Origin of the sequence: Thermomonas sp. HDW16, assembly GCF_011302915.1 — a bacterium.
Classification (GTDB): Bacteria; Pseudomonadota; Gammaproteobacteria; order Xanthomonadales; family Xanthomonadaceae; genus Thermomonas.
The window spans coordinates 2,435,909-2,550,418 of record NZ_CP049872.1; the positions used below are offsets into that span (position 1 = coordinate 2,435,909).

The 114,510-nt window shown below is 65.8% G+C and carries 104 protein-coding genes and 1 tRNA gene (2 of these 105 only partly in view); 38 read left to right on the forward strand and 67 right to left on the reverse strand.

Annotated features, from left to right (window positions below; genetic code table 11):
* The 3 genes in view from ahpF to G7079_RS11590 are tightly spaced (at most 16 nt apart) and all read left to right on the forward strand, a layout consistent with a single transcriptional unit that may run on beyond the window.
* Positions 1-1,562: the 3' portion of an alkyl hydroperoxide reductase subunit F gene (gene ahpF / locus G7079_RS11580; RefSeq protein ID WP_166057445.1), read on the forward strand. The gene continues 28 nt to the left of window position 1, outside the view; only the last 1,562 of its 1,590 coding nucleotides appear in the window; its start codon lies off the left edge, out of view; its stop codon occupies positions 1,560-1,562.
* 4 nt (positions 1,563-1,566) lie between these two features.
* Entirely contained in the window at positions 1,567-2,472 is a 906-nt protein-coding gene (oxyR, locus tag G7079_RS11585; protein WP_166057446.1) for a DNA-binding transcriptional regulator OxyR, read from the forward strand.
* A 16-nt stretch (positions 2,473-2,488) separates the two neighbouring features.
* Positions 2,489-3,145: a hypothetical protein gene (locus G7079_RS11590; protein WP_166057447.1), complete on the forward strand. Its 657-nt coding sequence runs from the start codon at positions 2,489-2,491 to the stop codon at positions 3,143-3,145.
* 33 nt (positions 3,146-3,178) lie between these two features.
* Here G7079_RS11590 and G7079_RS11595 read toward each other — a convergent pair whose 3' ends face one another.
* The 3 genes from G7079_RS11595 to G7079_RS11605 all read right to left on the reverse strand — a co-directional run bounded on the left by G7079_RS11595 (position 3,179) and on the right by G7079_RS11605 (position 6,598).
* Entirely contained in the window at positions 3,179-4,093 is a 915-nt protein-coding gene (locus tag G7079_RS11595; RefSeq protein ID WP_166057448.1) for a DMT family transporter, read from the reverse strand.
* Positions 4,094-4,181: 88 nt separating this feature from the next.
* Positions 4,182-6,308: a GGDEF domain-containing protein gene (locus G7079_RS11600; protein WP_166057449.1), complete on the reverse strand. Its 2,127-nt coding sequence runs from the start codon at positions 6,306-6,308 to the stop codon at positions 4,182-4,184.
* A 23-nt stretch (positions 6,309-6,331) separates the two neighbouring features.
* Positions 6,332-6,598 carry a DUF2007 domain-containing protein gene (locus tag G7079_RS11605; RefSeq protein ID WP_166057450.1) on the reverse strand — a complete coding sequence of 89 codons (267 nt, stop codon included), beginning with the start codon at positions 6,596-6,598 and terminating at the stop codon, positions 6,332-6,334.
* Positions 6,599-6,706: 108 nt separating this feature from the next.
* On the opposite strand from G7079_RS11605, the gene G7079_RS11610 reads away from it, so the two are divergent.
* The 3 genes from G7079_RS11610 to rlmM are packed head-to-tail and all read left to right on the forward strand — an operon-like array spanning position 6,707 to position 10,081.
* A complete protein-coding gene (locus G7079_RS11610) occupies positions 6,707-8,464 on the forward strand; it encodes a glutamine--tRNA ligase/YqeY domain fusion protein (RefSeq protein ID WP_166057937.1) in 1,758 nt (585 codons plus the stop codon).
* Entirely contained in the window at positions 8,464-9,039 is a 576-nt protein-coding gene (locus G7079_RS11615) for a nucleoside deaminase (RefSeq protein WP_166057451.1), read from the forward strand. The genes G7079_RS11610 and G7079_RS11615 overlap by 1 nt, the downstream gene beginning before the upstream one ends.
* The gene (gene rlmM / locus G7079_RS11620) at positions 9,011-10,081 is read left to right on the forward strand and encodes a 23S rRNA (cytidine(2498)-2'-O)-methyltransferase RlmM (RefSeq protein WP_166057452.1); all 1,071 of its coding nucleotides are present in this window, start codon (positions 9,011-9,013) and stop codon (positions 10,079-10,081) included. Before G7079_RS11615 ends, rlmM begins: the two co-directional genes overlap by 29 nt.
* On the opposite strand, the gene G7079_RS11625 is transcribed toward rlmM, so the two are convergent.
* Both G7079_RS11625 and ubiH read right to left on the reverse strand, forming a co-directional pair.
* A complete protein-coding gene (locus tag G7079_RS11625; protein WP_166057453.1) occupies positions 10,078-11,265 on the reverse strand; it encodes an FAD-dependent oxidoreductase in 1,188 nt (395 codons plus the stop codon). The genes rlmM and G7079_RS11625 overlap by 4 nt on opposite strands.
* On the reverse strand, positions 11,262-12,488 hold the full coding sequence (ubiH, locus tag G7079_RS11630; RefSeq protein WP_166057454.1) for a 2-octaprenyl-6-methoxyphenyl hydroxylase: 1,227 nt from the start codon (positions 12,486-12,488) through the stop codon (positions 11,262-11,264). The genes G7079_RS11625 and ubiH overlap by 4 nt, the downstream gene beginning before the upstream one ends.
* Positions 12,489-12,531: 43 nt before the next feature.
* Here ubiH and G7079_RS11635 point away from each other — a divergent pair, with 43 nt between their 5' ends.
* The 11 genes from G7079_RS11635 to G7079_RS11685 all read left to right on the forward strand — a co-directional run bounded on the left by G7079_RS11635 (position 12,532) and on the right by G7079_RS11685 (position 22,892).
* Positions 12,532-13,098: a DUF6580 family putative transport protein gene (locus G7079_RS11635; RefSeq protein ID WP_166057455.1), complete on the forward strand. Its 567-nt coding sequence runs from the start codon at positions 12,532-12,534 to the stop codon at positions 13,096-13,098.
* Between the two features lie 9 nt (positions 13,099-13,107).
* Complete coding sequence (locus tag G7079_RS11640) at positions 13,108-13,659, forward strand: cob(I)yrinic acid a,c-diamide adenosyltransferase (protein WP_166057456.1); 552 nt, start codon at positions 13,108-13,110, stop codon at positions 13,657-13,659.
* A gap of 10 nt (positions 13,660-13,669) precedes the next feature.
* Positions 13,670-14,596: a histone deacetylase family protein gene (locus G7079_RS11645; protein ID WP_166057457.1), complete on the forward strand. Its 927-nt coding sequence runs from the start codon at positions 13,670-13,672 to the stop codon at positions 14,594-14,596.
* A 238-nt stretch (positions 14,597-14,834) separates the two neighbouring features.
* On the forward strand, positions 14,835-17,228 hold the full coding sequence (gene lptD, locus G7079_RS11650) for an LPS assembly protein LptD (protein ID WP_166057458.1): 2,394 nt from the start codon (positions 14,835-14,837) through the stop codon (positions 17,226-17,228).
* Positions 17,225-18,640, forward strand: a complete 1,416-nt coding sequence (locus G7079_RS11655; protein WP_166057459.1) for a peptidylprolyl isomerase — start codon at positions 17,225-17,227, stop codon at positions 18,638-18,640. The genes lptD and G7079_RS11655 overlap by 4 nt, the downstream gene beginning before the upstream one ends.
* Before the next feature lie 13 nt (positions 18,641-18,653).
* Complete coding sequence (gene pdxA, locus G7079_RS11660; protein WP_166057938.1) at positions 18,654-19,631, forward strand: 4-hydroxythreonine-4-phosphate dehydrogenase PdxA; 978 nt, start codon at positions 18,654-18,656, stop codon at positions 19,629-19,631.
* A gap of 1 nt (position 19,632) precedes the next feature.
* Positions 19,633-19,971: a tRNA-binding protein gene (locus tag G7079_RS11665; protein WP_166057460.1), complete on the forward strand. Its 339-nt coding sequence runs from the start codon at positions 19,633-19,635 to the stop codon at positions 19,969-19,971.
* 19 nt (positions 19,972-19,990) lie between these two features.
* On the forward strand, positions 19,991-20,806 hold the full coding sequence (rsmA, locus tag G7079_RS11670) for a 16S rRNA (adenine(1518)-N(6)/adenine(1519)-N(6))-dimethyltransferase RsmA (protein ID WP_166057461.1): 816 nt from the start codon (positions 19,991-19,993) through the stop codon (positions 20,804-20,806).
* Between the two features lie 46 nt (positions 20,807-20,852).
* Positions 20,853-21,233 (forward strand): Co2+/Mg2+ efflux protein ApaG, encoded by a 381-nt coding sequence (gene apaG / locus G7079_RS11675; RefSeq protein WP_166057462.1) that lies wholly within the window; start codon positions 20,853-20,855, stop codon positions 21,231-21,233.
* A 10-nt stretch (positions 21,234-21,243) separates the two neighbouring features.
* Positions 21,244-22,146: a symmetrical bis(5'-nucleosyl)-tetraphosphatase gene (locus G7079_RS11680; RefSeq protein ID WP_166057464.1), complete on the forward strand. Its 903-nt coding sequence runs from the start codon at positions 21,244-21,246 to the stop codon at positions 22,144-22,146.
* A gap of 113 nt (positions 22,147-22,259) precedes the next feature.
* A complete protein-coding gene (locus tag G7079_RS11685) occupies positions 22,260-22,892 on the forward strand; it encodes a Crp/Fnr family transcriptional regulator (protein WP_166057465.1) in 633 nt (210 codons plus the stop codon).
* Positions 22,893-23,052: 160 nt separating this feature from the next.
* On the opposite strand, the gene G7079_RS11690 is transcribed toward G7079_RS11685, so the two are convergent.
* The 13 genes from G7079_RS11690 to G7079_RS11750 form a co-directional block, all read right to left on the reverse strand.
* Positions 23,053-23,544, reverse strand: coding sequence for a dihydrofolate reductase (locus G7079_RS11690; protein WP_166057466.1), 492 nt, complete (start codon positions 23,542-23,544; stop codon positions 23,053-23,055).
* Positions 23,545-23,563: 19 nt separating this feature from the next.
* The gene (locus G7079_RS11695; RefSeq protein WP_166057467.1) at positions 23,564-24,358 is read right to left on the reverse strand and encodes a thymidylate synthase; all 795 of its coding nucleotides are present in this window, start codon (positions 24,356-24,358) and stop codon (positions 23,564-23,566) included.
* Positions 24,355-25,278, reverse strand: a complete 924-nt coding sequence (gene lgt / locus G7079_RS11700; protein WP_166057468.1) for a prolipoprotein diacylglyceryl transferase — start codon at positions 25,276-25,278, stop codon at positions 24,355-24,357. The genes G7079_RS11695 and lgt overlap by 4 nt, the downstream gene beginning before the upstream one ends.
* Positions 25,279-25,308: 30 nt before the next feature.
* Entirely contained in the window at positions 25,309-25,812 is a 504-nt protein-coding gene (locus tag G7079_RS11705; protein WP_166057469.1) for a TPM domain-containing protein, read from the reverse strand.
* Entirely contained in the window at positions 25,812-26,720 is a 909-nt protein-coding gene (locus G7079_RS11710) for a TPM domain-containing protein (protein ID WP_166057939.1), read from the reverse strand. The genes G7079_RS11705 and G7079_RS11710 overlap by 1 nt, the downstream gene beginning before the upstream one ends.
* A gap of 19 nt (positions 26,721-26,739) precedes the next feature.
* Entirely contained in the window at positions 26,740-27,372 is a 633-nt protein-coding gene (locus G7079_RS11715) for a LemA family protein (protein ID WP_166057470.1), read from the reverse strand.
* A gap of 76 nt (positions 27,373-27,448) precedes the next feature.
* On the reverse strand, positions 27,449-28,198 hold the full coding sequence (locus G7079_RS11720) for a TerC family protein (RefSeq protein ID WP_166057471.1): 750 nt from the start codon (positions 28,196-28,198) through the stop codon (positions 27,449-27,451).
* Positions 28,199-28,213: 15 nt separating this feature from the next.
* On the reverse strand, positions 28,214-28,600 hold the full coding sequence (locus G7079_RS11725) for a diacylglycerol kinase (RefSeq protein ID WP_166057472.1): 387 nt from the start codon (positions 28,598-28,600) through the stop codon (positions 28,214-28,216).
* 121 nt (positions 28,601-28,721) lie between these two features.
* Entirely contained in the window at positions 28,722-29,957 is a 1,236-nt protein-coding gene (locus tag G7079_RS11730; protein WP_166057473.1) for an ABC transporter permease, read from the reverse strand.
* Positions 29,954-30,670 (reverse strand): ABC transporter ATP-binding protein, encoded by a 717-nt coding sequence (locus G7079_RS11735; RefSeq protein WP_166057474.1) that lies wholly within the window; start codon positions 30,668-30,670, stop codon positions 29,954-29,956. The genes G7079_RS11730 and G7079_RS11735 overlap by 4 nt, the downstream gene beginning before the upstream one ends.
* Positions 30,670-32,235 (reverse strand): efflux RND transporter periplasmic adaptor subunit, encoded by a 1,566-nt coding sequence (locus tag G7079_RS11740; RefSeq protein WP_166057475.1) that lies wholly within the window; start codon positions 32,233-32,235, stop codon positions 30,670-30,672. The genes G7079_RS11735 and G7079_RS11740 overlap by 1 nt, the downstream gene beginning before the upstream one ends.
* Positions 32,236-32,319: 84 nt before the next feature.
* Positions 32,320-33,342, reverse strand: a complete 1,023-nt coding sequence (locus G7079_RS11745; RefSeq protein ID WP_166057476.1) for a HAMP domain-containing sensor histidine kinase — start codon at positions 33,340-33,342, stop codon at positions 32,320-32,322.
* A 45-nt stretch (positions 33,343-33,387) separates the two neighbouring features.
* Complete coding sequence (locus tag G7079_RS11750; RefSeq protein ID WP_166057477.1) at positions 33,388-34,098, reverse strand: response regulator transcription factor; 711 nt, start codon at positions 34,096-34,098, stop codon at positions 33,388-33,390.
* 100 nt (positions 34,099-34,198) lie between these two features.
* Between G7079_RS11750 and G7079_RS11755 the strand changes: the two genes are divergently transcribed.
* Positions 34,199-34,540, forward strand: coding sequence for a DMT family protein (locus G7079_RS11755; RefSeq protein WP_166057478.1), 342 nt, complete (start codon positions 34,199-34,201; stop codon positions 34,538-34,540).
* 7 nt (positions 34,541-34,547) lie between these two features.
* On the opposite strand, the gene G7079_RS11760 is transcribed toward G7079_RS11755, so the two are convergent.
* From G7079_RS11760 to nudE, 4 genes are read right to left on the reverse strand one after another with little or no spacing between them, the layout of a single operon-like run.
* Positions 34,548-34,853 carry a DUF962 domain-containing protein gene (locus G7079_RS11760; protein ID WP_166057479.1) on the reverse strand — a complete coding sequence of 102 codons (306 nt, stop codon included), beginning with the start codon at positions 34,851-34,853 and terminating at the stop codon, positions 34,548-34,550.
* Positions 34,850-35,680 (reverse strand): nucleoside triphosphate pyrophosphohydrolase, encoded by an 831-nt coding sequence (mazG, locus tag G7079_RS11765; RefSeq protein WP_166057480.1) that lies wholly within the window; start codon positions 35,678-35,680, stop codon positions 34,850-34,852. The genes G7079_RS11760 and mazG overlap by 4 nt, the downstream gene beginning before the upstream one ends.
* Positions 35,677-36,465, reverse strand: coding sequence for a 3'(2'),5'-bisphosphate nucleotidase CysQ (gene cysQ / locus G7079_RS11770; RefSeq protein WP_166057481.1), 789 nt, complete (start codon positions 36,463-36,465; stop codon positions 35,677-35,679). The genes mazG and cysQ overlap by 4 nt, the downstream gene beginning before the upstream one ends.
* Positions 36,462-37,010: an ADP compounds hydrolase NudE gene (nudE, locus tag G7079_RS11775; RefSeq protein WP_166057482.1), complete on the reverse strand. Its 549-nt coding sequence runs from the start codon at positions 37,008-37,010 to the stop codon at positions 36,462-36,464. The genes cysQ and nudE overlap by 4 nt, the downstream gene beginning before the upstream one ends.
* Positions 37,011-37,054: 44 nt before the next feature.
* On the opposite strand from nudE, the gene bioA reads away from it, so the two are divergent.
* Together bioA and G7079_RS11785 are read left to right on the forward strand one after the other, a co-directional pair.
* A complete protein-coding gene (gene bioA / locus G7079_RS11780; protein ID WP_166057483.1) occupies positions 37,055-38,449 on the forward strand; it encodes an adenosylmethionine--8-amino-7-oxononanoate transaminase in 1,395 nt (464 codons plus the stop codon).
* On the forward strand, positions 38,440-39,171 hold the full coding sequence (locus tag G7079_RS11785) for a 16S rRNA (uracil(1498)-N(3))-methyltransferase (protein ID WP_166057484.1): 732 nt from the start codon (positions 38,440-38,442) through the stop codon (positions 39,169-39,171). The genes bioA and G7079_RS11785 overlap by 10 nt, the downstream gene beginning before the upstream one ends.
* Here the strand turns inward: G7079_RS11785 and G7079_RS11790 are convergent.
* The 7 genes from G7079_RS11790 to pilG form a co-directional block, all read right to left on the reverse strand.
* Entirely contained in the window at positions 39,168-39,638 is a 471-nt protein-coding gene (locus G7079_RS11790) for a chemotaxis protein CheW (RefSeq protein WP_166057485.1), read from the reverse strand. The two genes, G7079_RS11785 and G7079_RS11790, sit on opposite strands and share 4 nt — an antisense overlap.
* Positions 39,639-39,645: 7 nt before the next feature.
* A complete protein-coding gene (locus tag G7079_RS11795; protein ID WP_166057486.1) occupies positions 39,646-40,656 on the reverse strand; it encodes a chemotaxis protein CheB in 1,011 nt (336 codons plus the stop codon).
* Positions 40,653-46,190, reverse strand: coding sequence for an Hpt domain-containing protein (locus G7079_RS11800; RefSeq protein WP_166057487.1), 5,538 nt, complete (start codon positions 46,188-46,190; stop codon positions 40,653-40,655). Before G7079_RS11800 ends, G7079_RS11795 begins: the two co-directional genes overlap by 4 nt.
* Positions 46,191-46,270: 80 nt before the next feature.
* On the reverse strand, positions 46,271-48,286 hold the full coding sequence (locus G7079_RS11805; protein ID WP_166057488.1) for a methyl-accepting chemotaxis protein: 2,016 nt from the start codon (positions 48,284-48,286) through the stop codon (positions 46,271-46,273).
* A 43-nt stretch (positions 48,287-48,329) separates the two neighbouring features.
* Positions 48,330-48,875 (reverse strand): chemotaxis protein CheW, encoded by a 546-nt coding sequence (locus G7079_RS11810; RefSeq protein WP_240906287.1) that lies wholly within the window; start codon positions 48,873-48,875, stop codon positions 48,330-48,332.
* A gap of 236 nt (positions 48,876-49,111) precedes the next feature.
* Positions 49,112-49,477, reverse strand: a complete 366-nt coding sequence (locus tag G7079_RS11815) for a response regulator (protein WP_166057489.1) — start codon at positions 49,475-49,477, stop codon at positions 49,112-49,114.
* 18 nt (positions 49,478-49,495) lie between these two features.
* Positions 49,496-49,897, reverse strand: a complete 402-nt coding sequence (pilG, locus tag G7079_RS11820) for a twitching motility response regulator PilG (RefSeq protein ID WP_166057490.1) — start codon at positions 49,895-49,897, stop codon at positions 49,496-49,498.
* A gap of 158 nt (positions 49,898-50,055) precedes the next feature.
* Here pilG and gshB point away from each other — a divergent pair, with 158 nt between their 5' ends.
* Both gshB and G7079_RS11830 read left to right on the forward strand, forming a co-directional pair.
* Positions 50,056-51,033, forward strand: a complete 978-nt coding sequence (gene gshB, locus G7079_RS11825; RefSeq protein WP_166057491.1) for a glutathione synthase — start codon at positions 50,056-50,058, stop codon at positions 51,031-51,033.
* A complete protein-coding gene (locus G7079_RS11830) occupies positions 51,033-51,920 on the forward strand; it encodes an energy transducer TonB (RefSeq protein WP_166057492.1) in 888 nt (295 codons plus the stop codon). Before gshB ends, G7079_RS11830 begins: the two co-directional genes overlap by 1 nt.
* Positions 51,921-51,933: 13 nt before the next feature.
* Here G7079_RS11830 and G7079_RS11835 read toward each other — a convergent pair whose 3' ends face one another.
* Genes G7079_RS11835 through mrcB form a run of 5 tightly spaced genes read right to left on the reverse strand, consistent with a single transcriptional unit; the run spans position 51,934 to position 58,178 of the window.
* Positions 51,934-52,458, reverse strand: a complete 525-nt coding sequence (locus G7079_RS11835) for a hypothetical protein (RefSeq protein WP_166057493.1) — start codon at positions 52,456-52,458, stop codon at positions 51,934-51,936.
* Between the two features lie 34 nt (positions 52,459-52,492).
* Positions 52,493-53,197 (reverse strand): tRNA (adenosine(37)-N6)-threonylcarbamoyltransferase complex dimerization subunit type 1 TsaB, encoded by a 705-nt coding sequence (tsaB, locus tag G7079_RS11840; RefSeq protein ID WP_166057494.1) that lies wholly within the window; start codon positions 53,195-53,197, stop codon positions 52,493-52,495.
* Positions 53,198-53,234: 37 nt separating this feature from the next.
* On the reverse strand, positions 53,235-53,639 hold the full coding sequence (locus tag G7079_RS11845) for a VOC family protein (protein WP_166057495.1): 405 nt from the start codon (positions 53,637-53,639) through the stop codon (positions 53,235-53,237).
* 36 nt (positions 53,640-53,675) lie between these two features.
* On the reverse strand, positions 53,676-55,688 hold the full coding sequence (locus tag G7079_RS11850; RefSeq protein ID WP_166057496.1) for an ATP-dependent DNA helicase: 2,013 nt from the start codon (positions 55,686-55,688) through the stop codon (positions 53,676-53,678).
* A 15-nt stretch (positions 55,689-55,703) separates the two neighbouring features.
* Positions 55,704-58,178, reverse strand: a complete 2,475-nt coding sequence (gene mrcB, locus G7079_RS11855; protein WP_166057498.1) for a penicillin-binding protein 1B — start codon at positions 58,176-58,178, stop codon at positions 55,704-55,706.
* A 127-nt stretch (positions 58,179-58,305) separates the two neighbouring features.
* On the opposite strand from mrcB, the gene G7079_RS11860 reads away from it, so the two are divergent.
* The gene (locus tag G7079_RS11860) at positions 58,306-60,405 is read left to right on the forward strand and encodes a glycosyltransferase (protein ID WP_166057499.1); all 2,100 of its coding nucleotides are present in this window, start codon (positions 58,306-58,308) and stop codon (positions 60,403-60,405) included.
* A 3-nt stretch (positions 60,406-60,408) separates the two neighbouring features.
* Here the strand turns inward: G7079_RS11860 and G7079_RS11865 are convergent, their stop codons facing one another.
* Both G7079_RS11865 and hrpA read right to left on the reverse strand, forming a co-directional pair.
* Positions 60,409-62,448: a bifunctional (p)ppGpp synthetase/guanosine-3',5'-bis(diphosphate) 3'-pyrophosphohydrolase gene (locus G7079_RS11865; RefSeq protein ID WP_166057941.1), complete on the reverse strand. Its 2,040-nt coding sequence runs from the start codon at positions 62,446-62,448 to the stop codon at positions 60,409-60,411.
* Between the two features lie 162 nt (positions 62,449-62,610).
* A complete protein-coding gene (gene hrpA / locus G7079_RS11870) occupies positions 62,611-66,561 on the reverse strand; it encodes an ATP-dependent RNA helicase HrpA (RefSeq protein WP_166057500.1) in 3,951 nt (1,316 codons plus the stop codon).
* A gap of 83 nt (positions 66,562-66,644) precedes the next feature.
* On the opposite strand from hrpA, the gene G7079_RS11875 reads away from it, so the two are divergent.
* The gene (locus G7079_RS11875; RefSeq protein ID WP_166057501.1) at positions 66,645-67,202 is read left to right on the forward strand and encodes a Dps family protein; all 558 of its coding nucleotides are present in this window, start codon (positions 66,645-66,647) and stop codon (positions 67,200-67,202) included.
* A 58-nt stretch (positions 67,203-67,260) separates the two neighbouring features.
* On the opposite strand, the gene G7079_RS11880 is transcribed toward G7079_RS11875, so the two are convergent.
* From G7079_RS11880 to G7079_RS11890, 3 genes are read right to left on the reverse strand one after another with little or no spacing between them, the layout of a single operon-like run.
* Positions 67,261-67,599 carry a J domain-containing protein gene (locus tag G7079_RS11880; RefSeq protein WP_166057502.1) on the reverse strand — a complete coding sequence of 113 codons (339 nt, stop codon included), beginning with the start codon at positions 67,597-67,599 and terminating at the stop codon, positions 67,261-67,263.
* The gene (locus G7079_RS11885; protein WP_166057503.1) at positions 67,596-68,264 is read right to left on the reverse strand and encodes a hypothetical protein; all 669 of its coding nucleotides are present in this window, start codon (positions 68,262-68,264) and stop codon (positions 67,596-67,598) included. Before G7079_RS11885 ends, G7079_RS11880 begins: the two co-directional genes overlap by 4 nt.
* 11 nt (positions 68,265-68,275) lie before the next feature.
* Positions 68,276-69,136: a DUF2167 domain-containing protein gene (locus G7079_RS11890; RefSeq protein WP_166057504.1), complete on the reverse strand. Its 861-nt coding sequence runs from the start codon at positions 69,134-69,136 to the stop codon at positions 68,276-68,278.
* A gap of 159 nt (positions 69,137-69,295) precedes the next feature.
* Here G7079_RS11890 and recQ point away from each other — a divergent pair, with 159 nt between their 5' ends.
* Positions 69,296-71,110, forward strand: coding sequence for a DNA helicase RecQ (gene recQ / locus G7079_RS11895; protein WP_166057505.1), 1,815 nt, complete (start codon positions 69,296-69,298; stop codon positions 71,108-71,110).
* Positions 71,111-71,159: 49 nt separating this feature from the next.
* Here recQ and G7079_RS11900 read toward each other — a convergent pair.
* The 16 genes from G7079_RS11900 to G7079_RS11975 all read right to left on the reverse strand — a co-directional run bounded on the left by G7079_RS11900 (position 71,160) and on the right by G7079_RS11975 (position 83,666).
* A tRNA-Lys gene (locus G7079_RS11900) sits at positions 71,160-71,235 on the reverse strand.
* A gap of 44 nt (positions 71,236-71,279) precedes the next feature.
* Positions 71,280-71,987, reverse strand: coding sequence for a 7-cyano-7-deazaguanine synthase QueC (gene queC / locus G7079_RS11905; RefSeq protein WP_166057506.1), 708 nt, complete (start codon positions 71,985-71,987; stop codon positions 71,280-71,282).
* The gene (queE, locus tag G7079_RS11910) at positions 71,984-72,673 is read right to left on the reverse strand and encodes a 7-carboxy-7-deazaguanine synthase QueE (protein WP_166057507.1); all 690 of its coding nucleotides are present in this window, start codon (positions 72,671-72,673) and stop codon (positions 71,984-71,986) included. Before queE ends, queC begins: the two co-directional genes overlap by 4 nt.
* A gap of 9 nt (positions 72,674-72,682) precedes the next feature.
* Positions 72,683-73,465 (reverse strand): tol-pal system protein YbgF, encoded by a 783-nt coding sequence (gene ybgF / locus G7079_RS11915; protein ID WP_166057508.1) that lies wholly within the window; start codon positions 73,463-73,465, stop codon positions 72,683-72,685.
* The gene (pal, locus tag G7079_RS11920; RefSeq protein ID WP_166057509.1) at positions 73,465-74,007 is read right to left on the reverse strand and encodes a peptidoglycan-associated lipoprotein Pal; all 543 of its coding nucleotides are present in this window, start codon (positions 74,005-74,007) and stop codon (positions 73,465-73,467) included. Before pal ends, ybgF begins: the two co-directional genes overlap by 1 nt.
* Before the next feature lie 113 nt (positions 74,008-74,120).
* On the reverse strand, positions 74,121-75,428 hold the full coding sequence (tolB, locus tag G7079_RS11925) for a Tol-Pal system beta propeller repeat protein TolB (protein ID WP_166057510.1): 1,308 nt from the start codon (positions 75,426-75,428) through the stop codon (positions 74,121-74,123).
* Between the two features lie 93 nt (positions 75,429-75,521).
* Complete coding sequence (locus G7079_RS11930; protein WP_166057511.1) at positions 75,522-76,400, reverse strand: cell envelope integrity protein TolA; 879 nt, start codon at positions 76,398-76,400, stop codon at positions 75,522-75,524.
* A gap of 10 nt (positions 76,401-76,410) precedes the next feature.
* Complete coding sequence (gene tolR, locus G7079_RS11935; protein WP_166057512.1) at positions 76,411-76,866, reverse strand: protein TolR; 456 nt, start codon at positions 76,864-76,866, stop codon at positions 76,411-76,413.
* 4 nt (positions 76,867-76,870) lie between these two features.
* Entirely contained in the window at positions 76,871-77,659 is a 789-nt protein-coding gene (gene tolQ / locus G7079_RS11940; RefSeq protein WP_166057513.1) for a protein TolQ, read from the reverse strand.
* A 15-nt stretch (positions 77,660-77,674) separates the two neighbouring features.
* Positions 77,675-78,109, reverse strand: a complete 435-nt coding sequence (gene ybgC, locus G7079_RS11945) for a tol-pal system-associated acyl-CoA thioesterase (protein ID WP_240906182.1) — start codon at positions 78,107-78,109, stop codon at positions 77,675-77,677.
* Positions 78,102-79,127 carry a Holliday junction branch migration DNA helicase RuvB gene (ruvB, locus tag G7079_RS11950; protein WP_166057515.1) on the reverse strand — a complete coding sequence of 342 codons (1,026 nt, stop codon included), beginning with the start codon at positions 79,125-79,127 and terminating at the stop codon, positions 78,102-78,104. Before ruvB ends, ybgC begins: the two co-directional genes overlap by 8 nt.
* Before the next feature lie 43 nt (positions 79,128-79,170).
* Positions 79,171-81,093, reverse strand: coding sequence for a potassium transporter Kup (locus tag G7079_RS11955; RefSeq protein ID WP_166057516.1), 1,923 nt, complete (start codon positions 81,091-81,093; stop codon positions 79,171-79,173).
* A 22-nt stretch (positions 81,094-81,115) separates the two neighbouring features.
* Positions 81,116-81,703: a Holliday junction branch migration protein RuvA gene (gene ruvA / locus G7079_RS11960; RefSeq protein ID WP_166057517.1), complete on the reverse strand. Its 588-nt coding sequence runs from the start codon at positions 81,701-81,703 to the stop codon at positions 81,116-81,118.
* The gene (gene ruvC, locus G7079_RS11965) at positions 81,700-82,224 is read right to left on the reverse strand and encodes a crossover junction endodeoxyribonuclease RuvC (RefSeq protein ID WP_166057518.1); all 525 of its coding nucleotides are present in this window, start codon (positions 82,222-82,224) and stop codon (positions 81,700-81,702) included. The genes ruvA and ruvC overlap by 4 nt, the downstream gene beginning before the upstream one ends.
* Positions 82,225-82,248: 24 nt before the next feature.
* On the reverse strand, positions 82,249-82,971 hold the full coding sequence (locus G7079_RS11970) for a YebC/PmpR family DNA-binding transcriptional regulator (protein ID WP_166057519.1): 723 nt from the start codon (positions 82,969-82,971) through the stop codon (positions 82,249-82,251).
* Between the two features lie 32 nt (positions 82,972-83,003).
* Positions 83,004-83,666 carry an alpha/beta fold hydrolase gene (locus tag G7079_RS11975; RefSeq protein WP_166057520.1) on the reverse strand — a complete coding sequence of 221 codons (663 nt, stop codon included), beginning with the start codon at positions 83,664-83,666 and terminating at the stop codon, positions 83,004-83,006.
* A gap of 110 nt (positions 83,667-83,776) precedes the next feature.
* On the opposite strand from G7079_RS11975, the gene G7079_RS11980 reads away from it, so the two are divergent.
* Positions 83,777-84,901, forward strand: a complete 1,125-nt coding sequence (locus tag G7079_RS11980) for a metallophosphoesterase (protein WP_166057521.1) — start codon at positions 83,777-83,779, stop codon at positions 84,899-84,901.
* A 100-nt stretch (positions 84,902-85,001) separates the two neighbouring features.
* Positions 85,002-87,335, forward strand: a complete 2,334-nt coding sequence (locus G7079_RS11985) for a membrane-bound PQQ-dependent dehydrogenase, glucose/quinate/shikimate family (RefSeq protein ID WP_166057522.1) — start codon at positions 85,002-85,004, stop codon at positions 87,333-87,335.
* Between the two features lie 92 nt (positions 87,336-87,427).
* Here the strand turns inward: G7079_RS11985 and G7079_RS11990 are convergent, their stop codons facing one another.
* The 4 genes from G7079_RS11990 to G7079_RS12005 all read right to left on the reverse strand — a co-directional run bounded on the left by G7079_RS11990 (position 87,428) and on the right by G7079_RS12005 (position 91,308).
* Positions 87,428-87,940: an N-acetyltransferase gene (locus G7079_RS11990; RefSeq protein WP_166057523.1), complete on the reverse strand. Its 513-nt coding sequence runs from the start codon at positions 87,938-87,940 to the stop codon at positions 87,428-87,430.
* Positions 87,937-89,685 carry an aspartate--tRNA ligase gene (gene aspS / locus G7079_RS11995; RefSeq protein WP_166057524.1) on the reverse strand — a complete coding sequence of 583 codons (1,749 nt, stop codon included), beginning with the start codon at positions 89,683-89,685 and terminating at the stop codon, positions 87,937-87,939. Before aspS ends, G7079_RS11990 begins: the two co-directional genes overlap by 4 nt.
* Before the next feature lie 122 nt (positions 89,686-89,807).
* Complete coding sequence (locus tag G7079_RS12000; RefSeq protein ID WP_166057525.1) at positions 89,808-90,893, reverse strand: GGDEF domain-containing protein; 1,086 nt, start codon at positions 90,891-90,893, stop codon at positions 89,808-89,810.
* Positions 90,894-90,993: 100 nt separating this feature from the next.
* A complete protein-coding gene (locus G7079_RS12005) occupies positions 90,994-91,308 on the reverse strand; it encodes a zinc ribbon domain-containing protein (protein ID WP_166057526.1) in 315 nt (104 codons plus the stop codon).
* A 125-nt stretch (positions 91,309-91,433) separates the two neighbouring features.
* On the opposite strand from G7079_RS12005, the gene G7079_RS12010 reads away from it, so the two are divergent.
* On the forward strand, positions 91,434-92,135 hold the full coding sequence (locus G7079_RS12010; protein ID WP_166057527.1) for an SIMPL domain-containing protein: 702 nt from the start codon (positions 91,434-91,436) through the stop codon (positions 92,133-92,135).
* 9 nt (positions 92,136-92,144) lie between these two features.
* Here G7079_RS12010 and G7079_RS12015 read toward each other — a convergent pair whose 3' ends face one another.
* Positions 92,145-93,992, reverse strand: coding sequence for an ATP-binding cassette domain-containing protein (locus G7079_RS12015; RefSeq protein ID WP_166057528.1), 1,848 nt, complete (start codon positions 93,990-93,992; stop codon positions 92,145-92,147).
* A gap of 94 nt (positions 93,993-94,086) precedes the next feature.
* On the opposite strand from G7079_RS12015, the gene ybaL reads away from it, so the two are divergent.
* Positions 94,087-95,781 carry a YbaL family putative K(+) efflux transporter gene (ybaL, locus tag G7079_RS12020; RefSeq protein ID WP_166057529.1) on the forward strand — a complete coding sequence of 565 codons (1,695 nt, stop codon included), beginning with the start codon at positions 94,087-94,089 and terminating at the stop codon, positions 95,779-95,781.
* Between the two features lie 54 nt (positions 95,782-95,835).
* Here ybaL and clpB read toward each other — a convergent pair whose 3' ends face one another.
* Positions 95,836-98,418, reverse strand: coding sequence for an ATP-dependent chaperone ClpB (clpB, locus tag G7079_RS12025; RefSeq protein WP_166057530.1), 2,583 nt, complete (start codon positions 98,416-98,418; stop codon positions 95,836-95,838).
* Between the two features lie 146 nt (positions 98,419-98,564).
* Between clpB and G7079_RS12030 the strand changes: the two genes are divergently transcribed.
* Together G7079_RS12030 and G7079_RS12035 are read left to right on the forward strand one after the other, a co-directional pair.
* Positions 98,565-99,875 carry a M20/M25/M40 family metallo-hydrolase gene (locus tag G7079_RS12030; protein WP_166057532.1) on the forward strand — a complete coding sequence of 437 codons (1,311 nt, stop codon included), beginning with the start codon at positions 98,565-98,567 and terminating at the stop codon, positions 99,873-99,875.
* A complete protein-coding gene (locus G7079_RS12035; protein WP_166057533.1) occupies positions 99,872-100,153 on the forward strand; it encodes a GIY-YIG nuclease family protein in 282 nt (93 codons plus the stop codon). Before G7079_RS12030 ends, G7079_RS12035 begins: the two co-directional genes overlap by 4 nt.
* On the opposite strand, the gene G7079_RS12040 is transcribed toward G7079_RS12035, so the two are convergent.
* Genes G7079_RS12040 through rluD form a run of 3 tightly spaced genes read right to left on the reverse strand, consistent with a single transcriptional unit; the run spans position 100,126 to position 102,385 of the window.
* Entirely contained in the window at positions 100,126-100,668 is a 543-nt protein-coding gene (locus G7079_RS12040; protein ID WP_240906183.1) for a DUF4166 domain-containing protein, read from the reverse strand. The genes G7079_RS12035 and G7079_RS12040 overlap by 28 nt on opposite strands.
* Positions 100,665-101,405 (reverse strand): peptidoglycan editing factor PgeF, encoded by a 741-nt coding sequence (pgeF, locus tag G7079_RS12045; RefSeq protein ID WP_166057534.1) that lies wholly within the window; start codon positions 101,403-101,405, stop codon positions 100,665-100,667. The genes G7079_RS12040 and pgeF overlap by 4 nt, the downstream gene beginning before the upstream one ends.
* The gene (gene rluD, locus G7079_RS12050; protein WP_166057535.1) at positions 101,402-102,385 is read right to left on the reverse strand and encodes a 23S rRNA pseudouridine(1911/1915/1917) synthase RluD; all 984 of its coding nucleotides are present in this window, start codon (positions 102,383-102,385) and stop codon (positions 101,402-101,404) included. The genes pgeF and rluD overlap by 4 nt, the downstream gene beginning before the upstream one ends.
* A 108-nt stretch (positions 102,386-102,493) precedes the next feature.
* On the opposite strand from rluD, the gene G7079_RS12055 reads away from it, so the two are divergent.
* On the forward strand, positions 102,494-103,336 hold the full coding sequence (locus G7079_RS12055) for an outer membrane protein assembly factor BamD (RefSeq protein WP_166057536.1): 843 nt from the start codon (positions 102,494-102,496) through the stop codon (positions 103,334-103,336).
* A 156-nt stretch (positions 103,337-103,492) separates the two neighbouring features.
* A complete protein-coding gene (locus G7079_RS12060) occupies positions 103,493-104,926 on the forward strand; it encodes a vWA domain-containing protein (RefSeq protein WP_166057537.1) in 1,434 nt (477 codons plus the stop codon).
* Positions 104,927-104,971: 45 nt separating this feature from the next.
* On the opposite strand, the gene G7079_RS12065 is transcribed toward G7079_RS12060, so the two are convergent.
* From G7079_RS12065 to sucC, 3 genes are all read right to left on the reverse strand, one after another.
* Positions 104,972-106,606: an NAD+ synthase gene (locus tag G7079_RS12065; protein WP_166057538.1), complete on the reverse strand. Its 1,635-nt coding sequence runs from the start codon at positions 106,604-106,606 to the stop codon at positions 104,972-104,974.
* A gap of 196 nt (positions 106,607-106,802) precedes the next feature.
* Positions 106,803-107,678, reverse strand: a complete 876-nt coding sequence (gene sucD / locus G7079_RS12070) for a succinate--CoA ligase subunit alpha (RefSeq protein WP_166057539.1) — start codon at positions 107,676-107,678, stop codon at positions 106,803-106,805.
* Between the two features lie 23 nt (positions 107,679-107,701).
* Positions 107,702-108,871: an ADP-forming succinate--CoA ligase subunit beta gene (sucC, locus tag G7079_RS12075; RefSeq protein WP_166057540.1), complete on the reverse strand. Its 1,170-nt coding sequence runs from the start codon at positions 108,869-108,871 to the stop codon at positions 107,702-107,704.
* A gap of 120 nt (positions 108,872-108,991) precedes the next feature.
* On the opposite strand from sucC, the gene G7079_RS12080 reads away from it, so the two are divergent.
* The 5 genes from G7079_RS12080 to G7079_RS12100 all read left to right on the forward strand — a co-directional run.
* Positions 108,992-110,587: an ATP-binding protein gene (locus G7079_RS12080; protein WP_166057541.1), complete on the forward strand. Its 1,596-nt coding sequence runs from the start codon at positions 108,992-108,994 to the stop codon at positions 110,585-110,587.
* 76 nt (positions 110,588-110,663) lie between these two features.
* Positions 110,664-112,067: a sigma-54 dependent transcriptional regulator gene (locus G7079_RS12085; RefSeq protein WP_166057543.1), complete on the forward strand. Its 1,404-nt coding sequence runs from the start codon at positions 110,664-110,666 to the stop codon at positions 112,065-112,067.
* A gap of 289 nt (positions 112,068-112,356) precedes the next feature.
* On the forward strand, positions 112,357-112,689 hold the full coding sequence (locus tag G7079_RS13500; RefSeq protein WP_166057544.1) for a prepilin-type N-terminal cleavage/methylation domain-containing protein: 333 nt from the start codon (positions 112,357-112,359) through the stop codon (positions 112,687-112,689).
* Between the two features lie 211 nt (positions 112,690-112,900).
* Entirely contained in the window at positions 112,901-113,230 is a 330-nt protein-coding gene (locus G7079_RS13480; RefSeq protein WP_166057545.1) for a prepilin-type N-terminal cleavage/methylation domain-containing protein, read from the forward strand.
* 134 nt (positions 113,231-113,364) lie between these two features.
* Positions 113,365-114,510 carry the 5' portion of a hypothetical protein gene (locus G7079_RS12100; protein WP_166057546.1) on the forward strand. 726 nt of this gene lie beyond the right edge of the window, so only the first 1,146 of its 1,872 coding nucleotides appear in the window; it begins with the start codon at positions 113,365-113,367; its stop codon lies off the right edge, out of view.

The following is a 114,510-nucleotide window of genomic DNA, read 5'->3' on the forward strand; positions in this document are numbered from 1 at the left end:
TGGCCGCCTACCTCGAAAAACTGCAGCAGCCGATCGAACTGGTTGCCTCGCTGGACGCTTCGGATGCCGCGCGCGAACTCGACGTGCTGCTGGACGAGATCGCCGCGCTGTCGCCGAAGATTTCCCGCGTGACCGGTGACGATGCGCGCAAGCCCTCGTTCCTGATCCGCCGCGCGGGCAGCGACGTGCAGGTGGGTTTCGCCGGCATTCCGCTGGGCCACGAATTCACCTCGCTGGTGCTGGCGCTGCTGCAGGTCGGCGGGCATCCGGTGAAGATCGACGAAGCGCTGGCCGAGCAGGTACGCGCATTGGATGGCGATTACGCCTTCGAGACCTATATGTCGCTGCATTGCCAGAGCTGCCCGGACACGGTGCAGGCGCTGAACGCGATGAGCGTGCTCAATCCGCGCATCAAGCATGTCGCCATCGACGGCTCGTTGTTCCAGGCCGAAGTGGAAGCGCGCGAAATCCTGTCGGTACCGACCATCTACCTCAACGGCGCCGAGTTCGATGCCGGTCGCATGAGCATCGAACAGATCCTCGCCAAGCTGGACACCGGCGCTGTCGCGCGCACCGCGCAGGTACTGAACGAAGCCGCGCCGTTCGACGTGCTGATCGTCGGCGGCGGCCCGGCCGGCGCCGCAGCGGCGATCTATGCCGCGCGCAAGGGCATCCGCACCGGCATCGTCACCGAGCGCTTCGGTGGGCAGGTGCTGGACACCATGGCCATCGAGAATTTCCCCTCGGTGGAATACACCGAAGGCCCGAAGCTGGCCGCATCGCTGGAAGCGCATGTGCGCAGCTATGGCGTGGAAATCATGACCGCGCAGCGCGCCAAGGCGTTGCAGCCGGCGGCGCAGACGGGCGGGTTGATCGGCATCGAACTGGAAAGCGGTGCCACCCTGCATGCGAAGACGGTGATCCTGAGCCCCGGCGCACGCTGGCGGCAGACCGGCGTGCCCGGCGAGTCCGAGCATCGCAACAAGGGCGTGACCTATTGCCCGCACTGCGATGGCCCACTGTTCAAGGGCAAGCGGGTGGCGGTGATCGGTGGCGGCAATTCCGGCGTGGAGGCGGCAATCGACTTGGCCGGCATCGTGGATCACGTGACCGTGCTCGAGTTCGACGGCCAGCTGCGCGCGGACGACGTGCTGCAGCGCAAACTGCACAGCCTGCCCAACACCACCGTACACGTGAACGCGCAAACCACCGAAATGGTGGGCGATGGCGGCCGTTTGACCGGCCTGCGCTTCACCGACCGCACCAATGGCCAGCCGAGTGATCTGGAACTGGCCGGCGTGTTCGTGCAGATCGGCCTGCTGCCGAATACCGATTGGCTGAAGGGCACGGTGGCGCTGAGCCCGCGCGGCGAGATCGCGATCGACGACAAGGGCCATACCGATGTGCCCGGCGTGTTCGCCGCCGGCGATGCCACCACCGAGCCGTTCAAGCAGATTGTGGTGGCGATGGGTGGCGGTTCGACCGCCGCGCTGTCCGCCTTCGACTTCCTGATCCGCCACTCGGCGCCGGCAGAAACCGAAAGCCAGGCGCAGGCGGCCTGATCCGATGAACCTGCGCGACCTGCGCTACCTGATCGCGCTGGCCGATCTGCGCCATTTCGGCAAGGCGGCGGAGGCCTGCTTCGTCAGCCAGCCCACCCTGTCCACCCAGATCCGCAAACTGGAGGAGGAACTGGGCGTGGTGCTGGTGGAACGCGCACCGCGCAAGGTGATGATCACCGCTGCCGGGCAAGACGTGGTGCAGCGCGCGCGGCGGATCGTGGCCGAGGTCGAGCAGATGAAGGAAGCCGCGCGACGCAGCATGGATCCGGAATCCGGCACGCTGCGGCTGGGCGTGTTTCCTACCCTGGGCCCCTACTTGTTGCCGCATGTGGTGCCGCAGCTGCGCGAGCGCTTCCCGCAGCTGGAACTGCTGCTGATCGAGGAAAAAAGCGACGTGCTGCTGCAGCGCCTGCGCGACGGCAAGCTGGACGCCGCGCTGCTCGCCCTGCCGATCCACGACGACCAGCTGCATGCGCAGTTCCTGTTCGAGGAACCGTTCGTGTTCGCCGCGCCGCACCAGCATCCGCTGGCGGCGGAGCAAGCGCTGTCGATGTCGCAACTGTCCGATGAAACCCTGCTGCTGCTGGAAGACGGCCACTGCCTGCGCGACCAGGCGCTGGATGTGTGCCGGCTGGCCGGCGCGCAGGAGAAATCCGGCTTCCGCGCCACCAGTCTGGAAACGCTGCGACAGATGGTCGCCGCCGGTGTGGGCGTGACCTTGTTGCCGGCGTTGTCGGTGCATGAGCCCATCGCGCAATCGCCCAATATTCAATTGGTGCCATTCCGCGACCCGGCACCGAGCCGGCAGATCGCGCTGGTGTGGCGCAAATCCTCGGCACTGGACAGCTTCCTGCACACGCTGGGCGATGCCATCGGCACGCTGGCGCGGGCACAATTGCCCAAGGCCTGACCTGCAGACATCCCCGATGAGTTTTCGCACTGCGTTGGTGCTGTTGACCCTGCTGTGCGCACTGATCTGGTGGCAGGCAACGCGTCCAGTGGGCGCACCTGCAACACCATCACGCAGCGGCATCACGACCAGCGCCGCCAGCAGCCGGTGCCCGATGCCGCCACGCACCGAACGTGGCGCCATGCCATTGCAGACGGACGTACCTGCGGGCATGTCGCTGCAGGCAATCGGCGAAACGAATTTGCGGCCTCTCGCAGGCTTCAGCATCGAGGCTCGCGTGCTCGGTCGCGAGGATTACCGCATCGGCCACGAAGCGGATATTTCGCCCATAGATCTTGCGCTGGGCTGGGGCCGCATGACCGAGGACGCGGTGATTTCGCAACTCGATATCCGCCAGTCCTCGCGCTGGTATCGCTACAGCTGGAAGGACACGCCGCCGATCCCGGTCGAGGAAATCGTGCGCAGCAGCGCGAATATGCACATGATCCCGGCCGACGATGCGGTAGCCGCCGCCCTGCGCCGGATCGAACGCGGCCAGCGCGTGCGCGTCGACGGCTGGCTGGTGGAAGCGAACACGAACAACGGCTGGCGCTGGCGCAGTTCACTGACCCGCGAAGACAGCGGTGGCGGCGCCTGCGAACTGGTCTACGTGTGTTCGATCACGCGCGAATGATGGATCCATCCGGGCCACGCCCCCACCAGCGGATCACACCTCCTGCGCAGCCAGCGCTTCCTTCGATTTCATTCCCGCAACGAAGATCCCGGCTAGGCTCACCGCCAAACCCAGCCATTGCCGCGGCGAGGTGGGCAAGTCGAACAACGCAACATCCAGCAGATAAGCGACGATCGGTTGCGCCAGCAGCAACAGGCCAGCCAGCGCCACCGGCAGCGCGACCATCGCCCGCGAGATCAGCACCCAGCTCAGGCAATGGCCCACGCCTGCGAGAACCAGCAGGATGCCCCAGGCGTGCAGGCTGGGCGGCGCGAACGTCACGCCTTCGGCCACGCCCATCAGCCCCAGACACAGCGCACTGCCGAACGCGGCGATGCACAGCACCTGCTCCACCGGCGCCCGCGTCTGGCCGCGCGCGGCTTCGGTCTGCGAGCGCTTGATGCCGATGTTGTAGGCCGCGTACGCCACGCCCGTGCCCAATCCCAGCCACACACCCCAGTGATATTCGCGCGGCAGGCTGGCCCAGTCGCCGCCCAGCATCAGCCACAAGCCGAGGAAGGCCAGCAGTACGCCGCTGGCGAAACGCAGGCCGACCCGCTCGTGGAAGAACAGCACGCCGGCCAGCGCCATGAAGAACACCTGCGCATTCGCCAGCAGGGTCGCGAGGCCAGGCCCGACCAGCAGGATGCTCCGGTGCCACATCCACAGGTCGATGGCAAAAGCCAGCGCTGGCACTGCACACCACCACCAGGCCTTGCGAGAAAGTGGTTGCCAGCCATGCCGGGCCAGCACCAGCGCACCCAGGATCAGTCCGGCCAGCAGCATCCGCCAAAACGCCACCGCGGTTGGAGGCATATGGGCCAGCCGCACCATGAGGCCATTGGTGCCGATGATCGCCGCACCGAACAACAGCTGCGCGATGGCGGTCTGGCGGGGATGTGCGGACATGCAGGCATTCCGTGGGGGCCCGCCATGATGCGGGATAGCCCGCCTGCATTTCAGCAACAAGCCATCGATGCCGCCCCGGATGGTGTCCTTACACGAATGCCGCCGGTGCCACGCACACCCTGTTGCGGCCTTCGTGCTTGGCTGCGTACAACGCCTTGTCGGCGCGATCCAGCAACGTGGGTGCATCGCGGTCGCTGTCGCGGCGGGCCGCCATCCCCACGCTGATGGTCAGCGGCACGCGCCCACCCTGCCATTCGATCACCGCCTGCTCCACTTGCTGGCGCAGACGCTCGGCGATCACCCGCGATGCCGCCGCATCGTGCCCCGGCAACAGCACCAGGAACTCTTCGCCGCCGTAACGCCCCAGCGCATCATTGGGCCGCAGCTCCGCGCGCAAGGTGGCGGCAACACTACGCAGGCAATGATCGCCGCATGCATGGCCATGTTCATCGTTGATGCGTTTGAACCAGTCGATGTCGATGAACAGCACCGACAACGCCTGCGCATCCCGGGCCTTGAATTCCCGCGCCAGGGCCTGATCCAGGGAGCGCCGGTTGAGGCTGCCGGTCAGGGCGTCGTATTCCGCGGTCTTGCGCAGCTGGATCGCTGCATAGGCCTCTTCGGCATGCGCCACGGCTACCCGCGCGAGTTCCACCAACTCGTTGAGCACGCCCTTGCCGAGTCCTTGCGCGGCCTGCACCGGAACCATCAATGCAGCCCACGCAGGAGAAGCCGTACGGATCGGCACGATGGCGTACTGCGGCGCAGACGGGTCGTTGCTGATGCGCGCCCCTTCGATCCGCACATGCACCGGCTCGCGATTCTGCGCATGCATGCGGATGACGCCTCGCGCCACCAGCGCCGACTGCGCCAGCGGCGACACCTGGTGGTTCCCGGCCTGGACCAGCAGGAGTTCCTGGCCCAAGGTGCCATGACCGAGCACTAACGCGTCGTCCAGGCCCAACAGGTCGCAAACCTGCCGGCAGAGCAGGCGGAACGCGCGCGTCGCGATCTCGTCGGCTGGCGCAGCACGCAGTTCGTCCTGCATCGATTGCACGAAGCCGGTCCGCATGCGCTCCAGGCGCAGCCGATCCTCGCTGTCGCGGCGCGCGCTCGACTCGACGGCCAGCCGTTTGCGCACCATGCCGATGCGGCTGCTCGCGCCTACGAACAGGATCACCGATACCAGCACCAGCGCGAACTGGTAGCCATGCCGGGACAGCACGCCGTCCGCGATCCATGCCCGCTGCATCGCCTCGTGCGCGGATGAGGCCACCATCAGCGCGAACAACGCGGCCACGGTGGCCAGCGCCATCGGGATGCCACGGCGCAAGCCATCCATCATCGCCACGATGGAGGCCGCGATCGCCGCGACCCAGACCAGCGTACCGATGACCTGCAGGAAATCGGAGATGGCTGGGATCGGGATCAGCGACAGCAGGGCCAGCCCCCATATCAGGATCGGTAGTTTCTCCAGGCGCCGCACCCATGGCGATTGCGAGTTGCGCACGTCCGCGAAGTTCAACACCACGCTCAGCGCGATGGCAGAAAACACCTGCAGCACCAGCCAATAGGCGGCAGCACCCAATCCGCCGAACGCACGCATGCCCGGCATGGCGAACAGGTGGCCATTCGACGACGCCATGAATACCAGGGCAGAGGCCGTGTACAACGAAAACAGCAGGAACAGCGAATCCCGCACTGCGGGATACAACGCAAGCGCCGCGATCAACAGCGTCAGCAAGGCGGCGTAAACGCCATAGGCCAGCGCCAGCTCACGCCCGGCATAGCGCAGGACGTCCTGTTCGCGCAGCACGCGCGGCTCGGGCGCCGTCCGCATGCTGCTGGCCAATTCAAGGGTCAGTCGCTGCGGCCCGCTGACGCCGTGCGGCAGCGCGAATCCGTAGCCGGCCAGGAGCAAGCCCTCGGACGGCGTCGGGCGGAAGAACCCGGTCTCGGGCAACGCCCAGCCCTTGCCCGACACCTTGACCATGTCCACCGGATCGCGTGCGAACCACAGCATCCAGCGCTGGTCGCCTACCGGCAGGTTCACGTCGAGATGCACGCGCCGCGCCTGCGCAGGGCCGCCTGCGAATTTCAACCGCCCGTGGTCGAGTGCGTCGGCCTGCATGTTCTCGACATGCACCGGCAGTCCCTGCGCATCGGCATCCCCTAATTGGTCGAAGGCCGCCGAAACCGACGGTATGGCTAGCATCAGGCAAAGAAGTGCGATCCGGATCAGACCGGACATGGGCAATCCCCTGCATCGTCTTGATATTTCGGATCCGTATCTCCCATGCCGAGCGCAAGCGCATCGACCATGCCGCGCGCCTGCGGCCACGCCGCTTCCGGCACCATCACCGCGACCAGACCGAACACGCCCAATTCACCAATCCCGCCCACCAGCGCCTCGCCGCGCACGAAGGCCGGGATGCCTTCGGCCTCCAATGCCTGCCGCACCAGGTGTGCATCGATCAGGTTGGCGGCTTCGTAGACGGTACGCATGGTGTCTCCCCTACCGTTGGATCAAGCACGAACCATGCCAGAACGGCGAAAACCGAAGTCCTGCGCGGCTCCGGTAGAATGAAGAACCGCTTGAACCAACGCCAATCCGTGTCCGAATCCGCCTCCAGCCCCGCCTCCGCCGTCGACGAAATCGCCCCCGAAAAGCGCGATTTCATCCGCCAGATCGTCCGCGAGGACCTGGCCAGCGGCAAGCACGCCGCCATCCGCACCCGCTTCCCGCCGGAGCCCAACGGCTACCTGCACATCGGCCATGCCAAGGCGATTTGCCTGGACTTCGGCATCGCCGCCGAGTTCGGTGGCGACTGCAACCTGCGCCTGGACGACACCAACCCGGCCAAGGAAGACCCCGAATACGTGGTCGCGATCCAGGACGACGTGCGCTGGCTCGGCTTTAACTGGCACGACCTGCGCCATGCCTCGGATTATTTCGACGTGCTGTACCTGGCCGGTGAAAAACTGATCAAGCAGGGCGATGCCTTCGTCTGCGACCTCACCCCCGAACAGATCCGCGAATACCGCGGCACCTTGACCGAACCCGGTCGCAATTCGCCCTACCGCGACCGCAGCGTCGAGGAAAACCTCGACCTGTTCCGGCGCATGCGCGCGGGCGAGTTCGCGGATGCCTCGCGCACGCTGCGCGCGAAGATCGACATGGCCAGCGGCAACATGAACCTGCGCGATCCGGCGCTGTACCGGATCAAGCACGTCGAGCACCAGAACACCGGCAACGCCTGGCCGATCTACCCGATGTACGACTTCGCGCATTCGCTGAGCGACGCGGTGGAAGGCATCACCCATTCGCTGTGCACGCTCGAGTTCGAGGACCACCGCCCGCTGTACGACTGGTGCGTGGACAAGGTGGATCTGGCGCACTCGCCGGAACTGACCACATCGCTCACCAGCAAGGGCCTGCCGTTCGAGGCCGACAAACCACGTCAGATCGAATTTTCGCGACTGAATTTCAACTGGCTGGTGATGAGCAAGCGCAAGCTGCTGCAGCTGGTGGAATCCGGTCGCGTCGATGGCTGGAACGACCCGCGGATGCCGACGTTGCAGGGCATTCGTCGTCGTGGCTACACGCCTTCTGCACTGCGCCTGATGGTGGATCGCGTCGGCATCAGCAAGCAGAACTCGCTGCTCGACATCAGCATCCTGGAAGGCGCGCTGCGCGATGACTTGGATGCGCATGCACCGCGTCGAATGGGCGTCATCGATCCGCTGAAAGTGGTGCTGACCAATCTCGATGCCAATCACGAAGAAACGCTGACCTTCAGCAACCACCCGAAGGACGAAGCCGCCGGCACCCGCAACGTGCCGTTCGCGCGCGAGCTGTGGATCGAGCGCGAGGACTTCGCCGAAGTGCCGCCGCCCGGCTTCAAGCGCCTGACCGTGGGCAAGGACGTGCGCCTGCGCGGTGCCGGCATCATCACCTGCGATGAAGTCATCAAGGATGCCGACGGCGGCATCGTCGAACTGCATTGCACGCTGGATCCGGACTCCCGCCCCGGCATGGAAGGCGCCAACCGCAAGGTGAAAGGCACCATCCACTGGGTCAGCGCGAAGCACGGCGTGCCGACGGAAATCCGCTTGTACGACCGCCTGTTCACCGTGCCGGATCCGGACAGCGAGGCGGACGGCAAGACCTATGTCGATTACCTCAATCCCGATTCGCGCAAGACCGTAACGGGCTACGTTGAACCCGCAGCCGCCGACGCACAGCCCGAACAGAGCTTCCAGTTCGAGCGCGTGGGTTATTTCGTCGCCGACCGTTACGACCACACGCCCGCCAAGCCGGTGTTCAACCGCAGCGTAACCCTGCGCGATACCTGGGCGACGAAAGCCTGATGCTGTACGCGCAAGTCCATCTCACGCTGCCGGCCTGGGTGCATGACGCCGTGGATACGTCGCGCGCGTATCCCACCGATGCCGACAAGGTGGCGCTGGCCATTGTGTTGTCGAAGCACAACATCGAGGCGAACACCGGCGGCCCGTTCGGCGCAGCGGTGTTCGGGCCGGACGACAGGATCATCGCCATCGGCGTGAACCGCGTGGTGCCGATGGCCTGCAGCGTCGCCCACGCCGAAATGATGGCCTACATGCTGGCGCAGGGCCGCACCCAGCGCCTGCGCCTGAACCGCGATGCGGAGGACAACGTGATCGGCCCGATCACGCTGGCCACCTCCTCGCAGCCCTGTTGCCAGTGCTACGGCGCCACTGTCTGGGCCGGCATCGACCGCCTGCTGATCGGCGCGCGTGCGGAAGATGTGGAATCGCTGACCGAATTCGACGAAGGCCCGCTGCCGGCGGACTGGGTGGGCGCACTCAACGAACGCGGCATCGAGGTCGTGCGCGATCTCGAACGCGATGCCGCCCGCGCGGTCCTGCGTGCGTATGGCGAACTGGGCGGGCAGCGCTATTGACGGCCTGCTCTGCTATTGCCGCGCCGGCTTCGAGCCGGAACTCGCCGGCGAGCTGACCGAACGCGCCGCGCAGGCCGGATTCGCCGGCTATGCACGCGCCGAACGCGGTACCGGCTATGTGCTGTTCATCTGCGATGACGCCGATGCGCTGTCGCGCGCACTGCCGTGGTCGACGTTGATCTTCGCGCGGCAAAAGCTGCGCCTGTTCGCTGATTTGAATGGATTGGATCCACGCGACCGCATTGCACCGATGCTGGCCGCGCTGCCGCCCGACATCCGCTACGGCGAACTGGTGATGGAGCATCCGGACTCGGACGCCGGCAAGCCGATGGCGGGCCTTGCGCGCAGCCTGGGCAATGCGCTGCGCCCGGCACTGCGCAAGGCAGATGTATTGACCAAGGAAGACAATCCGCGCCTGCAGCGCCTGCACGTCTGCCTGCTCGATGGCGACCATGCCCTGCTCGCCACCGGCGAACCGGAAGACAGCGCGCCGTGGCCGCTCGGCATCCCGCGCCTGCGCATGCATGCGGACGCACCTTCGCGGTCCGCGCTGAAGCTGGAAGAAGCACTACTGGTGCTGCTGGACGAAGGCGAACGCAAGCGGCTGCTGCGCGATGGCATGCGCGCCGCCGACCTCGGCGCTGCACCCGGCGGCTGGACCTGGGTGCTGACTCGCCACGGCCTGCGCGTGCAGTCCATCGACAACGGCCCATTGCGCCAGCACGTGCTGGACAGCGGCCTGGTCGAACACCTGCGCGCAGACGGCTTCAACTGGCAGCCGCAACAACCGCTGGACTGGATGGTCTGCGACATGGTGGAACAACCGCGCCGCGTGGCCGAACGCATGGCCACCTGGTTCCGTGAAGGCTGGTGCCGGCATGCGGTCTTCAACCTGAAATTGCCGATGAAGAAGCGCTGGCAGGAAACCCAGCTGTGCCTGGACGTGTTTGCAGATCAAGCGCAAAAGCCGCTGACGATCCGCGCCAAGCAGCTCTACCACGACCGCGAAGAAATCACGGTGTTCGCGACGCCCGCACGTTAGATCCCCGCCGCGTGCCGCCACAGCGCGCGCGACAGCGGCGGCAGCTTTCCGGCGATGCCGAGCGCATGTCCGCGTAGCAATGTCGGCCACATTCCATCGTTGCTGTAGACGCGATTGATCGTCTCGAACGCATGCGCGTTCACCGCGTTCTCGCTCTTGCGCGTGCGCGCCCAGCGCGCGAGGCGATTGCTTGACGCAAACCCGCCGGCACGCACCAGTTCGCGCAGCGCAGCCACATCGCGCAAACCCAGGTTCACGCCCTGCCCGGCCAGCGGATGCACGGCGTGCGCGGCGTCGCCCAGCAACAGCACCCGACCTTTCAGATAGGTGTCCGCCAGCTGGCGCTGCAATGGGAACGCAGCGCGCGGCGACAGCAAGCGCATTGCACCGAGTTCGCCGCCAAACGCAGCTTCCAGTTGGCGCTCGAAGTCACCGGCATCTGCGCTGCGCAGACGTTCGGCCTCGTCGTTCGGCAGCGTCCATACGATGGAACCGACGCGCCCTTGCAATTCGGCATCGCCATCGTCCGCAAAGGGCAGGAATGCGACCGGGCCGCTCGGCAGGAAACGCTGCCAGCAGGTTTGCCGATGTGGCGTTTCGCTTGCGACGAAGGCGACCAGCCCTTTCTGCGCGTAGTCGTGCTTGCGGGTGCCGATACCGGCCATGTCGCGCAACGCAGAGTTCGCGCCATCGGCGGCGATGGCGAGTTTCGCCTCCAGTGCCAGGCCGTCATCCAGCTGCAGGCGCACGCCGGTCCCGGCCTGTTCCAGCGATTCAATCCGCGCCGGGCAATGCAGACGCACGCCGGCGGCGGGCAATGCCTGCCACAGTGCATCGACCAGCAGCGCGTTCTCCACGATCCAGCCCAGCTGCCGTTGGCCCAGTGCATCGGCATCGAACGTCAGCGCATCGTCGCCCGCCGCATCCCACACGCGCATGCCGCGATACGGCTGCGCGCGCGCCGCCACGATCTGCGGCCACACGCCAAGATCGCCCAGCAGCCGCGCGTTGTCGGGCGCGAACGCATACACGCGCAGGTCGCGCGCATCGCGCCGCCAGGCGTCCGGCCGCTTGGGTTCGACCAACGCAACCTGCAGGCCTTCGCGCGCCAGCATCAGCGCCGTGGCCGCGCCGACCACGCCACCACCGGCGATCACCGCATCGAGCAAGCCTCTGCGATTCATGCGGCGCTCCTGCACAACGTTGGCACATCGCCGCGATAGCCCATCGCACCACCCACCAACCACGCCTGCAGCCAGCCCATCGCGTCGGTGGAGAGCAGGCCGGCGCTGCGCAGCGGGCGCAGCAGCGGTGCATCGTTGCTGGTCAGCTTCGCCAAGCCATCGGAGAACGCCAAGGTGCGTTCGCGATCCGGCGCGCGGCGCTGTGCGTACTGCGCGAGCACGGCGGCATCGCCCGGATCGGCGGCACCGGCGATGCATTCGGCCAGGGTCAGCGCATCGCGCAAACCGAGATTGAAGCCCTGTGCGCCGAGCGGATGCAGCGACTGCGCGGCATTGCCGACGAGCACCGCGCGCGATGCGGTCAACGCCTGCGCCACGTTGCCGATGATCGGGTACGCGCTGCGCGGGCCGCAGGACAGGAACCGACCCGCACGCCAACCGAAAGCGTCCTGCACGCGGGCAAGGAAATCGACATCGCCCAGTGCAGCCACGGCTTCGGCATCTTCGCGCGGCACGCCATGCACCAGGCCGTAATGGCCATCGCCGCGCGGCAGCAGCGCAGTGGGGCCGTGATCGGTGAGTCGTTCGTAAGCGGTGCCGTCAGGCGCACGTTGGCTGCGCAGACGGGTGACGAACAAGGTTTGTCGGTAATCGTGTTCGCGCGCGGCGATGCCGAGTGCGTCGCGTACCGAACTGCGCGCGCCATCGGCGGCGACCAGCAAACGCGCGTGCAACCGCTGTTCGCCAGCATCGTCGGATATGCGCACGACACGATAGCCCGCGTCGGCATCGTCCAGCCCGATGAACCGCGTCGGGCGATAGCGGGTCAGGTTGACCAGCTGCGCCAACCGCGCTTCCAGCGCCTCGCCGAAGTCGCGGGCCACGACCACGCGGCCGAACTCCGTGCGGCCATAAGCGGCGGCTTCAAGCTGCACGCGACCGAAATCCCCGCTGCGGCTGATATGGATGCGGCGAATGCTGCCGGTCGGCGCCTGCAGCAGCGGCATGACACCGAGCGCGGTCAGCGCGTTGATCGTGGCCTCGGCGAAGCTGAGGTTGCGCTGGTCGAACACCGCCGGTAACGCGCCGGCCGGGGCGGCTTCGACCATCGCCACGTCGAGTCCGAGCGGTTCCAGCGCGATGGCCAGGCTGGCGCCGACCAGACCGCCGCCGACGATCAGCACGTCGTGGACGCGGGCTTGTTGGGAGGGAATCGCGGGCATTGCGTTATGCTACCGGCTCCGCTGTCCCACGACCGAAACGCCGATGAATCGCCCCACCTCCATCTCTGCTGGTCCGATCACCCTGGCCCTGTTGATTTTCGTGGCCGCGCTGACGCGCGTGATCCCGCATCCGCCGAATTTCTCGCCGATCGAGGCGGTGGCGCTGTTCGGTGGCGCCTATTTCGCGAAGCGACATTGGGCGCTGATCGTGCCGCTGGTGGCGATGTTCGCCTCCGACCTGGTGCTGGGCCTGCTCAACGGCGGCATTTACTGGGAGTACTTTACCAGCGCTGGCTACCTGTTGATCTATGCCTGCATCGCGCTGTCCACCGTGCTGGGCTTCGGCCTGCGCGGCAAGGTCACCGGCCGCCGCGTGCTGGGCTACTCGCTGGCGGGCTCGCTGCTGTTCTTCGTTGTCACCAATTTCACCTCTTGGCTGGGCAACCCGGTCTATCCGCAGAACGCCGCAGGCCTGGTGGCTTCCTACGTGGCCGGCATCCCGTTCTTCCAGTGGACGGTACTCGGCACGCTGTTCTATGCCGCGCTGCTGTTCGGCGGCTTCGAGCTGCTGCGCAAGCGCGCGCCGGCACTACGCGCGCAGACGGTCTGATCCGCCGCGATGGGCAATCGCCTGTCGAAGATCTATACCAAGACCGGCGACGACGGTACGACGGGGCTCGGTGACGGCACCCGCGTCGCCAAGGATTCGGCGCGGGTCAATGCCTACGGCACGGTCGATGAAGCCAACTCCTGCATCGGCCTGCTGCTCGCCAGCGACGTGCCCGACGATGTGCGCGAACTGCTGGTGCGCATCCAGCACCAGTTGTTCGACCTCGGCGGCGAGTTGTGCATTCCCGGGCATGCGGCGATCTTCGATGCCGATGTCGAAGCGCTGGAAACCCGGCTCGATCACTACAACGACGACCTGCCGCCGCTGAAGGATTTCATCCTGCCCGGCGGCGGCGAAGCGGCGTCACGTTGCCACATCGCCCGCACCGTGGTGCGCCGCGCCGAGCGCGATACCGTCACCCTGTCCCGTCACGACGCCGTGCGCCCGCAGGCGATCCGCTACCTGAACCGGTTGTCCGACCTGCTGTTCGTGCTGGCCCGCGTGCTGGCCCGCGCCAGCGGCCACGGCGAAGTGCTGTGGAACCACGACCGCCGCAAGTAAGCAGGTGACGATGCGCGTCTATACGCACTCCGCCTGCCTGCTGCACGACACCGGGCCCGGCCATGCCGAATGCCCGGAGCGCCTGCAGGTGGTCACGGATGCGTTGCGTGAGGCGTTCCCGAGGCTCGATTGGCGCGAGGCGCCGCGCGCGAGTCGCGGGCAGTTGTTGCGCGCGCATTCCCCAGAATTGCTCGATTTGGTGCTGGACAACCCGGAACTGAAACGACATCCGAGCGAACGGGTGATGCTGGATCCGGATACGGTGTTGTCGCCGGCCTCACCCGAAGCAGCGCTGCGCGCCGCCGGTGCCGCGGTGGCGGCGGTGGATGCGTCCTTGTTGGGTTCCAGCCCGCGCGTGTTCTGCGCGGTACGACCGCCCGGCCATCACGCGACCCATGACACCGCGATGGGCTTCTGCCTGTTCGACAACATCGCCATCGCCGCCCTGCATGCGCTGGATGCGCACGGACTGGAGCGCGTGGCCGTCGTCGATTTCGACGTGCACCACGGCAACGGCAGCCAGGCGATCTTCGAACACGACCGCCGCGTGCTGTTCGCAAGCTCGCACCAGATGCCGCTGTATCCGGGCACCGGCGCACGCAACGAAACCGGCGACGGCAACATCGTCAACGCGCCGCTGCCGCCGGATGCCGATGGTGCGCTGTTCCGAGCGGCATGGACGAGCACGTTGCTGCCGGCAGTCGATGCGTTCAAACCGCAGCTGCTGCTGATTTCCGCCGGCTTCGACGCGCACCGTCGCGATCCGCTGGCGCAATTGCGCCTAGAAACCGACGACTTCGCCTGGATCAGCCGCGCGCTGGCGCAACTGGCGAACCGGCACAGTGGCGGGCGCATCGTTTCCACCCTGGAAGGCGGCTACGACCTGCAGGCGCTGGCTGAATCCAGCGTGGCGCACGTGCGGGAATTGCTGGCCTGATCAGGCGACAACCGCAGAAGAATGGCGCTGCGCCGGTTATTCGGAATTCAGCCTTCTGCCATTCATCCTCAGCGCTACGGTCAGCCCGCGGGTGACAGGCGCTGCTTGGTCGCCACTTGCTTCCATGACCTCGGCTCGATCCAGAGCGAAAACCTGCGCAAGTCATGCGATTGCCACGGTTTGCCCGCATCGCGTGGTTCCGGCAAGCTAGCGGCCGGATTTTGTCACTGGATTCCCCGTGCGCCCAGCTCTGCGCCTGCTGCCGCTGCCCTTGTGCATCGCCTTCTCGCTTCAAGCCCGTGCTGCTGACGACATGCCCCTGAACTGGGGGCTGTGCCCGGTGCAGGACGTGGTCAAGCCCTTCGCCGAAGCACAGGCGGTGCCGGAAGGACTGAAGATCGACAACACGCAGGAGGCCACTGACATCGAGGGCGATGCCCTCTCGGGTACCGAGGACAATCCGGTTTTCAACGGCAACGTGACCCTGCGTCGCGGCAACCAGTTCATGGGTGCCGATGAACTGACCTACGACAAGCAGCAAGAGCACTACACCGCCGAAGGCAGCATCCGCTACCAGGGCGCGGGCCTGCGCATGACCGCCGCACGTGCGGAAGGCGACCAGGCGAAGGATGTGCATACCATCCACGATCTCGACTACCAATTGCTGTCGCAACGCGGCAACGGCGGCGCCGACAGCGTGACTCTCAGCGGCAACATCGGTTCGCTCCGGGGCGCCACTTATTCGACCTGTCCACCCGAAAGCCGCCACTGGGAACTGCGTGCGCGCCGGATCGATGTCGATACCGAAGACGGCATGGCGGTCGCGCATGGCGCTACCCTGCGTGTCGGCAAGGTGCCAGTGATCTATCTGCCCTGGTTCATGTTCCCGACCGATGAACGTCGCCGCACCGGCCTGCTGTTTCCGTCGATCTCGAACTCCAGCCGCAATGGCTTTGACTGGCGGCAGCCGATCTACCTGAACCTGGCACCGAACTATGACGTCACCCTCAGCCCGCGCCTGATGACCGAACGTGGCGTACAACTGGGCGCCCAGTTCCGCTATCTGGTTGAAGGTGGCACCGGTACTGTCGAAGGTACGTACATGCCGAACGACAAGCTGCGCGACCGCGACCGCAGCCTGTTCCACTACGGGGCGTTCCAGAACCTCGGCGCGAATTGGCAAGCGCGCGCGAACCTGAACTGGATCAGCGATACCCGCTATTACGAAGACTTCAACAATAGCCTGGACGGCCTCTCGCAGTTCACTGCGCACAGCGAAGTCGGTGTGTACGGTCGCGGCTATGGATGGGACGCGGGGTTCAGCGCCGACCATTGGCAATTGGCGGATTTCACCCTCACCGAAAACATCCTGCCCTACAACCGCATGCCCCGTGCCTATGTCCACTGGGAGCGATCACTGGGCTTGCGTTTCGTTGGCGGCGTGGATGCCGAGGCAGTGCGTTTCCAGCATTCGGTCTACGACGCCGGTTCGCGCCTGGACGTGAAACCCTGGATCAGCCTGCCGCTTGAAGGGGACAGCTGGTTCCTGCGCCCGATTGCGGCATTCCGGCATACCTCTTATCAACTGGATGGCGGGCTGGCCGACAGCATCGCCCGTAGTCGCGCAGTCGTGGCCGAGGAAGCGCTTGGGCGCTTCTGGACGACCGACACCGTTCCCACATCGGTGTGGCAGCCTTTGCTGCAACGCAAGCCCATAAGCAGCACCCCCGTACTCAGCCTTGATGCCGGCGTCTACTTCGACCGCGACACCCGAGTCAAAGGCAAGGACTACCTGCAGACCATCGAACCACGGCTGTACTACCTGCGGGTGCCGTACACCAACCAGGACGACATGCCGCTGTTCGACACCCAGCCGTTGACTTTCGGCTGGGGACAACTGTTCCGCGACAACCGCTATTCCGGTGCCGATCGTCAGGCCGATGCCAACCAACTCACCCTGGCGGTGAGCACGCGGATGATCCGCCAGTCCGACGGCCGCGAACGCTTCTCCGCCAGCCTGGGCCAGATCCGTTATTTCGACGAATCGCGGGTGCGCATCCCGGGCGAGCCGATCACCGAGAAGGGACGTTCCGCCTGGGTCGCAGATGCCAACTATGCGCCGACCGACCGCTGGACCTTCGGTGCCTCCTACCAATGGGATCCGAAAGCGAACAAGACCGACCTCGCCAGCGTGCGCGCCCGTTACCTGCTGCCGGACGACGGCGTGTTCAACCTCGGCTACCGCTACCGTCGCCAGGTGCTGGAACAGGCGGACATCTCCTTCCTGTACCCGATTTCGCCGAGCTGGAGCGTGGTCGGCCGCTACTACTACTCGATGTTCGACAACAAGGCACTGGAAACCCTGGCCGGCTTCCAGTGGGACAGCTGTTGTGTCGCCGTTCGGCTTGTGGGCCGCCGCTACGTGCACAATCGCGCCGGCGACCTCAGCAACGCCATCATGTTCGAAATCGAACTGAAGGGGCTGGGCTCCGCCGGCCAGGACACGCGCCGCGCCTTGCGTCGCGCCATCCTCGGCTACAATCGAGACGACCTGTATCTGGTGCCGCCGCAGACCGCCACGGGCCAGCCCACCCCGCCCGACATCGACACGGTTACCGACACCAGCCCATGAGCCCAGTCCTTTCCCGCGCCATCCTCGCCGTAGCCCTTGCCGGCCTGTTGCCCGCTGCCGGCGCACAGGCACAGACCTACGCCGCCGCCATGCCGATCGACCGCATCGCCGCCGTGGTGAACGAGGACGTGATCCTGCGCAGCGAGCTCGACCGCGCAGTGGCCAACATCCGGGCGCAGTACGCCGGCAAGGAAACCCAACTGCCGCCACAGGATGTACTGGAACGGCAAGTACTCGAACGCTTGGTGCTAATGCGCCTGCAGATCACCCGCGCCACCGATTCGGGTATTACCGCCAGCGACGAGGATCTGGAGCGCGCCGTTCAGGGCGTGGCCCAGCAGAACGGCATGACCGTGGACCAGCTCCGCGCGCAAATCACCAACGAGGGTATGTCGTTCGTCGAATTCCGCAACAACCTACGCGACGAAATCATCACCCAGAAACTGCGCCAGAGCTTCGCCCAGGGCCGCATCAACGTCAGCGAGGCCGAAGTCGATGCCGCGCTGGCCACCGCTTCGGCGACCGCCAGCCAGCAATTCCACCTGGCCCATATCCTGGTCGGCGTGCCCGACGGCGCCACACCGGAGCAACTGGCGACTGCGCAGAAGAAGATCGAAGGCGTGAAAGCGCTGCTCGACAAGGGCGAAATGACCTTCTCCGCTGCGGCCGTGCGCTATTCGGACAGCCCGAACGCACTGGAAGGCGGCGATCTTGGCTGGCGCGGACTCAACGAAATCCCGCCAGCCTTCGCCCAGACCATCCAGCAGATGCAGGCTGGCCAGATGATCGGCCCGATCCGCGGCCCCAGTGGCTTCCAGCTGCTGCAGCTGGTCGAGACCCGCAACCAGGCCGCCGGCAGCAGTGAGCAGGTCACCCAGTTCTCCGCGCGCCAGATCCTGGTCAAGATCGACGACAAGACCGATGACGCTACTGCAAAGGCCAAGGCCGAAACCTTGGCGGCGCGTATCGCTGGTGGCGCCGATTTCGCCAAACTGGCCGCCGAATCCTCCGATGACGACGCCACCAAGCGTCGCGGCGGCGACCTCGGCTGGTTCGGGGCTGACACCTATGGCAGCGCCTTTGGCATGCAGGTCGCGGCCCTGTCGGATGGCCAGAACTCCGCCCCGTTCAAGACCGACGCGGGCTGGGTGATCGTGCAACGCAGCGCCAGCCGCCAGGTCGCCGCCGGCAACGACAGCCTGCGTGCGCAAGTGCGCGAAACCATCGGCCGCCGCAAGTTGGAAGACGAATGGAACCGCTTCCTGCGCGAAATGCGCGGCGAGGCGTTCGTGGACGTGCGCGATGCCTCGGGCAATTCGACCACGCCCGTCCCGACCGGGACTGCACCGGCCGAGCGCCACAAAGCGACGCTGACTCCAGAACAAGAGCAGCAACGCGCCGGCGGTGGCTGATCGCGTCCCGTCGATGCGCCCGCGGCTGGCACTGGTGCCGGGCGAACCGGCGGGGATCGGCCCGGAACTGGTTGTCCGCGCCGTCCAGCAGGACTTCGATGTCGAACTGGTGATCTTCGGCGATGCCGCCGCGCTGCAGCGCGCGGCGACCACGCTGTCGCTGCCGATCGAATTGCATCGCGCCAGCCAAACACCCGCGTCGCCGCGCAGCATCGAAATCGTCGACATCCCGCACCCTGCCGAAGCCGTGTTCGGCTCACCCGATCCGCGCAACGCCGCTTCCGTCATCGAAGCCCTGACCCGCGCCGCGCGGGCTTGCATGGATGGCGACTGCGATGGTCTCGTCACCGGCCCGGTGCACAAGGGCATTGTCAACGACGGCGGTATCGCCTTCACCGGCACCACCGGCCTGTTGGCCGCACAGGCCGGCTGCGACGTGGTGATGATGCTGGCCAACGACATCGTCCGCGTCGCCCTGCTCACCGTGCACATGCCGTTGCGCAACGTCGCCGATGCGATCACGTCCGAATTACTGGAACGCACGCTCCGCATCGTCGATGACGCGTTGCGCCGCGATTTCGGCATCACGAATCCGAGCATCGCGGTACTCGGGCTGAACCCGCACGCGGGCGAGGCCGGCCATCTGGGCCGCGAGGAGCTCGACGTCATCGAACCTGCACTGGAACGCTTGCGTGGTGAAGGCATGCGCCTGGTCGGCCCGCTGCCCGCGGACACCGCCTTCTTGCCGGACAAGCTGCGCGGCTTCGATGCGGTGCTGGCGATGTATCACGACCAGGGGTTGCCGGTACTCAAGTACAGCGACTTCGCCAATGCAGTGAACATCAGCCTGGGCCTGCCCTACCTGCGCGTCGCGGTGGATCATGGCACTGCGCTGGATCTTGCAGGCAAGGGTGTTGCCGATCCCTCCAGCCTGTACGCCGCGATTCGAACCTGTACGCAACTCGTCGTGCGACGCCAACGGAATGTTTGAGATGCAGGAGATCGGCTGGGACGATTTCGCAAAGGTGGAGCTACGGGTTGGCCGCGTGCTCTCTGCGGAGGTGTTCGCACAGGCGCGCAAACCCGCCTATGTGCTGCAAGTCGATTTCGGCCCGGAACTCGGCATCCGCAAGTCGAGCGCGCAGATCACCGTTCACTACAAAACCGAAGAGCTGGTAGGCCGGCTGGTGGTCGCCGTGGTGAACTTCCCGAAGAAGCAGATCGGCCCACTGATGTCCGAATGCCTGGTGACCGGTTTCCACGATGCCGACGGCGCAGTGGCGCTGTGCGTGCCGGATCGCGACGTGCCGTTGGGCACGCGCCTGCTGTGAACAAGGAACGACGCACGCAATGAGTGGCTTCACCGAACCGGCCAAGAAACACCTTGGGCAGAACTTCCTTCACGACCACGGCGTGATCGCCAAGATCGTGCAGGCGGTGAACCCGCAACCGGGCGATGCCATCGTCGAGATCGGCCCAGGCCAGGGCGCGCTGACCTTTCCGTTGCTTAAGAAACACGGCGGGCTCACCGCGATCGAGTTCGACCGCGACCTGCACGCACCACTACAGGCCGCCGCACGCGAACACGGCATGCTGCGCCTGATCGAAGGCGACGTGCTCGGCGTGGATTTCACCGCACTGGCGGCGGAACTCGCACCTGCAGATGGACAAATCCGGCTGGTCGGCAACCTGCCCTACAACCTGAGTTCGCCGATCCTGTTCCACGCGCTGGATCACGCCGCATCGATCCGCGACATGCACTTCATGCTGCAGAAGGAAGTGGTGGAACGCATGGCGGCCGGCCCCGGCAGCAAGGTCTACGGGCGGCTCAGCGTGATGCTGCAGGCGTACTGCGCGGTGACGCCGTTGTTCATCGTGCCGCCGGGCGCGTTCCGGCCGGCGCCGAAGGTGGATTCGGCAGTCGTGCGGATGGTGCCGAAACCCGCGGACAAGATCGAAGTCGCCGACCATCGCAGTTTCGCCAACGTCGTCCGCGCCGCCTTCGGCCAGCGCCGCAAGACCCTGCGCAATGCGCTGAACGGCGTCGCCGACAGCCCGCAGATCGAAGCCGCCGGCCTGCGTCCGGATGCCCGCGCGGAACAGGTCGAAGTGGCTGGCTTCGTACGCCTGGCGAACCTGTTGGCCGGCCCTCCCACCGTCGGCTGAACGCATGTTGATGCGGCAGCGCGCGCGGCGCAGCTAGAATGCGCGCATGGGCAACACCAATTACATCTTCGACATCGACGTCGATACCCGCTTCCTGGACGACCAGTCCGCGCCGGAGGAAGGCCGCTTTGTCTTCGCCTACACCATCCATATCCGTAACGGCGGCAATGTCCCCGCGCGCCTGCTGCGTCGCCACTGGCTGATCACCGACGGCAACGGCAAGGTGCAGGAAGTGGAAGGGGAAGGCGTGGTCGGCGAGCAGCCTTGGCTGCGTCCGGGCGAAGGCTTCGAATACACCTCCGGCGCGGTGCTGGAAACCGATATCGGCACCATGCGCGGCAGCTACGACATCCTCGCCGACGACGGGACGCGCTTCGCGGCGCCGATCCCGGCGTTCACCCTGTCCGTGCCGCGCACGCTGCACTGAGGGCCGTGACGTGGCGACCTGGGCCATTGGCGACCTGCAAGGTTGCTACGACGTTACCCAGCGCCTGCTGGAGAAGCTGCGCTTCGATCCGGCGAACGATCGGCTGTGGTTCTGCGGCGACCTGGTCAACCGTGGCGGCCAGTCGATCGAAACCCTGCGCCTGGTGCATTCGCTGCGCGACGTGTCGCACGTGGTGCTGGGCAACCACGACCTGTCGCTGCTCGCCATCGGTGAACGTTCGCCGGACGAACAACGCAAGGTCAATCCGGACCTGCAAGGCGTGCTGTTCGCCGAGGACGCGCGCGAACTGCTGGATTGGCTACGCGGCAAGGAACTTGCGCATGTCGACCGCGAACTCGGCTGGATGATGGTGCACGCTGGCCTTGCGCCGAAGTGGACTACGCAACTGGCCGAGAAGCATGCGCGCGAGATCGAGGCCAAATTGCGCGGAGACAACTACCGCAAGCTGCTGAAGAACATGTACGGCGATGGCCCGGATTGGTCGCCGCGGCTCAACGGCCCGGAACGCGACCGCGCGATCATCAACATCTTCACCCGCATGCGCTATTGCAGCCCGCGCGGGCGCATCGCCTTCGAGCACAAGGGCGAACCCGGTAGCCAGCCGCCGGGCCTGTATCCGTGGTATTCGGTGCCCGGCCACGCCGCGCGCGACCTCAAGATCGTGTGCGGGCACTGGAGCACGCTGGGCCTGTTCATCGGCCATGGCGTGCATGCGATCGATACCGGCGCGGTGTGGAGCGGCAAGATGACCGCGATCCAACTAGACAGCGAAGACCTGCGCGTGGTGCAGGTGCCCGGACGCGACGTGCCCGCGCCCACGCCAAAACCCAGGCCGTCGAGGCAGCGGCAGCACAATCGTCCGCGTCGTGACCGGGATCAAGCCGTACGCTGAAATTCCGGTGCCGAGCGCATTCGAAGTAAATTTTTCACATCACATTGCGTAGGCGTCACCGCCATCATGCTCGCTGTGTAAGCGGCCCTACAGGCCCACGTTCCCGGCAGCAGATGGATCTAGACAAGCGTATCCCGCAGGAATTGCTCAGAAGGCTGCTGACGGCTGGCGACACCCGGCGCTATGCCGCTGGCGAAATCCTGTTCCATCAGGGCGACGCCTCCGACGCCCTCTACGTGCTGCTATCCGGGCGCCTGCGCGTGTATTCGGGCAACGCCAATGGGCGCGAAGTGGTTTACAACGTGCTTGAGCCCGGCGATACGCTTGGCGAACTGCTGCTGGATGGCGGCCCGCGCTCGGCCTCGGTACAGGCGGTGACCGAATCCGAATGCCTGGTGATCAAGAGCGACGCACTGCGCACCCTGATCCGCACCTACCCTGAACTGGCCGAACGGCTGATGCTTCGGCTGATCGCGCGCCTGCGCCATGCTACGCGCACCATCCACAGCCTGGCGCTGGACGGCGTGTTCGAACGGGTCACCACGCTGCTGGAAGAGAACGCGGTCGTCGACGGCGAGACGCGTCATGTGCCGGCGTACCTGACCCAGCAGGAAATCGCCAACAGGATCGGCGCCACCCGCGAGATGGTCAACCACGTGATGCAGCGGCTACGCCGTGACGGCTACATCTCGCGCAACGCGCAACGCCGCACGGCAATCCTCAAGCCGCTGCCCAAGCACGGCTAAACGGATTCCGCCACGCAAAAAAGAACAGGCATCGACCTCCTGTCGATGCCTGTTCGGATCACGCTGCCGCCGACCCTGGCTGCGGGGCGCATTGTGGTACACCGCACCCTCGGCAAAAAAGACAATATTTCACACTGACGAAGCGAGCAGCGGCGCTGGTTCAGATCCGCGCGTAATCCACGAACTCGAACATGAATGTGTGTGTCGCATCAACGGGATGCCTTTCCCGCGAAACGATGCGCCACCCATCCGGATCGAAACGCGGGAAGAACGCATCCGCACCTGCGACCACTGTATCGACCCAGGTCAGATGCATGCGCGTTGCCAAGGGCAACGTCAGCGCGAACACGTCGCCACCACCGATCACGCACAGCTCGCCGCCATCGAGTGCCGCGATAGCGAGCGCTTCGTCGATCGACGCCACTGCCTGCATGCCATCGAACGGCGTGCAACCGCTGCGGGTCAGCACCAGGTTGCGTCGCTTCGGCAGCGCGCGCCCGAGCGATTCGGCGGTCTTGCGCCCCATCAGCATCGGCTTGCCCAGCGTCAGCGCCTTGAAACGCTTGAGATCGTCCGGCAGATGCCATGGCAGGGCGTTGCCCTTGCCGATGGCGAAGTCGCGATCCAACGCGGCGATCAGCGAAACGTGCATTTGCGTTGCGATGCCGGCATCAGACCGCGACCGGCGCCTTGATCGCCGGCGATGGGTCGTAGCCTTCGATGGCGATGTCGTCGAAGCTGAAGCCGAAGATGTCGCGGATCTCGGGGTTGAGTTTCAGCGTGGGCAACGCGCGCGGCGTGCGTGACAGTTGCTCGCGCGCTTGTTCGTAGTGATTCGAGTACAGGTGGGCATCGCCCAGCGTGTGCACGAAGTCGCCGACCAGCAGGCCGCAGACCTGCGCCACCATGTGGGTCAGCAGCGCGTAGCTGGCGATGTTGAACGGCACGCCCAGGAAGATGTCGCCACTGCGCTGGTACAGCTGGCAGCTGAGCTTGCCGTCGGCCACGTAGAACTGGAACAGCGAGTGGCAGGGCATCAGCGCCATCTTCGGTAGTTCGGCCACGTTCCATGCGCTGACGATCAAGCGGCGCGAATCCGGGTTGCGCTTGATCTCGTCGATCAGCCAGGCGATCTGGTCGACGGTTTTGCCCTCCGCGCCCTCCCAACTACGCCACTGCTTGCCGTAGACCGGGCCAAGCTCGCCATTTTCATCGGCCCACTCGTCCCAGATGCTGACCTTGTTGTCCTTCAGGTAGGCGATGTTGGTGTCGCCCTGCAGAAACCACAGCAGCTCGTGGATGATCGCGCGCAGGTGCAGTTTCTTGGTGGTGACCAGCGGGAAACCTTCATTCAAATCGAAGCGCATCTGCCAGCCGAACACACTGCGCGTGCCAGTGCCGGTGCGATCGGCTTTCTCGGTGCCGTGCTCCAGCACGTGACGCAGCAAATCCAGGTACTGCTTCACTTCGCCGGCTCCGGTTTGACCGGCATCAGCGTCGGCGAGGAATGCGACTTCCAGCACCAGAACAGTCCCAGCAGGATCAACGGAATGCTCAGCACCTGCCCCATCGTCAGCCAGCCGAAGGCGAGGTAGCCGAGTTGCGCATCCGGTTCTCGCACGAATTCGACCAGGAAGCGGAAGCAGCCATAGAGCAGCGCGAACAGGCCGGCCACGGCATAGCGCGGGCGTGGCTTGCGCGAGTACCAGACCAGCACGCAGAACATCACCAAGCCTTCCAGCGTGGCCTGGTACAGCTGCGAGGGGTGCCGGGCGAAGCTGTCGAGCAGGCCGGCATCGAACTGCGCCTTCAACGTGGCCGCGTCCATCGAGGCGAACGGTTCCGGCAGCGAACGCGGGAATACTGCGCCCCAACCATCGAACGCCGTGCCCTGGGTGGGCTTGCCCCACAGCTCGCCGCCGATCCAGTTGCCGATGCGGCCGAAGCCGAGCCCCGCCGGCACCAGCGGGGCGACGAAATCGACGGTGTCGAAGAAGTGCAAATGCTGCTTGCGCGACCACCACCACACCGCCACCAGCACGCCGAGCAGGCCGCCATGGAAGCTCATGCCGCCTTCCCAGACCTTGAAGACCATCAATGGATTGGCGATGAAATCGGCGAAACCGTAGAACAGGATGTAACCGATGCGCCCGCCCAGCACCACGCCGAGCATGGCGTAGAACATCAAGTCGCCAAAGCCGTTTTCATCCACGCCCGGCAGGCGCCCGGCACGAATCCGGCGACGGCCCAGCCACCAGGCCACGAGGAACCCGAGCAGGTACATCAGGCCATACCAGTGCACTTGCGGATGCACGCTGCCCAGCAGCGGCAGGTTCCAGGTCCCGAGGTCGAGGGCGATGGGGTCGATCTGGTGTAGGTAAGGCATGTGCCTATTGTGCCGCAGCCGGCATGCGGGCTACAGGAAAACCGGTTGGTTCGGCAGTTCGTCTTCGTCCGCGCCGCCCGGCGACTGCGGGAAATGTTCGGCCATCAGGTCGCTAACCGAGTCGACGCCGGCGACCACTGCATCCGTGTATTCGCCCGCGCGCAGCCGCTCTTCCATCAGCAGGCAGACGCCGCGCCATTGTTCGTCGCTGACCAACCCGGCCAGGCCACGATCAGCCACGATCTCGATGCGATGGTCGGCCAGCAACAGGTACACCAGCACGCCATTGTTCGCGGCGGTATCCCACACGCGCAGGCGACCGAAGGCATCGAGCGCACGTGCACGCGCCTGCACACCGCGCAATACGTCGCGCACGTCCAGCCCACCTTCCACCGCGAAGCAGATTTCGCCGCGATGGCGCTTTTCACCCGCGGCGATCGCATCGGCGATGCGTTGCATGTCGGTCGCCGGGAAGCGCGCACGCGCATTGCCGGTGAACAGGTGGGTGAACAAGCGCTTGAGCGTACCGGCCATCACCAGCCCCCCGAGGCGCCACCGCCTCCGGATGAGCCACCACCACCAGACCATCCGCCACCGGAACTGCCGCCGCCCCAACCGCCACCGCTTCCGCCGCCCCAGCCACCACCGCCACTAAAACCGCCCCAGTCGCGTTGGCGTGCGTAACGACCGCCCCCTCCACCGCCGCCGGACACGATGCCGACGATGAAACCGATGAACGCGCCGAAGCCGCCCATGAACATGACCGAAGTCAGGAACAGGGCCGCCACGCCCGCCCCGCCGGCGCAGAGCAAGGCGCGCACGCCGGCCGGAAGCCCACCGAAAATGCTGCGCAGGAAGGAGGCAACGAAGAATGCGGCGACCAATGCGAACAGCCAATCGCCGCCGCGATCCGGACCGGTGGGGTGGCTTGCTTCCGGTTCGGGCAGCGGCTCGCCGTCGACCAGTTTCACCAGTTGCGCGGTGGCATCGAGGATCCCGCCAGCGTAATCGCCCTGGCGGAACTTCGGCACCATGTATTCCTGGATCACGCGGCCTGCGGTGATGTCCGGGATCGCGCCTTCCAGGCCGTAACCGACTTCGATCCGCACCTTGCGGTCGTCCTTGGCCACGACCAGCAGCAAGCCGTCATCGACGCCCTTGCGGCCGAGCTTGAATGATTCGAAGGCGCGCACCGCGTACTGCTCAATGGTTTCGGGCGCAGTGCTGGGGATGACCAGCACCTGCAGCTGGCTGCCCTTGCGCTGCTGCAAGGCCTGCGCCTGTTGCTCGAGTAGCTGCTTCGCGGTGGCATCCAGCGTGCCGGTGGTGTCAACCACAGGCGAACTGAACGTCGGGATCGCGGCCAGTTGCTGCGCCGCCGTCGCGAACGACAGGCAGAGCAGCAACAGGGCCAGCAGTGCGCGCGTGGCGAACCGCCGCATCATCGACGTGTGGTCGCGATCAGCCGTTGGTCGGTGCGGGAGCGGCCGGCGCCGCCGGTGCGGGCGCACCGAAGTCCACGTTCGGCGCGTTCTGGATCTGCGCTTCGTTCTCCACCGTGAAATTCGGCTTGGTCTTGTAGCCGAACACCATCGAAGTGAGGTTGACCGGGAACTGGCGGATGTAGGTGTTGTAGTCCTGCACCAGTTGGATGTAGCGACCCCGCGCCACGGTGATGCGGTTCTCGGTGCCCTCCAGCTGCGTTTGCAGGTTGAGGAAGGACGTGTCCGCCTTCAGGTTCGGGTAGTTCTCGGTCACCATCATCAACCTGCCGAGTGCCTGGCTCAGTTCGCCCTGCGCCGCCTGGTACTGCGCCAGCGAAGCGGCATCGTCGGCATTGACGTTGATCTGGCTGACCTTGGCGCGCGCCTCGGTCACCGCGGTCAGTACCTGCTGCTCGTGCGCGGCGTAACCCTTGACCGTGCTCACCAGGTTCGGGATCAGGTCGGCGCGGCGCTTGTACTGGTTCAGCACTTCGGACCAGCCGGCCTTGACCGCCTCGTCCTTGGACTGGATCTGGTTGTAGCCGCAGCCGCTCAGCGAGAGCGCAAGCACGAGCAGCAACACGCTTTGCAGCAACCGGGAACCGCGCATGGAATCTCTCCTGAAGATGAAAACGGGAAAACCGCGCTAGTGACGGGCAAGCACCGTTAAGCGGGCGTGCACGCGGCTACCACTCACCCGCGCCCGGAACCTTGTGCTTCAACGCATTGCGGCGCATGAGCAGGTTGAGCCACTCGACCAGCACCGAGAAACCCATCGCGAAATAGACATAGGGCCGCGGCACGTGCACGTTCAGGCCATCCAGTATCAGCACCACGCCGATCAGCAGGATGAAGGCCAATGCCAGCATCTTCACCGTGGGGTTGTCGTCGATGAACTTCCCCAAGGGGTTTGCCGCCAGCAGCATGATGCCCACCGCGGTGAGGATGGCGAACACCATGATCGGGATGTGCTGGGCCATGCCCACCGCAGTGATCACCGAATCCAGCGAGAACACGATGTCGATCACCGCGATCTGCGCGATCACCACCCAGAACACCGAGGATGTCTTGGTGGTGCGCGGATCGTCGTCGTCACCGCCGCCGATCAGGTCGCGGATCTCGAGCGAGCCCTTTACCAGCAGGAACGCGCCCCCAAGGATCAGCACCAGGTCACGGATCGAAATGCCAAGCCCGAACACGGTGAACAGGTCGTGCTCCATCCGTGCCAGGAACGCCAGCATCACCAGCAACATGATGCGGGTGATGCAGGCCACCGCGATGCCGATCTTTCGCGCGGCAGGCCGCCGGGCCTCCGGCAGGCGGCCGACCGCGATCGAGATGAATACCAGGTTATCGATGCCCAGCACGATCTCCAGCGCACTCAGCGTGACCAAGGTCAGCCACGCGTCAGGCGAGGCCAAGAAGCTCAGATCCATTCGATTTCCACCTTGTCAGCCTTGCAGGAGACGCGGCCCGAGGATCAGCGCCCACACTAAGATCACGTTCATCATCAACACGAACACCGCGGCCGAGCCCATGTCCTTGGCCCGACCGGCGAGTTCGTGGTGCTCGGCGCCGTAGCGCTCGATCACCGCTTCCATCGAGGAATTCATCAGCTCCATCGCCATCACCAGCAGGCAGCTGCCGATCAGCAACGCGCGCTCCACCCCGTTCGCACCCAGTCCCCAGCCAAGCGGGCCGAGCACCACGAACAGGCAGACTTCCAGACGGAAACTGGACTCGTGCAGCCAAGCAGAGCGCAAGCCCTTGAGCGACCAAACCGCAGCCCTCATCACCCCCGCTGGACCACGCGGAAGGTGGCCATAGATGTCAGCCATGCAGCGGCACTCGGAATTGGACGGACACGGCGAAAAAAGGTTGCGGCATAGCCTCGGATTTTGCCACAAGGGCCCTGTCGCCGCCCGTATCGGCGGCGACAGGGTGCCGCGCGCTGTCGAATCACTGCTGTCGCAGCGCCTCGATCGGATCCAGCAGCGAGGCCTTGCGTGCCGGGTAATAGCCGAAGAACAGGCCGGTGCCGATCGAAAACGCCGCCGCCAGCATCACTACTTGCGCGTTCAGCTGCACTGGCAGGTTGCCCAGCTTGCCGACGATCAGGGCACCGACCACGCCGATCGCGATGCCGATCACGCCGCCGATCAGCGAGATCAGCATGGCCTCGGCCAGGAACTGCCGGCGCACGTCGCTCGGGCCCGCGCCGACCGCCATGCGCAGGCCGATCTCGCGGATGCGCTCGGTCACCGACACCAGCATGATGTTCATGATGCCGATGCCGCCGATGATCAGGCAGATGCCGGCCACCGCGCCGAGCAACTTCGACATCAGGTTGGTGGTGGCGGTACGAGTGGCGACGATCTGGCTGATGTTGCGCACGCTGAAGTCGTCCTCCGCGCCCGGTTCGATCTTGTGGCGCTGGCGTAGCAGGGCTTCGATCTCGCTTTGCGCGCTGCCCAGGTTGCGGGCGTCGTCGATGCCCACCGAAATCTGCTGCACCGCGCCCGGCGGCATGGATTGCGAATTCGACAGGCGCCGGCGCGCGGTTTCCAGCGGCACCACCACCATGTCGTCCTGGTCCTGGCCGAAACCACCCTGCCCCTTCGACTTCAACGTGCCCACCACGGTGAACGGCACGCGCCCCAGCCGCACGGTCTGGCCGATGCCGCTGTCCTCGCCGAACAAGGTCTTGCGCACGGTCTCGCCGAGGATCACCGGCTTGGCGCTGCCCGCGTAATCGTTGGCCTGGAAGCCTTCGCCCTCGGCGATCTGCCAGTCGTTGATCGCGAACCAGTCGTCCTGCACGCCCTGCCAACTGGTCGAGGCGTTGTTCTCGGCGAACACCGCCTGCGTGCTGCCGCGCAAGGAACCGGAAGCGTATTGCACACTCGGGACTTCGGTGCGGATGGCTTCGACATCGCCATCGTTCAGGCTCCAGCGACTGCCCTGGGCCATGCGCGCGCCGCCCGGGCCCATGCCGCCGGCGCCGCCGATGTCCAGCCGCTGCGAACCCAGGCCGGACACCATCTTGTCGATCTCGGCCTGGGTGCCCTGGCCGATCGAGACCATCACGATCACCGCAGCGATGCCGATGATCACGCCCAGCGAGGTCAGCGCGCTGCGCATCCAGTTGCCGCGCAGCGCGAAAAAAGCGGTGCGCAGGATGTCGAGGAAGGTCATGCCGCGGCCTCCGCGTCGATTTGCGCATGTAGGTCGCCGTCGTGCATCACGTAGGTGCGGTCGGCGTGCTCGGCCACATGCGCATCGTGGGTGATCAGGATCACGGTGTGGCCGTCGTCGCGCAGGCGCTTGAACAGGGCCAGGATTTCCTCGCCGGTCTTGCTGTCCAGCGCGCCGGTGGGTTCGTCCGCGAGCAGGATCGGCGGATTGTTCACCAGCGCGCGGGCGATCGCCACGCGCTGCTGCTGGCCGCCGGACAATTCGTTCGGACGATGACCGGCGCGTTCGGCCAACCCCACCGAGGCCAGCGCTTCCAGCGCACGTGCGCGACGCTCGGCGTGTGGCACGCGCGCATAACCCAGCGGCATCGCCACATTGTCGGTCGCGTCCATCCGCGGCAGCAGGTGGAAGCCCTGGAACACGAAGCCGATCTTGTCGCGGCGCAGGGTGGCCAGTTCTTCCTTGTCCAAGGTGGATACATCCACGCCATCGCAGTAATACTTGCCCGCGCTCGGCGTATCCAGGCCGCCGATCAGGTTCATCAGGGTCGATTTGCCGGAACCGGACGGCCCCATGATGGCGACGAATTCACCACGGCCGATGACCAGGTCGACGCTCTTCAGCGCCACCACTTCCGCCTCGGTGCCGGCGGAATACACCTTGCCCAGGCCTTCGGTGCGGATCACCGGAACCGGTTCGGAACCGGCCGCCATCACTTGCTCTCCGTCGCAGCACGTTCTCCGGAAATGATCAGGTCGCCCTCGGCGATCTCGCGCCCGGAGACTTCGGTATTGGTGCCATCACTAGCGCCGACGCGTGCCATCACCGCGGCCGGCTTGCCATCGACCAGTTTGTAGACGGTGACCCGCTTGGCGCTGAGCTGCGCTTCCAGCGCCGAACTCCAGGTGGCGCGCTGGGCATCGTCCAGCGTCGCGGTAAACGCAGCGAACTGCTGGTTGAAGCGGTCACGCATGCGCGAGCGCATCTGCGCCTGCATGCTGGCGTCCGGCGCGCGGCCACTGCGCTGTGGGCCACCCGGACCGCCGCCGAACAAACGACTGCCGCCTTGCTGGCCGTTCTGGCCACCTTGCGCTTGCGCCATGCGTTCGGCCTGGCGCTTCTGCATGTCCTGCAAGCCGGCATCGAAGGCCGCTTGCTGCGCTGGGTTGAGCTTCATGCTGGCAGCGAGTGCCTGCAGGTCTTCGGCCATGCCCGCGTTGCCGCGCGCACCGCCTTGCGCCGCGCCCTGCGCCTGCCCCGGGCCAGCCGGTTGCAGTTCGGCCAGCGGCGAGCCCTCGGCCGGCTTGAAGCGCAATGCCGCGTTGGCCAGGGTCAGTACGTTACTGCGCTTGCTGACTTCGATCTCCGCGTTCACGGTCAGGCCCGGCAGCAAGGTGCCGTCGCTGTTGTCGACGGTCACCACCACCGGATAGGTGACCACATTGTTTGAGGTGGTCGCGGACAGGCGCACCTGGTCGACCACGCCCTTGAACTGACGGTCGGGGAACGCATCCGCGTTGAAGCTGACCGACTGGCCCACCTTGACTTGGCCGATGTCGGATTCATCGACCGCCAGTTCGATCTTCATCTTCGCTAGGTCTTCGGCGATGGTGAACAACTCCGGCGCGGACAGGCTGGCGGCCACGGTCTGGCCGGGCTCGATGGTGCGGGTCAACACCACGCCATCCACCGGCGAGCGGATCACCGTGCGCTGCAGGTTGACGCGGGTGGTCTGGGTCGATGCGGTCTGCTGGCGGATCTGCGCCTGCGCCGAGTTCACCTGTGCCTGCGCCTGTTCCAGCGACGCGCGTGCCAGGTCGACATCGCTCTTGCTGACCAGCTGTTGCCGGCCCAGGTCCGCCTTGCGGTTGTAGTCCAGCTGCGCATTGCGCAGGCCAGCCTGCGCCTGCCGCAGCGACGCCTGCGCGCTGGCGATCTGCGCGGAGCCTTGCTCGATCTGCGCCTGGTAGGTGGAGGCGTCGATCGTGGCCAGCACCTGGCCTTTCTTCACCTGGTCATTGAAATCAACCAGCACCTCGGTGATCTGGCCGGAGACCTGGCTGCCCACGGTGACCGTGGAGATCGCGCTGAGGGTCCCCGTGGAAGAAATCGCCACGCGGATGTCGCCGCGCTGGACGGTTTCGGTGCGGTAGCCACCTTCGGCATCCGCGTTCCGGTGCTTGTAGAAATACCAACCGCCACCCAGCACGGCGAGCACCACGGCAGCGACGGCGATGTTGCGGACGGGAAAGGCAGAACGACGACGGGGCTGGCTCATGCGTGGGGAAGGTCTTCGGCAAAGGAGTGGGAACGCGCGAACACGCGCCCGGTTGACAGGCCGATCTCGACCCAGGGATTCGGCTCAATCCCGGGAGATGCCGGTACCGAACAGGATAGCCGCATGCGTGCCTTCGCCCGGGGTACTGGCAAGCTGCAGCGGCCAGCGGCAACGCTGGCCAAGCCGATGCGCGATCGACAGGCCAAGGCCGGACCCCGGGGGGTGTTCGAGGTTGGCGCGATAAAAGGGTTCGAATGCACGGGCCAGCGCCGCCGCATCCATGCCGATGCCGGTGTCGACGACCTCGACCCGATCCGCGGACAGGCGCACCCCGATCCGTCCCTCGTCGGTAAAACGCACGGCATTGTTGAGCAGGCTGCCCAGCATCACTCCCAGCACCCGCGGCGGCGCATGCAGCTGCGGATCGGCATCGGCCTGCCAATCCAGGGCCAGCCCCTTGGCTTCGAGCAAAGGCCGTACTCGCTCGATTTCCTGCTCGACGACATCGCGTACCGCGAAATCCTCGGTCTCCTGCGCCACGTCTTCATCGCGGGCCAGCAATAGCAGCGCATCCATCAGCGATTCCATCTCCGCATTCGCCCCGCGGATGCGTGCCAGCGAGCGCCGCGAACGATCAGACAACCCCGGATCGTGCGCGATCAAGTCGGCGGCCACCCGGATCACGGTCAAGGGCGTGCGCAGTTCGTGGCTGGCATCGCGGGTGAAATCGTGCTCGCGGGCGATGTACGCCTCCATCCGCTGTCCCAACCCGTGCAGGGCATCGGCCATCTTGCGGGTGTCGCCCTGCACCGATTCAGGAATGCGCTCCGGCGCCAGCGCTCGCATGTCCGGACGTTGCGGATCCCAGCGCGAGACTTCCTGCAACAGCCACTCCATCGGTGCCAGCACCCGGCGAGTCGTGCGATAGGTGAGCCAGGTCACCGCGACGATCGCGACCAGCGACAGACCGATCGCCGCCACGGTGACCGGCTGCACGGGCTCGCCGTTCACGATCTCGATGCCGAGCATGCACAGCACCACGACCAGGCAGACGATCGCCACCTGCAGCAGGAACACGACCCGGATGTCGCGCCACGAAGACGGCATGTCAATGGCGCCGTGTCAGTCCGGCAGGAATCCTGGCCCGGTATGTCATCCCAGCTGCCCGCTGATGTCCGCGATGCGATAGCCGGCACTCTGCACGGTATGCAACAACGGGCGGTCGAACGGTTTGTCGATCACCTTGCGCAGGTTGTACAAGTGGCTGCGCAAGGTGTCCGAATCCGGCAGGCCATTGCCCCAGATCTCGCGCTCGATCTCCTGCCGGCTGACCACCCGCGGCGACTCGCGCATCAGGATGGTGAGCAGGCGCAAGCCAATCGGCGAGAGCTGCAATTCGTTGCCGCCACGCGTAGCGCGCAGCGAGGCCGGGTCCAGCACCAAGTCCGCCACTTTCAGCACTTCGGAACCGACCTGCCTCCGCTCGCGACGGATCAGCGCGCGCAGCCGGGCCTCCAGTTCCTGGATCGCAAAGGGCTTGGTCAGGTAATCATCCGCGCCCGAGGACAGGCCGGTGAGCTTTTCATCCAGCGTGTCGCGCGCGGTCAGCATCAGCACCGGGGTGGATTTGCGCGCTTCGTTGCGCAAGCGCTTGCACACTTCGATGCCGTCCAGCCGCGGCAGCATCAGGTCCAGCACGACCACGTCGTAATTGTTCTCCGCCGCCAACCGATAGCCGTCAAGGCCATCGGCGGCGTAATCGACCTCAAAGCCCTTGCTCTCGAGGTATTCACCGACCATCTCGGAAATATTGCGGTTGTCCTCGACGATCAAAACCAATCCAGCCTGTTCCTGGCTACGCATTGATGGCCTCTCCAGGCTCTTCAGCTTTGTGAAAGATGCCGGCCACGAAGTGGATGCAACGTGAAGGACTACGCTATCGCACCTTCAAGAGTGAACTGCCATGCCCTACGAACGCGTCCTGCCGCCATTGTTGCTGGTGCTGTCCAACGTCTTCATGACCTTCGCTTGGTACGCGCACCTGAAGTTCAAGGAAGTCGCGTTGTGGAAGGTGATCCTGGTCAGCTGGGGCATCGCCTTCTTCGAATATCTGCTGATGATCCCGGCCAACCGCATGGGTTCGGCGCTCTACAGCGCGCCGCAGCTGAAGGGCATGCAGGAGGTGATCACGCTGCTGGTGTTCGCCGGGTTCTCGGCCTGGTACCTGGGGCAGCCCTTGAAGTGGAACCACTGGGCCGGCTTCGCCATGATCGCGGTGGCGGCGTGGCTGATCTTCCTGGACTGAGCCTGACTCAGAACGGGATCTTGCCGGTCAGGATGTCCTTGTACATCACCCAGTCGCCGGCAAAGGAATAGAACGGATACTTGAAGGTCGCCGGGCGGTTCTTCTCGAAGAAGAAATGCCCGATCCACGCGAACGCATAACCGGAGAGCAGGGCCGCGAAAAACCAGCGTGGGTCACCGCGCATGATCGCCAGCACGATGAAACCGATGGCGAGGCTGGTACCGACGAAATGCAGGCGTCGGCAGGTGCGGTCGCGATGTTCGCCCAGGTAGAACGGGTAGAACTCGCGGAAGCTGGTGAATCGGTCGCTCATTCCGGCTGCCCTTTCTCCGCTGCCTTGGCGCGGTTCCAGTAGCGATCCTGCGCTTCCAGCGATTGCCCGGCAAGGCCGCCATCGGCTTCGGACAAGGCCTCCATCGCACGGAACCGGCGTTCAAACTTGTGGTTGGCGCGGCGCAATGCCGCACCAAAATCCACCTTCGCATGCCGCGCCAGGTTGGCGCAGACGAACAGGATGTCGCCGATCTCGTCTTCCAGCCGGTCATGCGCGGCGGCATCGTCCGGGCTCAAAGCGACCGCCGCGAATTCCGCGCGCACTTCCTCGATCTCCTCGTGCAATTTTTCCAGCACCGGCGCCGGATCCGGCCAGTCGAAGCCGACCTTCGCCGCCTTGTGCTGCAGCTTTACTGCACGCTGCCATTCCGGCAGGCCGCGCGAGATCCCGGCCAGCGCAGAGGTATCACTTTCACCGCGCACGGCACGTTCGGCGCGCTTCAGGTCTTCCCAGTGCTGCAGTTGGGCAGCGGCATCGCTTTTACGCGCCTCATCGCCGAATACATGCGGATGGCGGCGCGTCATCTTGTCGCAGATCGCCGCCACCACGTCGCCGAATTCGAACGCACCCTGCTCCTGCGCCATCTGCGCGTGGAAGACCACCTGCAGCAGCAAGTCGCCAAGTTCGTCTTTCAGATCGCCCATCTCGCCGCGATCGATCGCATCGGCGACTTCGTAGGCTTCCTCGATGGTGTACGGCGCGATGCTGGCGAAAGTCTGCTCGACATCCCACGGGCAACCCGTCTTCGGGTCGCGCAAGGCCGACATAATGTCGAGCAACGCGGTGATGTCGCGTGGGCCGCTCATGCCGGCAGGCGTTCGCGTAACGCCGGATCGCCAAGCGCGATGAAATCGCCGTTGAGCAGGCTCTCGCGCTGGTTGTAGCGGAACGGCCTACCCTGCGGATCCAGCACCGCGCCACCGGCTGCTTCCAGGATCGCCTGCCCAGCCGCGGTATCCCATTCGCTGGTAGGGCCAAAGCGTGGATACAGATCCATCTCGCCCTCGGCGATGCGGCAGAATTTCAACGAGGAGCCACAGGCAACGGCTTCGCCTCCAAAGGCGTCGAGCAAGGCCTGCGTGCGCGCATCACGATGCGAGCGGCTGGCGGCGATGCGCAATGGCGCGGCGGCGGGCACGCGCACGCGGATGGCGGCATCGGCATCTTCCTCGCGACGGAATGCACCCGCCCCCGGTGCGCCATGCCACAACGCACCAGTGACCGGCTGCTGGATTACGCCGAACGTGGCCACACCATCTTCGATCAGGGCGATGTTGACGGTGAATTCGCCATTGCGTTTGATGAACTCGCGGGTGCCGTCCAGCGGATCGACCAGCCAGAATGTCTGCCATTCGCGACGCGCGGCGATGTCGAGATCCTTCGATTCCTCCGAGAGCACCGGGATCTCCGGCGTCAGCGCCTGCAGGCCGGCCACGATGCAGCGATGCGAGGCCATATCCGCCGCCGTCAGCGGCGAGCGATCATCCTTGCACTGCACCGCGAACTCGCTTTCGTACACGGCAAGGATCTCCACCGCGGCCTTGCGCGCAAGTGCGATCACCGCATCGCGCAGTTCGGCATCGAGACTCATCCCTGCTGCTTCAGCCATTCGCGGGCGATGAACAGTGCGGCGATGCTGCGGCCTTCGGAAAATTCCTCGCGCAGGATCAACTCGCCCAGGTCGTCCAGCTTCCACGGCACCACTTCCAGTTCCTCCGGCTCGTCGCCGGGCAGGCGTTGCGGATACAGGTCGCGCGCCAGCACCAGGTGGGTGGAATGGCTCATGTACACGGGAGCAAGGGTGATGTCGCGCAACAGGGTCAGCTCGCGCGCGCCGAAGCCGGCTTCCTCCATCAGCTCGCGGTTGGCCGCTTCGATGGGACTTTCTCCGGCATCGATACGACCCTTGACCAGCCCGAGTTCGTAGCGATGCACGCCCGCCGCGTATTCGCGCACCAGCAACACGGTGTCGGCATCCAGCATCGGCACCACTGCCACCGCGCCATGACCACGCCCGTGCAGGCGCTCGTACTTGCGGCGTTCGCCGTTGCTGAACTCCAGGTCCATCCGCTCCATGCGGTACGGGCCGGCGTCATGCTCGGTGATGCCGTGGATGGTGGGCAGGCGACGGCTCATGGCAGGCAGTCTGCCGTGGCGAGGTTCGGGGCGATAATGAGGGAATGTCGATTCACGATACCGCGATTCTAGACGACGCCGGCCACTGGCGTTCGCGCGACCTGCATGTGCTCTGGCATCCGTGCACGCAGATGCGCGAGCACCCCGACGTGTTGCCGCTGGTTCCCATCGAGCGCGGTGAAGGCGCATGGCTGGTCGGGCGCGACGGAAGGCGCTACCTCGATGCCGTATCGAGCTGGTGGACCAACCTATTCGGTCACGCCGAGCCGCGCATCGCCCAGGCCATCGCCAAACAGGCGCTCACCCTCGAACAGGTGATCCTGGCCGGCTTTTCGCATGCGCCTGCGGTGGAGCTCGCCGAGAAACTGCTGGCCATCGCCCCGCGCGAACCCGGCCGTGCGTCGCTGGCCAAGGTGTTCTATGCCGACAACGGTTCGGCTGGCGTGGAAGTCGCGCTGAAGATGGCCTTCCACTGGTTCCGCAACCGTGGCGAGGACAAACGCAGCAAGTTCGTCGCGCTTGCAAATGGTTACCACGGCGAAACCATCGGCGCGCTTTCAGTCGGCGATATCCCGTTGTATCGCCGCGTGTACGCGCCTTTGTTGGCCGAAGCCCTGTTCGCGCCCTCGCCCGACAGCTACGTTGCCGAACCGGGTGAAACCGCCGCCGAGTGCGCCGAGCGTGCCGCAGATGGCCTGCGCGAAATAATCGAACGCCATGCCGGCGAAATCTGCGCCCTGATCCTGGAACCGCGCGTGCAGTGCGCGGGCGGCATGCGCATGCACGACCCGCTGTACCTGCGCCGCGCACGCGAACTCTGCGATGCGCACGGCGTGTTCCTGATCGCCGATGAAATCGCCGTGGGCTTCGGCCGTACCGGCACGCTGTTCGCATCCGAGCAATCCGGCGTGCAGCCCGACCTGCTATGCCTGTCGAAAGGCCTGACCGGCGGCTTCCTGCCGCTGGCGGCGGTGCTGGCGACACAAACGATCTACGACGGCTTCCTCGACGACTCGCGCGAACGCGCGTTCCTGCATTCGCACAGCTATACCGGCAATCCACTGGCCTGCGCGGCGGCACTGGCGACGCTTTCGATCTTCGACGCCGACGACGTGCTGGCGCGCAATCGGGCGACGGCATCGCGCATGACCGAACTTGCCGCACCCCTCGCGGAACTCCCGCATGTCGCCGATGTCCGCCAGGCCGGGATGATCCTCGCATTCGAACTGACGCAAGGCGGCGACAAGCGCACGCCATTCGACCCGTCGTTGCGCATCGGCCTGCGCGCCTATCGCGCCGCGCTGGAACGCGGCGTGGTGCTGCGCCCGCTAGGCGACACGCTGTACTGGATGCCGCCGTACTGCATCGACGACGACCAGTTGCTGCTGCTCGCGCATACCACCCGCGACACCATCATCGAGGCCACCGCATGCGCCTGACCCGCAGCCATCTCCACATGCCGCTGCAAGCCGGCAACGAAGTCGCACTCCCGGAAGACGTCGCCGCGCACCTGCTGCGCGTGCTGCGACTGCAAGTCGGCGATGCCTGCGTGTTGTTCAACGGCGATGGCCACGACTACGACGCGCGCATCGTCCATCTCGACAAGCGCGAGGCGCGCGCGGAGGTCATCGCCGCGCGCCGCATCGACAACGAATCGCCGCTGCGCATCACCCTGCTGCAGGGCATCGCCCGTGGCGAAAAGATGGACTGGATCCTGCAGAAGGCGACGGAACTCGGCGTAGCGCGCATCCTGCCGGTCACCAGCGACCGCAGCGAAGTGAAACTCGACGCGCAGCGCGCGGAGAAGCGGCTGGCGCACTGGCGCGGCATCGTGATCGCAGCCTGCGAGCAGAGCGGGCGCGCGATGTTGCCGGACGTCGATGCGCCGCAATCGCTGCTGGCGGCGGCATCGCTGCGCAGCGGGCGCGGTTTCATCCTCGATCCGTTCGCCGACGATACGCTGTCGTCCCTGCGCTATGCCGAACTGCACGATTGCACCATCGCCATCGGCCCCGAAGGCGGCTGGTCGCCGCGTGATCGCGAATTGCTGGTCGTCGCGGGCTTCGAGGGGTTGCGCATCGGGCCGCGCGTACTGCGCACGGAAACCGCCGGCATCGCCGCGATTACGGCGCTGCAGGCGCTGTGCGGGGACCTCGGTTAGGCAGCGATCGCCAGCGCTTCGCCGATCTTCTCTTCCAGCGCCACCAGGTCCGGCAGCAAGGCATCGTCCTCGTTGAGGCGCACCCGGGCCAACACGCCCTCGGGTACGGCGGCATCGTCGCTATCCGAAGTCAGCGCCGCTTCGGTCACCGTCACCAGGCGCGGGAAGCCTTGGGTCAGCAAGGCGAAGAACGGATGCTTTGGATCGCCGCCCAACGCCTTCAGCACGATCACCTTGCTGCCCAGCCCACCGCGCTCGTCGGCGATGCCGGTGAAACGCGAGAACGCCACCAGCGGCAACTGCCAGCCACGCCAGCGGATACGCCCCAGCAACCAGTCCGGCGCATCCGCCACCGGTTCCGGATCGGCGTACGACAACACTTCGGCGATGGTCGCGTTCGGCAGCAGCAGGCGCGCATCGGCGACCTGGATCAGCACGCCGCGAATGATGTTGGATGAGTCGGACATGGGAACCTCAGGCGGGCCAGCGGGCCAGCAGTTTGAGCGGAAGCTTGGCGAGGCTCACGGCCTCGCCGCCACGCGCCACCAGTGCATTGCTGGCAGCGGGATCGAAACAGTTTTCGGTGGATTGCCCCAGTGCGATGCCGCCGGCGAGGGAAAGCGCCAATGCACGATCGACCAATGCCGGATCGGCGCCGCTGAGCAGCAGCAGGGCGCTGTCGCCCGGCGCCAGGGCAGTGAAGCCCGGCTGTCCTTCGATCGACGCAAACACCAACCCGGCCGGCGCGACCTGCACGTCGATGCCGTCCGGCAGCACATGCACGGTGCCGTTGGCGACCGGATCCCCCGCTTGCGCCAGCACGACCGGCAACTGGGTCGCGCGTTGCATCTGCCGCACCAACTTGTCGTACTGGCCGCCTTCGATGCGCTGGCGCAACAGGATCGGCCGCGGGAAACCGACCGGCAGGCCGCCGAGCAGTTGGCGCACCGAATCGGGGCCGCCGACACCGGCGGCCACCACCACTGCGCCGGTTTTGGCCGGTGCAGCATGTTGGTTGCCGCGCGGCAGTTCGGGCATGGCCGCGACCTGCCGTTGCAACGCTTCCATCTCCGCCTTGAAGCGCGAGTCTTCACGGCCCGCAGGTGGTTTGTCGTCGATGGCCGATGGCAACGCCTTGGCCCGCGGCAGTACGTCGTCGTGCCCGTACAGCTTGGCGCCCAGATGGCGCGCCCAGCGTGCGGCTTCCCAGCCTTCGCGCTTGGCCGCGACGTCGGCGTCCTCGAACATGATCTCGAGCGCAGGATCACCCAGCACACCATCGAATTTCTGCAAAGCATGCTCCACCGCGGGATCGAGCACGACAAGCACCGCATCGGGCGCGGTATTGCGCACGTCGTCCTCGCTGGCGGCGCCAGGATCCAACACCGCTACCACGTCCGCGCCTGCGGCAGCGACGGCCGCCTCAGTGCGCTGGCACGCATTGCCCGGGCGCGCCAGCAGCACGACGCGCTTGCGTGCGTTCACGACGACGAACCGTCGCCCGCGCGTTCGACCCCAAGCAGCTCGAACACGTTGCGCATGAGTTCGACCTCCTGGTACGGCTTGCCGAGGTAGCGCTGCACGCCGATCTCCATCGCGCGTTCGCGATGCTTCTCGCCGGTACGCGAGGTGATCATGATGATCGGCACGTCGCGCATGCGCGGATCCGCCTTCATCGCGGTGGCCAGCTCGTAACCGTCCATGCGCGGCATTTCGATGTCGAGCAGCATCAGGTCGGGGATGGTATCCGCCATGCGTTCCAGCGCATCCAGGCCGTCCTTCGCGGTGGCGACTTCGAAGTTGTGGCGTTCCAGCACGCGGCCGGTGACCTTGCGCATGGTGACCGAGTCGTCGACCACCATGACCAGCGGCACGCGGCGGTGTTCCGCCGCGTGCGGCACCGCGGCCACGTCGCGCGGCATGGCCGCCTGGCGACGCACCAGCGGGGCGACGTCCAGGATCACCACCACCGAGCCATCGCCCATGATGGTGGCGCCGAAGATGCCCGGTACCGACGCCAACTGCGGGCCACCCGACTTCACCACGATTTCGCGGTTGCCGACCACCTGGTCGATCGCCACCGCCGCGCGCAGGTCGCCGGAACGCACCAGCAGCAACGGCATCTGGATCTGGCCTTCTGCCTTTGCGGTGGTGCTGGCGCCGACCAGGTTGCCGAGGTCGTGCAGCGCGTAGTCTTCGCCACCGTAGCGATAGGTTGCGCCCGGCTTGGCCATGTCCTCGCGGGTGATCCGGCCGACGCCGCGCACGGAGGCGATCGGCACCGCGTACTGGGTCTCGCCGATCTTGACGAACACCGCCTGCGTCACCGCCAGCGTCTGCGGCAGGCGCAGGGTGAAGGTGGTGCCTTCGCCCGGCTTGGAGGCGATGTCCAGCGAACCACCGAGCTGGCGGACTTCACTGGCGACCACGTCCATGCCGACGCCGCGACCGGCCAGGCGACTGACGGTTTCGGCAGTGGAGAAGCCCGGCTCCAGGATCAGCACATCGAGGTCGGAATCGCCGAGCACCGCATCCGGCTTGATCAGGCCGCGTTCGATGCCGCGCGCGCGGATCGCGTCTCGGTTGATGCCGCCACCGTCGTCGCTGACCTGCAACACGACTTCCGAACCCTCGCGGCGCACCGCGACGCGGATGCTGCCTTCGTCCGCTTTGCCGGCCTTGCGACGGGCGTCCGGCGATTCCAGGCCATGCGCAACCGCGTTGCGCAACATGTGTTCCAACGGCGCGGTCATCCGCTCCAACACGTTGCGGTCGAGTTCGCCCTGCGCGCCGTCCAGCTTGAGCTGGGCTTGCTTGCCGGTTTCGCCGGCCGCCTGGCGGATGACGCGGCGCAGCCGTGGCACCAACGCGTCGAACGGCACCATGCGCGTGCGCATGAGGCCTTCCTGCAATTCCGAACTGACGCGCGATTGCTGCAGCAACAGGGTTTCGTATTGGCGGGTCAGGTCGTCCATCGACCCGTGCAGGCTCTGCAAGTCGGCCGCCGATTCGGCCAGGCCGCGCGAGAGCTGTTGCAAGGTGCTGAAACGGTCGAGTTCCAGCGGGTCGAACGATTCCTCGCCCTCGTCGCCCACGCGTTGGTAGCGGGCGATGATCTGCGCCTCGGTTTCCGCATCGAGGCGGCGCAACTGGTCGCGCAGGCGCAGGTTGGTCTGCTCCATTTCCGCGGCGGTATTGCGGAACGCGCCAAGCTGTTGCTCCAACCGCGAACGGTAGATCGCCACTTCGCCCGCGTAGTTCACCAGGCGGTCGAGCAAGTCGGCGCGGATGCGCACCTGTTCCTGCGGCGCGCGGACACCGATGTCGTCGTCGTCGCCGAGGCCTTCGGCCACCATCGGCGCGGACAGCGGCTTGAGTTCGATCTTCTCGACCGGCTTCGACGCGAAGCGCAAGCCATCGTCGACCGCCTCGGTTTTCTTCACCGGCGCTTCGGCGCGGTTGTTGAACTCGTCGATCAGGCCGACCGGCATGCCCACCGCGCGCCGCGCAGCGACACGGGTGATCATGCCGTGCAGGCGGTCGAAACCGCGTTCGAGCAGGGGCACGCCATCGCTGCCGAGTTCGGCGCGTTGGGCGACCACTGCTTCCAGCAGAGTTTCCATCGCATGGCCCAATTCGCCGACTGGCATGATGCCGGCCATGCGCGCGCCACCCTTCAGCGTGTGCAGCTCGCGCTGCAGGCCAACCATGGCTTCACGGCTTTCCGGCGCTTCGCGCAACTGCGCGAGCAGGCCATCGGACTGATCGAGCAGATCGCCGCCTTCCTCGACGAAGATGTCCACCAACTCGGCGTCCAGCCCGGACATGTCCAGCGCCTCGTCCGGATCCTCGGCGGAGGTCGCGCTGGCCAGCAGGGCGGTCAAGGCGGCCTGTTCGCGCGCCTTGGCGGCAGCGGCGGCTTCGGCGATCCGGCGCTCGGCTTCAACGCGCTCGGCTTCGACCTTTGCCGCCGCCATGCGTTCGACTTCCGCACGCTCGGCTACGACGCGTGCGGCGGTGATGCGCTCGGCTTCCAGGCGATCGGCTTCCGCGCGTTCCGCGGCAAGGCGCGCGGCTTCGGCCTGCTCGGCGGCGACGCGTGCGGCCTCGGCCTCTTCCGCGGCCAGACGCTCCGCTTCCAACCGCTGCGCTTCTTCGCGCTCCGCCTGCACCCTGGCGTCCTCGATCTGGCGAGCCGCTTCCGCCTGTTCGGTGGCAAGGCGCGCGGCTTCGGCCTCTTCCGCGGCGATGCGCGCCGCTTCGGCACGCTCGGCTTCGCTGCGTGCAGCTTCTTCCGCCGCCATGCGTTCCGCTTCCAGGCGCTCGGCTTCCGCCTGTTCGGCCGCCAGACGCGCAGCTTCAGCCTGTTCCGCGGCAAGGCGTTCGGCTTCAAGGCGTTCGGCTTCGGCATGTTCGGCCGCCAAGCGCGCCGCTTCGGCACGTTCGGCTTCGTTGCGTTCTTCTTCCAGCCGCGCGGTTTCCGCTGCCTCGGCGATCAGGCGATCCGCCTCGGCGTTTTCGACGGCGACACGTTCGGCTTGCTGGCGCGCAGTTTCTTCGGCGGCAACACGCTCGGCTTGCGCCTGTTCCTCGGCCAGGCGAGCGACCTCCGCTTCTTCGGCCGCAAGCCGGTCGATCTCGGCCTGCTCGTTGGCGAGGCGTTCGGACTCGACGCGTTCGGCATCCGCCGCCTCGTCTTCGGCATCGTCCATCTGGATGAACGGCAAGTTGGCTTCCGGCAATGCATCGCGCAGACCGACGACCGAAGCCGCCAGCGTGGCGTAGAGGGGCACCTGCGCCGGCGTGGCTTGCAACGCCAGGGTGGATGCGCGCACCGCTTCGGCGACATCGCCGATCGCCGCGACACCCTGCGCGTCGGCCGGCTGGCCGGCGGCGAGCAGGCGCTTGACGTAGCCTTCCGCAGGCGAGGTGAAGGCGGTGACCGAAGGCACTTCGGTCATCGCGAAGGCGCCGTTCAGGGTGTGGATCGCGCGGAGCAATCCGTCGTTGACGCTGCCATCGCCCGCGCGCGCCTGCGCCAGCCAGGCATCGACGGTTTCCAGGTGGCTGCCGACTTCGGTACCCAGGATGTCCAGCAATACCGGATCGACCTGCACGGCCACGGTTTCGACCGCAGGCGGCAGCGCGGCAGTTTCTTCGGCAACGGAAATCGCTTCGGCTTCGACAGGCGCTGCTGCGGTGGCGGTGCCGAGCAAGACTTCCTCGCCAGCGGCCAGGCGATCGGCCACTGCTTCCATCGATGCGAGGTCGACTGCAGTCGAGGCCTGGCCGCGCAGCGCCTCATGCAGCTGCGGCAACACCTCGCGCACCTGGCCGACGAAGGCGACCACGGCCGGGCTGGCCGGGCGTTTGCCGTCGCGCACCTGGTTCAGCATGTTCTCGACGTGCCAGCTGAAATCGCCCAGCGTGCGAGCACCGACCAGGCGGCCGCTGCCCTTCAGGGTGTGGAACACGCGGCGGATCGGCAGCATCCGCTCCATGTCCTCGGGTTGCAGGCGCCATGCCGGCAACAAGGTGTCGAGGTTGCCGATTTCTTCCTCGAATTCTTCCAGGAAAATCTCGCGGATCTCGTCGTCGATCTCGTCGCCGGCGTTGTCGAAACCGGCGGTCAGTGCGACCGGGCCCGCTTGCTGGGCGACGATCGCAGGTGCCTGCGTCGCGGTTTCGGCCACCGCTTCGACCGGCGCAACGGCATGCGCGACCACTGCCGCCTCGGTGGCATCGGCCTCCGCGGTGGTTTCGATCTCGCCGCCTTCCGGCAGCGGCCAGTAGCCGATCTGCTCCAGGCTGCCACGCGTCTTGTCGAGCAAGTCCTGGCGCTGGCCATGCGGCTCGCGCAGCGATTCCAGGTAGTACTCCATGCCGGCCAGCGCATCGGCCAGCGTGTCCAGTTGGCGGCCGCCGGGAACCAGCTTCTTGCCGATCAATTCGGCGTGGCTGTAACGGCGCAGTGCCTCCAGGTAGCCGGCGGGTTCCGGCAACTGCAGCACGCGCATCGCACCACCGACCTCGCCCAGCAGGCGCGGCACCTGGTCCAGCGACGCATGGTCCCAATCGGTTTCGACGAAGGCGACGAAGGCATTGCGCACTTCGGCGAAATTGGCGATCGCCTCGCGCGCCAACGCGCCCATCACCTTGCGCGACTCCTGCGCCAACAGGTCGTCGCCTGCGTCCGCATCGCCCTGGCCGAGTCGGGCGACCTGGTCGTCAAGCGAGTGGTCGATGTAGATCAGCGCGCTGGCGACTTCCAGCAGGTCGCTCTCGCTGGGCGCGCGTGCGCCGCTGGCGATATCCGACAACACCTTGCGTTGTTCCTGGATGACTGTTTCGGCCGAGGCCAGGCCGACGATGCCCAGGGTATCGCCAATGCGGCCCAACGCTTCCGCCTGCGGCTGCAGGTCGGCGACGTTGCTCAGGCCCGAGCGCAGGTGCAGGTCGAGTGCGTCCTTGACGCGCAGCAGGTCTTCCTTGAGCGCGGTGGAGACGGTATCCAGCAATTCGCGGTTGCGCCCGGCAAGGCTGCCGCGGGCATGTTCGAGTTCGGCCTCGGTGGGCTCTTCCAGCAAGCTGGGCAGGACGTCCTGGCTGAGCGCGCTGGCGCCGCGCGCGGCACGCAGTTCGTTGAGTAACGGCAGCAGCACGATCGGGATGTCGCGGTGCCCGCCCTGCAAGCGTTCCAGGTAATCCGGCAACTGCACCACGCCGCGCATCAGCGCTGCGGCGGCGTCGTCGCGATTGGTCGCGGTGCCGTCCTGAAGCGCAGCGGCCAGCTGTTCCATTTCTTCGGCCACCATTGCAGGTGCGTGCAGTTCCAGCATCCGCAACGTGCCCTGCACCTGATGCAGGTAGCTGGCGCAGGCGCGCATGCGATCGCGCTCGTCGGGCGATTCGGCGAAGGCTTCGATCTCGAGCCGCGCCTGGCGCAGCGTCTCGTCGATCTCCGGCTTCACCCAGCCCAGCGCGGTGTGGTCGATGGCATCCCGCAACGCCGTGGTCATCGCGACGCTCCGGTAAGGCCCCGCGCCGCGGCGGGGCTGGCCTGGACGGTACTGTTCATCCGCACCTCGACGTCAGCGGCTCAGGCGGGCAGCTTGAAGTCGGCGACCGAACGACGCAGGTCGGCGGCGAGCTGCGCGAGGATGCCGACCGATTCCGCGGTCTGGCTGGCGCCTTGCGAAGTCTGCGCAGTGATCGACTGGATCGTGTTCATCGTCTGGGTGATGCCGGTCGCCGCGCTGGACTGCTGCGCCGCCGCGGTGGAGATGCCCTGAATCAGCCCGGACAAATCCGCCGACACCTTTTCGATCTCGCCCAGCGCAGTACCCGCGTCCTCGGCGAGGCGCGCACCGGCGACCACTTCCGAGGTCGTCTGTTCCATCGACGACACCGCTTCGTTGGTATCGGCCTGAATGGTCTGCACCAGCGATTCGATGCGCTTGGTCGCGCTGGAGGAGCGTTCCGCGAGGCGCTGCACTTCGTCGGCCACCACCGCGAACCCGCGGCCTGCTTCACCTGCCGAAGCTGCCTGGATCGCCGCGTTCAGCGCCAGGATGTTGGTCTGTTCGGAAATGTCGTTGATCAGTTCCACGATCGAGCCGATTTCCTGCGAGCTTTCGCCCAGGCGCTTGATGCGCTTGGAGGTTTCCTGGATCTGGTCGCGGATGCTGTCCATGCCGGCGATCGTCTGCCGCACCACGCCTGCACCATTGGTCGCGATCTGCACCGAGCGCTGCGCCACCTCGGCGGAGTCCGCGGAGTTGCGCGACACCTGGTTAATGCTGGCCGCGATCTCGTTGATGCGGTCGGTGGCGGAGTTGATTTCCTGCGCCTGGTGCTCCGCCGCTTCCGCGAGGTGCATGGCGGTAGCCTGGGTTTCCTGCGCGCTGGACGCGACCTGCACCGAGGTGTCGTTGATGGTCGTTACCAGGGTGCGCAGCTGCTCCACCGCGAAGTTGATCGAGTCCGCGATCGCGCCGGTCATGTCCTCGGTCACGGTCGCCTTCACGGTCAGGTCGCCTTCCGCGAGCGAACCCATTTCGTCCAGCAGGCGCATGATCGCCTCCTGGTTGCGGTCGTTCAGTTCCTTGGTGGTCTGGTAGCGCTTGCGTTCCGCGCTGCGGGTGCTGAAGTACAGGCCGACCAACGACAGCAGGATGCCCAGACCGGACAGGATGCTGACCCAGATGCCACCGAAGATGCTGGTGTCCTTCAGCGAACCGAACGAGGTCACGCTGGCCAGCAGCTTCTGACTGTCGGACAACAGGTTGTTGGAGCCGGCGGCCAATGCCGCCGCCGAGGTCTGCGCGCCGATCAGGTTCTTCGAACTGGCGTTCAGTGCATCCAGGTCCTTCTTCATCTCCTGCCACAACGCAAAGGCCTGGTTGAGCGGGCCGATCGCGCCGGCCGCGGTGACGCGGGCAACATCGCCGCCACCGTTGCGCAGACCGTTCATCGACCGGTCGAACACCGCGGTATCGCGTGTCAGGCCTTCCGCCGCGACCTGCGCGCCGGAACCGCCCGCCTGCAATTCGGCGATGCGGCGGGCGATCGCCGCCGAGGTCACCACTTGCTGCAGTGCGGTAAACACCTGGCCGGAACTGGCGCCGCCAGAAGCCAGGCCGCGCACCACTTCGTTCAATTGCGCCTGCAACTGCGGCATCTTCGAGGTCACGCTAGCCGCGTGGCCCGCCAGCGCCAGCACCTGCGGTTCGGCCGCCAACACCTGTTCGGCACCCTTCGCCAACGGCGCCCAGGTATTAGTGACGCTCTTGATCGGGCCGGCGACGCCGGTGGCAGTGCCGAAGTTGTCGTTCAGCGACTTCACGTCGCCGTCGATCTGCTCCTTGGTCGCATTGAATGCCTTGTAGGAATCCGCGTTGCCGCCTACGGCTTCCTGCGCCTGCACCGCCAATCGCTGCGAGTTCACCTGCAGGTTCGAGGCTGCGGTACTGGCACCGCCGACGCGTGCCGCCTTGGTGGTGGCATACAGCGTGTTCGCACCGAACACGACCAGCGACAGGATCAGGATCGCGGCCCAAGCACGCGTGCTGAGGTTTTGGCCCTTGCCGGCGACGGAATCCATCATAGTGCTCATGTTGCGACCTCGGCTTGCATGCTTGGTAGTGTTTGACCGCCGATCAGGCGGCGGCTTGGCGGAATTCGGGGGTGCGGGCCAGGCGTTCGAGGCTGAACACGCCCCAGTCCTGGTCGTTCATGCGGTAGGCGCGTTCGACGAAATGCGCATAACGGCCATCGGCGATGGAGGCCATGTCGATGCCCTGGGCTTCGACGAAACTGCGCTGGCCGTACATCTCGTCAATGGTCACCGCAACGTCGCCGCCCGGCTGGCGCACGACCAGCACGCGCTGGCCCTCGTGCAACACGGTGCGCTCGCCTTCCAGGAACTGCTTGAGATCGACAACGGGCAGCAGGGTACCGCGCACGTTGGCCACGCCCAGCATCCACGGCTGCGCCCCGGGGATCGGGGTCAACGCCGGCATCGACAGGATTTCGACCACTTCATCGAACCCGGATGCCAACCGATGCGAGCCGACCCGATACGCCACGCCGCGCCACAGACCGGGTGCATCCAGCTGTTCGGGCAGGCCAGCCACGTGGGCCAGGCTGCGTTGTTCGAAATCGGCAAGCACCAAGTACGGCGAGCGCGCATCGCGCGCCTTCAACCTGGACTGTCGCAGCGGCTTGGCGGCATCGCTGCGCCCGGCCGCGGCTTCAACCGGAAATTCCTGCGCCTGCTCGATCACGGCGACGTCCGCATCCTGCGTTTCCACCGTGGCTTCTTCGGCCATGATGTCTTCGCCATCGACGCCCACATCGGCCGGCGCCGCGGCTGCCTGCACCGTGGCCGGTTGCTGCGGCTTGCCCTTGTTCTTGTGTTTGCCGCGCTTGGCCATGGTGCTCAGTGCCCAACCAGTGCGTTGATGCGCTCGATCAGGTCGGTCTCGCGCGGCGGCTTGACGATGTAGTCCTTGGCGCCCTGGCGCAGGCCCCAGACCCGATCCGTTTCCAGGTTCTTGGTGCTGACGATCAGCACCGGGATGTGGCTGGTGTCGGCATCGCGCGACAGTGCGCGAGTGGCCTGGAAGCCGTTCATGCCCGGCAACACCACGTCCATCAGCACCAGGTCAGGCTTGTCGCGGCGCGCCGCGGCAATACCATCTTCGGCATTGCCCGAAGTCGTGACCGAATGCCCGTTGCGCTCCAACAGCTGCGAGAGCACCGCGGCTTCGGTTGGCGAATCTTCGATAAGCAGTATGCGTGCCATGGATGCCCTACCCCCCGGTCAGGCGTTGACGTACGTCCGGATTGCGCCGAGCAGCTCTTCCCGCGTGAAAGGCTTGGTCAGGTACTGCTCCGATCCGACGATACGTCCGCGCGCCTTGTCGAACAAACCATCTTTCGACGAAAGCATGATGACCGGCACATTTTTGAAGGTCTGGTTGTTCTTGATCAGCGCACACGTCTGATAACCGTCCAGCCGCGGCATCATGATGTCGACGAAGATGATCTGCGGGTTGTGGTCGGCGATCTTGGACAGCGCCTCGAATCCGTCGGTGGCGGTCACCACCTCGCAACCCTCGCGCACCAGCAGGGTTTCCGCGGTACGACGGATGGTCTTGGAATCGTCGATGACCATCACCCTCAATCCCTTGAGGCTGACGTCCTGGTCGTTTTGTTGCGACATGCGCTCCCCTTTGACGGCATTCGCACCGGCGGCATCTGCCGCAGGGCGAACTCTCTATATCCCAGCCTGTGAACGGCCTGTCAAGCGCTGCCGCGTCCGGGCCCCGGAATGAACGGGCGGCCCTGATACCATCCCCGCACCCCTCGCAGGATGTGCCGATGCCCCTCGTTGCACCACTCGACGTGGTGGTGGTGATGGATCCGATCGAATCCATCAAGACCGCCAAGGATTCCACCTTCGCCATGCTGCTGGAGGCCCAACGCCGCGGCCATCGCCTGCATTACGTACGCCCCGGCGGACTGTCGCTGGTGGGCGCATGTGCGGTGGCGACGGTGGCCCCGCTGGCGGTGCGCGATGCGGCCAAGGGCCATTTCGAATTGGGCGCATGGTCGCTGCTCGAATTCGGGCCGAACCAGGTCGTGCTGATGCGCAAGGATCCGCCGGTCGATGCCGATTACCTGCACGACACCCAACTGCTCGGCATGGCACAAGCGCAAGGCGCGCTTGTCATCAACAACCCGCAGGGCCTGCGCGACTTCAACGAGAAGCTGGCGGCGTTGCTGTTCCCGCATTGCTGTCCACCGACCCTGGTCACCCGCGATGCGGCGATGCTCAAGGCCTTCGTCAACGAACATGTCGAGGCCGTGCTGAAGCCGCTGGACGGCATGGGCGGTCGCTCGATCTTCCGCGCCAAGGCAGGCGAGCCCAACCTCAACGTGATCCTGGAAACCCTGACCGAAGGCGGCCACCACCTGGCGATGGCGCAACGCTACCTGCCGGAGATCGTGGATGGCGACAAGCGCATCCTGCTGGTCGATGGCGAACCGGTCGATTACTGCCTGGCGCGGATCCCGCAGGGCGACGAATTCCGCGGCAACCTGGCTGCAGGCGGCCGTGGTGAAGGCCGTCCGCTGACGGATCGCGACCGCTGGATCGCCGCGCAAGTCGGCCCGGAAATGAAGCGGCGCGGCATGCTGTTCGTCGGCCTGGACGTGATCGGCGACTACCTGACCGAAGTGAACGTCACCAGCCCCACCTGCATCCGCGAACTGGATGCGCAGTTCGGCCTGAACATCGCCGGCCGCTTGTTCGACCGACTCGAGGCCAGCCTGGCCGAAGCCAAGCTGGCCAACTGATGGCCGCCGCGGTCGCCCCGTCCGTGCCCGCGGCGCCGGCGATCGGCGAATCGACGCGCTTGGGCGCCACCATGGTGCTGTCCGTGCTGTTGCACGCAATCGCCATCCTCGGCATCGGCTTCGCGGTGGAAGACGCCGCACCGGTGATGCCCACGCTGGACGTGATCCTGACCCAAACCAAGACTGCGCTGACCCCGGCGCAGGCCGACTTCCTGGCCCAGGCCAACAACCAGGGCGGCGGCGAACATGACGAGAGCAGCCGCCCCACAGCACCGCAGGCCGGCCCGCTGCCGCAGTTGGAGGACGGACTTGCCCCGCGTCCGCTGCGCGCGCAGACACCCGCGCCCAGCCCACCACCGGAAGCGCGCGTGGTCAGCTCGACCACGGCACGGGACACCCTGCCCACTGCGCAGATCCGGCAAGAAGTCGATGCCAACCCGCTGCCGCAAGGCCAGGAGAAGATCGACCGCGACATCGAAATGGCGCGGTTGGCCGCCGAGATCCAGTTGCGCTCCCAACAATACGCCAAGCGCCCGAAACGCAAGTTCGTCTCCGCCAGCACCAAGGAATACGCGTGGGCGCAGTATCTGCGCGGCTGGGTGGACCGGGTGGAGCGGGTCGGCAACCTCAACTACCCGGACGAGGCGCGCCGTCGCCGCATTGGTGGGCTGGTGGTGATCAGCGTGGCAGTGCGCCGCAACGGCAGCGTGGAAGGCACCCGCATCATCCAGTCCAGCCACATCCCGATGCTGGACAACGCCGCGTTGCGCATCGTCAAGCTGTCGGAACCCTTCGCGCCGCTACCGAAAACGCAAGAAGACCCCGACATCCTGCATGTAACCCGCACCTGGCAGTTCCTGCCGGGCGGCGAACTGGTCGACCAGTAACCGGCCGTCCGGATCAGCGGTACAGGCAATCGATCACGCCCTGCTCCAGCGCGATCATCGTCGAGGCGGCCTTTTCCCAATCACCGTCCTGCTGCAACACGCGGTAATCGCCATCGCGCGCATCCGCAGCTCCCATGTCCGCCACGCCCAGGTCGGACTGGACGATGCGGAAATAGCCGTCGCTGGCCTCGACCGCGATGCGGCTGCGAACACTGTGCGTGGACCAGCCCGCGCGGTAGTTCACCTGGCTGTTGGCGACCAACTGGCCGCTGTTCGGCTCTCCCGCCTCGATCGCCACGCCACTCTGGTTACCCAAGCACCCGCGGGCCTTGTCGATGATCTGCACGGCCGCGGCATTGATCTGGTAGCGCGTGCCGAGGATGCGGGCGATGTTTCGCGCATCGCCTTGCCCGGGCTCGACCTCGAGCGTGTGGCCTTCGAACTGGACGTCCTCCGCCAGTACCGGGGCGCCCATCAGTGCGACGGCAATCAGTAGGTAACTGGCGCCGGTTGTCGCTGTTTTGCAACGGCTCTGCATGCACGCAGCATAACGCATCGGGAAATTCCGGCGTCTACGGCTGTTTGCGCAAGGCCTGTTGCTCGACGATGGTCAGCGCCACGTTGTTGCGCAGGTAGGCGGGTTCGACCCGCTCCGGCGCGATTGCTTCGCCGCGCGCGAACATCGATGCACCCAGCCTGGCGACATCCGCGGCATGCGGTAGCGCCATGCCATCGACCGATGCCAGCCGGCCCTGCAGATGCACGCGCAAGGCGCCATCGGCGGCGGCGAATCCGGTACCGACGCCATGCCAATCCCGGCCATCCGGAACGGTCGCGGCATCCGGCTTGACCACCACTTCGCCGGTCAACGCGACCAGACCCTCGCCCTGCCGCGCGAATGCGCCGAGGTAGACCTCGCCCATGCGCGCGTCGACCGCGGCGATGATGCCTGCGCCATCCGCGTTCGTTTCCGCGCGCATCGCCAATGCCGCCAACGTGGATACCGGCAGCAATGGCCGATCCAGCGCCAGCGCGATGCCCTGCGCCAGCGCGATCGCCAGGCGCACGCCGGTGAACGCGCCGGGCCCGCGGCCGACGGCGATGGCGTCCAGCTGCGATTTCGCCACGCCGGCCTGCGCCAACAGCTGCTCCGCCCATGGCAGGGTCAGCTCCGCATGTCGACGCGGGGCGATTTCGAAGCGCTCGTGTACCTCACCATCGATCCATACCGCGACGGAACAGGCTTCGGTAGCGGTTTCGATGGCGAGCAGTTTCATCGCGGGATCGGATTCCGGAATACGCGGGCTGTGCGCATCACGCACCCTTGTTCTTTTCGTCCCACAACATCGGTTCCCACAGCTCGACCTTGTTGCCGTCCGGATCCATGATCCAGGCGAACTTGCCGTTCTCGTGCGATTCCGGGCCGGCCACGACGTCCACGCCATCCGCCTTCAGCTGCGCAAGCAATTCGCCGAGATCGTCGACCCGGTAATTGATCATGAAAGCCGAATCGCTGGGACTGAACCACTGGCTGTCCTTGTCGGCCAGGCTCCACACGGTGAGCCCCTTGTCCTCGGCCTTGTCGTCCGGCCAGCGCAGGATCGCGCCGCCCCAGGTTTCCAGCGGCAGGCCCAGGTGCTTGTGGTACCAAGCGGCCAACGCCGCGCTGTCGCCCTTGCACTTCAGGAAGACCCCACCGATTCCAGTGACTTTCGCCATCGTTGCGTTCCGTTCGTTGCGTCGACCAAGGGCCGATTATTGCGCAGTTCGCGCCGGGTCGAAAAAGCGTTGTACGTCCGCCAGCTCGCGCGTCTTCGGGATTGGCGGCAGCGAATCGAGGAACACGCGCCCGTAGGTCTTCTGGGTCAGGCGCGGGTCGCACAGCACCAGCACGCCGCGGTCGGTCTCGCTGCGGATCAGCCGGCCGGCGCCCTGCTTCAGCGCGATCACCGCCTGCGGCAGTTGCTCGTCGCGGAACGGATTGCCGCCGCTGCGGCGGATCGCATCGAGGCGCGCCTCGAACACCGGATCGTCCGGCGCGGCGAATGGCAGCTTGTCGATCACGACTACGCTCAGTGCGTCGCCGGCCACGTCCACGCCCTCGCGGAAACTGGCAGTACCGAGCAGCACGCCGTTGCCGGAGTCGCGGAATTTCTGCAGCAGCACGTGGCGCGGCTCACTGCCCTGCACGAACAGCGGCCACGGCGCATCACACAGCAGTTCCGCGGCTTCGCGCAGCGCGCGATGCGAAGCGAACAGCAGGAAGGCGCGGCCACCAGAGGCTTCCAGCACGGGCCGCAAAGTTTCGATCAGCGCGTAGCCGAAATCGCGAGAAGCCGGCTCCGGCAAGCGTGGCGGCAGGAAGCACAGCGCCTGCCGATCCCAATCGAACGGGCTGGGCTCGATCAGTTCCACGCATTCGTTGATGCCCAGGCGCTGCGCGATGTGGCGGAAATGCCCGTCCACCGCCAACGTGGCGGAGGTGAACACCCACGCTGCGTGCGAGGAATCGCGATGCGCGCGCAATGGGCCGGACACGTCCAGCGGGGTGCGTTGCAGGCGGAAGCCTCGCGGGGTGAGTTCGTACCAATGCACGCTGGTGTCGGCGGCCGCGGGTGAAATGGTGTCAGGGACAATTTCCGAATCGGAAATTGTCCCTGACACCATTTCAAGCCCCATCCAACGCTGCAAGCGACCCAACTGATCTTTCGCACGCAGGTGGCAGGCATCGAATCCCGGCGCGGCTTCGCGCAGCGGTTCCAGCGTCTGCTGCATCGCTTGCAGGGCATCCGCCAGTGAAACAAAGGCAGGCTCGATGCCATCCTCGTCCAGCGCGCGCCAGCGCGTGCCACGTTGCGGCAGGTTGTCCATCGCTGCACGCAGCGCACGCGCAGCCTGCTCCAGCGCCCGCGCCGGCTCCTGCACGCTGCCCAGCGCGCCGGGGACTTCCTTGCATTCGGCGATGGCATCGCGTGCGAGTTCCACCAGCGGGCGCGCGCCCAGGCCTTCGCCGAAGAACTGCGCGGCGAGTTCCGGCAACTGGTGTGCCTCGTCGACCACGAAGGCCTGTGCGCCCGGCAGGATCTCGCCGAAGCCTTCCTGCTTGAGCGCGAGATCCGCCAGCAACAAGTGGTGGTTGACCACCACGATGTCGGCGGTCTGCGCACGCTGTCGCGCCTGCACCACGAAACAATCGCCCCAGAAGGGACACTCGGTGCCCAGGCAGTTGTCGGCGGTCGATGTCACCTGTGGCAGCAACGGGCTGTCTTCCGGCAACGCGTCCAGTTCGGCCATGTCGCCAAACTGGGTACGACCGCTCCAGGTCACCACGCGCTGGAACTGGCTGACCTGTTCGCGCGAGGAGAACGTGCCCTTGAACAGTTGCGGATCGCCCTTGGCCTGCTCCATCCGGTAGCGGCACAGGTAGTTCGCGCGCCCCTTCAACAACGCGGTCTTGAGACCAGTGCCCAGCGCATCGCGTACGCGCGGGAGGTCGCGAAAATACAGCTGATCCTGCAGGGCGCGGGTGCCGGTGCTGATGATCGTCTTCATCCCGGACAACAGTGCCGGGACGAGGTAAGCGAAGGTCTTGCCGGTGCCGGTGCCGGCTTCCGCCAGCAGCACCCCGCGCGACTCGAAGGCATCGGCCACCGCCATCGCCAGCCGCTGCTGGGCAGGACGGGCGACGAAACCGGGGATCCTCGACGCCAGCGCCGCGTCTTCGGACAGCGCATCGCGGACGCCAAGGCCCAGGCGCGATATCGACATTGCGCTAGCGCCGACTCAGGGCTGCGGCACGGGTTCGGCCGGCGGCGCGGGTGCCGGCTGCACCTGAGTGGCCGGATCGCGGCCATCGCCCCAGCCAAGCAGATCGCGAATCGCCTGCCCGGCGCGTTCCAGTGGTGCGCCGCCGTCTTCGGGCGGCACCGGATTGCCGAATTCATCCACCGCTGGCGGCGGCGGTGCGTACACGCATTGCTGGTAGGACGGCGCGTAACCGGCGACGAAGGCGAAACGACGTGCGCCGGGGCAGCCCGCATCGGTGCTGTGGCCGCCCTCGATCCACTGCCAGTCCAACCCTTCGCCCGGCACCCGCAGCGACGCACTGGGCAGGCGGGCGAAGATGTCCGACCACACCCGCATCCCACCGGTGGCGCCATACAAACCGGTTTCCTTGTTCTGGTCGTTGCCGACCCAAACCACGGCCAGGTGGTCGCCGGTGTAGCCGGCGAACCAGCTGTCGCGACCATCGTTGCTGGTGCCGGTCTTGCCGGCGGGCGACAGGCGGCCGAGGCCATCGCGGATCAGCGGCCGACCAGTGCCGGAATTCACCGCGTACTGCAGCGCGGTGCCGACCAGGCGCGCAGCCACCGCATCGCCCTTCTGCGCCGGCGGCGCGTCGCTGTCGTAACGCTTGATGGTGCGGCCCTGCGAATCCAGCACGCCACGCACCGCGTGCAGCGGCTGGATTTCGCCATCGGAGGCGAGGAACTGGTAGAGCTGCGCCATCGCATACGGACTCTGGTCGACCGCGCCCAGGATCAGCGACGGCTGTCCTTCGGACTGGATGCCGGCCAGCGTGCGGATGAGTTCCGCCAGCCGCTGCGGCCCCACGTCCATGCCCAGCCGCACCGTGGCCTGGTTGTAGCTCTGTGCCAGCGCATCGACCACGCGTACCGTGCCGTGGCTGCGATTGTCGGAATTGCTCGGCTTCCAGTCGCGGCCGCGACCCAGGCTGACCGTCACCGGCGCATCGCTGATGGTGCTGGCCAGCGACCATTTGTCGGGCTGGGCGAGCGCAAGCAGGTAGACATAGGGCTTGAGCAGCGAGCCGACCGGGCGCTTGGCATCGACCGCGCGATTGAAGCCCTGCTCGGTGACATTGCGGCTGCCGACCACGGCGATCACATCGCCATTGTGCACATCGGTCATCACCAGCCCGGCCTGCAACGGCGGCCGCCCCTTGCTGCCGATGGATTTCAGCGTGCGAGTCACCGCACCTTCGGCATAGCCCTGCGCGGACGGCGACATGCCGCTCATCACGCTGAGGCCGGCGCCGGAAATCGAATCGGCCGGATAGTCGCGCGCCAGCTGCTTGCGCACCAGGTCGACATAGGACGGGAAGCGGTTGGCGGCGACGTTGCCAGCGTTTTCGGTCACCCCTAGCGGTGCCTTCAGCGCGCGCTGGTATTCCTTGTCGTCGATCAGCCCGGATTCGTGCATCTTGCCGAGCACGAAATTGCGACGCTCGGTGGCGCGCTCCGGGTTGCGGCGCGGGTTGTACCAGGACGGTCCCTTCACCAGCCCGATCATCAGCGCGATCTGTTCGGTGCTGAGGTCGCGCAGGTCGCGGCCGAACCAGAACTCCGATGCCGCCGACACGCCGCGGATCGCCTGCGCGCCACGCTGGCCCAGGTCGACCTGGTTGAAGTAGGCCTCGAGGATGGTGCGCTTGTCGTAGCGCGCCTCCAACAGTAGGGCGAACAGGATTTCCTTGAACTTGCGGGTATAGGTCTGTTCCTTGCCGATGCCGAGCAGGCCGCTGCGCGCCAGCTGCTGGGTCAGCGTGCTGGCACCCTGGCGGGTATCGCCGCCGGATTTCACGTTGACGAACACCGCACGCAGCATGCCGCCGAAATCCAGGCCCATGTGGTGGTTGAAGTCGCGGTCTTCCACCGCCTGCAGGCCGGTGACCAGCAGCTCCGGGACTTCCTCGATCCGCACCAGCCGGCGCTCTTCCTGCTGCTGGCCGTACAGGGTGGCGATGCGCGCCGGATCCAGCCGCGCGCTGCGCAGCGCCTTGCGGCTGCCGAGGTCGCGGATGGCGATGACTTCGCCACCGGACAGGGTCACTTCCAGCCGGGTCGGAGCCACCCGCCCGTCCACGTCGTTGTAACCGCGACTGGCGATGTGCCAGCGGCCGCCATTCCGCGCATAGGTACCGGCACGCTTGCCGTCGCCATCGTGGTAGGAGGCGGCATCCAACTCGGTCTTCAGGGTCTGCGCGTCCATCGCTAGGCCGTCGCGCAAGGTCAGTGGCCGTGCATACACCCGCGTCGGCACCTGCCAGCGCAACTTGCCGAAGCGCTCGCCGACCTGATAGTTCAGGTACAGCATGTAAGGGATCAGGAAGCCCAGCAGCAGCGCCGCAGCGGCCAGCCCCCAAGTCAGCAGGCGGGAGCGCCAGTCGGTACTGCCTTGGTCGCCGTCGTGCTCGTCGTCGTGCAGATCGTCGTCTTCGTCTTGGATGCGCGGCATGGGCGGTCTGGCTGGCGGCGGTTTCGCGGGATGCGACAATGCCGGGAAGGATCAAAGCGAGTCTAGCGCAGGGTACCCGCGGAACGCCGTCGGTCTTTGTCCCGTTCTTCAGCCGGAGTTCCGCCGCATGCCCATTCCCGCCGAAGCGCGCTTCTGGATCGCGCGCGCAATGGGTCTGTGGCGGCGCGGCTGGGCCAGCCTGCGCACCCGCGGGCTCTCGGCCAGTTGGCAGCGGGTGAAACTGCAGTTCCGCCGCAACACGGCTCCGGCACGGGCACTCTACATGCCCGAATCGGCGCCATTCGCCCCGTTCTCGCTGCCGGCCTCCGACGCTCCGCGCGCCAGCATCGTGATCCCCGTCTACGGCGCATTCGCGCATACCTTGGCCTGCCTGCGCGCACTGGCCGCGCATCCGCCGCAGGCACCTTTCGAGGTGATCGTGGTCGACGATGCCTCGCCCGACGACAGTCGCGCGAAGCTCGAACAGATCGACGGCATCCGCCTGCATGCACGCGCAAGCAACGGCGGTTTCATCGCCGCCTGCAATGACGGTGCGGCGTTGGCACGCGGCGAATACCTGATGTTCCTCAACAACGACACCGTGCCGCAGCCGGGCTGGCTGGACGCGTTGCTCCGCACCTTCGACCAGCATGCGAATGTCGGCCTGGTCGGCGCCAAGCTGGTCTATCCGGACGGCCGCCTGCAGGAAGCCGGCGGCGTGGTCTTCGTCGATGGTTCCGGCTGGAACTATGGCCGCAACGAGTCGCCCGACGATTGCCGCTTCGCCTATGTGCGTGATGCCGATTACTGCAGCGGCGCAGCCATCGCGATTCCGCGCGACCTGTTCGCACGCCTTGGCGGTTTCGATGCGCGCTACGCGCCGGCCTATTACGAAGACACCGACCTCGCCTTCGCGGTGCGCGCCGCCGGCCTGCGCGTGGTTTACCAGCCAGCCGCGGTGGTGGTGCATGACGAAGGCACGAGTTCCGGCACCGACCTGACGCAAGGGCCGAAGGCCGCGCAGGTACGCAACCAGTCGGTTTTCGCGGAGAAATGGCGCGACGCGTTGCGCGCGCAACTTGCGCCGGGAACGATTCCAACGCCGGCGCTGCTGCATCGCAGCCAGTCGCAAGTGCTGATCATCGACGAATTGACCCCACGCCCCGATCGCGATTCAGGCTCACTACGGCTGGTGAATTTGATGCGCCTGTTGATCGACGAAGGCGCGCATGTCGTGTTCCTGCCCACCCGCCTGGAAGCGGATGGCCCCTACACGGCCGCCCTGCAACAACTCGGTGTTGAGTGTTGGCATGCACCCCAGGCCTCCAGCTTGTCAACGTGGTTGCGCGAACACGGCCCGCGCTTCGATGCCGTCATGGTCAGCCGGCATTACGTCGCATCGGAACTGTTCCCTCTATTGCGCAAACATGCGCCGCGGGCGCGCGTGCTGTTCGATACCGTCGACTTGCATTACCTGCGCGAGCGCCGCGCTGCGGAACTGTCCGGCGATGCCGCCGCCATGCGCGATGCGATGCGGACGCGCGAACTCGAACTGGCCTTGATCGCGAAGGCTGATGCAACGCTAGTGGTGAGTGAAAGCGAACACACGCTACTGGCCACCGATGCACCACAAGCGAATGTGCGCGTGCTGTCGAACGTCCACGAACTTTCGACCCCCGGACCTACGTGGTCGCAACGCCGTGATCTGCTGTTCGTCGGCGGCTTCCGCCACCAGCCGAACGTGGATGCCGTGCTGTGGTTCGCACGCGAGGTGTTCCGGCGCATCCGCGCTGCACAACCCGGCATGCAGTTCCACTGCATCGGCGGCGATGTGCCGGCCGACATCCAATCGCTGTCGAACCTCGATGGCATGCGCATCCATGGCCATGTCCCGGACCTGCAGCCTTGGCTGGATGGTTGCCGCATATCGGTCGCACCGTTGCGCTACGGCGCCGGCGTGAAGGGCAAGGTCAACCAGGCGATGGCGCATGGCCTGCCCGTGGTCGCGACATCGCCGGCGGTGGAAGGCATGCACCTGGTCGACGGACAGGATGCACTGGTGGCCGACACCGCCGAGGATTTCGCCGATGCCGTGCTTCGCTTGTACGACGACGAAATCCTCTGGAATCGCATCGCAACGCATGGCCGCGACAATATCGCCCGGCATTTCTCGATGGACGCCGCGCGCGGCGTGGTGCGCGAACTGTTCCTGTCCAACCCGCTTTGATGGCTAACCGCGCCGGGCGGACTCCACGCCGGCCATCGCCTCCAGCCGCCCCAGCAACAAGCCCAGCTGGCCGTAATCGCCAACGCGAACGCGCACATTGAGGCGGACGCGCCCATGGCCTTCGCGCAACTGCTCGGTATGCAGGCCAACGACATTGATGCCCTGCTGCGCCATCAGGGTAGTGATGTCCTTCAGTAGCCATTTTCGATCCACCGCGTCGATGCGGATCGCCACTTCGTGGCCGCCACTGCGTGCACCCCATTCCACCGGCAGCACGCGCGCCGGCTGCTTGGCGGCCAGCCGCAGGAAGGACGCGCAGTCGGGGCGATGCACGCTCACGCCACGCGCCTGGGTGAGGTAACCGACGATCGCCTCGCCCGGCAGCGGCTGGCAGCAACGCGCGACCTGCGCCAACAGGTTGTCGACGCCTTGCACGGTGACCTTGCCTGCAGCGATGGCCGACGCCGATGATTTCGCTGGCGCAACCGGCGGCGCTGGCGATTCTTCCGCCGACTTTTCGAGGTCATGCAGCGCGCGCCCGACCTGGTTCGGACCGACATCGCCCAACGCGACCAGCACCAGCAAATCGTCGACGTTGTCGACGTTGAACTTGCCCAGCACCGGCTGCAGGTCCGCATGCAGCAAGCCCAGCCGGCGCAGGTCGCGATCCAGCAATTCGCGCCCGGCCTGCAGGTTGCGCGCGCGATCCAGTTTGTTGAACCAGGCGCGCACCTTTTCGCGCGAGCGACTGCTGGCGAGGAATCCGGAACTTGCCTGCAGCCAATCGCGGCGCGGCTCCGCAGTCTTGCCGGTGAGGATTTCCACACGTTCGCCGCTGTGTAACTGGTAGTTGAGCTGGACGATGCGCCCGTCGACCTTCGCGCCACGGCAGCGGTGCCCGACCATGGTGTGCACCTGGTAGGCGAAGTCGAGCACCGTCGCACCCTGCTGCAAATCCACCACCTCGCCCATCGGCGTCAGCGCATAGACGCGGTCTTCGACCAGCTCGCCGTCCATCGCATCCAGCGGTGACACCTCGCCGTCGCGCGCGGCCTCGGCGGCCTGCTCCAGCAGTTTGCGCATCCAGGCGATGCGCTTGTCCATCGCCGCGCCGCCGGCCGCGCCGCCTTCCTTGTAGCGCCAGTGCGCGGCCACGCCGAGCTCGGCCTGCGCGTGCATCTCGCGGGTGCGGATCTGCACTTCCAGGGTCTTGCCGCCCGGGCCGACCACCGCGGTATGCAGCGAGCGGTAGCCATTGCTCTTGGGACGGGCGATGTAGTCGTCGAATTCGCTGGGAATCGGCAGCCACAGTGCATGCACGAGGCCCAAGGCGGCATAGCAGTCGGCGACGTCATCGACGAGTACGCGGAGTGCGCGCAGGTCGTACAACTCGCCGATCGGCGCATCCTTCTTTCGCATCTTTTTCCAGATGCTGAAGATGTGCTTCGGCCGCCCGGCGATGTCGGCATCGCCGATGCCTTGCGCCACAAGCGCGTCGCGCAACTGGCTCTTCGCCTGTTCGATATAGCGCTCGCGGCCGGCCCGGTTGTCGTCCAGCAGGCGGGCGATGCGCAGGTAGGTATCGGTTTCCAGCGAACGGAACGCCAGGTCTTCCAGCTCCCACTTCAATTGCCAGATGCCCAGCCGGTTCGCCAATGGCGCGTGGATGTCGCGCGTCAGCTGCGCCAGTGCGCGCTGTTCTTCCACCGGCAGCCGCCACGCCGCACGCATGCGCGACAGCTGGCGCGCCAGCACGATCGGCACCACCCGCAGGTCGCGCACCAAGGCCAGCAACAGGCGGCGCATGCCTTCCGGATTGCGACCGCCGCCATGGTCGCGATGCAGGGCCCAGACCCGGCTAGCCGCGCGCTGGCCTTCCAGCAAGGCCTGCAGGCGCTCCGGGATCTCGACCTTGGCATCCGCCGCACGCTGGTCGACATCGACCAGCGCATCCAGCAAAGCCGCGGCCATCACATCGGCATCGGCATTCAACGATACGAGGATGCGCAGGGTATCGGCCAGCACATCGGCGGCATCGCGCATCGGTGCGCCGGCTTCCGCCTGCGCCAGCCATAGTGCCGACAGCGGTTCGGGCAACGCACCCGCCGGCAGGCGCGCGAGCGCGTCGGCGTAATTCTTCCTGGCGGGAGCAGCGGTGACGGACATGGCCCTACATTAACGATGACGACGTGGAGCGGCCAGCAATCAAACGGAACGCAGGCGTTCCAGCCGTGCCGCCAATCGCTTGGGCGAGACACCACCTTTCACGCCCAGTTCCTGCGCGAACAGCTGCACCCGCAGTTCCTGCAGTTCCCAGCGCAGCGCCTGCGCTTCGGTATCGGCCGGATCCGCCGTGACCAACGCGTCTGCGAAGGGCTTGATCTCCAGCATGCGCGCCTGGTCCTTGGTCGGGTCGCGCTGCGCGCGCTCGGCACGCAACACCAGCGCTTTCAACCAGCGCGGATACTCGGCCAACACCTCCGCCGGCACATCGCGCAGGAAACCGGGGTGCGCCAATGCATCGAGCTGCGCGCGCATATCGTCCAGGTTGGCGCGCGCCCAGCCCATCAGCTTCGATTCCAGCTTCGCCCGCACTTCTGCCACCAGCGACAGGATCGTATCGGCCTGTTGCAGGCGGCGCATCGCTTCGCCAAATAGCGCCTTGCCGATGGCTTCACGGCGCTGCGCGAAAGCGTCGGCATCGCGAATCAGCAGCAGGTCGTATTCGGCGAGCGCGGCGAACGCGCCATCGACCAGATCGGCACGCAGGCGGTCGGCATCTTTCAGTCCATCGCGCCGCGGGTCCCGAGATTCGATGGCGGCGTACAGCAGCGAGATCTTCGGCTGCACCGGCAATTGCTTTCGCGCCTGCTTCATCTTGTCCGCCAGCGCGATCGCCAACAGCCGGCGCACGCCCTGCGGATGCAGGCGTTCGGCCACCTCGCGCTGCGCGTGCACGGCCAGCGACGCGGCTTCGCCATCGTCCTGCAGCGCCGGATACGCCGGCACTCCGCCTGCGCCCGGCACACTGAGCGGCACCGGCTGCACCGGAAACTCGGTCAACCCCGCTTGCGCCATGCCCTGCGCCGCATGGCGGGCGAAGGCATCGGCGGCGCGCTGACCGAAGCGGACGCGCAGTTCCGCAAGATCGCGCGATTCGGCGAGCACGCGCTTGCCATTGCTGTCGAACAGGCGCAGGTTTGCGCGCAGATGCGGTTCGATGCCGACTGCGTCGAAATCCAGCGCACTCACTTCCACACCCGACAACCGTTTCAGGAAACGCGCGAGCGCACCTTCGATGGCGTCGGCTTCAGGCTGCTGATGCGCTTCGGCAAACGCGCGACCGAAGTCCGGCGCCGGCACGAAATTGCGCCGCAACGCCTTCGGCAGCGATTTGATCAGCACGGTCGCCTTGTCGGCGACGAAGCCGAGCGCGAGCCACGACAGCCGCGCATCGTCGAGTGCATTCAACAGGTGCAACGGCACCGCGACGGTCATGCCATCGTCCACCGCGCCGGGATCGAAGCGGTACTGCACGGCGAGGCGCGCGCTGCCGAGTGCGATGTAGGCGGGATACAAGGCGGCATCGGTCTGGTCGGCAACCAGCAGGTCGTCGCGCGACCATTCCAGCAATCCCTTCTGTTCCTTCGGCAGCTTGGACACCCAGGCATCCAGCGCCTGCGCGTTGTGCACATGCGGTGGCAGCCGATCCAGGTACCAGCGCGCCTGCCAGTCCTCGTCCACCACCAAGCCGACGCGGCGCAGCTTCGCCTCTTCTTCCTTGGCCTGTTCCAGCGTGCGCAGGTTGCGTTTCAGGAACGGGCTGCGGGTGTTGATCTCGCCGGTGAGAAGAGCTTCGCGCACGAAGATCACGCGCGACTCCTCCGGGAACAGCGCGCCGTAGTGCACCGGCTTCTTCGGCGCCAGCACCAGGCCGAACAAGCTGATCTGCTCGCTGCCGAGCACGCGCCCCTGCGCACGCGACCAGTGCGGATCGAAATGACGGCGCGCCAGCAGATGCGGCAATTCGGCGATGGCCCAGTCCGGCTCGACCGCGGCATTGGTCAGCGACCAGACTTTCTCGGTGTCCAGCAAGGTGGCCGACAGCACCCACGGCGGCGGTTTGGACGCGAGATTGGAGCCGGGGAACAGCTGGAATTTGCGGCCGCGCGGGCCGTCGAACACGCCGCGTTCACCGCGATGGCCGAGCTGGGTGGGCAGGCCGGCGATCAGGGCGCGATGCAATTCGGCGAAGCCGCCCGACGCATCATTTTGCTGCCAGCTGAGTTCATCGCACTGCAGCTTCAGCTGTCGGTGCAGTTCCCACCATTCGCGCAGGCGCAGGAAGCCGAGGAATTGCTTGTCCGACCATTTGCGCAGCTGCGACTGGGTCATCTCCTCATGCGCATCACGATAGGCCTGCCACAGCTTGAGGATGCCGACGAACTCGGATTTCGCGTCGGCGAACTGCGCATGCGCGGCATCGGCGGCGGCGCGCGCATCAGCGGGGCGTTCGCGTGGATCCTGGATGCCGAGGAAGCTGGCGATCACCAGCATCTCGCGCAACACGCCATACGTGTTCGCGGCCACCAGCATGCGCGACAGCTTCACGTCGACCGGCAGCTTCGCCATCGTCCGGCCGATGGCAGTGAGCTTGCGTTGCCCGCTCTTATCGGGAATGTCGACCGCACCGAGCTCATTCAACTGCTGCCAGCCATCGGCGACCGCGCGCGAATCCGGCGGTTCCAGGAACGGGAACTGCTCGATATCGCCCAAGCCCAGCGACAACATGCGCAGGATCACCCCGGCCAGCGCCGCGCGGCGGATTTCCGGATCGGTGAACTCCGCGCGCGAAGCGAAATCCGCTTCGGAATACAGGCGGATACAGGTACCGGGCGCGATGCGGCCGCAGCGACCGGCGCGCTGGTTGGCGCTGGCCTGCGACACTGCTTCGATATGCAGTCGGTCGAGTTTCTGCCGCGGGCTGTAACGCTTGACCCGCGCCACGCCGGGATCGACCACGTAATGGATGCGCGGCACCGTCAACGAGGTCTCGGCCACATTGGTCGCCAGCACGATCCGTCGCTGCGGGCCGGGCTGGAACACGCGATCCTGGTCGCGCGCGGACAGCCGCGCGTACAACGGCAGCACTTCGGTATGCCGGTACTTGCGCTTTTCCAACGCCTGGTGGACATCGCGGATCTCGCGCTCGCCGGGCAGGAAGATCAGGGTGTCGCCGATGCCCTTGTCGCGCTGGATTTCATCGCAGGCGGCAACGATGCCTGAAATGGTGTCAGGGACAATTTCTCGGCGGGGGCGGCCAGCGGCTTCAGTCGTGTCGGAAATTGTCCCTGACACCATTTCTTCCAGCGGTCGATAACGCATCTCCACCGGATAGCCGCGCCCTTCCACGTTGACCACCGGCGCATCGTCGAAATGCTTCGAGAAGCGTTCGGTGTCGATGGTCGCCGAGGTCACGATCAGTTTAAGGTCGGGCCGCTTCGGCAGCAGCTGCTTGAGGTAGCCAAGCAGGAAGTCGATGTTGAGGCTGCGTTCGTGCGCCTCGTCGACGATGATCGTGTCGTACTTCGACAGCCAACGGTCGTTCTGGATTTCCGCCAGCAGGATGCCGTCGGTCATGAACTTGATCGCCGTGGCGTCACTGACCGCATCGTTGAAGCGCACCTGAAAGCCGACCGCGCCGCCGAGCTGCACCTGCAGTTCCTCCGCTACGCGCCGCGCCACCGAGCGCGCGGCGATCCGCCGCGGCTGGGTGCAGCCGACCATGCCAGCAGCTCCGCGCCCGGCCAGCAGGCACAGCTTCGGCAGCTGGGTGGTCTTGCCGCTGCCGGTTTCACCGGCGATCACCACCACCTGGTGGCTGCGGATCAGCTCGACGATGCGTTCGGCTTCGGCGCCGATGGGCAAGGTTTCATCGATCTTTGCCGATGGCAGACGGGCGGCGCGACGTTCGCGCTCGGCGACGGAGGCCTGCAATCTCGAGGCGAAGGCGTCGCGCAGGACCGTGTCGCCGGGCTTCGCATTCCACTTCGACCACAAGCCCAGCAGGCGGCCACGGTCGCGCGTCAGCGCGCCATCGATGGCGCGCCGGGCCTGCTTCGGCGTCGATTGTTGTTCGCTCGCAATAGGCTGCATGAATCGGCGGATCAGTAAATTTTCATCACGCGGCAACGCCGCCAGCGGCTATTGTCGCCGCAACGCCCCCGAAGGACATCGCCATGGCCAAGAAGAAGTCCCCGAAGAAAGCCGACGCGACCAAAGCCGCGAAGCCGGCGCCGGCCGCGCATGCCGACGGCGCACCGGGCATCGACATCGGCATTTCCGCCAGCGACCGCCGCAAGATCGCGGACGGTCTGTCGCATTTCCTGTCGGACGCCTTCACCCTGTACCTGAAGACCCACAATTTCCACTGGAACGTGACCGGACCGATGTTCAACGCCCTGCACGCGATGTTCGAGGGCCAGTACACCGAGCAGTGGACGGCGCTTGACGAGATCGCCGAGCGCACCCGCGCGCTGGGCTTCAATGCACCAGGCTCCTATGCGGAGTTCATCAAACTGAGCTCGATCCTGGAAGAACCCGGACTGACCGATGCCGCCGACTGGCGCGAAATGGTGCGCCAGCTGGTGGTGGGCAACGAGGCCGTGTGCCGCACCGCGCGCAAGGTGCTGGCCACGGCCGACAAGGCCGGCGACGATCCCACCGTGGACCTGATGACCCAGCGCCTGAACATCCACGAGAAGAATGCGTGGATGTTGCGCTCGCTGCTGCAGTGAGGCAGGCGACCGCGAAGCGGAAACGACGCCACGACGGCGTCGCTTCCGCTTCATCCACTCAGTTTCGACTTCGACGCCTTGCGTCCCGGTAGGCCTCGTTGACCTGCCTGGCCTTGCGCTCGGCCAGTTCCCGGATTTCTGGGCCCATGGTCGCGACCTTGTCCGGATGGTACTGGCCGATCTTCTCGCGATAGGCCGCGGCGACGTCCTCATCGCTGGCCCATTCGGAGACCCCCAGCACTTCGTGCCACGGCGCATCCGCAACCCCGGCTCCAGGATCGTCGGGATAGCCGACAGGGGCTTCGTCGTAGTCATCCGACGACTTGGTGAAAACCGACACCAGCCAGTAACCGATGGCCAGTCCGCTGGCGACCACCAACCCTTCCAGGAATGTCATGGCGCCTCCCGCTCGGACGATGGCAGGTCGGCACTTCGGTCGCCCGCCATGATGCCGTTCCTGGCGCTCAGCACACGAATCAATCGCGCATGCGTGTCCACATCGAGCATGGTCGCTGCGAACTCGCCGGCCGGAACCGCCAGCCCGCAGCGCAGGGTGACCCGCCGCACCAGGTTGATCGCGAACGGCGGGCAAGCGATCACGTCGAAGGCGATCGCGGCGATGTCCTTGCGCGACAGGTCGAGGATTGAGCGTCGGCGCGCCACGTGCGCAACGGACAGCGAGGAGACCAGGTACAACACGCCCAGCAGACCCAGCATCAGTCGCGGATCGAGGTTCACCCACAGGGCCAGCGGCAATACCAGGAACAGCAGCAGCGCGATCAATCGCGCCGGCCATCGCAACGGGCGGAGCACCGGCAGGATCACGTCCGTTGCCGGCGGATTGACTTGTGCTGACGCGCCCCAGCTCGCGCGGAAGACCGGCGCCCCCGGCGAAAACACTGCCGGCAGCACGGGATACCGCCCTGCCAGCATGAATCCGGCGCCCATCGACGCACGCCAGCGGCGGCCGCATTGCGCGAACACGACCTCGTCCCGATATAGCAGCGACGCACTGTCGAACAGATAAAACGCCGCAATACCGAGCAACAGCAGCATTTCCATCGATGCCATGCTTAGGACTCGGCGCTCTTGTCCGTGCCCTTGTCCTTGCCGCCGAAGAACTTGCGGATGCTTGCACCGAAAGCAACAACGCCTACCAGCAACAATTTCCACATCTTCAACAGGAACACACCGATCACAGCGAACAACCCCTTCTTGGCGGCAACGGCCGCCGCACCGCCGGTGACCAACGCCGCCAGCCCATATTCGGCCACATGGTCGCCGGCACGGAAGTCGGCATAGCTTTCACCGGCAGTGAAGGCGAAACCGGGCAGCTTCGACTTGAAGTCCGCGACGGAGGCTTGCAACTGTTCCGGACTGGTCAGCAACAGCACCTGCATCACGCCTCGGCGCCCCAGCAGGCGGGTGTTGTAGTTGATCGTCTCACCGCTCGAATGCTCGCCCTTCAGGCGGAAGGCCCATTCCAGCGACTTGATGGTGCCGTCGTACTGCGGCTTGAACGACCAGCCGGTGACATGGATGGGATCCCAGCCGTTCTCCTTGCGTTCCTCGTTCGCCGCTTCCGTGCCTTCGGTGACCGAGGACAGCAACGCGTCCGCATCCAGCTTCTCGTCGTCCTTGACGTAGCCGACCAGGTCGAACGAGAAGAACGCGATCCAGGACAGGTCCTGCTTCGCCAGGATGTATTCGTCGACCCCGGATTCGGGGTTCTCGGTGATGCGGTTGAATTCCTTCGCCCCGTCGGGCCCCAGGAAGGCATAGCCCTCCGGCACCTGGATCGAGGCATTCGCGCCGATCTGGCCCTTGGTCGGGCCGACCACCCAGGGAAGATCCTCGATCTTCTTCTCCTGGGCGAACACCGCGTTGGACAAGAACAGGCACGCGAACGCGAATGCCGCCAGCAAATGCTTCATCGAAACTCCCTCCGTGGATAGCCATCCCCATGGCTTTCGATGATCTTAGCGCAGCCCATCGCGCCGAAACCCGATGCCGGCGCGCAACGGACCCATCCCCGATCCCCGCCTGCGGAAGAATCCGACAGGGACGCCAGCGCCGCTTGCTACCCTAGCGGCATGCCTTCCGCCGCCCTCGCACAACTCCGCCAAGTCTTCGGCTACGACAGTTTCCGCGGCGAACAGGGCGAGATCGTCGACCAGGTCGCGGCCGGCGGCGATGCGCTGGTGCTGATGCCCACCGGCGGCGGCAAATCGCTGTGCTACCAGCTGCCGGCCTTGCTGCGCGAGGGCACCGGCATCGTGGTGTCGCCGCTGATCGCGCTGATGCAGGATCAAGTGGAGGCGCTGCGCCAACTCGGCGTGCGCGCGGCCTTCCTCAACTCCAGCCTGGATGCCGGCATGGCGGCGCAGGTCGAGCGACAGTTGCTCGATGGCGAACTCGACCTGCTCTACGTCGCACCCGAGCGCCTGCTGACATCTCGCTTCCTGTCGCTGCTGGAACGCACGCGGATCGCCCTGTTCGCCATCGACGAAGCGCATTGCGTCTCGCAATGGGGCCACGATTTCCGCCCCGAATACCGCCAGCTCACCCTGCTGCACGAGCGCTGGCCCGAGATCCCGCGCATCGCGCTGACCGCCACCGCCGATGCGCCGACCCGCCGCGAGATCGTCGAGCGGCTGGCGCTGGAAGACGCGCGTCAGTTCGTCAGTTCCTTCGACCGCCCGAACATCCGCTACACCGTTGTGGCCAAGGACGATAGCCGCCGGCAGTTGCTCGGCTTCCTCGACGAACATCGTGGCGACAGCGGCATCGTGTATTGCCTGTCGCGCCGCAAGGTGGATGCGACCGCCGCGATGCTGGCCGAACGCGGCCTGCGCGCCTTGCCGTACCACGCTGGCCTCGACGCGACCACGCGCGCCGAGCACCAACGCCGTTTCCTGCGCGAGGACGGGATCGTGATGGTGGCGACGATCGCCTTCGGCATGGGCATCGACAAGCCGGACGTGCGTTTCGTCGCCCATCTCGACCTGCCCAAATCATTGGAAGGCTATTACCAGGAAACCGGCCGCGCAGGCCGCGACGACGAGCCCTCCGAAGCCTGGCTGGCGTATGGCCTGGGCGATGCCGTGCTGCTGCGGCGGATGATCGAGGACGGCGATGCCGGCGATGAACGCAAGCGGCTGGAACACGGCAAGCTGGACGCGCTGATCGGCTATTGCGAGTCCACCGGCTGCCGCCGGCAAACCCTACTGGCGTATTTCGGCGAAGCGCATGCCGGCGCCTGCGGCAACTGCGACAACTGCCTGCAGCCGCCGACGACCTGGGATGCCACCGAAGCCGCGCGCAAGGCGCTGTCCTGCGTGTACCGTACCGGCCAGCGCTTCGGCGCTGCCCACATGATCGACGTGCTGCGCGGCGCGGATACCGCCAAGGTGCGCCAGTTCGGCCACGATGCCGTCAGCACCTACGGCATCGGCGGCGACCTCGATGCGAAGCAATGGCGCGGCGTGTTCCGCCAGTTGGTGGCGGCCGGCCTGCTGGAGGCCGATATCGAAGGCCATGGCGCACTGCGCCTGACCACCGAGGCCACCCCGCTGCTGCGCGGCGAGCGCCGCCTGCAGCTGCGTGCGGAAGCGCCGAAACCCGAGCGCAAGCGCTCGCGCACGGACACCGGCAAACGTGCCGCATCGCCCATCATCGAACTTCCGGCGGAGGCCGCCGCGCGGTTCGCCGCGCTGCGCGAATGGCGCAGCGACATCGCCCGCGAACAAGGCGTCCCGCCCTACGTCATCTTCCATGACGCCACGTTGCGCAGCATCGCGCTGGAGTCGCCGCGCGATCTGGATGCGATGTCCACCATCGCCGGGGTGGGTGCCAGCAAATTGGAGCGTTACGGAAGTGCGGTGATTACAGTGCTGGAGGCGGCGTAAACGTCACGCGGGCGGCGAGAAAGCCAGCTCATGCAATGCGGTCTTGGAATGGTGGGCCGTGATGGATTCGAACCATCGACCAAAAGATTAAAAGTCTTCTGCTCTACCGACTGAGCTAACGGCCCAAGAACCTGATTGTCGTGCCCGACATTGCGCCGGGGCGCGCATTCTAACCGATGGCGCCGTCAACGTAACGCGTGGGATCGGCCACGCCGGCTTCGGCGAAGCCTTGCGCGCGCAGGCGGCAGGCGTCGCAGTGGCGGCAGGCACGGCCTTCGGCATCGGCCTGGTAGCAGCTGACGGTCTGCGAGAAATCCACGCCCAGGCGCAGGCCTTCGCGGACGATGTCGGCCTTGCTCATGCGCATCAGGGGCGCGTGGACGCGGAAATTGCTGCCCTCGACGCCGGCCTTGGTGGCGAGGTTGGCCAACACCTCGAATGCCGCGATGAATTCCGGCCGGCAATCCGGATAGCCCGAATAGTCCACCGCGTTGACCCCGCAGAACAGGTCGGTGCTGCCCAGCACTTCGGCCCAGCCCAGCGCCACCGACAGCATGATCGTGTTGCGCGCCGGCACGTACGTGGATGGGATGCCTTCCCCGATCACATGGCCGTCGTCGTCGATGGGCACGTCGATGTCATCGGTGAGCGAGGAACCGCCGATGCTGCGCAGGTCCACGTGTACGGTCTTGTGCGCGATGGTGCCCAGCGCATTGGAAACGCGGCCGGCGGCATCGAGTTCGGAGGTGTGCCGCTGGCCGTAGCGCACGCTGAGCGCATGCACGTCGAAACCGGCTTCGCGGGCGATGGCCAGCACCACCGCCGAGTCCATGCCGCCGGACACCAACACCACGGCAGGTTTGCGGGATGCGTTCATCGGCCGGGCTCGTCGTTCCACAAGAGTTTGTGCAGCTGCATCTGGAAGCGCACCGGCAATTTCTCGGCGACGATCCAGTCGGCAAGTTCGCGCGCCGGGACTTGGGTAGCACTGGGTGAAAACAGCACGTCGCAGACCTCGTGCAATTTGTGTTCGGCGACAATATTTTTCGCCCAGTCAAAATCCGCGCGCGAACAAATCACGAACTTCACCTGGTCGTGCGGGGTGAGCAGCGCCAGGTTGTCCCAGAGGTTGCGTCCGACTTCGGCAGAACCCGGCGTCTTGATGTCCAGCACGCGCGAGACGCGCGGATCCACGCCGGCGATATCGATGGCGCCGCTGGTTTCCAGCGAAACGCCGTAGCCGGCATCGCACAACTTCGCCAGCAGTTGCAGGCAGCGTTTCTGCGCCAGCGGTTCGCCGCCGGTCACGCAGACATGGCGCGCGCCGTGTGAAGCAACTTCGGCGAGGATCGTGTCGATGTCCCACCACTGGCCGCCATGGAAGGCGTAGGCGGTGTCGCAGTACTGGCAACGCAGTGGGCAGCCGGTGAGGCGCACGAATACAGTCGGCCAGCCGGCATCGCGGGCTTCGCCTTGCAGGGACAGGAAGATCTCGGTGAGTTTCAGCCGCTCGGGCTGGAGCGGGGCCGCCGATGCGGCGGCCGCATCGGCGACAGCGTTCATGCGGGCATTTTACCGGTTGCCAGCGATCTGCATCGCACGCAGGCGATCATCCGCCGTGCGCGCCACATCACTGCCGGGATAGCGCTGCACCACCTGGTGCAGGGTCGCGTCCGCGCCGCGGTAATCCTTCAGCCCGTATTGGGCCAGACCGCGCTTGAGCAACGCACCGGGTGCCTTGTCGTGGGTCGGATAGCGATCCAGCAATGCCTGGAACTGTTCGCCCGCAAGCGCGTAGTTCTGGGTCACGTAGTAACTCTCGCCCAGCCAGTACAACGCGTTCGGCGCGTATTGGCCACCGGGATAGGCGGCCAGGAAATCGCGGAAGCGGCGCGAGGATTCAACGTAATCGCCCGTTTTCAGCGCATCGAAGGCATGCGCATAGGCACCGCGTTCGTCCATGCCGACCATCGCGTTTGCAGCTGGCGTCGTGTCGTTCGATGCCGTGGCTGCTGGCGTCACGGTGGGTGCCATTGCCGCAGGCGTCGTTGCCGTCGGCGTGGCATTGTCGCCTTCGAGGCGGTTCAAGCGCCCATCCAGATCCAGGTACTGGCTACGCTGGCCCTGCTTGGCCTGTTCCAGCTGCTGTTGCAGCTGTTCGACCTGGCCGCGCAGTTCCTGCACTTCCGAGCGCAGCTGTGAAATCTGGTTGACCAACTCCGTGCCGTTCTGGTCGCCCGCGTTGCGCGCTTCCAGTGCAGCCACGCGGTCGGCCAAGCTGGCGCGTTGTGCGGACGCCAGCGGCGATGCGATGAGCATCGCCGCCAGCAGGACGGTCATGGTCCCGACGCGCATCACTTGGCGCTGTAGACCAGTTCGACGCGGCGGTTCTGCGACCAGCAGCTTTCGCCAGATTCGTTGCAGACCGGCCGTTCCTCGCCGTAGCTGATCACGCTCAGCTGGCTGCCGGAGCCGCCGTTGGCCTGCAACGCGGAGGACACCGCGTTGCCGCGGCGCTCGCCGAGGCCGAGGTTGTACTCGCGGCTGCCGCGCTCGTCGGCATTGCCTTCCAGGCGCAGGCGCGCGGACGGACGATCGCGCAGGTACTTGGCATGGCAGCTCATCGCGGCCTGGAACTCGGGCTTCAGCGCATCCTGGTCGAGGTCGAAGTACACCACCTTGTTGCGCAGGCAAGCATCGGTATCGAGGTCGCCCGGGCCGTACGCACCGGGACGGGTGGACGCGCCGTCATCGATCGGCGTGGTGGTGGTCGTGCCGGTGCTGCCGGTATCTGTCGGCGGGGTCTCCTTGACCTTCTTGCTGCAGCCGACGGCGACGGCGCTGGCCAGTGCGACCAGGAACAGGGTGCGTGCGATGCGGGAAGCGGATAAGTTCATCGGGGATCCTTCGTCGGCTCGTTTGCGTGGAATCGAGTGTAGTGCTTGCGTGTTCAGCTTGTGTCGATGGCGTTTGGCGTTTGGCGTTTGGCGTTTGGCGTTTGGCGCTTGTGTCACTTCTTGCGATACGGCGACCACGCCGGCTCGCGCACATCGCCGTCGGACAGCACCAGCCGCTGGCGCACCCGGGCATCGGCAGAGACCGCGTACAGCACGCCGCGACGGCCTTCGCGGGCCGCGTACAGCACCATCGCACCGTTCGGGGCGAAGCTGGGGGATTCGTCCAGCGAACCGGGCGAGAGCATGCTCCAGCGGCCGCTACCCACGCTGCGGTCGTACAGCGCGATGCGATAGGTATTGCCGGCACCCTGCGCAGTGGCGATCTTCTTGCCGTCGAAGCTGACCGAAGGACTCGCGTTGTAGCTGCCTTCGAAGCTGATCCGGGTCGCGCCGCCGCCATTGGCGGACACCTGGTAGATCTGCGGGCGGCCACCGCGATCCGAGGTGAAGTACAGGCTGCTTCCGTCCGGGCTCCAGCTCGGCTCGGTATCGATGCCGAAGTGATTGGTCACCTGGGTCAGGTGCTTGCTGCCCAGGTCCATCACGTAGATATCCGGGTTGCCACCCTTGGACAACGTCAGCGCCAGACGCCCGCCATCCGGCGAGAAGCTCGGCGCGCCATTGATGCCGCGAAAGCTGGCGACCTTCTCGCGCGAACCGCTCGCGATGTCCTGGATGTACACGCCGGAATTGCCGCCTTCGAAGCTGACATAGGCCAGCCGGCGGCCGTCCGGGCTCCACGATGGCGACATCAGCGGCTCGGTGGAATTCACCACCGTGCGCGGGCCGTAGCCATCGGCATCGGCCACCATCAGCCCATAGCGCGACTGGCGACCCAATCCACTCGCGGTCACGTAGGCGATCCGGGTCCAGAACGCGCCTGGCACGCCCAGGATTTTCTCGTACACCGCATCGCTGATCTGGTGCGCAACGTCGCGCATCGCGCCGGCCGGCGCGGTCAGCGCGAAGCCGAGCAGGCGTTCCTGCTTGGCCACGTCGAACAATTCGTATTCGGTGCGGTAGCCGCCGCCATCCGGCACGCAGCGGCCGATCAGCAGGAAGTCCTGCTTGAGCATGCGCCAGGTCGGATAGGCGACATCGCTGCCCTGGGTGGGGCGTTCCGGCAGTGCGGACACATCCAGCGCACGGAACTGGCCGGAGCGGCCGAGGTCGACGCGCACCACGCCGCCCACGTCGGTCTGCCCGCAATCGCCACCAAACGGCACCACCGCGATCGGCAGGGCCGCGGCATTGCCGCCGACGATGTCGATCTCCAGCCCCTTCGATTGGGCGAATGCGCCGAGCGGCAGCACGGAACACAGGATCAGGGCGAAACGCGACGCGCGACAGGCTCGGGTCATGGGTACTCGGATTCCATCAGCAATGTGAACAGGGTCGCCGATTCATCTGTCCGAAGGATGAACGCGGCCGGACCGTGCGGCCAGCACGGGCCTTCAGCGGTCTTCGGCGATGAAGTTCAGGTCGAGATTGCGGCTGAACACGGCCTCGAACCCGGCATAGGGCAGCGGTGAGGCCTTGAGGATCGCGGCCTCCACCGAGCGACGGCCCAGTGCGTCGTATGGGCAGGACGGGGCGATGTCGACGTTGACCACCTCGCCACCCGGGATCTGGCGGATCGTGATGCGGCAGCGTTGGCCCAGCTCGACCGTTTCCGGCCGTGTCCACTGCCGGAGGATGGCTTCCTGCAAGGCCGCCGCATACTGCTTGCCAAGATTCGAATCCTGGCCGCGATTTCCCGGCGGTGGGGATGCCGGATTGCTTCCCACGGGCTGTTGCGCGCGCGCATCCGCCAGCTGCTGCGCCCGCATCTCGGCCTGTGTGCGCTCCTTCGCCGCCTGTTCGCGCTGCTTGCGGATTTCTGCAAGCAGGCGCTCGCGGCGCTGCGCATCGAGATCCACCTGATCCGGCTGTTTGCGTTTTTCTTCCTGCTCGTTCGGTACCTTCGCCACATCCGGCGATATCGCATCGCGCTGCACTTTTTCCTGCTCGACCGGTTCAGGGTCGGGCACGGGCGCCGGTGGTGGCGTGTCTTCGGCCACGGGTTGCGGCAATGGCTCTGGTTCCTGCTCGACGACAGGTTGCTCAACGACCGGCCGCGGCAATGCCTCGGGCATGCGCTGCATGGCACTGCGCATCGACGCGCTCAACGCAGACGGGTCGATCAAATCGGCTTCGATCGGATCGCCTGCGGCAGGTTCCATCATGTTGCTGCGCGTCCACTGCAGACCGGCGAACATCAACGCGAACAGCAACACGTGCAGGCCGAATGCCTGCAGCAATGCCACCCGTGTATCACTGCGCGTCTCTTTCATGCACGGGGGCTCACTTGCCCTTTCTGTCCGCCGGGTTGCCCATCAGGCCGGCGCGGCTGACCTTGGCTTCGCGCTGCAACAGCGTGAGCACCTCGTACACGGTCTGGTAATTGACATCGCGATCGCCGGCCACGTACACCGGTAATTGCGGGTCGGCCTCGATGAACCCCTTGACCTTGGCCACCAACTCCGCGCGATCCACCACCTGCGGCCGTTCAAGGCCTTCGTAGGTCATCGCCAATGCGCCGTCGCTGGCCACCTGCACCACCACCGGCTTGGTGTTCTTCTGTTCCAGCGGCTTGGCATCGGACTGCGGCAGGTTCACGTCCACGCCCACGTTCAGCAGTGGTGCGGTGACCATGAAGATGATCAGCAGCACCAGCATCACGTCGATGTACGGCACGACGTTGATCTCGGCCTTGAGCTTCTTCCTGCGATGCCGGCGGCTTGCGGTTGCGAGGGCCATGGCGTCAGTCGTCCAGGTGGGCCTGGCGCTGCAGGATCGAGGAGAACTCCTCGCTGAAGGTGTCGTAGCGCACCGCCATGCGTTCGGCACGGGTGGCGTAGCGGTTGTAGGCCCACACCGCCGGGATCGCCGCGAACAGGCCCATCGCGGTGGCGACGAGCGCCTCGGAAATGCCCGGCGCCACGGTGGCGATGGTGGCCTCCTTCATCGAAGCCAGGCCCTGGAACGAAATCATGATGCCCCACACGGTGCCGAACAGACCCACGTACGGACTGATCGAACCGACGTTGGCGAGGAACTCGAGGTTGCGCTCGAGTCCGTCCAGTTCGCGCGAGGCCGCCGCGCGCATGCCGCGTTGCGCGCCCTCCAACTGCATGCGCGCATCCACGCCACGGCGCTGGCGGATGCGGTTGAACTCGCGCATGCCGCCTTCGAAGATCGCCTCCAGTCCTTCCACGCTGCGATTGCGCTCGCTCGCGTTGGCGTAGAGCCTCGACAATTCCGCCCCCGACCAAAACGCTTCTTCGAAGCGATCCGCTTCCTTCTCCGCGCGATCCAACACCCGCTTCTTGCGCAGGATGATCACCCACGAAGCCAGCGAGGCGAATAGCAACAGCAGCATCACCAGTTGCACCGGCAGGCTGGCGTGCAGCACCAGCTGCAGGATGTTCAGACCGCCATCACCTTGCACGGCGGCCGCCTGCGTGCCGGCATCGGCCAGTTCCACCGCGGTGGCCGCGCCATTCTCGGGCAGCGCCTGCGGCAGGGATTGCAACATCGTCGACACGGGCATCAATCCAGTCTCCACTCAGTCTTGTTCGATCAGGTGTTTCTTCAATTCGGCCAGTATTGCGGCCGGGATCGCGCGCGGGCGGAAGTTCGATGCCGACAGCGCCGCGATTCGCACTTTCGCCTCGACTAGCAACCTGCCGTCGCACAGCACCTGCTGTGCGACCACGAAGCTCGCGCTGCGGCATTCAATCAGGGACACGCTGACTTGCAGCTGATCGTCCAGCCGGGCCGGCGCGCGGAAGTCGATATCCATCGCCCGCACCGCGAACACGAGGTCGTCGCGTTCGCGCAGCAATTGCTGCTCCCAGCCGCCCGCACGCAGCCATTCACTGCGCGCGCGTTCCATGAACGCCAAGTATTGCGCATGGTAGACCACGCCGCCTGCATCAGTGTCTTCCCAATAGACCCGTGCTGGGAAGGTGAACGTCCTTCCGGAAGCCGGCTCAGCCATCGAACAGTTCCGCATTGCCCGCCTTCGGCTTGAAGCCCAGGTGGCGATACGCCTTCGGCGTAGCCATGCGCCCGCGCGCGGTGCGGATCAGATAACCCTGCTGGATGAGATACGGCTCGATCACGTCTTCCAGCGTGCCGCGCTCTTCGGACAATGCCGCCGCCAGCGATTCCACGCCCACCGGGCCGCCATCGAAGGCATCGATGATGATGCCGAGCATGCGCCGGTCGAGTTCGTCGAAGCCTTCCGGATCGACCTTGAGCATGTCCATCGCCGCGCGGGCGATCCGGGTGCCGATGCTGCCGTCGCCCTTGACCTGCGCGTAGTCGCGCACGCGCCGCAGCAGGCGGTTGGCGATGCGCGGGGTACCGCGCGCACGGCGGGCGATCTCGCCAGCGCCGTCCGCATCACAGGCGATGCCGAGGATCTGCGCGGAGCGGCGCACGATGCGGGTGAGTTCCTCCGGCGAATAGAACTCCAGCCGTTGGACGATGCCGAAACGGTCGCGCAGCGGTGCGGTCAGCAGGCCGGCGCGGGTGGTGGCGCCGATCAGGGTGAACGGCGGCAAATCGAGCTTGATCGAACGCGCGGCCGGGCCTTCGCCGATCATGATGTCGATCTGGTAGTCCTCCATCGCCGGGTAGAGAATTTCCTCGACCACTGGCGACAGGCGATGGATCTCGTCGATGAACAGCACGTCGTGCGGCTGCAGATTCGTGAGCAATGCCGCGAGGTCGCCGGCCTTCTCGATCACCGGCCCCGAGGTCACCCGCAGGCTGACGCCAAGCTCATTGGCGATGACGTGACTGAGCGTGGTCTTGCCGAGACCGGGCGGGCCGAAGATCAGCACGTGGTCGAGCGCTTCGCTGCGCCCCTTGGCGGCCTCGATGTAGATCTGCATCTGCTCGCGTACCGGCTGCTGGCCGAGGTATTCGTCCAGCTTGCGCGGGCGGATGCTGGCCTCGATGGCCTCGTCCTCGCGGGTGGCGGCGGGGGCAATGATGCGGTCGTCGGTCATGCCGGGATTATCACCGAGATTCAAGCGCCGGCCGCCCTATCGCTCAGATCTCGATCTGCGCCCCCAGCTCCACCAGCCGATTGCCGGGAATCCGGAAAAAGCCGGTTGCCGGCGCGGCATTGCGATGCATCAGCGCGAACAGCTTGTCGCGCCAGATCGGCATGCCGCCGTAACGGGTGGCGACGATGGTCTCGCGGCTGGCGAAATAGGTGGTGTCCATCGGATTGAAGACCAGGTCGCACTGGTCGCAGCTGCGCATCAGCGCCAGCGGCACGTCCGGCGTCTCCATGAAGCCATAGCGCACGACCACCCGGTAGAAGTCGTTACCGGCGATCGATTCGATCTTCAGGCGCTTGTCCTTCGGCGCATACGGCACGTTGAGCGTGTCCACGGTCAGGAATACGTTCTGTTCGTGCAGCACCTTGTTGTGCTTGAGGTTGTGCAGCAGCGCGTGCGGCACCACGCCCTTGTCGGCGGTCAGGAACACCGCCGTGCCGGGCACGCGCACCGGTGGTGCCAGCATCAGCCCGGGCAGGAAGGTATCCAGCTGGATGCCCTCCTTGCGCACTTCCTCGTGCAACAGCTCGCGGCCACGGCGCCAAGTGCGCAGGATGGTGAACACCACCAGGCCCAGCAGCAACGGGAACCACGCGCCATCGAAGAATTTGGCGCCATTGGCCACCACGAAACCGACATCGATGATGAAGAACACCACGCACAGCGGCAGCACCCAGAACCGCGCCTTCGGCCACAACGCGCGCGCGACGATGGCCAGCAGCAGGGTGTCGATCAGCATCGTCACCGACACCGAGATACCGTACGCCGCGGCCAACGCCGAGGAGCTGCGGAACGTCAGCACCACCACCAGCACCAGCAGCATCAGCATCCAGTTCACGAACGGCACGTAGATCTGCCCGATCGCCTGGGTGGAGGTATGCCGCACCTGCATGCGCGGCACGTAGCCCAGCTGCATCGCCGCGCGCGCCACCGAGAACGCGCCGGTGATCACCGCTTGCGAGGCGATCACGGTGGCCGCGGTCGCCAGCACGATCATCGGGAACAGCAACGATTGCGGCACCGCTTCGTAGAACGGGCTGCGTACGTCACTCGGATTCAGCAGAAGATTCGCGCCCTGCCCCAGGTAGTTCAACATCAACGAGGGCAGCACCAGCCCATACCAGCCATAGCGAATCGGGCGTGCGCCGAAATGCCCCATGTCCGCGTACAGGGCTTCGCCGCCAGTCACCGCCAATACCACCGCGCCCAGGATCAGTACCGAATGCCAGCCGTGGGTGAAGAAGAAATTCATCGCCCACCACGGATTGAAGGCCTTCAGCACTTCGGGGGCCTGGATCAGGTTGTACACGCCAAGCCCAGCCAAGGTGAGGAACCACAACACGGTGACCGGCCCGAACACCTTGCCCACTTTTTCGGTGCCGTAGCGCTGGCTCATGAACAAGGTGAGCAGGATGACCACCGTGATCGGCACGATGTAGTGATCCAGTTGCGGCGCGGCAACGCGCAGGCCCTCCACCGCCGACAGCACCGACATCGCCGGCGTGATCACGCTGTCGCCGAAGAACATCGACGCACCGAAGATGCCGAGGATGCCGACGATGTAGACCGAGCGCCCGCCCTTCGGCAGGGTGCGCTGGGCCAGCGCCATCAACGCCATGATGCCGCCCTCGCCCTCGTTGTCGGCGCGGGTGATGATGGTCACGTACTTCAGCGTCACCACCAGCATCAGCGCCCAGAAGATCAGCGAGAGGATGCCGAGCACGGTGTCGTGATCCGGGGTCAACCCGAAGTGCGGCGCGAACGCCTCCTGCAAGGCATACAGCGGACTGGTGCCGATGTCGCCGAACACCACGCCGATGGCGCCCACCACCAATCCGGCTAGGCCGACATGGGCATGACCGTTCGGTTGCGGGAGGGGAATCTTGCTGGAAGAAACAGAATCGGACATTCGGTTCCGGGAAACCCCGGCCTCAGCGAAGCGCGGACTGTAGCGCTTTACGGATGATGGCGGCAGCCTCGTCGCCATCGGAAGCGGCCTTGCGCGCCATGCGCTCGGCCTCGGCGGGCTTGTAGCCCAATGCCTGCAAGGCGGTGATCGCTTCGCTGAGCGGATCGCCGGGCAATCCGCTGGCGCTGGCCAGTGCGCCACTGCCCAGGTCCGCCGCGCGATCGCGCAGCTCCACCACCATGCGCTCGGCGGTCTTCTTGCCGATGCCGGGAATGCGCGTCAGCGCGGTCACGTCGCTGGCCTGCACCAGCCGCGCGAAGTCATCGACCGATACGCCGGACAGCACCGCCAACGCGATTTTCGCGCCGATGCCGCTGACTTTCTGCACATCGCGGAACAGGCGGCGTTCGGTTTCGCGCAAGAAGCCGTACAGCGAGACGCTGTCTTCCTTTTGCGCGTAGTGGGTGAACAGGAACACTTCGCGACCCACGTCCGGCAAGTCGTAGAACGTGCTCATCGGCGCTTCCAGCTCGTAGCCGACGCCGTGCACTTCGATGACGAGCCACGGCGGCGCCTTGTGGATCAGCACGCCCTTCAATCGTCCGATCATCGTGATTTCCTCCAGGCGGTGCGCGTCGCCACGCCCAGCCGGTTCGCCGTCGCGCGCACATGCGCATGAGTGATCGCCACCGCCAGCGCATCGGCCGCGTCCGCCTGCAGTTTGCCCTGCAGTCCCAGCATGATGCCGACCATGTGCTGCACCTGTTTCTTGTCGGCGCCACCGCTGCCGACCAGGCCCAGCTTGATTTCCTTGGCCGCGTATTCGCTGACCGGCAGGTCGCGCGCCACGCAGGCGGCGATCGCCGCGCCGCGCGCTTGCCCGAGTTTCAATGCGGACATCGCGTTGTTGGAGAGGAACACCTGCTCGATCGCCACTTCATCCGGCGCGTATTCCTCGATCAGCGCCCACAACCCGTCCAGCAACTTGCGCAGGCGCAGCGGGAAGGATTCGGCATCCAGCAGCACCAGCGGCTGGTGGTGCACATGCACGACCTTGCCATCGGCGGCCACGTCGATGATGCCCACGCCGGTCCGTTGCGAACCGGGGTCGATGCCGAGGATGCGTGTCACGTCGCGGAGCCGCGTCGTCGTGGCTTACGCCGCGGCACCCAGGTCGGCGTTGGCGTACACGTTCTGCACGTCGTCCATGTCTTCCAGCCACGCCAGCAGCTTGGTCACCTGCTCGGCGGTGTCGCCTTCGACCGCGATATCGTTGTCCGCACGCATGGTGACTTCGGCGAAACCGGGGGCCAGGTTTGCCGCTTCCATCGCCGCCTTCACCTCGCCAAAAGCCTCCGGCGCGGTGATCACGTCGATGGCGCCGTCGTCGTACACGGTCACGTCTTCGGCGCCGGCGTCGATGGCGGCTTCGGTGATCGCGTCTTCATTCGCGCCGGTGTCGTAGCTGAGCACACCCTGCTTCTTGAACATGAAGGCGACCGAGCCTTCGGTGCCCATGTTGCCGCCGAACTTGCCGAACGCGTGGCGCACATCGGCCACGGTGCGCACGCGGTTGTCGGTCAGGCAGTCCACGATCACCGCCACCCCGCCGGGCGCGTAGCCCTCGTAGCGGATTTCCTCGTACTCCACGCCTTCCAGCTCGCCGGTGGCCTTCTTGATGGCGCGCTCGATCACGTCCTTGGACATGTTGACCGCCAGGCCCTTGTCGATGGCGCTGCGCAGGCGCGGGTTGCCGGCCGGATCGCCGCCACCGGCGCGCGCCGCCACGGAGATCTCGCGGATCACCTTGGTGAAGATCTTGCCGCGCTTGGCGTCGACCGCATTCTTGCGACCTTCGATGGAAGGACCACGTCCCATTGCATCGTCCAGCTGAAACTCGAAGTCGCGAATTATACGGCCGGCGTTTCGACGGCGTACTCGAAGCGGCCATGGCGCAGGAAATGTGCGGTCTGTCGCACCGCTGCGGCCGACAGCACCAGCCCGGTATGGCTGCTGTGGACGATGCAGTGGTCGGTGAGGCCCGGCAGGCGGGTTTCGTCCAGCCCCACGGTGCCATCCGAGCCGCCTTCGAAGCGGGCGAACAGCCGGCCCATGCCGCGCGCACGGTCGCCGGCCACCACCCCGACCTCGGCCGCGCCCTCCCAACGCTCCAGCCCACCCCGCAGCAGCGGTGCGCTGCGCCCGAGCAGCGGCCGCGCCCAGGGCAGTGCGGCCAGGTTGCGTGCGGTCAGGCTGCCGCGCAGCGGCGAGCCCAGGCAGACCACCCGCGCCACCGCCAGTTCCGGCGCGGCACGCAACGCTTCCAGTGCGATCAGCCCGCCCAGGCTGTGGCCGACCAGCGCATCGGTGGGCTCGCGCCGCAGGCGCTCGATCAACCGTGGCACGGCACGTTCGGGGCCATCCAGCACGCTGGCATAGCCAAACAATTCGGTCTGGAAGCCCTGCGCGTGCAGCCGAGCCGCCAACGGCCGCAGCCACCAGTCCGCGTTGAGCAGGCCATGTACCAGCACGATGCGCTGGCCTTCCCGCACTGCATGAGTGGAATCGTGCATGTCGTGCAGCATACGGCCGCATCCCGCGAACGGCCGATGCGCGACGGGTTTGCCGATGCCGCCACTTCACCGTACTTTCAATGCATGACTTCGCATACCGATCCGGCGCAATGACGGCCGTCCGCCCCCGCAACCACAGGCCATCGCGCTGGTACGCGGGGCTCGCCGCTTGTTTGCTCGCACTTGCCGCCCATGCCTCCGATCCGGCACCCGCGCCGCAGGACGATGGCCCCTATGTGTTCGATGCCGGCAAGCAGCTGGACGCGGTGTGGATCTGCGGCGGACAAGTGCAGCGCACATCCGTCGCACGCACGGCCACGTTGCCGCCGCGTTGCGGCTATCCGCATGCCATCGATGTCCCCGCCTCACTGCCGCCTGCGGTCTCCAAGGCCGCCGCCACGCCCCGCATCGTCGCCGTCTCCGATATCCACGGCCAGTACGACCTGCTGCTGCGCCTGCTGCGCGCGAACAAGGTCATCGATGCCGACGACAACTGGGCGCTGGGCCGCGACCAGCTGGTAATCGCCGGCGATGTCTTCGACCGTGGCGCCGCGGTCAACGAAACACTGTGGCTGCTGCTGCGTCTGCAACAACAGGCGCAACAGGCTGGCGGCGCGGTGCATTTCCTGCTCGGCAACCACGAAACCATGGCGCTCGGCGGCGACCTGCGCTACGTGAACCCGAAGTACCTGCAATCCGCGCGCCTGTTGAAACGCTCCTATCCCGGCCTGTACGCCCGCGACACCCTGCTGGGCCAATGGCTGCGCACACGTCCGGTGCTGCTGCAGGTCGGCGATACCCTGTTCCTGCACGGCGGCGTGTCGCCCGCCGAGCTGGAACTGGCGCTGCACATCGAGCAGACCAATGCCGCCTATCGCGCCTCGCTGGGCAGGTCGAAAGCCGAGGTGCACGCCGATCCCGCCACCGCGCCCTTGTACGACGGCAAGCAGAGTCCGATCTGGTATCGCGGCTATTTCGACGGCCAGCTGGGGCCGGACGAAGTACGCGCGTTGACGCAGCGCCTGGGCTTGGCGCGCATCGTGGTGGGACATACCACCATGAACCACATCAGCAGCCTGCATGGCGGCCGCGTCATCGCCATCGACAGTGGCATCAAGCGCGGCGAATCCGGCGAATTGCTGTTCATCGAAAACGAAAGACTGAGCCGTGGCCTGCTGGATGGCAGTCGCGTGCCATTGCGCGAATTCCCGGGTGCGCCGCCCAGAGAAGACTAGATGTCGGTCCACGAGAGAAGCGGAAGCCTTCACAAACTTGCACCGTTGACAATGCCAACATCCCGTTGATCAATACAGCCAAAGCCAACGGAGGTCGATCATGCGATTGCTATCCCGTCTCTTCGTCATCGTCCTGGGTCTTGCCGGAGTCGGCGTTGCGATAGGTGGGGGGCGGCTGATCGGGCTTGGCGGCTCGTGGTACTACCTGTTGGCGGGGCTGGCATGGCTCCTCGCTGCGGTACTGATGTGGCGCGGTCGAAGTACTGGCACTTGGATTGCGATCGCAACAGCCATCCTCACCGTGCCATGGGCCTTGTGGGAAGCCGGTTTCGCCTTCTGGCCGTTATTTGCGCGCCTGATGGTTCCGATCGGCTTTGCCGGCCTGGCCGCAGTGTTCACGCCTGCATTGACCGGGGGCGCGAACAAGCGGCCGTTCTACGGCATCGCCACTGCCGCTCTAGTTCTGTTTGTTGCCGGTTTTGCCGGCACTTTCATGGAGCATGGCGCCATTCGCCCGCCGTCCGGCGTCCCGGGTTATACGCTTGCCAAAGGCGACAACACGCCCGCCAACTGGACCGCCTATGCGCGCGACACCCGGGGGCTGCGCTACTCCAAGTTCAACCAGATCAACCGCGACAACATCGACAAGCTCGACCTGGCCTGGACCTTCCGCACCGGTCGCGAGAATGTCGGCCTGGACCAGAACACGCCGCTGCAAATCGACGACACGATCTATTCCTGCACCACCACCAACGTGGTCATCGCGCTGGACGCCGATAGCGGCAAGGAGAAATGGCGCCACGATCCGAAGGTGAAAGGCGTCATGTGGCAGCGTTGCCGTGGCCTGGGCTATTACAAGCTGCCCGAAGCGCAGCAGGTGGCCGGCCAGGCCTGCAACGAACGCCTGGTCATGACCACCATCGATGCGCGCCTGATGACCATCGACGCCAAGACCGGCGCGCCCTGCGCGGGCTTCGGTACCAACGGGCAGGTTTCGCTGGCCGGGGAGATGGGCCAGATCAAGCCCGGCTTCTACTTCCAGACCTCCGCGCCACTGGTGGCGCGCGACAAGATCGTGATCGGCGGCTGGGTGGCCGACAACCAGGAAGTGGGCGAGCCTTCCGGCGTCATCCGCGCCTTCAACGTGGTCACCGGCGAACTGGAGTGGGCCTGGGACCTGGGCAATCCGGCGATCACCAAATATCCGCCGCCGGGACAGACCTATACCCGCGAAACGCCGAACATGTGGACCACCGCGGCGTTCGACGACGAGCTTGGCCTGATCTATGCGCCGCTTGGCAACACCACGCCTGACTACTACGGCGCCAACCGGCCCAAGTTCTCGGACGAATACAACGCGACGCTGGTCGCGCTGGACGTGAACACGGGCCGCGAGCGCTGGAAGTTCCAGACCGTCCATCACGACATCAACGACTACGACCTGCCCGCGCAACCGGCGCTGATCGACGTGCCGGACCTCAAGGGCGGCACCGCCAAGGCGATCATGCAGACCACCAAGCGCGGCCAGGTGTTCCTGCTCGACCGCGCCACCGGCAAACCCATCGCCGGTGTGGTCGAGAAGCCCGTACCGCAGCAAGGCGCCGCGCCGGAGGAAACCCCGCACCTGTCGCCCACCCAGCCCTATTCGGTGGGAATGCCGACCATCGGTGCGGAAACCCTCACCGAAAAGAAGATGTGGGGCGTGACCACCTTCGACCAGCTGCTGTGCCGCATCCAGTTCCGCAGCTACCAGTACTTCGGCGACTTCACCCCGATCGGCGTCGACCACTACACCATCCAGCAGCCGGGCAACATCGGCGGCCTCAACTGGGGTTCGGTGTCGGTCGACGTGCCGAACAACCTGGTCTTCATGAACGATGTCCGCGCGCCGTCGATCTTCACCTTGATGCCGTCGGACAAATACCCGGCGTTCGCCAAGAAGGTGCATGCGGACGGCACCGGCCATGGCCCGTCGCCGATGCACGGCACGCCCTATGGCGTGGCCACCGAAATGTGGACCTCGCCACTGGGCGTTCCCTGCGTGTCGCCGCCGATGGGCACGATCACCGCCATCGACATGAACACCCGCAAGATCGCCTGGCAGGTGCCGGCCGGCACCACCGAACAGTTGGGGCCGCTGGGCATCAAATCGCACCTGCCGATGCCGATGGGCATGCCGACCTATGCCGGCACCACGGCCACGGCTGGCGGGCTGGTGTTCTTCGCCGGTTTCCAGGACTACTACCTGCGCGCCTACGATGCGGCGACCGGCAAGCAACTGTGGAAGTACGCCCTGCCGGTGGGGTCTTCGGCCACGCCGATGACCTATGTCTCGCCGAAGACCGGCCGGCAGTACGTGCTGATCTCGGTCGGCGGCGCACCGTATTCGGCGGACACCGGCGACTACGTGATGGCGTTCGCGCTGAAACAGTAAGCCTGCCGCGTCGTGCCGAACATCGCGCCTCTGCACGGAGGCGCGATGTTCGATATCAGGCAGATCACACTTGGCTGGGTCGGACGACCGGCTTAGCCGCGGCGATACATGAATTCGCGATCGCGCTGCTCGCCGACGATGAACTCGTACTCGGCCACGAAGCCGAACCCGTGGCGCTCGTAGAAGCGCTGCGCGCCGAAGTTCTCCGACCACACGCTGATCCATAACGTGCGCCGGCCGTCGCGCTCCAGCCAGGCCAGCGCCTGCTGGAACAGCGCATTGCCGACTCCACCGTTCTGCGCGGACTGCAGCAGGTACAAGCGCTTGAGCTCGCCGTCTTCCTGTTTTACGTCCGCATGCGGCAAGCCGCAGCGGCCGGCCTGCGCGTAGCCGATGGCCTGGCCATCGCGCTCGGCGATCCACAGCGCGTAGTCCGGATCGGCCAGCACCTTGGCATAGGCGGCCTGCGAATGGCTTTCGTCGAGGAAGGCCTGCAGATCCGCCGGCGTGTACAGATGCGCGAAGGTTTCCACGAAGGTCTGCGTGCCCAGCACCGACAACGCGGCTGCGTCATCGGGCGTGGCGCGGCGGATCGCGGCGGTCATGCCTCGGGTCGCACCTGGATATGCACTTCGGCCAGTTGCGCATCCGGAATCGGGCTGGGTGCACCCGTCATCAGGCACTGCGCGCCGGTGGTCTTGGGGAAGGCGATCACGTCGCGGATCGATTCGGTGCCGGCCATCAATGCGGCGATGCGGTCGATGCCGAACGCGATGCCGCCATGCGGCGGCGCGCCGTACTTCAGCGCGTCGAGCAGGAAGCCGAACTTGGCTTCGGCCTCTTCCGCGCCGATGCCGAGCAGCTCGAACACCGCGCTCTGCATCTGCGAATTGTGGATGCGGATCGAACCGCCGCCAATTTCATTTCCGTTGAGCACCATGTCGTAGCCGCGGCTAACCGCGGTCTTCGCGTTCGCGCGCAGGTCGTCGATGGAATCCACCGCCGGCGCGGTGAACGGGTGGTGCAACGCGACGAAACGGTTTTCGTCGGCATCCCACTCGAACATCGGGAAATCGGTGATCCACAGCGGCGCCCAGCCATCCGCGATCAAGTTGAAGTCCTTGCCAGCCTTCAGGCGCAGCGCGCCCATGAAGTCGCTGACCGTCTTGTAATTGCCAGCACCGAAGAAGGCGATGTCGCCCTTGTGCACACCGGCCAGTTCCAGCAGCGCCTTGAAGGCTTCGTCGTCGAAGAACTTGGCGATCGGCGAATTGACCGCGCCGTTCTCGTCCAGCTTCACGTAGGCCAGGCCCTTGGCGCCATATTTGGCGGCGTGCGCCGCGTACTCGTCGATCTGCTTGCGGCTGAGTGCGGCACCGCCGGGGATGCGCAGCGCGGCCACGCGCCCATCGGGATCATTCGCCGCCGCAGCGAACACCGCGAACTGGCTGTCCTTCAGCACATCGGCGACATCCACCAATTCCAGCTCGATGCGCAGATCCGGCTTGTCCGAACCGTAGCGACGCATCGCCTCGGCATAGGTCATGCGCGGGAATTCGGCTGCAAGCTCCACGCCGGCGACCTCGCGGAACACGTCGCGGATCATCGCCTCCACCGTGTCCTGTACATCGCGTTCCTCGACCCAGGCGAACTCCATGTCGAGCTGGGTAAATTCCAGCTGGCGGTCGGCGCGCAGGGCCTCGTCGCGGAAGCAGCGCGCGATCTGGTAGTAGCGATCGAAGCCGGCCATCATCAGGATCTGCTTGAACAGCTGCGGGCTCTGCGGCAATGCGTAGAACTCGCCCGGATGCATGCGCGCCGGCACCAGGAAGTCGCGCGCGCCCTCGGGCGTGGCCTTGGTCAGGATCGGCGTTTCGATGTCCTGGAAATTGCGCGCGTCCAGCCAGTGACGCAGTGCGCTGACCAGCTTGGTGCGGGTGCGCATCTTGCGCTGCATGTCGGGGCTGCGCAGGTCCAGGTAGCGGTAGGTCAGGCGGGTTTCTTCGCCCGCGTTCTCGTGCTGGTGGTACGGCAGCGGCTCGGCGCGGTTGAGCACCTCGATTTTTTCCGCCAGCACTTCCACCTTGCCGGTGCGGATCTTGTCGTTGACCGCCTGCCGCGCGCGCACCGTACCGGTGACCTGCAGGCAGCTTTCCAGCGCCAGGTCCTTGGCGGTCTGGAACAGCGCGCCCATGTCCGAATCCACCACGATCTGCGCCACGCCTTCGTGGTCGCGCAGATCGGTGAACACGGTATGGCTTTGGACACGGTTGGTGTTGACCCAACCACACAGGGTGACGGTCTGGCCGATCAACGCCTCGTCGATCAGGCCGCAGAAATGGGTACGCATGAAAACTCCGGGAAGACGGCTTCCGGCAGCGGGGCTGACCGGGGAACCGGCCATTTTACCGGGCCTGAGGGTCGCGTGCCCGCTCATTGCCCCGCACGGGCGACCCGCTACCGGGGCACGGATCAGGCCGGGATCGCGACCAGCAGTTCGGGCGACCAGGTGACACTGCGGTTGCGGCCAGTACGCTTGGCGGTCAGCAGCGCGATGTCGGCGCGATGCAGGAGATCCGACAGGGACTCGCCCGGGCGCCATTCCGCGACCCCCACGCTGGCAGTCAGGGCAAATCCCTCGACCTGGATTTCGGCGATCCCGGCCCGCAGCGCTTCCGCCAGCGCCTGCGCCTGCAGGATCGACATGCCATGCAGTAGCAGCGCGAATTCCTCGCCACCCAACCGGCCGATCAGCCGCCCATTCCCGCCGGCCGATTGCAGCCGCTTGGCGGCTTCCACCAGCATCTGGTCGCCGATCCGATGGCTGCCCTCGTCGTTCAGCCGCTTGAAATGATCCAGATCCACGAAGCAGGCGGAAAGCGCGCTGCGCGTATCCATGCCACCGACCAGCGCCTCGCCGGCCTCGATGAAATGCCGGCGATTCAGCAGCGAGGTGAGCGCGTCAATCCGCGCGTACTGTTCAAGCTGCATCGTGGCCAAGAAGTGGCCACGGCGTGCCCGGTCGACGATCACATGGGAAAACAGCGCCACCGATGCACCCACCAGCGCCTGCATCCAGTAGGCCAGCCAGAGCGTGGCGCTGGCATCGGTGCGCACCAGGGCAACCGTGCCGGCCAAGTAGGAGAGCAGGATCATCACGATCACCGGGCCAAGCCGCGCCCAGAACGGCGCGATCACCAGCGGCGATGCGATATACAACGGCAACATCAATGCAATCGTGTCGTGCGGGCCTGGCAGCGTCATCAGCGCGCAGGACAGGCAGTACAGAGACATCAGCAGCACGCCGATCCATGCGAACGCCGCCGAACGCGTCAGCTTCTGCATCCCCAGGCCGACGGACACCAGCACGGCCAGCAAGACGTACAACATGGGGGTATGCAGCCATGTATCGAACGGGATCCCGGTCAACAGGCTCTGCAGGTAGATGAACAACATCAACATCGGCGCTGGGAACATGACCAATACGCGAAGCAGCGTGCGCTGCCGGTTGAAGGTCATGTTCCGGTAAGCGGCTTCCCGCTCTGTCGCAAAACGCATGGCGGCCTCAAGAGGCACTACTTGGGGAAGGAGTGTGTGCCGCCGCAAGTGCAATCGCAAGCAGGCCTATGCCCAACGAATCAGGTACCTATGGCGCCATTCAGCTAGCCGGATCGGCCGGCTTTGGCGCGACGGCCGGCTTCGATTCCGGCTTGCTCTCGGGCTTGGCTTCAGCGGGGGCTTTCACGCCGTCCCCGCCCTCGCCGGCCAGGTTGCGCTTCTTGTCGCCGTCTTTCTTGAAGTCGGTTTCGTACCAGCCGCCGCCAGACAAGCGGAACTGCGGCGCGGTCAGCTGGCGACGCACCGAGCCTTCGGCACCACAGGCCGGGCAGTTGACCGGGTCGGCATCGGACAGCTTCTGCAGGCGGTCGAAATGATGACCGCAGGCATCGCAGGCGAAGGCATAGATCGGCATCGGGGTGTTCCACGGAATCCAGCGTGGATTGTGAGGGCCACGGCCGCAGATTCAAGGCCGCCGTTCCAGCGCCGTTGCGTTATTGGCGGGTATCGTCTTGCCAAACTCGTCCTGGAAACCCGCTCATGCAGACCCGTGCCTTGCTCGCCGCCACCGTGATCGCCCTTGGACTTGCCGGCGCCGGCTGGTTCGCCTCGCAAGGGATGACCAAGCTGCGCACCGCGGACCGCTACGTGACGGTCAAGGGCTCGGCGGAAAAGATCGTGGATGCAGATCTGGTGGTCTGGCCGCTGTCGCAGACCGTCGGCGGCAACGAACTGGGCGCGGTGCAGACCCAGCTCAACGCCAATACCGCCACCATCCGCGATTTCCTGACCAGCGCCGGCTTCAAGGACGACGAAATCGTGGTCAGCCCACCGCGCCTGGAAGACCGCTGGGCGTACTCCTATGGCGACAACCGCCCGCCGGAGCGCTACCGCTACTCGAACACGGTCACCCTGCGCAGCAGCCGGGTCACCGAAGCGCTGGCCGCGCTGCGCCGCAGCGGCGACATCGTCGCCAAGGGCGTGATGCTCAATACCGAGGAAGGCGGCGGCCCGGATTTCGATTACACCAAGCTCAACGACATCAAGCCGGCGCTGATCGCCGAGGCGACCAGCAACGCGCGCAAATCGGCCGAACAGTTCGCGAAGGATTCCGGTGCGCGCATCGGCGGCATCCGCAGCGCCAACCAGGGCGTGATCAGCATCGAGAACCGCGATGCCGGCAGCCCGCAGATCAAGAAGATCCGCGTGGTGACCACGGTCGAGTACTTCCTGAAGGACTGACGCCCGCGCTTAGTCGTACAGCGCCAGCAGTTCCGCCTCGGCCTCTTCGAGTTCGTTGCGCAGCTGCAGCTGCAGGCGGCCGATGTCGGCCACTTTCCCGGCATCGGCATACACCGCCGGATCGGCCATTTGCGCGTCGCATTCGGCCAACTTGGTTTCAAGCCGCGCCACCCGTTCCTCGGCTTTCTGCAGCTTGTGCGGATTGATCTTCGATGCCGGCTTCGCGGGCGGCGCGGCGACGGCCGGTGCCGCCTTGGGCACGGGGGTCTTCGGGTTGTCGCTGCCCGGACGCGAACGCAACCACGCCGCGTAATCGTCGAGATCGCCATCGAACGGTTCGACGATGCCATCGTGCACGCGCCAGTACTCGTCGCTCACCAGGCCGATCAGGTGGCGGTCGTGGCTGACCATCACGATCGCGCCGTCGAAATCGGACAGCGCCTCGGCCAGTGCTTCGCGCATCTCGAGGTCGAGGTGGTTGGTGGGCTCGTCCAGCAGCAGCAGGTTGGGCTTGTTCCACGCCAGCAGCGCCAGCGCGAGGCGGGCCTTTTCGCCGCCGGAGAAATTGTCGATGACCTCGAACGCGCGGTCGCCAGGGAATTGCCAGCCGCCGAGGAAGTTGCGGAACTCCTGGGTCGCGGTGTTCGGCGCGAGTTCCTTGAGGTGGTCGATCGGCGAGGTGCCGGCCACCAGCGATTCCACCGTGTGCTGGGCGAAGTAGCCGATGCGCAAATCGGGATGCGCGACGCGATCGCCGCTCATCGGCGCCAACTCGCCCACCAGGGTCTTCACCAGGGTCGACTTGCCGGCGCCGTTGACGCCGAGCAGGCCGATGCGGTCGCCGGCCTCCAGCCCGAAGCCGACGTTGCGCAGGATGGTGGCGCCCGGACCGTAGCCGCAATCGGCATCGCGTAGCGAGAGCAGCGAATTCGGCAAACGCGCCGGCGCTGGCAACTGGATGCTGACGCCGCGTTCCACCCGCACCGCCTCGGTGCCGGCCAGCTTTTCCAGCCGCTTCATGCGTGATTGCGCCTGCCGCGCCTTGCTGGCCTTGGCCTTGAAGCGGTCGATGAAGCTTTGCAGATGCGCGCGTTCGGCCTGCTCCTTGTCGTGCGCGATCTGCTGCTGGCGCAGGTGCTCGGCGCGCTGGCGCTCGAACGCGGTGTAATTGCCGACGTACAGCTTCGCCTTGCCGTCGTGCAGGTGCAGGATGTGGGTGGTGACGTTGTCGAGGAACTCGCGGTCGTGCGAGATCACCAGCAAGGTGCCGTCGTACCGCTTCAGCCATTCCTCCAGCCAGACCACCGCGTCGAGGTCGAGGTGGTTGGTGGGTTCGTCGAGCAGCAACAGGTCGCTGGGCGTCATCAGCGCGCGCGCCACGTTCAGGCGCACCCGCCAGCCGCCGGAAAAATCCGCCACCGGCTTCTCGTGTGTCTCCGCCGGGAAGCCCAGGCCATGCAGCAGGCGGCCGGCGCGGGCGGTGCCATCGTAGCCGTTGACTTCCTCCAGCCGCTGGTGCGCTTCGGCCACCGCCTCCCAATCTTCGTTGGCGAAGGCGTTGGCTTCGGCCTGCACCGCCGCGTGGACGGCGGCGTCGCCGGATAGCACGAAGTCCAGCGCGGGATCGGGCAGATGCGGGGTTTCCTGCGCCACGCTGGCGATGCGCGCCTTGCCCGGCAAGTCGATGTCGCCGCGGTCGGGCTCCACATCGCCCATCAGGGCAGCGAACAGGCTGGACTTGCCGGCGCCATTGCGGCCGACCACGCCCACGCGGTAACCGGCATGAAGGGCCAAGTCGACATCGGACAGCAACAGGCGTTCGCCCCGGCGCAGGGCGAAATTGCGGAAGGAAATCATCCGGATATTGTACTTCGCGGCCCCGCCTGAATCGCCGCTCAGGCAAGTCTGCGCCGGGATGCGAAGATAGGGGCCGACCCAGACGAGGCCCCGCATGCCGCACCACACCTCGCTCATCGCCATGCTCTGCATCGGTTTCGTGATGGCCTGCGCACTGGGCATGCTGGCGCAGCGGCTGAAGCTGTCGCCACTGGTGGGCTATCTGCTGGCCGGCGTGCTGGTCGGCCCGTTCACCCCGGGCTTCGTGGCCGACCAGACCCTGGCGCCGCAGCTGGCCGAAGTGGGCGTGATCCTGCTGATGTTCGGCGTGGGCCTGCATTTCTCGCTGCGCGACCTGCTGGACGTGAAGAACGTGGCGATTCCCGGCGCGCTGGGGCAGATCGCCTTCGTCACCACGCTCGGCACCGGCTTCGGCCTGCTGCTGGGCTGGGACACGATGGCTGCGGTGGTGTTCGGATTGGCGCTGTCGGTGGCCAGCACCGTGGTGGTGATGCGCGCGCTGGAGGAACGCCGCCTGCTGGATACCCGGCGCGGGCGCATCGCCATCGGCTGGCTGGTGGTCGAAGACCTGGCGATGGTGTTGGCGCTGGTGCTGCTGCCGGCGATCGCCGGCGCCTTGGGTGCGGGCGAAAAGGTCGGAGCCACCGGCATCATCGGCGCGCTGGCGTGGACGCTGCTGAAGGTCGCCGCGTTCGTGGTGTTCATGCTGGTGGTCGGCCGTCGGGTGATCCCGCGCGTGCTGGAAAGCGTGGCCGGGATGGGCTCGCGCGAACTGTTCACCCTATGCGTGCTGGCCATCGCGCTGGGCGTGGCCTATGGCGCGGCGGCCTTGTTCGATGTGAGCTTCGCGCTGGGTGCGTTCTTCGCCGGCATGCTGCTCAACGAATCCGAACTCAGCCACAAGGCGGCGGCCGATTCGCTGCCGATGCGCGATGCCTTCGCCGTGTTGTTCTTCGTCTCGGTGGGCATGTTGTTCAACCCCGAGATCCTGGTCGAGCATCCATTGCTGGTGCTGGCGACGGTGGCGATCATCGTGTTCGGCAACGCCTTCGTGGCGTGGTGCATCGTGCGGATGATGAAGCTGCCGCAGCTGACCGCGCTAACCATCGCCGCCAGTCTGTCGCAAATCGGCGAGTTCTCTTTCATCCTGGTTGGTCTGGGCCTGACCCAGAAACTGATCCCGCAGGAAGCGCACGACCTGGTGCTGGCCGGCGCGCTGCTGTCGATCATCGCCAATCCGCTGCTGTTCACCTGGCTGGATCGCTGGCAGCAAAAGCAGCAGCCGGGTACGGCGGCGACCCAGGTGCTGGCCGACAATTCCGAAGTGCCGGAAGACATCGGCGGCCACGCCATCGTGATCGGCTACGGAAGAGTGGGCAAGGAACTGTCGCGTCTGTTGCAGGATCGCGGTGTGCCGATGGTGATGGTGGAAACCGACTCGGATCGCGTCGAACAGGCACGCAAGAACGGCCTGATCACGGTGCGCGGCAATGCGGCATCGGAGAAAGCGCTGAAGGCGACCCGCCCGGACACCGCGCAGCTCGCGATCCTCGCCATCCCGCAGGCGCTGGAAGCCGGCGAAATCATCGCCAAGCTCAAGAAAATGAACCCCGAGATCAGCGTACTGGCCCGCGCCCACAGCGAGGCCGAAGTGAAGCACCTGCTGGGGCATGGCGCGGATGCCGCGGTGTTGGCCGAACGCGAACTGGCCTATTCGCTGGCGGACATGGTGATGGCGACGCCGCCGTATCGCCCACCACGAGTGGAGGCGGCACCCGCCGCAACCTAAGCGCAAAAAAGCGGGCCGTAGCCCGCTTTTTTGTTGGCGAAGGGAATGCCGCGCTTACTTCACGAACACCAGCTTGCCGCCATCGGCGTCCACCTTGACGGTATCGCCGTTGCCGAAACGGCCAGACAGGATTTCCTGAGCCAGCGGATTTTCCAGCTGCTGTTGAATCGCACGCTTCAGCGGACGCGCGCCGTAGACCGGATCGAAGCCGACATTACCCAGCAGGTCGAATGCCTTGTCGGACAGTTCGATGCGGATGCCGCGCTCGGCCAGCCGCTTCTCCAGCCCGCGCAACTGGATACGCGCGATCTGCTTGATCTGCTGCTTGTCCAGCGGGTGGAAGACCACGATATCGTCCAGCCGGTTGATGAACTCCGGGCGGAAATGCGCCTGCACCACGGCCATCACCGCGGCCTTCATCTGCAGGTAAGCCTCCGGCGAATCGTCGCCGTCGAGTTCCTGGATCTGGTGCGAGCCCAGGTTCGAGGTCATCACGATGACGGTATTGCGGAAGTCCACGGTGCGGCCCTGGCCATCGGTCAGGCGACCGTCGTCCAGCACCTGCAGCAGGATATTGAACACGTCCGGATGCGCCTTCTCCACTTCGTCCAGCAGGATCACGCTGTACGGGCGACGGCGCACGGCCTCGGTGAGATAGCCGCCTTCCTCGTAACCCACGTAGCCCGGGGGCGCACCGATCAAGCGCGCCACGCTGTGCTTCTCCATGAACTCGCTCATGTCGATGCGCACCATCGCGTCCGGGCTGTCGAACAGGAATTCGGCCAGCGCCTTGGTCAGCTCGGTCTTGCCGACGCCGGTGGGCCCGAGGAACAGGAAGGAACCGCTCGGGCGATTCGGATCGCTCAGGCCGGCGCGCGAACGACGCACCGCATCGGAGACCACCTTGATCGCCTCTTCCTGCCCGACCACGCGGGTGTGCAGCTGGTCTTCCATCTTCAGCAGCTTTTCGCGCTCGCCTTCCAGCATCTTGCTGACCGGAATGCCCGTCCAGCGCGCCACGACCTGCGCGATCTCTTCAGCAGTGACTTTGTCCTGCAGCAGGGTGAAACCGGATTTCTCCGCTTCCTGCGCCGCCTTCAGTTGCTTGTCGAGTTCCGGCAGCGTGCCGTACTGGATCTCGCTCATGCGCGCGTAGTCCTGCGTGCGCTGCGCGGCTTCCAGTTCGAGCTTCGCGGCCTCGATCTGCTCCTTGATCTTGGTCGCGCCCTGCAGCGTGGCCTTCTCTGCCTTCCAGACTTCATTGAGATCGCTGTATTCGCGCTCCAGCGTGTCGATCTGTTGCTGCAAGTCGGCCAGGCGCTGCTTGGACTCGGCATCCTTCTCCTTCTTCAACGCCTCGCGCTGGATCTTGAGCTGGATCAGCCGGCGCTCCTTGCGATCGAGCTCTTCCGGCTTGGAGTCGATCTCCATGCGGATGCGCGATGCGGCTTCGTCCATCAGGTCGATGGCCTTGTCCGGCAATTGCCTGTCCGCGATGTAGCGGTTGGACAGCGTGGCCGCCGCGACGATGGCGGGATCGGTGATTTCCACCCCGTGGTGCACGGCGTATTTTTCCTTCAGGCCGCGCAGGATGGCGATGGTGTCTTCCACCGTCGGCTCGCCCACGAACACCTTCTGGAAGCGGCGCTCCAGCGCGGCGTCCTTTTCGATGTATTTGCGGTATTCGTCCAGCGTGGTCGCGCCGATGCAGTGCAGCTCGCCGCGTGCCAGCGCCGGCTTCAGCATGTTGCCGGCATCCATCGAACCCTCGGCCTTGCCGGCGCCGACCATGGTGTGCAGTTCGTCGATGAACAGGATGATCTGACCTTCATTCTTCGACAGGTCGTTGAGCACCGCCTTCAGCCGCTCCTCGAATTCGCCGCGGAACTTGGCGCCGGCGATCAACGCGCCCATGTCCAGAGACAGCAGGCGCTTGCCGCGCAGGCCTTCCGGTACCTCGCCATTGATGATGCGTTGGGCGAGGCCTTCGACGATCGCGGTCTTGCCCACGCCGGGTTCGCCGATCAGCACCGGGTTGTTCTTGGTACGCCGCTGCAGGACCTGGATGGTGCGGCGGATCTCTTCATCGCGACCGACGACCGGATCGAGCTTGCCGCTCTCGGCGCGCGCGGTCATGTCGATGGTGTATTTCTCCAGCGCCTGGCGCGCGTCTTCCGCGTTTTCGTCCTGCACTTTCTCGCCTCCACGCAGTTTGTCGATGGCCACTTCAAGTTTCTGTTTGTCCGCACCCGCTGCCTTCAATGCCTTGCCCGCCGGGCCGGAATCGTCCAGCGCGGCGAGCAGGAACAGTTCGCTGGCGATATAGGCATCGCCGCGCTGCTGGGCCAGCTTGTCGGTGACGTTGAGCAAGCGGATCAGGTCGTTGCCGGCCTGCACATTGCCGGCCTGCCCGCTGACCTTGGGCAGCGCGTCCAGCACCTCGGCCAGCCGCTCGCGCAGCACCGGCACGTTGACGCCGGCCTGCGCCAGCAACGGGCGCGTACCGCCGCCTTGCTGGTCGAGCAGTGCCAGCAGCAAATGTGCAGATTCGATGATGGTGTTGTCGCGGCCCACGGCCAGCGACTGCGCGTCGGCAATGGCCTGCTGGAAGCGCGAGGTGAGTTTGTCCATGCGCATATGGAGGAATCCTGTCGATGAGAGAGAGGGGCCGCCCCACGGCCCAATGTGATTCAGATGAGGTTTCCGCGGCGTGATTCAAGCCGGTTCGCGCCGCGCGTTTGGCTTGGGTTATGGTCGCGACTGCCCGACCCGGAACCCGCCCCATGACCCGTTCCCGCATTCTCGTCTGCGGCCTGCTGCTGGCCTTGTCCGCGCGCCCCTGCTTCGGTACCGGGCCTTCCTCCAGTGAACAACGGCTGCGCGCCTCGATCGAGGCCGACCAACCGCATGCCATCGCCCTGCTGGAACGGCTGGTCAACCAGAATTCCGGCTCCCTGAACCTGCCAGGCGTGACCGCCGTCGGCAAGATGGTGCGCGCCGAACTGGAACCACTGGGCTTCGACGTGCAGTGGATCGACATGCGCGCGACCGGACGCGCCGGGCACCTGGTCGCCACCCACAAGGGCAACGGACGCGGCAAGCGCATCCTGCTGATCGGCCACCTCGACACCGTGTTCGAGCCCGACTCACCGTTCCAACGCTTCGTGCGCAATGGCGATACAGCGACCGGCCCCGGCATCGGCGACGACAAGGGTGGCGTGGTGATCATCGTCAGCGCATTGCGTGCCATGCACGCTGCCGGCACGTTGCGGAACGCCGATATCAAGGTAGTACTGACCGGCGACGAGGAATCGGCGGGCACACCGTTGGAGGCCGCGCGCGCCGACCTGGTCGCAGCCGGGAAATGGGCGGACGTGGCACTGGAATACGAAGAACTGATCGTCGATGGCGGCCAGGACCATGCAACGGTCGCGCGCCGTGGCGTGGCCGATTGGGAACTCACGACAACCGGCATCACCGGCCATTCCGGTAGCGTGTTCGGCAACACCCTTGGCTATGGCGCGAACTACGAACTGGTGCGCATCCTCGATGCCTTCCGACGCGAACTCCCGGAACCGAACCTCACCTTCAATGTCGGCCTGATGGTCGGCGGCACGCCTGCGATGCTGGAGCCGGGTGGCGCGCGCGGCAGTGCTGCCGGCAAGACCAATATCATCGCAGAGCGGGCTGTTGCGCGCGGCGACCTGCGTGCGATGACACCGGAACAGGAAGCGCGCGCCCGTGACCGGATGCAGGCGATCGTGGCGGCACACCTACCGAAGACGGGCGCGTCGCTGGTGTTCGACGATGCGTACCCGCCGATGGCACCGACCGAAGGGAACCGTGCGTTGCTCGCCATGCTCAACCAAGTCAATGCCGATTTCGGACTGCCCGCGATGAAGGAATGGGATCCGGCCAAGCGCGGCGCTGCCGATTCCAGCTTCGTCGCCGCCGATGCCGACGTGCTTGCTGGCCTGGGCGCGGCAGGCGAACACGCGCACGCCGAGGGCGAGACGGTCGACCTGGCCAGCATTCCCCGCCAGGCACTGCGCAGTGCGGCGCTGATCGACCGGCTGGCGCGCATGCCACGATGACCGAGGGCTGGTACCTGTACCTGCTGCGCTGCCGTGGCGGCAGCCTGTATGCCGGCATCACCACTGATATCGAGCGCCGCTTCCGCGAACACGCGGAAGGCCGTGGCGCGAAATACACTCGCGCGCATCCACCCGAATGCGTGCTCGCCAGCCGCGCCTATCCGGATCGCGCCAGCGCCTCGCGCGCCGAGCACGCGCTGAAGCAGCAGCCGAAGGCGCGCAAGCTGGACTGGTTGCTGCAGGCGGACGCTCAGGCCGGCGCCAGCCAACCCTCATAACGGATGATCCTGCCGACCAGCAGCAGCTCGGCTTCGACCACGAATTCGTAGCGGCCGTCCTGCTCGCTCTCGCGGCAGCGCACGCCCTTGAACCAGGCCGTCGGCAGCGGCAACACACCGAACAGACGCACGCCTTCGACCCGCCACCAGATCACGCCGGCATTGGCCAGCAACGCATGGCGGAACTGCAGCGGCCCGATGCGCTCGCGCAGCAGGCCGCCCTTGAATCGCAATCGCGACTGCATGCGCATGCCACCGAAATCGCGACGCCAGGTTTCGCCCATGGCGTCGGTGGCGAACTCGACCGTGATCGGCACGTCCTGCATCGCCTTCGGCAAGCCGGCGATCCGCGCGCACACGCGCGCCAGCGGATTACTGCCGCGCTGGATGGTCGCGCTACCGGCATAGCGCGCCGTCCCGCGCACCGCATGCAAGCGGCGTACGCTTTCCGGCAGGTTGAAGAACGCCGCGCCCAGCACCTGCTGGAACAGCGTCGGCCGTGCGGGATCGTTCAAGGCGACATCCAGACCAGCGTCGCCATCCGCCCCGTGCGCTGGTCGCGACGATGCGAGAAGAAGCGCAGTGAATCGGAGATGGTGCAGACGCCGCCACCGTGGATGTGTTGTGGATCGATGCCCGCATCGGCCATCCGCATTCGCGCAATCGCGAACATATCCACCCACCAATGCCCGGGACGCGTGGCAACGAAGGCCATTGCCGCACGCTTATCGTGTGCCATGAACCGCTCACGCACTTCATCGCCGATTTCATACCGCTGCGGCCCTGCGGCGGGCCCGATCCACGCCTGCAGTTGCGCAGCCGGCGCGCGCATTGCCGCCAGGGTCGCTTCCAGCATGCCGGTGGACAATCCGGGCCAGCCGGCATGCGCGGCGGCGATCTCGCTGCCGTCGCGCGCCGCGAACACCACCGGCAGGCAATCGGCGGTGAGGATGGCCAGTACCTTGCCTGTTTCGGACGTCACGGCCGCATCGGCTTCCGGCTCGTCGAAGTCAGGTTCGATGACCACATCGACGCCATGCACTTGCTTCAGCCAGCGCGGCGCCGAGGGCAGCCCCAAGGCGACTTCAAGCTGGCGACGGTTCTCCAGCGCGGCTTCGATTTCGTCGCCGCTGCGCAGCCCCAGATTGAACGTATCGAACGGCGCTGCGGACACCCCCAAGCCGTAACGCGTGGTGGTCAGCGCACGCACGCCCGGCGGCGCCGGCCAGTCGGCATCGATCCACACCTTCATCGGCGTGTGCGCTCTGCCCCGGCATGCGCCACCGCGTCCTTGCGCAATTCGGCCATCAACTGCTGCATGTCCTCCGGCACCGGCGCACTGCAGCGGATCGGCTCGCCGGTGACTGGGTGTGCGAACTCCAGCACTTCCGCATGCAGGGCCTGGCGCTTGAAGCCGCGCAATTCTGCGATGAACTCGTCGGACGCGCCTTTCGGCAACTTGAAGGAGCCGCCGTACAGCGGATCGCCGACGATCGGATGCTTGAGGTGCTGCATGTGCACGCGGATCTGGTGGGTACGGCCCGTCTCTAGCCGGCATTCCAGCGCGGTGTGGTTGCGGAAGCGCTCGCGCAGGCGGAAATGGGTGACCGCGTCCTTGCCGTCCTCGCGCACGGCCATGCGGATGCGGTCGCGCGGGTGACGGTCGATGGCGGCATTGGCGGTACCGCCGGAGACCAGCGCGCCAACCACCACGGCCAGGTACTGGCGATGCACTTGGCGATTGGACAGCTGTTCCACTAGCGCGGTGTGCGCCGGCAGGTTGCGCGCGACCACCATCACCCCAGAGGTGTCCTTGTCCAGGCGATGGACGATGCCGGCACGCGGCAGCAGTTCCAGCGACGGATCGCGGTGCAACAGGGCATTGACCAGTGTGCCGTCGGGATTGCCCGCCCCCGGATGCACCACCAGCCCGGCCGGCTTGTTGATCACGAAGACGTCGGCATCCTCGTACAGGATGTCCAGCGGGATGTCCTCGGCCACCGCGTGGGTCTGGGTCTCCTGCACGGCACTGAGGGTGACGGTTTCGCCTCCTCGTACCGGGTCACGGCCGCGAACGGATGCGCCATCCACGGTCACATCACCGGATTTGACCCAAGCCGAGAGCCGGGAACGCGAGTATTCGGGGAACAAGTCGGCCAGCACCGCGTCCAGCCGGCGGCCGGCGGCGGATTCGGGGACGATGGCGTGGCGCGGTTCGACAGTGCTGGTCATAGATTGGTTCCGGCCCCGCGCGGCAAGCGCCGGCAGCGGGTTGGGCATGGTTCAAGCATCGGGCTGTTATTATCCGCCCTTCATGCCTCCGGCGCCCGTTCGATGCCCATGACCCTGCGTTCTTCCCTGCTGCGCCCCGTGTTCGTGATTGCCCTCATCGCTCTGGTCGCCGGCAGCGGCTGCGCCCGGATGAAGGGCATGTTCAAGGACGAGGACAAGAACGAAGGCCTGCCGGTCAGCCAGTTGTACGACAAGGCGCATGGCTACATGGAAAGCGGGCGCTGGAGTGGCGCCAGCGAGACCTGGAGCCGCCTGGTCGCGCAATATCCGTATGGTCCGTACACCGAACAGGCCATGATGGAACAGGCCTATGCGCAGTACAAAGCCGGCAAGCACGACGACGCGGTGTCCACCATCGACCGCTTCATCCGCACCTACCCGACCCACAAGAACATCGCGTATCTCTATTACCTGCGCGGCCTGTCCAACATGGCGCGCAACACGGTGTTCCTGTCCAGGGCCTTCAAGCTGGACATGAGCAACCGCGACCTGCAGGCGCCGCAGCAGGCCTACAACGATTTCAACACGGTGGCGACGCGCTATCCGAACAGCGCCTATGCCGCCGATGCGCGCCAGCGCATGGTGTTCCTGCGCAACGAATTCGCCCGCTTCGAGCTCAACACCGGCCTGTACTACCTGCGCCGCGGCGCCTGGGTGGCCGCCGCCGATCGCGCCACTTACCTGCTGGAAACCTATCCGCAAAGCGAATACCAGAACGATGCGGTGGCGATCCTGGGCGAGTCTTACACCCGCCTCGGCAATACCGTTCTGGCCGCAGATGCGCGGCGCGTGCTGGAACAGAACGACCCGCAGCATCCGTGGCTGGCCGGTCACTGGCCGCGCGGCAACCGCTTCTACAACCGCCTGAATCCGTTCGGCGGCGACAAGTAAGTAATCCTGCCGACAGGCTGGGCATCCGCAAGGCCGGAGCGAGGCATTCGCTCCGGCCTTTTTCGTTCAACCCCGTTTTGGCCCGCCCCGCGTTCGTGGAAGACAGCCCCGGCACACACGCCGGCCCCATGCTGCCTACCGCACAGGATGCCACCGATGACCGCGTACCTTCCCGCCCGCCTGCTATCGCTCACCGTCGCCGCGATCTTGCTGGGCGGTTGTTCCATGCACCGCGAAACGGTTTCCGAGGCGGATGCCTCCGCCACTGCGGTCGCCGCCAACATCGCCCATGAAGCCGTGGCGAAATCAGTGCCTCCACCGGCGCCACCCGCGCCCGTTGGATTGATGGCCCCGGCCGCAGCCGCAAGTGCCTCGCTGGATGCCATTGCCATCAGCGGCAGCCGCATGCGCGCAAGCAGCGAGACAAAAGCGACCGCCACCAGCAAATCGGAACGCGAAGAAGCACGACAACAGGCGCAATCCGGCACCCTGACTGCCGGCGACTACGACGACTTGCTCAATCCACGCCAGTACGCGCGTTACGCCGAGCACTACCTGCAGGAGCATGCCCAGACCGGGCTGCCCTTCGTCGATACGCGCACGCCGGTGAAGATTCGCGTGACCGGCAGGGATGGCCAACCGGTCGCCTTCGCCGACGTCGCAACGATCGACAACCGAGGCAACACGCTGCGCCTGCCAACTGCCGCCAATGGCACTGCCGTGTTTTTCCCGTCGCTGGACGAACTACCCGAACGCCTGCAGTTCAGCGTGGATGCGAAAGGATCGCCAAGCGTGCAGCGCACGGTCGACCTGGCGCGGCTCGGAAGCGACCGCACGCTGACGGTCGAACTACCCATCGCCGGTCACGCACCAGCCGCACTCGACCTGCTGCTGGCCATCGACACCACCGGCAGCATGGGCGACGAACTGCGCTACCTGCAGGCCGAGCTGGACAGCATCATCGCCTCCCTGCGCCGCATCCGCACGGGCACCGACATCCGCGTCGGGCTGGTGGTGTACCGCGACCAGGGCGACGAGTACGTCACCCGCACCGTCGCCTTCACCCGCGACTTGGCCGACCTGCGCCGCCAACTGGGCGAACAGCGCGCGGACGGCGGTGGCGATTATCCCGAAGCCGTGGATCGCGCCTTCGCCGACGCCAATCGCTTCGACTGGCGCAAGGATGCGACCAAGGTGATGCTGCATGTCGCCGATGCACCGCCGCACGACGAACTCGCCGACGAAGCATGGGAACAGGCGCGGGCATTGCGCGCGCGTGGCGTGCACATCGTGCCGGTTGCCGCCAGCGGCGTGGCCGACGAAGCCCAGTACCTGATGCGCTCGATGGCCGCCCTCACCCAGAGCCGCTACATCTTCCTGACCGACGACAGCGGCGTGGGCCTGCCGCATGCGGAACCGGACGTGCCCTGCTACATCGTCACCCGGCTGGATGGCCTGATCGAACGCGTGGTCGCATCGCTGCTGACGGGGCACCGCGTGGAGCCTCAGGCCGATGCCGTCCTGCGCCACACCGGTGACTACGATCGCGGTGTGTGCCGGTCGACCCGCCAGCCGCGCATCGCGCAATGATGGAATGGATCAATGCGGCCGGTTGCACGCCGACGGCATTCAGGCTCATCCGCGATAGCCATTGGTAATCGGATAGCGCCGCTCGCGACCGAACGCGCGGCGGCTGACCTTCGGCCCGGGCGCAGCCTGATGCCGCTTCCATTCACCGATACGCACCAATTTCAGCACTCGGTCCACGGTAGCGGCATCGAATCCCGCCGCCACGATTTCCTCGCGCGACTGCTCCTGGTCCACGTAGCGCAACAGGATCGCGTCCAGCACGTCGTACGGCGGCAACGAGTCCTGGTCTTTCTGGTTTTCGCGCAGTTCCGCCGACGGCGGACGCTCGATCACCGCTTCCGGAATCACCCGATCACCAACGGTGTTGCGCCAACGCGACAACGCAAATACTTCGGTCTTGTACAGATCCTTGATCGGCGCGTAGCCGCCGCACATGTCGCCATAGATCGTCGCGTAGCCCACTGCGTACTCGCTCTTGTTGCCGGTGGTCAGTAGCAGGCCGCCGAACTTGTTGGAGAGCGCCATCAGCAGCGCGCCACGGGCGCGTGACTGCAGGTTTTCCTCGGTGGTATCCACCGGCTTGCCGGCGAAGGTCTCGGCCAGCGTGTCCAGGTAGCCCTGGAAGGGTTTTTCGATGGGCAGCGCGATCAGCTTCACGCCCATCGCATCGCATTGTTCCTGCGCGAGGTCGTTGGACATGTCCGCGGTGTAACGCGAGGGCATGCGCACGGCCGTCACGTTCTCCGGCCCCAGCGCATCGGCGGCGATGGCCAGCACCAGCGAGGAATCGATGCCGCCGCTCAGGCCAAGCCACGCCTGCTTGAAGCCGTTCTTGTGGCAGTAGTCGCGAGTGCCGCGCACCACCGCGCGCCAGGCCAGCGCGTCGCGGCTTTCATCACCATCCTCGATCCACTTCACCGGCGCGAAACGGCGCGATGCCGGATCGAAATCGACCACCAACCACTGGTCGGTGAATGCCGCTGCGGCTGGATGCACAGTGCCATCGCCATCGGCCACCACCGATGCACCATCGAACACCAGCGCATCCTGTCCGCCGACCACGTTGAGATACGCAATCGCCGCGCCGGTCTCGCCCACGCGCTGCGCAAGCAAGGCATCGCGTTGCGCATGCTTGTCGCGCTCGAATGGCGAGGCGTTCGGTACCAGCACCAGTTGCGCGCCCGCCGCCACGGTTGAAGCAATCGGCTCGGCGAACCACAAGTCTTCGCAGATCACCACGCCGACCTGCGTGCCCTTGACCTCGAACACGCAATCGTCGCGATCCGGATCCACGTCGAAATAACGACGTTCGTCGAACACCGCATAGTTCGGCAGTTCGCGTTTGCGGTAGGTCTGTTCGATACCGCCATCGCGCAGCACGCTGGCCGCGTTGTACACCACCGCGCCCGCCGCCTGCGGCCAGCCGACTACGGCAACGATGCCGCGCACGTTCGCGGCGATCTCGTTCAACGCGGTTTCGCAATCGCGCAGAAACGAGGGCCGGTACAGCAGGTCTTCCGGTGGATAGCCGGACAGCGCCAGTTCCGGGAACAACACGATGTCCGCTGCGTATTCGTCGCGCGCCTCGGCAATCATCCGCGCGATGCGCTCGCGATTGCCGGCCACGTCGCCGACCGGGAAATCGAACTGCGCCATCGCGATGCGGAGCGTTTGCGTCATCGATGCATCCTCGAAAAATGCGAAGGGCCGCATGCGGCGGCCCTTCGATGCTACTCGCTGTAAGCGAGGTTCGGAGCGAGCGAGAAGGCGTCAGCGGGACGCGCAGCCGGCGCGCAGGAGGCGAAGCGTACTTGAGTACGTGAGCCTCCGAGCACTGGCTGGGCGAGCCCGATCACGCCTTCGCAGCCGCTCCGAATTACTTGGCCAGGCGCTTGGCGATGGCCGCCCCCAGGTCACCCGGCGACTTCACCGTAGTCACGCCCGCCGCTTCCATCGCGGCGAACTTGCCTTCAGCCGTGCCCTGACCACCGGAGGCGATCGCACCGGCATGCCCCATGCGCTTGCCCTTCGGCGCGGAGGCGCCGGCGATGAAGCCGACCACCGGCTTGGTCACGTGCTTGCTGATGTACTCGGCCGCTTCTTCCTCGGCCGAACCGCCGATCTCGCCGACCATGATGATGCCTTCGGTCTGCGGGTCTTCCTGGAACAGCTTCAGCGCGTCGATGAAGTTGGTGCCGTTGATCGGGTCGCCACCGATGCCGATGCAGGTGCTCTGGCCGAGGCCGGCATCCGTGGTCTGCTTGACCGCTTCATAGGTCAGCGTGCCACTGCGCGAGACGATGCCAACCTTGCCCGGCATGTGGATGTGGCCCGGCATGATGCCGATCTTGCACTCACCCGGGGTGATCACGCCGGGGCAGTTCGGGCCGACCAGCACGGTGCCCGGGTAGCCCTTCAGCGTGTTCTTCACGCGCATCATGTCCAGCACCGGGATGCCTTCGGTGATGCAGACGATGACCTTGATGCCGGCATCAGCCGCTTCCAGGATCGCGTCGGCCGCGAACGGCGGCGGCACATAGATGACCGAGGCATCGGCACCGGTCGCCTTGACCGCTTGTTCCATGGTGTCGAACACCGGCAGGCCCAGGTGCTGGGTACCGCCCTTGCCAGGAGTGACGCCGCCCACGACCTTGGTGCCGTAGTCGAGCATCTGTTGCGCGTGGAAGGTACCCTGCGAGCCGGTGAAGCCCTGCACCAGCACCTTCGTGTTCTTGTTGATCAAAACTGCCATTTCGGATTCCTCGAAGGTGTGGATCAGGCGGCGTTGGCGACGGCCGCAACCGCCTTCTTCGCGCCATCGTTGATGTCGTCGGCCGGGGTGATGGCCAGGCCGGAGTTCTTCAGCAGTTCCTTGCCGGCATCCACATTGGTGCCTTCCAGGCGCACGATCACCGGCACCTTGACGCCCACTTCCTTGACCGCGGCGATGATGCCCTCGGCGATCATGTCGCAACGGACGATGCCGCCGAAGATGTTGACGAAGATCGCCTTCACCGTCGGCGAGCGCAGGATCAGCTTGAACGCTTCGGTGACCTTCTCCTTGTTGGCGCCGCCGCCGACGTCGAGGAAGTTGGCCGGCTCGCCGCCGTTCAACTTGATCACGTCCATCGTCGCCATCGCCAAACCGGCGCCGTTGACCATGCAGCCGATGTTGCCGTCCATGGTCACGTAGTTGAGGTCGTACTTGGAGGCGAGCACTTCGGTCTCGTCTTCCTGGCGGGTGTCGCGCATCGCCACCAGGTCCGGATGGCGGAAGTTGGCGTTGTCGTCGGAATTGATCTTGCCGTCGAGCACGGCTAGGTCGCCGTTGGTGAGGATCGCCAGCGGGTTCAGTTCAACCAGCGCCAGGTCCTTGTCGTTGAACAGCTTGAACAGGCCCAGCATGATCTTCGACAGCTGGCCGACCTGCTTGGCGTTCAGGCCCAGCGCGAAACCGAGGTCGCGGGTCTGGTAGGGCTGCAGGCCCTGCACGTAGTTCACGTGCAGCGTCTTGATGGCTTCCGGCTTCTCGTGCGCGACCTGCTCGATGTCCATGCCGCCTTCCGCCGAGGCGATGAAGGTCACGGTCTGGGTGGCGCGGTCGACCAGCACCGAGAGGTACAGCTCCTTGGCGATATCGGTGGCCTGGGTGACCAGCACCGAATCCACCGGCAACTCGACACCGGCGGTCTGGTAGGTCGCCATCTTGGTGCCCAGCATGGCCTTGGCGTAGTCGCGCACTTCGTCCAGGGTCTTCGCCAGCTTCACGCCACCGGCCTTGCCGCGGCCGCCGGCGTGGATCTGCGCCTTGACCACCCAGAAATCGCCACCGATCGCCTTGGCGGCGGTCACCGCCTCGTCGGGGGAATGGGCAACCTGCCCGGCGGGAACGTTGATGCCGTAGTCGCCAAACAGCTGCTTGGCCTGGTATTCGTGGAAATTCATGGGTCACCCGGGAAAGAGGACGGATCGCCGCGTTCGCCAGCAAACAGGCTGGGCGCGGGTAGAACCGGCATTTTAGCGTGTTGCGCCGCCGCATGCCGGCATCCCGCATACTTCCGGCCAATGTCGAATACCGCCGCCAGCATGGCCCCCCGGGAAGCGATCCGGCGCGAGCTCTACCTACTCACCCTGTACCGGATCTTCGAGGCGGCGGTGCTGTGCCTGGTGCTGTTCAGTCCGGTGGGCGCCTTGATGGGTGAGCCGCGCCACCTGCTACTCGGCCAAGGGGTGGCGATCGCTTACCTGATTGGTGCGATCGCACTGTTTGCAGCAGGCCGCCACGGAGACATCCGCACGCAGACCTTGCTGGGCGCCGCGTTAGACATCGCCGCTGCGGCACTGGCCATGCATGCCTTGCCCCAATCCAGCGCCGGCATTGCCATGATGCTGTTGTTCAACGTCGGCGCCGCGGCGTTCCTGCTGCCCATCCGGCTTGGCCTGGGCATGGCGGTCGCCGCCTCCATCGCACTGGTCGGCGAGTACCTCTGGAGCCTGCTGGGTGGCGAGAGCGCCACCCGCCCCTTGGCCGAGGTGCTGATGTTCGCGGTCAGCTATGTGGCGATGGCCACCCTCACCAACCAGATTGGCCGGCAAATGCGTGCCAGCGAGGCCCTGGCCGAACGGCGCGGCAGCCAGGTCGCCAGCCTGGCCGAAGTCAACGAACTGATCATCCGGCGCATGCAGACCGGCGTCCTGCTGGTCGACGCCGCCGGCGAGATCAAGCTCGCCAACGAGGCGGCAATGGTGCAGCTGGGTGGATTTACCGAAGGCCGGCGCGACCTGTTGCTGGCGGCACCACAACTTGCCGCGCGCTTGAAGCGTTGGCGCGAAAGCGGAGACACGGATCCGAAGCCCCTGCAGCTGGCGCCCGACCTGCCCGAGGTACAACCGCGCTTCGCACGCCTGCTGGCCGAAGACGACCAGGCGCTGATCTTCCTGGACGACACCTCACAGGTTGTACGTCGCGCCGAATCCCTGACCCTCGCTGCGCTGGGCCGCTTCTCCGCCAGCCTGGCGCACGAGATCCGCAACCCGCTGGCGGCAATCAGCTATGCAACGCAGCTGCTGGAAGAGTCGCGCGAGATTCCGGAAGCCGATCGCCGCCTGCTGGAGATCATCTACCAGCAGACCATGCGCATGAATGGCATCGTCGAGAACGTGCTCGGCCTGGCCCGGCGTGAACAGGCGCGGCCCGACCACGTGGAACTGACCGCCTTCGTCCACCACTTCGCCGACGACTATCGCAAGAGTCACCCCCTCAACGACGACCAACTGGAAGCCTCCGCCACTGCGCCGTTGGTCGCCATGGTCGACCGGCGCCAGTTGCAACAGGTCGTCACCGTGCTGGTGCACAACGCATTGGTCTACGGCCGCCTGCCGGGCGAACCGGCACGGGTCGGCATCCGCGTCTATACCGGCGAGCACGGCAATCCTGTGCTCGATGTCACCGATCGCGGCCCGGGCATCCCGGAAACCGTGGCCCGGCAGCTGTTCCGCCCCTTCTTCACTACCTCCGGCGAAGGCACCGGGCTTGGCCTCTACATCGCCCGCGAGCTGTGCCTGGCCAATCAGGCCAGTCTGAACTTCGTGCCGATCCCCGGGGGCGGCGCCTGCTTCCGCATCCACCTACCCGGCGCACGCGCCATCACCACGGCCTGACCCCCCGCTCAAAGCGATGCGATAGCCGCATCACGTCGCACTTGGACGCTGCGCGGCAACGCGCTATCGTGAATCCATGACAGCCCCTGCCCGCAGCACCCAGGCCAGCGCCCTGATCGTCGATGACGAGCGCGACATTCGCGAACTGCTGGTGCTGACCCTGGGGCGAATGGGACTGCGCTGCGACACCGCCTCCTCACTCACCGATGCCCGTGCCATGCTGCGGCAGAACCGCTATGCGCTATGCCTGACCGACATGCGCCTGGCCGATGGTTCCGGCGTGGATCTGGTGCGTGAAATCGCCCAGCTGTATGCGGAAACCCCGGTGGCGATGATCACCGCGTTCGGCAACCAGGATGCCGCGGTCGGCGCGCTCAAGGCTGGCGCCTTCGATTTCGTCAGCAAACCGGTGGATCTCAGCGTGCTGCGGGGTCTGGTACAGCATGCTTTGAAGCTGGGCAGCGACTCGCGCAAATCGCCGACAACGGCCCCGGATCCCGCCGCACCCCGCCTGCTCGGGGCTTCGCCGGCCATGGATGATCTGCGCACCACCCTCTCCAAGGTCGCGCGCAGCCAGGCGCCGGTCTACATCGCCGGCGAATCCGGCGTGGGCAAGGAGCTGGTCGCGCGCACCATCCATGCAGAGGGCGCGCGCACCGCAGGCCCGTTCGTACCGGTCAATTGCGGCGCAATTCCGGCCGAATTGATGGAAAGCGAGTTCTTCGGCCACAAGAAGGGCAGCTTCACCGGCGCCCACGCGGACAAGCCAGGCCTGTTCCAGGCGGCGGAGGGCGGCACCCTGTTCCTGGACGAAGTGGCCGAGCTGCCACTGCCGATGCAGGTCAAGCTGCTGCGCGCGATCCAGGAAAAATCCGTGCGCCCAGTGGGCGCCAATGCCGAAATCGCGGTGGACGTACGCATCCTGTCCGCCACCCACAAGAACCTGAGCGCGCTGGTCGATGAGGGCCGCTTTCGCCATGACCTGTACTACCGCATCAACGTGATCGAGCTGCGGGTGCCGCCGCTGCGCGAACGCCGCGAAGACCTGCCGTTGCTCGCCGATGCTGTGCTGGCCCGCCTTGCCACCGCCCAGCATCGGGTCAAGCCGCAACTGCATGCGGATGCCGTGGAAGCGCTGGCCCGCTACAACTTCCCCGGCAACGTGCGTGAGCTGGAGAACATCCTGGAGCGCGCCTTCGCCCTGGCCGATGACGACGGCATCCGTGCCGCCGACCTACGCCTGCCGGAGATGCGGCCCAGCATTCCCGCCCAGGCCGCGGCCGCGCAACTGGACCCAAGCCTGATCGACCCACGCGAATCCGCCACCAGCGCCCTGCCCAGTTTCATCGAGGAAATCGAACGCAAGGCGATCGAGCAGGCCCTGACCGACAACCGCTACAACAAGACCAAGGCCGCCGCGCAGCTGGGCATCACCTTCCGCGCGCTGCGCTACAAGCTGAAGAAGCTGGGGATCGAATAAACCCGCCGCGACGCGCACGACTACACGCGGCTTCACCTGCGTCAAGATCAGCAAAGCCGACAGCCGTGACGTTTTATGTCAAAATCTGACCTTGAGCGTCAGAAATTTTTTCCAAGAAAGGCAAGAACACCGCCGTTTCGGCAAAAAAACGATTCTTTGAACTCTGTCCTGTACTGGCACGCATCCTGCGTTATACCTTTCGCACGTGTCTTCAGGGCACGGCTGCCGAGGGACCGAACAGCGGCACCCATGAAGCACGTGAATCACACCAACTCCTAGGGGATACACCATGAAGAACCAGCAAGGCTTCACCCTGATCGAACTGATGATCGTGGTTGCGATCATCGCCATCCTGGCCGCCATCGCGCTGCCGGCGTACAACAACTACCGCATCCGTTCGGCCGACAACGCCTGCCTGGCCGAGGCCAAGGCCTACACCAATTCGTGGGTGGCTGCCTCGTTCGCCCAGATGAGCATTCCGGCCTGGACTGCAGCGGCTTGCGCTACTCCTGCTACCAATGCTTCTGGCGTCACTCCGGGATCCTTCGGGCCGAAGACTCCGGGTACCGGTAGCGTGAGCTGCGATTCGACCAACGCGACTTGCACGGTTACCCACGTCTAATAGTTTCGCGAAAAGGTTGTTCTGAAAGCCCCTCTTCGCGAGGGGTTTTCTTTTTGCGATACAAGCCAGCCACGGCACGGCAGGCGAACTGATGTCCAATACGTGATGGGCATCCAGATTCCAACAATCAAGCGCCGCGCGCGCCCTTTCTGGCCCGGAACTTGCTCCGCATTCAGGTGTAGTGGCACTTCATACACGAGGGGACGACATCATGCGCAGCAACGACGCGGGTTTTACGTTGATCGAACTGATGATCGTGGTGGCGATCATCGCCCTGTTGGCCGCCATTGCACTGCCTGCGTACAACAGCTACCGGATCCGTTCGGCAGAGAATGCCTGTCTTGCCGAAGCGACGAACTATGCAAGGTTCGCACTCTCGGCAATATACAATCAGGACACTCCAACGGCCGCAATTTTGGGCGCTTGCACCTCGATCGACACGGCGACTGACATCGATACCGATATCACGGCCAGCCCCAAGTCCCCGGGCACCAGAACCACCACTTGCGACATGAACACCGCCAGCTGCGCACTTAACTGACGCTCGTTCCTTCCCCTTCACTGCCGAAGCCTTTGACGCCGCAAACCATCCAGCAGTCTAACGGCGGAGCTGCACACAGCGGGCCGCTACTTCACCGATAATCGGTGACTTGTTGCCCACCCGTGCAAACCGACATGCCGCCAGACAACCGCAGGTTCCTGTTCCTCAGCCTGTTGGTTGCATTTCTCGCATGCCTGCCGTTCCTGCCTGGACTACCTGGCAGCTTCATTTTCGACGACATCCCCAACATCGTCGACAACCCCGGCATCCATCTCTCCGAGTTGAGTGTCGAGGGCCTGTCCAGGGCTGCGGCCGCGTCGCAACTGTCCGGGAACACCCGGCTTCTACCGACACTGACCTTTGCATTTGACTACTGGCGGGCAGGCGGCGCCGACCCGGCAACCTTCAAGACGACGAACATCGTCATTCATGCGATCACCGCTTTCGCGTTGGCATGGTTCTTCAGGAGCCTCCTGCTGGTTGCAGGCATAACCGACGCCCGCTTGAAATGGACGTCCCTCGCACTTGCGCTGGCCTGGGCCGCCCATCCACTCCAGGTGTCTTCAGTTCTGTACTCGATACAACGCCTGCAGACAATGGGCACGCTGTTCCTGGTATTGGCGCTGATCGCGTATCTGCATGCACGACGCGCGCAGATTGCAGGCAGTTCGGGGAGGTCGGGACTGCTGTTGACCGTACTGCTCTGGGCAATGGCGATCGGTTGCAAGGAGGACTCGGCGCTGCTGCCGGCCTATACCCTGGCACTGGAGCTGACCGTACTGCGCTTTGCCGCCGCCGACACGGCCTTGTCGCGCAGGTTCCAGCGCTTCTATTTGATTGCCGCCCTGGCCGGCACGGCCGTTTACTTGCTTGTTGTCGTACCGGGCCACTGGCACCAGGCCGCCTATGCTGGCCGTGACTTCAACACCTTGGAACGCCTTTTGACCCAAGGCAGGGTGCTCGTCATGTACCTCTGGCAGATCGTGGCGCCGGCCCCCCAACATATGCCGTTCTATTACGACTGGCTTCAGCCATCGCGCGGCCTTCTGATCCCCTGGACCACGCTGCCATCTCTCCTGCTTGTCGTTGGCTTGTTGCTCATGGCATGGCGGATCCGCCACCGACATGCGTTGTTTTCGCTGGGGGTGTTCCTGTTCTTCAGCGCACATTTCGTGACCAGCAATGTGGTGGGCCTTGAACTGGCATTCGAACACCGCAACAACTTCGCGCTGATCGGCGCGGTATTGGCCATTGGCAGCCTGCTTGCCCAGGCAAGCAGG

Bases quoted from the DNA above. Each gene is read 5' to 3' on its own strand.
- oxyR (WP_166057446.1), top strand. From the start codon at position 1,567: ATGAACCTGCGCGACCTGCGCTACCTGATCGCGCTGGCCGATCTGCGC.
- G7079_RS11590 (WP_166057447.1), top strand. From the start codon at position 2,489: ATGAGTTTTCGCACTGCGTTGGTGCTGTTGACCCTGCTGTGCGCACTG.
- G7079_RS11595 (WP_166057448.1), bottom strand. From the start codon at position 4,093: ATGTCCGCACATCCCCGCCAGACCGCCATCGCGCAGCTGTTGTTCGGT.
- G7079_RS11600 (WP_166057449.1), bottom strand. From the start codon at position 6,308: ATGCTAGCCATACCGTCGGTTTCGGCGGCCTTCGACCAATTAGGGGAT.
- G7079_RS11605 (WP_166057450.1), bottom strand. From the start codon at position 6,598: ATGCGTACCGTCTACGAAGCCGCCAACCTGATCGATGCACACCTGGTG.
- G7079_RS11615 (WP_166057451.1), top strand. From the start codon at position 8,464: ATGCTGTACGCGCAAGTCCATCTCACGCTGCCGGCCTGGGTGCATGAC.
- rlmM (WP_166057452.1), top strand. From the start codon at position 9,011: ATGGCGAACTGGGCGGGCAGCGCTATTGACGGCCTGCTCTGCTATTGC.
- G7079_RS11625 (WP_166057453.1), bottom strand. From the start codon at position 11,265: ATGAATCGCAGAGGCTTGCTCGATGCGGTGATCGCCGGTGGTGGCGTG.
- ubiH (WP_166057454.1), bottom strand. From the start codon at position 12,488: ATGCCCGCGATTCCCTCCCAACAAGCCCGCGTCCACGACGTGCTGATC.
- G7079_RS11635 (WP_166057455.1), top strand. From the start codon at position 12,532: ATGAATCGCCCCACCTCCATCTCTGCTGGTCCGATCACCCTGGCCCTG.
- G7079_RS11640 (WP_166057456.1), top strand. From the start codon at position 13,108: ATGGGCAATCGCCTGTCGAAGATCTATACCAAGACCGGCGACGACGGT.
- G7079_RS11645 (WP_166057457.1), top strand. From the start codon at position 13,670: ATGCGCGTCTATACGCACTCCGCCTGCCTGCTGCACGACACCGGGCCC.
- G7079_RS11655 (WP_166057459.1), top strand. From the start codon at position 17,225: ATGAGCCCAGTCCTTTCCCGCGCCATCCTCGCCGTAGCCCTTGCCGGC.
- pdxA (WP_166057938.1), top strand. From the start codon at position 18,654: ATGCGCCCGCGGCTGGCACTGGTGCCGGGCGAACCGGCGGGGATCGGC.
- G7079_RS11665 (WP_166057460.1), top strand. From the start codon at position 19,633: ATGCAGGAGATCGGCTGGGACGATTTCGCAAAGGTGGAGCTACGGGTT.
- rsmA (WP_166057461.1), top strand. From the start codon at position 19,991: ATGAGTGGCTTCACCGAACCGGCCAAGAAACACCTTGGGCAGAACTTC.
- apaG (WP_166057462.1), top strand. From the start codon at position 20,853: ATGGGCAACACCAATTACATCTTCGACATCGACGTCGATACCCGCTTC.
- G7079_RS11685 (WP_166057465.1), top strand. From the start codon at position 22,260: ATGGATCTAGACAAGCGTATCCCGCAGGAATTGCTCAGAAGGCTGCTG.
- G7079_RS11690 (WP_166057466.1), bottom strand. From the start codon at position 23,544: ATGCACGTTTCGCTGATCGCCGCGTTGGATCGCGACTTCGCCATCGGC.
- lgt (WP_166057468.1), bottom strand. From the start codon at position 25,278: ATGCCTTACCTACACCAGATCGACCCCATCGCCCTCGACCTCGGGACC.
- G7079_RS11705 (WP_166057469.1), bottom strand. From the start codon at position 25,812: ATGGCCGGTACGCTCAAGCGCTTGTTCACCCACCTGTTCACCGGCAAT.
- G7079_RS11710 (WP_166057939.1), bottom strand. From the start codon at position 26,720: ATGCGGCGGTTCGCCACGCGCGCACTGCTGGCCCTGTTGCTGCTCTGC.
- G7079_RS11715 (WP_166057470.1), bottom strand. From the start codon at position 27,372: ATGCGCGGTTCCCGGTTGCTGCAAAGCGTGTTGCTGCTCGTGCTTGCG.
- G7079_RS11720 (WP_166057471.1), bottom strand. From the start codon at position 28,198: ATGGATCTGAGCTTCTTGGCCTCGCCTGACGCGTGGCTGACCTTGGTC.
- G7079_RS11725 (WP_166057472.1), bottom strand. From the start codon at position 28,600: ATGGCTGACATCTATGGCCACCTTCCGCGTGGTCCAGCGGGGGTGATG.
- G7079_RS11730 (WP_166057473.1), bottom strand. From the start codon at position 29,957: ATGACCTTCCTCGACATCCTGCGCACCGCTTTTTTCGCGCTGCGCGGC.
- G7079_RS11735 (WP_166057474.1), bottom strand. From the start codon at position 30,670: ATGGCGGCCGGTTCCGAACCGGTTCCGGTGATCCGCACCGAAGGCCTG.
- G7079_RS11740 (WP_166057475.1), bottom strand. From the start codon at position 32,235: ATGAGCCAGCCCCGTCGTCGTTCTGCCTTTCCCGTCCGCAACATCGCC.
- G7079_RS11745 (WP_166057476.1), bottom strand. From the start codon at position 33,342: ATGCCGTCTTCGTGGCGCGACATCCGGGTCGTGTTCCTGCTGCAGGTG.
- G7079_RS11750 (WP_166057477.1), bottom strand. From the start codon at position 34,098: ATGCGTAGCCAGGAACAGGCTGGATTGGTTTTGATCGTCGAGGACAAC.
- G7079_RS11755 (WP_166057478.1), top strand. From the start codon at position 34,199: ATGCCCTACGAACGCGTCCTGCCGCCATTGTTGCTGGTGCTGTCCAAC.
- G7079_RS11760 (WP_166057479.1), bottom strand. From the start codon at position 34,853: ATGAGCGACCGATTCACCAGCTTCCGCGAGTTCTACCCGTTCTACCTG.
- mazG (WP_166057480.1), bottom strand. From the start codon at position 35,680: ATGAGCGGCCCACGCGACATCACCGCGTTGCTCGACATTATGTCGGCC.
- cysQ (WP_166057481.1), bottom strand. From the start codon at position 36,465: ATGAGTCTCGATGCCGAACTGCGCGATGCGGTGATCGCACTTGCGCGC.
- nudE (WP_166057482.1), bottom strand. From the start codon at position 37,010: ATGAGCCGTCGCCTGCCCACCATCCACGGCATCACCGAGCATGACGCC.
- bioA (WP_166057483.1), top strand. From the start codon at position 37,055: ATGTCGATTCACGATACCGCGATTCTAGACGACGCCGGCCACTGGCGT.
- G7079_RS11785 (WP_166057484.1), top strand. From the start codon at position 38,440: ATGCGCCTGACCCGCAGCCATCTCCACATGCCGCTGCAAGCCGGCAAC.
- G7079_RS11790 (WP_166057485.1), bottom strand. From the start codon at position 39,638: ATGTCCGACTCATCCAACATCATTCGCGGCGTGCTGATCCAGGTCGCC.
- G7079_RS11800 (WP_166057487.1), bottom strand. From the start codon at position 46,190: ATGACCACGGCGTTGCGGGATGCCATCGACCACACCGCGCTGGGCTGG.
- G7079_RS11805 (WP_166057488.1), bottom strand. From the start codon at position 48,286: ATGAGCACTATGATGGATTCCGTCGCCGGCAAGGGCCAAAACCTCAGC.
- G7079_RS11815 (WP_166057489.1), bottom strand. From the start codon at position 49,477: ATGGCACGCATACTGCTTATCGAAGATTCGCCAACCGAAGCCGCGGTG.
- pilG (WP_166057490.1), bottom strand. From the start codon at position 49,897: ATGTCGCAACAAAACGACCAGGACGTCAGCCTCAAGGGATTGAGGGTG.
- gshB (WP_166057491.1), top strand. From the start codon at position 50,056: ATGCCCCTCGTTGCACCACTCGACGTGGTGGTGGTGATGGATCCGATC.
- G7079_RS11830 (WP_166057492.1), top strand. From the start codon at position 51,033: ATGGCCGCCGCGGTCGCCCCGTCCGTGCCCGCGGCGCCGGCGATCGGC.
- G7079_RS11835 (WP_166057493.1), bottom strand. From the start codon at position 52,458: ATGCAGAGCCGTTGCAAAACAGCGACAACCGGCGCCAGTTACCTACTG.
- tsaB (WP_166057494.1), bottom strand. From the start codon at position 53,197: ATGAAACTGCTCGCCATCGAAACCGCTACCGAAGCCTGTTCCGTCGCG.
- G7079_RS11845 (WP_166057495.1), bottom strand. From the start codon at position 53,639: ATGGCGAAAGTCACTGGAATCGGTGGGGTCTTCCTGAAGTGCAAGGGC.
- G7079_RS11850 (WP_166057496.1), bottom strand. From the start codon at position 55,688: ATGTCGATATCGCGCCTGGGCCTTGGCGTCCGCGATGCGCTGTCCGAA.
- mrcB (WP_166057498.1), bottom strand. From the start codon at position 58,178: ATGCCGCGCATCCAAGACGAAGACGACGATCTGCACGACGACGAGCAC.
- G7079_RS11860 (WP_166057499.1), top strand. From the start codon at position 58,306: ATGCCCATTCCCGCCGAAGCGCGCTTCTGGATCGCGCGCGCAATGGGT.
- G7079_RS11865 (WP_166057941.1), bottom strand. From the start codon at position 62,448: ATGCGCGATGCCGCCGATGTGCTGGCCGATACCCTGCGCATCCTCGTA.
- hrpA (WP_166057500.1), bottom strand. From the start codon at position 66,561: ATGCAGCCTATTGCGAGCGAACAACAATCGACGCCGAAGCAGGCCCGG.
- G7079_RS11875 (WP_166057501.1), top strand. From the start codon at position 66,645: ATGGCCAAGAAGAAGTCCCCGAAGAAAGCCGACGCGACCAAAGCCGCG.
- G7079_RS11880 (WP_166057502.1), bottom strand. From the start codon at position 67,599: ATGACATTCCTGGAAGGGTTGGTGGTCGCCAGCGGACTGGCCATCGGT.
- G7079_RS11885 (WP_166057503.1), bottom strand. From the start codon at position 68,264: ATGGAAATGCTGCTGTTGCTCGGTATTGCGGCGTTTTATCTGTTCGAC.
- G7079_RS11890 (WP_166057504.1), bottom strand. From the start codon at position 69,136: ATGAAGCATTTGCTGGCGGCATTCGCGTTCGCGTGCCTGTTCTTGTCC.
- recQ (WP_166057505.1), top strand. From the start codon at position 69,296: ATGCCTTCCGCCGCCCTCGCACAACTCCGCCAAGTCTTCGGCTACGAC.
- queC (WP_166057506.1), bottom strand. From the start codon at position 71,987: ATGAACGCATCCCGCAAACCTGCCGTGGTGTTGGTGTCCGGCGGCATG.
- queE (WP_166057507.1), bottom strand. From the start codon at position 72,673: ATGAACGCTGTCGCCGATGCGGCCGCCGCATCGGCGGCCCCGCTCCAG.
- ybgF (WP_166057508.1), bottom strand. From the start codon at position 73,465: ATGCGCGTCGGGACCATGACCGTCCTGCTGGCGGCGATGCTCATCGCA.
- pal (WP_166057509.1), bottom strand. From the start codon at position 74,007: ATGAACTTATCCGCTTCCCGCATCGCACGCACCCTGTTCCTGGTCGCA.
- tolB (WP_166057510.1), bottom strand. From the start codon at position 75,428: ATGACCCGAGCCTGTCGCGCGTCGCGTTTCGCCCTGATCCTGTGTTCC.
- G7079_RS11930 (WP_166057511.1), bottom strand. From the start codon at position 76,400: ATGAAAGAGACGCGCAGTGATACACGGGTGGCATTGCTGCAGGCATTC.
- tolR (WP_166057512.1), bottom strand. From the start codon at position 76,866: ATGGCCCTCGCAACCGCAAGCCGCCGGCATCGCAGGAAGAAGCTCAAG.
- tolQ (WP_166057513.1), bottom strand. From the start codon at position 77,659: ATGCCCGTGTCGACGATGTTGCAATCCCTGCCGCAGGCGCTGCCCGAG.
- ybgC (WP_240906182.1), bottom strand. From the start codon at position 78,109: ATGGCTGAGCCGGCTTCCGGAAGGACGTTCACCTTCCCAGCACGGGTC.
- ruvB (WP_166057515.1), bottom strand. From the start codon at position 79,127: ATGACCGACGACCGCATCATTGCCCCCGCCGCCACCCGCGAGGACGAG.
- G7079_RS11955 (WP_166057516.1), bottom strand. From the start codon at position 81,093: ATGTCCGATTCTGTTTCTTCCAGCAAGATTCCCCTCCCGCAACCGAAC.
- ruvA (WP_166057517.1), bottom strand. From the start codon at position 81,703: ATGATCGGACGATTGAAGGGCGTGCTGATCCACAAGGCGCCGCCGTGG.
- G7079_RS11970 (WP_166057519.1), bottom strand. From the start codon at position 82,971: ATGGGACGTGGTCCTTCCATCGAAGGTCGCAAGAATGCGGTCGACGCC.
- G7079_RS11975 (WP_166057520.1), bottom strand. From the start codon at position 83,666: ATGCACGATTCCACTCATGCAGTGCGGGAAGGCCAGCGCATCGTGCTG.
- G7079_RS11980 (WP_166057521.1), top strand. From the start codon at position 83,777: ATGACGGCCGTCCGCCCCCGCAACCACAGGCCATCGCGCTGGTACGCG.
- G7079_RS11985 (WP_166057522.1), top strand. From the start codon at position 85,002: ATGCGATTGCTATCCCGTCTCTTCGTCATCGTCCTGGGTCTTGCCGGA.
- G7079_RS11990 (WP_166057523.1), bottom strand. From the start codon at position 87,940: ATGACCGCCGCGATCCGCCGCGCCACGCCCGATGACGCAGCCGCGTTG.
- aspS (WP_166057524.1), bottom strand. From the start codon at position 89,685: ATGCGTACCCATTTCTGCGGCCTGATCGACGAGGCGTTGATCGGCCAG.
- G7079_RS12000 (WP_166057525.1), bottom strand. From the start codon at position 90,893: ATGCGTTTTGCGACAGAGCGGGAAGCCGCTTACCGGAACATGACCTTC.
- G7079_RS12005 (WP_166057526.1), bottom strand. From the start codon at position 91,308: ATGCCGATCTATGCCTTCGCCTGCGATGCCTGCGGTCATCATTTCGAC.
- G7079_RS12010 (WP_166057527.1), top strand. From the start codon at position 91,434: ATGCAGACCCGTGCCTTGCTCGCCGCCACCGTGATCGCCCTTGGACTT.
- G7079_RS12015 (WP_166057528.1), bottom strand. From the start codon at position 93,992: ATGATTTCCTTCCGCAATTTCGCCCTGCGCCGGGGCGAACGCCTGTTG.
- ybaL (WP_166057529.1), top strand. From the start codon at position 94,087: ATGCCGCACCACACCTCGCTCATCGCCATGCTCTGCATCGGTTTCGTG.
- clpB (WP_166057530.1), bottom strand. From the start codon at position 98,418: ATGCGCATGGACAAACTCACCTCGCGCTTCCAGCAGGCCATTGCCGAC.
- G7079_RS12030 (WP_166057532.1), top strand. From the start codon at position 98,565: ATGACCCGTTCCCGCATTCTCGTCTGCGGCCTGCTGCTGGCCTTGTCC.
- G7079_RS12035 (WP_166057533.1), top strand. From the start codon at position 99,872: ATGACCGAGGGCTGGTACCTGTACCTGCTGCGCTGCCGTGGCGGCAGC.
- pgeF (WP_166057534.1), bottom strand. From the start codon at position 101,405: ATGAAGGTGTGGATCGATGCCGACTGGCCGGCGCCGCCGGGCGTGCGT.
- rluD (WP_166057535.1), bottom strand. From the start codon at position 102,385: ATGACCAGCACTGTCGAACCGCGCCACGCCATCGTCCCCGAATCCGCC.
- G7079_RS12055 (WP_166057536.1), top strand. From the start codon at position 102,494: ATGACCCTGCGTTCTTCCCTGCTGCGCCCCGTGTTCGTGATTGCCCTC.
- G7079_RS12060 (WP_166057537.1), top strand. From the start codon at position 103,493: ATGACCGCGTACCTTCCCGCCCGCCTGCTATCGCTCACCGTCGCCGCG.
- G7079_RS12065 (WP_166057538.1), bottom strand. From the start codon at position 106,606: ATGACGCAAACGCTCCGCATCGCGATGGCGCAGTTCGATTTCCCGGTC.
- sucD (WP_166057539.1), bottom strand. From the start codon at position 107,678: ATGGCAGTTTTGATCAACAAGAACACGAAGGTGCTGGTGCAGGGCTTC.
- sucC (WP_166057540.1), bottom strand. From the start codon at position 108,871: ATGAATTTCCACGAATACCAGGCCAAGCAGCTGTTTGGCGACTACGGC.
- G7079_RS12080 (WP_166057541.1), top strand. From the start codon at position 108,992: ATGTCGAATACCGCCGCCAGCATGGCCCCCCGGGAAGCGATCCGGCGC.
- G7079_RS12085 (WP_166057543.1), top strand. From the start codon at position 110,664: ATGACAGCCCCTGCCCGCAGCACCCAGGCCAGCGCCCTGATCGTCGAT.
- G7079_RS13500 (WP_166057544.1), top strand. From the start codon at position 112,357: ATGAAGAACCAGCAAGGCTTCACCCTGATCGAACTGATGATCGTGGTT.
- G7079_RS13480 (WP_166057545.1), top strand. From the start codon at position 112,901: ATGCGCAGCAACGACGCGGGTTTTACGTTGATCGAACTGATGATCGTG.